We start from the raw sequence: 115,343 nt of genomic DNA, 5'->3' as shown, positions 1-115,343 counted from the left end.
CATCAATAAACCAAGAGCTATTCTTTTGTGTTAATACGCTTGCATCAACGTATTGGTTCAATGCTGGAGAATAGAAGTGATCTGTGTATTGCCATAAAACATGTTCTCTTTGTGGTTCATTTGTTTGGTAAGCTGCTAACCAGTAACCATCATATGAACTAACGGCATCGGCGGCATGAGAAGCCATGAAGCTTTGGTAGGAATAGAAAAGAATCTTTCTATTACCAACTAGTGGTCTCAAGGCATCAACCCATGCTTTGGTAGCGGCATTAGTTCCACCTGACTTAACAGTTTGTTGTTCATAATCGTTAACATAGAATCTAGCTTCTGGAGCACGACTGTATAATGTCTTTGCTTCGCTAGCTGCATCTGAAGGACTGGTGTATTGACTAAATGAATATACACCGTATGGAACACCATACTTCTTCATTAAAGCAACGTTGTGGGCAAATGTCTTATCATGGTAGGCACTACCAAATTGAACACGAAGAATTACGAAAGGCACTTCGTTCTTCAATGTCTTCACTTGATTATCGGTGAAGTTACCTTGCCATTCAGATAAATCGTAAACGTTGTTAGATACGGCATTACTCTTCACAGATGTGAATGAAATACATAGTACCCCAATCAACGCGACCCCAAAACTCATCAATAAATACTTTAGTTTATACATACTCTCATCCTTTAACAATTATGATTACCTCTATTGTACAATCTAAATATTGCAAGAATACTATACACAAGTTACAATTTTTCCCAATTTCTTTACAAATTATTAAATATTTGGTTACAAATTGTAAAATTTTTAATCTTGACATTTTTAAAAACAACAAAAGACGCCTATTTAGGCGTCTTACTATTTAACATTTAAGATGATTTTACCAGTGTTTTGTTTCTCACGCATACAAGATAAAGCTTGTTCTGATTCGGATAAATCAAACTCGTTGCTGACATGTAATTTGATCTTATCATCGGCTAACAGGTCATAGACATCATTACTGAAGTCACTGATTAGTTTGGCCTTGTATTCGTTACTTCTAGGTGACAATAATGTTCCAGTAATTGAGATTCTTTTACCAATAATATCCATGATATTAACGTCTTTAATCTCACTTCCACCAAGGTTACCAATTAGAATGATTTGGCCGTCCATTGCAACTGATTTGATGTTTTGTTGATAATAACTGGCACCGATGAAGTCTAAGATTAAGTCGGCACCATGCCCGTCGGTAATTCTTTGCACCTCTTCTGCAAAGTCACTATTGCGATAATCAATTGCGTAATCGGCACCATAGTCTAAACAAATATCGGCCTTCTTGGTACTAGATGTTGTAATGACGGTAGCCTTGGTAAGTAGTTTAACCAATTGAATTGCGGCAGTTCCTACCCCACTGGCTCCCGCATGAATTAAGACAGTTTGATTATCTTGTAGGTTCCCAATCGTAAATAGTGTTTGATAGGCGGTTAGAAAGCTTTCAGGAATGGTGGCCGCTTTTTTGTAATCAATGTTGTCTGGAATTGGCATTAATCGTTCTGACGGAACAGCGATGTATTCAGCATATCCGCCGTCATCAATCAATCCCATTACGCGGGTTCCTTCATTATACTTTGTATCATTTCCGTTAACGACTTCCCCAGCCATTTCCAATCCTAATACAGTTTCTTCTGGTTTAACCTTTTGATCCGCCCATAACAAATCAACATGGTTAACGCCGACTGCATGGATTTTGACCAAAACATCCCCATCTTTTAGTTCTGGCATCGGTGCATCAACCAAGGAATTCGATTTTTTTGCGCTGGCAATATTAACCACTTTCATATATATAAACCTCACTCTTTTATTTTCATTTAAGATAGACAACGTGTCTAATCGGTGTATTTACTAGTTTCTAAAAAAATATATTAGCTACTTTTAACCCAGTGATTAAATTCATTTTATTTCGTTTAATACTTCTACTGGTATATATTAATTTTGTTACTAAACTTTTAGTTAACGATGCCGCCACATCGTGCTATTATCGACTTGAAGCTGATAACTTGATACACCTTTTCAACTCAGCTTGTTATCTTAACTTACAAACTAACTCTACATAAAAAGTGCGGCTCAATAACCGCACTTTTTTATTTTAGTGGACCATCAATAAATTGAGCGACTCCGTTTCCAAAACTCCAATCTTCATCGGTATTGGTAGTCAAGTTAATCATTAAGTCGGTCTTCTTGATGCCTAGCTTGTCTTCTAATTGTTCAGCCAAGTCGTGGTAGAACTTCAACTTCTGTTCCTTAGTTCTTGGTCTGGTAGTAAGACTAAATACAACAACGTCGTTAGTACGATCAAAACCTAGTCCGGTATCTAGAATGTTCATTTCAAAATCTTCATGTTGAGTTAGAATTTGGTATCTATCCCCATCTGGAGCACCAAAGCAGTCTAGCATGACATGGTAAGAAATATCCATTAGTTGCTTTAAGTAATCGCGGTCATGGCCCTTGATTACGTCAATATTCATTTTTGGCATTTTACGTTCCCCTTACATAAAATAAGTTATTTAATGAAACCATTATCCAATATGTACATATCTAATGCAATCAATACGCTTTTTTGTCTTTGCCCTACTTTTATATTGTAATTAATGTCAAAATAGTGGTAATATTTAAATGTGAAAAATAGTTAATATGATAGAACTATAAATACGGATGAGTAGTTGATGAATCTTATCAGCGAGTTAAGGATAGTGAGAGCTTAATAATACTTTCATCAATGAATAACACCTATTTGTTTTCGTTTTGAATCTTTAGTAGAGACGAACGCACATCAAAGCGTTATTTGATTGAGTGGCCTATTTATAGGCACTTTAGGTGGTACCGCGGAACTTTCGTCCTAATTTTTGGGGCGGAAGTTTTTTATTTACCGCTATTTATAGTTTACGGAAAGGCGTGAATCACATGACACAACTTAGTGTTAAGGATCTATACACTAAAGATCTAGAAGATAACACAACAGTTTCTCTTGAAGGTTCAATTAAGACCATTCGTGGTTCAAAAAACATCAGTTTTATCGAATTAAACGATGGTTCTTGCTTCAAGAGTGCTCAAATTATCGTTAAAAAGAGTAACGAAAACTTTGAACAAATCAGCAAGCTTCCAATCGCTTCAACAATCACTGTTGAAGGTGCCTTTGTGAAGACTCCAGATGCCCCTCAACCTTTTGAAGTGCACGGAGAAAAGGTAGAACTAGTTGGTCGTTCAGACTCTGACTACCCTCTACAAAAGAAGAAGACTTCTTACGAATTCCTACGTACTATCGCTCACTTGCGTCCACGTACTAATACTTTCTACTCAGTATTTAGAATTCGTTCACTAGCTGCATTTGCAGTTCACGAATACCTACAACACAATGACTTCGTTTACGTTAACACCCCAATCATCACAAGTAGTGATACTGAAGGTGCAGGTGAAATGTTCAGAGTTACAACTATGGACATGGACAACCTTCCAAAAGATGACCAAGGTCACGTAGACAACTCAAAGGACTTCTTCAAGACTGAAACTAACCTAACTGTTAGTGGTCAACTTCCAGAAGAAGCATTCACTATGGCATTCAAGAATGTGTATACTTTCGGTCCTACTTTCAGAGCTGAAAATTCACACACTCCTCGTCATGCTTCTGAATTCTGGATGATTGAACCAGATATGGCATACACTCGCCTACCAGGTATGATGGATGTTGCTGAAGGTTTACTAAAATACGTTATCAACTACGTTTTAGATTATGCTAAGGATGAACTAGAATTCTTAGATGAAAACGTTAAACCAGGCCTAATTGAAAAACTACAAAAGACTGCTAGCGAAGACTTCGCCCGTGTTACTTACACTGACGCTGTTAAGTTACTTCAAGATGCAGATGTAGAATTCAAGGTTCCAGTTGAATGGGGAATTGATTTACAATCAGAACACGAAAGATACTTGTGTGAAGATGTCTACAAACGCCCTACTTTCTTAACTGATTACCCAAGAGATATCAAGGCATTCTACATGCGTGATAACGACGATGGTAAGACTGTTGCCGCTGCTGACTGTTTAGTACCAGGAATTGGTGAAATCGTCGGTGGTAGTGAACGTGAAGAACGTTACGATGTCTTAAACGACAAGATCAAAGAATTTGACTTAAACCCAGAAGAATACGACTGGTACGAAGACCTACGTAAGTACGGTGAAATCAAGCATTCCGGTTTCGGTATTGGTTTCGAACGTTTAGTTATGTACGTTACTGGTATGGAAAACATCAGAGATGTTATCCCATTCCCACGTGAACCAGGTAGCGCTAAATTCTAATAAGTTTTAAAAAGAGCATTCGTTTAGAATGCTCTTTTATTAAAGGAGATTTTACAATGAAAAAAGTTGGTATCATCATTGGTAGTAGTCGTCCAAGTAGAATCAGTCCGGAAATCGCAGATTGGTTAAACCAACAACTATCTTCAGATCAGTTTGAAACAGAAATCATTGATTTAGCCAAAGTTAACCTTCCCTTCTTAGATGAAGAAGAAGTTCCAGCCAAGCAAGAATACAAACAAGAACACAGTATTGATTGGAGTAGCAAGATCAAATCATTGGATTCGGTCGTATTATTATTCCCTCGATACAACTGGAGTTTTCCAGCCGTCTTAAAGAATGCGGTTGATTACTTGGCAGTTGAATGGAAAAACAAGATTGTGGCACTAGTGTCATACGGAAGCCACGGTGGTCTTCAAGCACAAATGTCATTTAACATGATTGCAGTTGGATTAAAGATGCAACCTACCAGCGTCAATCCACTATTAACCATTAACGGTGAAATGTTTGATGAAGACAACCACTTCAAAGACATTAACAATGCCTTCTCCTCTCAAGCATACAAGGTTGAACTACTAAAGGAAGAACTTAACCATCTTCTATAGACAAAAAAGACAAGCAGATTATTCTGCCTGTCTTTTTATTTTGCCATCAGGATTAATTTCGAAGATGCCTAAATCACCCTCGTGACCCAATTGAATCTCCTCTTTTGAAATTGCTTGGACAATAAATAACAAATCATCAACATCAAAACCACGTGGAACCATGATTAGTTGATTATCTTCTTTGGCTAAGTAATCTGATAATGCCTTTTCAGCGTCAATAAACGTTTCAACCTTGGTTGATTGATTAACTAAATTCGTGTCTGGAAAGAAGTAACCAAACTCACCTCGAAACTTAACCTTGATGAGGTTTTTATGACGTTCTAAAACTGTAATTACTCTACCCATGGTTTTCCCCTCAATCGTTTTTAATAATCATAATTATACCGATAATTCATGATTGTTTGAAATATTTTAGCTTTTCGCCACAAACGTTAAAAATTCTTTAAATTACGCGTCATAATGATTTCGACTCATTAGTTTGAATTATAATTAAGATAAGCCAACTAAAAGAGGTGAAATTCATGAATAGAATCAATGAATTTGATCCATTCTCATTTATTGTCGGTATCTTAGGTGTCATTGCTGGAATTATTTCAGTATCTAGACCTGATGTAGCATTTAGTACTGTCGTACTTATCGTTGCGGTATTCTCAATCATTAGAGGTATTTTCAAACTTACCCACATGACTGATATCTTCGACTCAAAGGGTTGGATCATTTTTAACAGTATTTTGGATATCTTAATCGGTATCTTAATGCTATTCAACGGTGCATTCGGAATGTTATACATTGCAATCTTCTTTGCAATCATGTTCATCCTGGACTCACTAACTGCATTATCACTTGCTAAATACGTTAAAAACGTCAGCCACGGTTACTACATTATGGATGTTATCTTTGCTATCCTAGGTGTAATAGTTGGTATTTTATTACTAATTTCTCCAGTAGCATCTGCTCTATCAGTTGCTTTCTTGGTTGGAATTTTCTTCTTAGTGAGCGGAATCTTAATGATCGTTCATTCAATTTAAATCCAATAAAAAAAGACCTGCCAAAAACTGGCAGGTCTTTTTTTATGCTTAATTATTCTAAGTGACCGATTAAGACTGCTGAAACCACAATCATTAGTAAACCGATAACTGTAAAGATGATTTCTTTTCTGTTTTTGTTTTCCTTTAGAATAATTAGACCACCTAAAGTTGAAACAACAACGTTCATTTGAGTTAATGGGAATGCGTTAGCAACACCGTTTAACTTCAATGAAGTTAGGTATGCTAGAGTACCTAGTCCACCTAGTAAACCAATGATTCCACTCTTGAGTGTAACCTTTGATTTTAGGTAACCAAATGCTTCTTTACCGTTCAATACGAATGTAACGATAACAGCACCTAAGAACATACCGAATGTTTGTGGTAGTAATCCAACTAATCCAGAAGCATTAGTAATTCTTGGGAATACTGAACATGCAGTGTAACCAAATGATCCGATGATTAGTAGAGGCATACCAGCCTTGTAATCAAGCTTCTTTCTAACAACTCCCTTGTCCACGTAACTGGTACAAGTAGTTCCTAGAATTAATAGTGCGATACTTAAGAAACCAATTAACTTGGCTAATGGAGAACCCCATTCACCGAAGAAGATAACCCCACAAAGTGGAATTTCAATTAATTGAAGACCAGTTGAGATAGGCATTGCAGTAGAAACGTTCATCTTAGTGAATGAGCTGAATTGCATGTATTGAGCAACGGCCCATGCAACCCCACCTAAGAATGGCCATAGGAATTCTTGGAATGAAATCGCAGGTCTAGTAAATAGGTAGATAATAATACCAATTGCTAATTGACCATATCCAGTTCCTAACACTTGTTCAACAGGTTTACCACCAAACTTAGTAGCGATTAGTGGTCCTACCCCCCATAGAAGAGCGGGTAATATTCCGATTAAGATATCCATCTTAACACTTCCTTTTATACTCTGATTATAATTATAATATCTATTTTCATTTTAATGAAGTAAGTCGAAAGTGACTACTCCACCATTTAACATTTTTCATTATACATTTATCCTAATGCATAGTAAAGCGCTTACATAAAAAATTACCATTTTTACTTTCTCTTAATATTTCAAGCCGTTTTATAACTTCGACCAAATAAAAAGCCAACTATGAAATGCATAATTAGCTCGTTACTTTTATAAATCGTGATGTTTCTTTAGGTAGTAAATCATCCAGTAGATAATAACTACGGTGATAACTAGTGTGAAGAACCATGACCAACTACTGTTAGCGAATGGTAAGACGTTAACGTTCATCCCATAGAATCCACTAATAATTGGTGGAATTGCTAGGATTAATGACCAAACAGTCAACACCTTCATAACATCGTTTAGGTTGTTATTAATGATGTTACTGTATGTATCTTCAATTTGACTAACAATTTCGTCTAGCACGTCGAACATGTACTTACTTTCCTCGTATTCAACGGCGACGTCATCGATGTGTTGATCTTGACGTTGGTTAAATGAAATTGGAATTTCAAAGTTATCACTAGACTTTTGTAGTTGATTGATTGACATGATATTGGCAGCGGTAGCTGTCTTTAGGTATACCAAGTCATTCTTTAGAATCGCAATTTCGTTTAGATGACGATTGTTAACACTATTCTTACTACGCTTGTTTTGTAGATTTTCAACAGATTCATTGATTTGATCTAGCTTGTTCATGTATGGCTTGTTGATTCTTTGTAGCATGTTAAACACCATATCAAACTTGTTACATCTAGTTTCTTGTTTGATACGGTATCTTGAATCACTCTTGGTGATAATTAAGTCATTTGTAAATGCAATGACAACCGGTGAAGTTTGTACGTTTTCATCTTGTCCACTGATTAGCGCGCGCATAATCATGACGGAGTACTTCTTAACCGGGTCATATTCAAAACGTGAATGTTCATGGGCATCTAACATATACCCTTTTAAGATATTTGGTAGTTTGTAGTCATCGATGGTTTCAACAACTTCCTTGGTGTTGGCATCGACCATTTCAACCCATGTTGAATCAGTTAGTTGATGAATTTTAATCAATTAAATTGCCCCCTTTTATTTCGCACGTCAATATATTTTTATTATTCCAGTATCACTTTCATCAGTCAAACCATAACATTAATCTTAAAAAAAATTTATGATATACTTTTTTAAGTATAAATATAGGAAAGGAACTGATTTATTATCAGCAATTATATTAAAGTCGCACTATTGATGGCTTCAAGTCTATTCATGCAATTTCTAGATGCGACAATCGTAACAACTGCTTTACCGTACATCGGAAGAAGTCTTAATGTTCCTACTTCTTCTCTTTCACTAACGGTAAGTATCTACTTTATTACTATGGCTATCTTCATCCCATTAAGTGGATGGATTGCTAAACGAATTGGTAAGAAAAACGCCTGGTTATTGGCAACCTTACTATTCGTCTTAAGTTCATTAGGTGATGCCGTTGCACCTACATTCTCATTCCTATTAGCGAGTCGTTTTATCCAAGGTTTTGCCGGATCACTAATGACTCCTACCGCTCGTTTAATCATGTTGGAAAAGACACCTTCAAACCAACTACTTAGAATGGCTAACTACCTAGTATGGCCTGCACTAATTGCTCCGGCAATTGCCCCTATCATTGGTGGGTTCTTTGTTAAGTATCTTACTTGGCAATGGATTTTCTTAATTAACGTACCAATCGGACTATTAGCAATTATTATCGGTATTAAATTAGTTGAAAAAGATACTCAAAAGAGCCGTACCAAGTTTGACTTCTTAGGATTCATCGAAATCGCTATCTCATCTGGTTTCATCCTAATCGGTGCTGAAATCGCCACTTACGGTAGAGAATACTGGCCTACAGCTGGGATTTTAGTATTAATCGGTCTATTAATGATTCTAGTAGTCGGCCATCATTTATCACATGTGGATAACCCACTATTTGATATCAAGGCATTGAAGGTCAGCTCATTTAGAATCTATCAAACCGGTGGAACCTTCCTATGGTTATCCGTTGGTGCCCTTCCTTACCTATTAACAGTGTACTTACAAACTGTTTTCCACTGGTCAGCATTGGTTGCCGGATATTATGTCATCTTCGTATTCATTGGAAACATTGGTATCAAGCCATTTACAAACGTAATTATTAGACATATTAAGTACAAAGCTTCATTATTAATAGCATTATTTACTGTTGGAATCAGTACCGCTGCACTGGCATGGATTCAACCCACTACGATTGGTTTCATCATTGCTGGTCTAGCCTTTATTTCAGGTTGTGGTCGTTCATTAGCACTTACCTGCTATAACGCCGTTACATTCTCTGAAATTCCAATGAATGAAAGAAACTCAGCCAATACATTAAGTTCAGTATTGCAAACTATGGCACAAGGTTTGGGAGTTTCTTTGATCACCGTTGTTGTATCAGCACTATCAAGTTTTGTCAGTGTTAATACCGCATACGAATATGGATTTATCTTCTTAGGAATCCTAATGCTATACCCAATCATCGAAGTATTTATTCAACCTCGTGATTTCGGTAGCAAGGCATTATAAAAATAAAAAAGATGGTATCGAATTGATACCATCTTTTTTGGTGGAATTTTATCCACGACCATCTTTAAATTCTGGGTATAGTTTCATACCACCATCAACATAAATGGTTTCACCAGTTACGTATGATGACTCTGTAGAAGCTAACCATGCAGCGGCAGCAGCCACTTCTTCTGGTTTACCAATACGATTCATTGGAACTAATTCAGCTGTTTGTGCGTATAATTCTGGATCTGCGAACTTCTTAGCATTGATTGGTGTGTTAATTGCACCAGGCGCAATTCCGTTCACACGAATGCCTTGTTCAGCGTATTCCTTCGCAACTGTTTCAGTGAATAGTTTGCTTCCACCCTTTGATGCAGCATAATCTGCAAAGTGTGGCCATGAAATCAATTGGTGAACTGAAGACATGTTGATAATGTTTCCTTCACGTTTGTGATCCAAGAAGTAATTCAATGCTGCCTTGGTACCTAAGAATGTACCTGTTAAGTTAACATCAATTACTCGTTTCCAATCTTCAAGCGCTAGCTTGTGAGTTGGAGTTTCCTTTTCCATTCCAGCGTTGTTGATAAATAGGTCCATATCACCAAATTGTTCAACAGCTGTCTTAACTAACTTGTTTACGTCTTCTTCTTTTGAAACGTCAGCTTGGACGGCAACTGCGTCTCCCCCGTTTTCACGAATTTGGTCAACGGCTTCTTGTGCCCCATTTTGATCTGAATGATAGTTGAACACTAACTTCATGTGTTCTTGTGCCAAACGAAGCGCAATGGCTTTTCCAATTCCCTTTGAGGCACCAGTAACTACCGCTACCTTTCCATTTAAATCTGTGTACATTAAAATCATTCCTTTCCAAAAGAATTCATTATTTTAATTATGACACAAATTCCACAAAATGAAATTTTCTGACATTAAATTAAGATAATCTTTAACAATGACAACACTAACAATAATATTAAGTTGATGAAAGTAAATTCCTTCAAAAATTTGCCACTCGCATGTGATGCATTCAGTGATACTTGTTTGTATGCCAATAAATTGGCCAATGAGGCAACCAAAGTCCCAAGTCCACCAATCGACACTCCATAATAGATGGATTTAAAATCAGCAGAAAATTTGGACAACAACACGGCCGAAGGAACATTACTGATGAACTGACTGGTGATAATCGATGTTATATAGGTATGAATGCCATCTTGTGTGAACTGATGAATCAATGAAACGACAAGATCAATGCGGCTTAGCATCCCCACAATCAAGAAAAAGAAGACAAACAACAATAATAGTGAGTAATCCACATCGGCGATGCTTCTAGGAGAAAATATTTCAACTACTACTAGAGTAATCAATGTATCAATCCAAATTGATAACAATGAAAACTGGGCTAGTAAGACTAATACAAACAATCCGGCAATCATTAATAAATGAATCTTATTGATTTTAATGTCTTCAGTTGGTGTTTCTTGTAGTGGTTTGTTTTCACTAAACAAGACTAATACCAGTATCGAAATCATCCCCATTACCAACAGTATCAATGAATTGGCAAAGAAAGACTGAATTGAAATATGGTAAAACTCAACTAAGAACACATTCTGTGGATTCCCAATCGGTGTAAACGCACTTCCTAAGTTGGCCGCAATCGTAATTAACACCGTCGGATACACTATCGATAGCTTTAACTGTTTAGCAATCAAAATATATAATGGTACTAGTGTAATGATTGCAACGTCATTGGTCACAAACATGGATAATACAAAGGATGTGATTGTAATATAAGCAGTTATTTGGCGTGTTGTTTGGACATGGTTTATAATCGAGTTACTTATGTAAGCTAAAATCTTTGCTCGTTTAACTAACGAGATGATTAACATTAGGTTAAACAAAATCATGATGGTGTCTAAATCAATGTCTTTGATGTTCATTGGTTTGAATATTAATAGGATTAAAAAGATTGCAGCTACAATCTTTAAGACCGTATCTGAAATAATATTTTTGAAAATTGTTCGTATCAATTTTTTGCACACCGTCCTAGTAATAATATTGATGTTACTAACCTATAATTTAACATTTAAAGAAATGTTTTTCAGATTTTTCTTTAAACTAGCTTAAATAAGTGGTAAATTGTACTTTATCAATGTGTGAATTTTACATAATTACTTTTGGAGGATTTAGTCATGAAAGCTAAATTTGATAAGATTTCCATTATGGGAATGCTAATCACCTTAGGAATTGTCTATGGTGATATCGGTACTTCACCTCTATATGTAATGAATTCAATTATTGGTAATGCTGGTAAGATGTCCAACATCAAACCATTCTACATAATTGGATCAATTTCATTAATCATATGGACATTAATGGTGATTACAACAATTAAATACGTATTGATTACGATGCGTGCTGATAACAACGGTGAAGGTGGTATTTTCGCCCTCTTCGCTTTAGTTAGAAGAAAAGCAAAATGGCTAGTTTGGCCTGCTTTAATCGGTGGTGCCGCATTGTTAGCCGACGGTACTTTGACCCCTGCGGTTTCCGTAACGTCCGCTCTTGAAGGTTTGAAAGGCCAACACTTTGGTCCGATTTCATTTAGTAATTCACAACAAAACGTCTTAATCATTACTTCATGTGTACTTTTGGTTTTGTTCTTAATCCAAAGATTTGGAACTGGAATCATTGGTAACTCATTTGGACCTGTAATGTTTATCTGGTTTACCTTCCTAGCAGTAATGGGAATTGTGAACCTACTAAAATACCCTGCTATCCTAGGTGCCTTTAACCCAGTATATGCGATTGAAATTCTATTCAGTCCCGTTAACAAAGCTGGTATTTTTATTCTAGGTAGTATCTTCTTGGCAACTACCGGTGCTGAAGCATTGTATTCAGACATGGGTCACGTTGGTAAGAAGAACATCTACGGTACTTGGCCATTCGTTTACTTTGCCCTAATCATGAACTACTTAGGACAAGGTGCTTGGGTTATCAACAATGCTCATAACCCTCAATTTGCTAACTTAAGTAACTTAAACCCATTCTATGAAATGCTTCCTGATTCACTTCGTGGATTTGCGATTGTAATTGCAGCTTTAGCCGCAATCATCGCTTCTCAAGCATTGATTACTGGATCATTTACTTTAGTTGATGAAGCAATTGGTCTTAAGTTCTTACCTCGAATGATTGTTAGACATCCAAGTAACGTTCGTAGCCAAATTTACATTTCAACTGTTAACTGGTTCCTATGTATCGTTACCTTCATCGTTGTTTGGTCATTCGGTAGTTCAGAAAGAATGGAATCTGCATATGGTTTAGCAATTACAATTACTATGCTTATGACTACTGTTCTTCTATTCGAATACCTATCAGGTAAGATGAGAAGACTATGGGCTTTCTTCATCGCTGCATTCTTCGCAGTTATCGAATTTACATTCTTCATTGCAAGTATTATTAAGTTCGTTCATGGTGGTTTCGTTACTCTAATCATCATGGGTGCTATCCTAATCGTCATGATTCTATGGTACTTCGGTAACAAGCGTCGTGACCATTACGAAAAGGAAAGCGAATACGTTTCACTTACTCACTACAAAGATCAACTATCTGCTTTGAGTGAAGACGAATCAATTCCGCTATACACTTCTAACTTGGTATACATGACTAAGATTAAGAACGACTACCAAATCAAGCGTAGTACAATGTATTCAATCTTAGACAAGGAACCAAAGCGAGCTAAGGTATACTGGTTCGTTACTGTTAATGAAACAAGTAATCCTTATGAAAGTAACTACACTGTTGACTTGTTGGATACTAAGAACGTTGTTGACGTTCAACTATACCTTGGATTTAGAAAGCAACAAAGTGTAAGTATCTACCTACACCAAATTGTTAACTACCTAATCAAGCAAGGTGTTATCGATCCACAAAAGCAAAAGTATACTTCAAATGGTAAACCTGGTAACGTTGGAGACTTCAAGTTCGTTATCATCAACGAACGTCCTTCTGACTTAGCGTTGAACTCAGAAATCAATGCCTTTGACAGACAATTAATCTCTGGACGTATCTTCCTACAAAACATCACTGCTTCCCCTATCTCATGGTATGGTTTGGAATTCAGTAATGTTATCGAAGAATCTTCTCCACTATTTATTACCATGCAACATGATCAATATTTAGTACAAAGAAAGATTTACCACTCAATTCATACAAGACATAACATATAAAATAAAAAGGACTTACCAAATTGGTAAGTCCTTTTTTTGTGTGCTTAATTCATCATTTCATCAATGGCTGCGGCCATACGGCGAACACCTTCATGAATTTGATCTGCTTTCATGTTGGAGAAGTTCATTCTAAATGTTCCTGGGATTACTTCATCAGGATAGAATGGTTCCCCTGGTACAAAGGCAACATTATGCTTAACACAGTTGTTAAATAAGTCCATGGTATTAACGTTTCCGGGTACTTCTACCCAGATAAACATTCCACCTTCTGGATTACTATGCTTAACGCCTGCTGGGAATTGTTCATCAATTTCCTTTAACATAAGAGATGCACGTTCGTAGTAAACATCTGAAATAGCCTTAATATGTTTGTCTAAGTCGTTGTCTTCCATGTATTGAGCAACGATAAATTGTGATAAGTTATCTGAATGTAAGTCAGCAGATTGCTTCATAACAACGAACATATCGATAAATTTCTTATCAGCCACAATCCATCCTAATCTCATCCCTGGGGCTAAGATCTTTGAGAATGTGTTCATGTACACCACTGTTCCATTCTTATCAAAGTGTTTAACTGGTGGTACAGCAACACCTGAGTATCTGATTTCACCATATGGGTCATCTTCTAGAATGGTTACACCATGTGCTTCTGCTAATTCAACCATTTTAGCACGACGTTCAGCAGTCATGGTACGACCGGTTGGGTTTTGGAAGTTAGGAATTGTGTAGATGAACTTAGTATCTGGATATTCACTTAATTTTTCATCTAAGGCATCCATCTTCATACCTTCTTCATCCATATCAACACCCACAACCTTGGCTCCATAACTTCTAAATACGTCTAACGCACAAAGATATGTTGGTTTTTCAACTAAGATAACGTCACCTTTATCAACCATCATCTTAGCAACTAAGTCGATTGATTGTTCTGAACCAGTGGTAATACAAACATTATCCACAGTGGTTGTTACTTCTTTGTTGGTTTGCATTCGCTCAACGATTAATTCTCGTAAATGCGGGTTACCGATTGCAGCGGTATATTGTAATGCTTCAGCACCGTGTTTTTCAAAAACCTTATCGGCTGCTTCGTGCATTTCCTTTACCGGGAATAATTCGGGTGCAGGTAGCCCACCAGCAAATGAAATGATTTCTGGATCACCAGCTACCTTTAAAATTTCTCCCACCACATCATTATCTACATTCGGTACACGACTTGAAAACTTGAAATCCATACAAAATCACTCCATTCTTAATAAAAAAGTTAACGCCTTTTTTTGCGTTAACAATAATATAGTACTGTGAGATTAAAATTTCAATAGTTTTCTAATCATTTTCTAATAATAATATAAATTATCTAGTAAAAACGACGTAAATACAGAATAGAAGGATAATTATTTCGATTATCAGTAAAATAATGCGATATAAGGCCCTTTCTCCTTTTTTATGGGTAAATATGTATGTTGTGTACATAAGCACCATTAGAACGCTAATAATTCCAGCTAGGATAAATCCAACAACATACATTACATTTGATCCACTGATTCCACTAATAATAAAAATGAGTGGAAAGATGTATAATGCGATATTTAATAATATTTCCTTAATAATTGTTTTCATGAATAATACTCTCCCGTTGTTAATATACCTAATCCTATCGTCGATAAGTGATATCGAATTGGTTTAATAATAACACGACAAATGTCGTACTTTTTTAATTTTTTTCAAATTTTTTATTGTCATACTAAATATCATCATTTATAATAAATAGTACATATTCAAGTCATCCCACTAAATGTTGCTCGTTATTTAGCTATTATTTTTTCGCAGCATTAGAAGTGGACACATATTATAAAAGGAAGTCATCAACCTACCGATGACTTCCTTTTTTTGTTATCCAACGTGATTTTCTTTTAGAATCATGGCCACTTCTTTTTCCATTTCTGGTGTCTTGGTCCATTCTTCAAAATGATCCATGCTTTCATCAGGCATTTCAAAATTTTCATTAATGTAGTTTTCGTAATTAATAACGTGTTCTGAATGCGGAATGTTTAGTTGCAGGATTCGAACTTCCTTAATAAAGCCTCGTTCTGCAGCTAGTTCAGCTCTCCCGTTTTGAACCATGTTACTAATTTCCATGTACTTGGTACCATCTAATCTAGTAATTTGTTCAATTAAATCCAATGTTTCATGACTCTTCATTTCTTTAGCCATCTTAATTTAATCTCCCCTCGCAAAAAAAATCCGTTCAAAGAAAACGGATTTTTTGATTATTTAATAGTTGCCTTTACTGATGATGTCTTCTTTTCAGTAGCGGTCTTTTTATGATGTTTCTTTGTAGTCTTCTTGTTATCTTTAGCAACACCCTTAGGTAATACTAACTTCTTAGTTGGTTTTACGATTGATGCTGGGTGTTCAATGATGTGGCTTAGTGGATGTCCTGAAACGTTAACTAAGCAGAAGAATAAAGTAGCGATAGTTACTAACCAAGTAAATAGAACTGATGTCTTAGGCATCTTTTCACTAATTACTGAGCCGTAGAAACGCTTCTTAACCTTAGCGGCAACATGCTTATCGTCTGGATGTTGTGCTTGTTCTTCTTCAGTAACTTGTCTTTGGTATTCATCGATATCAAAGTCTTTTTGAATTTGTTTTTGTTCTGCTTCAAATTTAGCCTTATCTTTCTTAGATAGCTTCTTGAACCATTCAATAAACTCACGGTACTTAGTAGTTACTTCTTGAGTTTCACCAATCATTCTTAGCTTACCGTAGTTAATCCAAGCAACACGGTCACATAAGAATTCAATTTGTTTTAGTGAGTGAGAAACGAAGATAATAGTCTTACCTTGTTCTTTAAAGTCAGCAATCTTGTCCACACACTTTTGGTAGAAAGTATCATCCCCCACAGATAATGCTTCATCAATGATCAAGATGTCAGGGTTAATGTGTACGGCGATTGAGAATCCTAGACGTGATTTCATACCTGATGAGTAACTCTTAACCGGTTGGTCCACAAAGTCACCAATATCAGCAAATGAAACGATGTCGTCCATTAATGCATCGATTTCTTCGTTAGTTAAACCTTGCATCAATGACTTCAATCTAATATTTTCTCTACCAGTTAGGTTCTTTCTTAGACCTGCACTAATAGCAACGATTGAAGTGTCACCCTTTACATCAACATAACCAGTTGTTTGAGGAATAATTCCAGAAATAATGTTAGAAATAGTTGATTTACCTGAACCGTTAACACCAATTAAACCAAGTGCTTCACCTGGTTTAACTTCAAAAGATACTCCCATTAGTGACCAGAAATGAGGAACATCAGTCTTAATGGAGAAAAATGATTTTAATTTATCAGCTTGTGTTTTGAACAAATCGTACTCTTTAGTTACGTTTTGAACCTTAATCTTATAATCTTCAGTCATTCTTAATACTTCCTATATTTTATTTCGATTTAATCATTATAAAACTAACTACCAATTATATCAAATTAATAAAAAAGTAGTGATTTGGCAGAAATCCAATAATTCTTATGATTTAAAACGATACGATACCAAGTAGTGTTGTACTCAGTTCTAATTCCCTTTAAATTAACGCCAACCTTGTAATCCTTTGGTACCTTTACTTGTGACCAAGCGGTCTTTTGAATGTGCTTATAGGTACCAGGAATATGGTTGTATAGAGCAAACTTACCGTAGTTATTCAAATATGCATGTCCTGATGCTTTTGCATAAACTGATGACTTAGTGGTTGTCTTCTTTTTTGCAACCTTCTTAGCCTTCTTTTTAGTAACTTTCTTCTTTTCGGCCTTGGTGTAAGTAACACCTGTCTTGTTTATCCAAACATCTCCTAGGTTGGAAACATTGATACGGTACCAAGTGTTTTCCTTACCGTGATAAGTGTAGGTAGCAATTTGGTTTACGTTAAATGTTTGATCCTTATAACTATTGGATGAACCTAGTGATTTAGCTAATGTTTGAGAATTGAAAGCATTGCTGTATAGTCCACGGTTTGCGTGACTTAGTTTTGCCTTACCATTGTAATCTTTAACGTGAATGGTTGGAAAATCAATGGCCTTAGCACTTACCCAATAACTCTTGGCGTGCTTGCTAGTCTTGATTCGATACCAAGTAGTACTTGCACCCTTGTAGGTACGCACAGCTAAACAATCGACGTATACGTTACTTCCTGCTTTTAGATGACTAGGCCAATTGCCGGTCTCATTATTATCAGTAGTATCTTTAACGTGAGTGTATAAGTTGTAATTTGCAAACTTAGATGATAATTGGAAAGTTTCTAGCGGATTACCATATGTATAAGTAGCAGTCGCTAGTGTCTTCTCAGGCTTTGTAGTTGTGGGTTGAGTGTTAGTAGTATTATTTGTGTTTGTCGTATTACTACTACTATTTGTGTTTATGTTTGTCGTGTTGCTACTACTATTTGTATTTGGCGTGCTTGGAGTACTTGGCGTACTTGTATTGTTATTGGTATTAGTAGTAGTTGATGTTGTATTACCGTCTAAGGCAGTTAGGTTATAAGTATTAATGATATTAGTTAACTTAGTAGCATAACTTGGATCGGTTGCATAACCATCTTTTTGGATGTTGGTTGCTGCTTCGAATCCGTCCTTAGATTGTGACTTAAATACGTTGGCATAACGTGAATTAACAGTTAGAAAAGTGGCGTAGCCTTGAAGACTGTCTATCACACTGTTATAGCTCTTAAAGTATGCGTCAGTGCTATATGCTTGTCCCTTGGAATTGTATTCCGAAGTCTTTAGCTTAACACCGGTACCATCAAATGATTTAATACCAAACAAGTTGTTAGCAATTTGCGTTAAGTAACTAGTTCCATAACCACTTTCTAGTGCTGCTTGAGCAACCATTGTTGAAGCATATAGATTATTGCTTTTTGCAATAGATTGAGCAATTGGTGAAATTGTTGAAATAAAGTTGTCAGCAGTTAACTGTGATCCCAAAATATTATTGGTTGAAGCATTAGTAACGTTTGTGGTAACAGTAGCTGCAGTGGCAGTATTATTTGCACCATTGTCTAAATCATCCGCATGTGAAACATAAACATGTCCTGCTGAAATAACGGCACTGGCACTCAGGACATACAGCAATGATTTGACGATCGGTTTTCTTCTCATAATTATTCTCTCTCCATTAAAAATCTTTTTATTCTCTCTTATCTCTTTACGCCTCTACGGCTGGCACTAAGACGGTTTTGTTGTTCCTTAAACTTATTAAAAGTCTTGTCCGCCTTAGCTTGTTTATTCGAATTGTTTTTTGTTTTCTTAGTAAATTTCATCAAAAACACTCCCAGTTAATGATTATAACATGTCACAGTAAATTTTTATAAAATCTTATAAGAAAAATTAGTCTCTTTTTAATTTTCATCAAATAAAAAAGAGTGCCAAAGGCACCCTTTTGGTTATTAAATTATTGAACAGTAACACTCTTAGCAAGGTTTCTTGGATGGTCAACATCTAATCCCTTGTTCAAACTAGTGTAGTAAGCCAATAGTTGAGCAGGAATAACACTCAATAGTGGTGTTAGTAGTTGATCAACGTCTGGAATAACGATGTCATCGTTATCCTTAGCAAGTGATTCAGTAGCAATGGTAATTGCCTTAGCACCACGAGCCATGGTTTCTTCTAGGTTACTTCTAGTTAAACCAGCAGTGTTTGATTGAGTAATGATACCAACAACTGGTGTGTTTTCTTCAATCAACGCAATGGTTCCGTGTTTCAATTCTCCTGAAGCGAAACCTTCAGCTAGAATGTATGAAATTTCCTTTAGTTTCAATGATGATTCTAGTGAAACGAAGTAGTCAATTCCTCTACCAATGTAGAATGCACGGTTAGCATTAACGAAGTACTTCTTAGAAATTTCGTTAATCATTTCTTTTTCGTCAACAATTGATTGCATACCTGTGGCAACGAAACCTAATTGTTGTTTCAAGTTAAAGTCCTTAGCAGCCTTAATTTCTGATGATTCACCTAAAGCCTTAGCTAGGATTGCTTCAACAGTAATTTGTGCTGTGTAAGCCTTAGTTGATGCAACTGAGATTTCTGGACCAGCATGTAGTAGCAATGTGTAGTTTGATTCACGTGAAAGTGTTGAGTTAGCAACGTTTGTAATTGTTAAACTCTTGTAGCCTAATTGGTTTAGGTTAACTAATACTTCACGACTATCAGCTGTTTCACCACTTTGACTTAGGAAGATAAAGAATGGTTTCTTTGAAAGTAGTGGCATGTTGTAAGCAAATTCTGAAGAAACATGAACCTCAGTTGGTACTTGTGCCAACTTTTCAAATAGTTCTTTACCAACTAAGCCGGCATGGTAACTAGTACCAGCAGCAATGATGTATAGACGGTCTGATTCTTTAATTGAATCTAATAGGTCGTCTTCGATTACTGGATCACCGTTTTCATTTAGGTATTCAGCTGAAAGTTTTCTCATAACGTTTGGTTGTTCGTCAATTTCTTTTAGCATGTAGTATGGGTAAGTACCCTTGTCAGTGTCACTAGCATCGATATCAACATGGAATGGTTGTCTATCGGTGACGACTTCACCATCTTTGTTTTCGATAGTTACTGAATCTGGTTTAACAGTCACAAAGTCACCGTCATCCAATTCTAGAAAGTCATGAGTAACATTTAGCATTGCTAGAGAATCTGAACATACAACGTTGCAGTCTTCCCCTAGACCGATTAATAGCGGACTCTTGTTCTTAGCAACGTAGATAGTGTTTGGTTCTTCTCTATCCATTAATTGGAATGCGTATGAAGCACCCTTTAATAGTGATAGAGTCTTCTTAAATGCTTCTTTAGCATTTAGGTTTTCAGTTACAGCGAAGTGATCAACTAGTTGAACAACAACTTCTGTATCTGTTTGTGAAGTGAATTCAACATCACTTAAGTATTTTTCCTTTAAATCACGGTAGTTTTCGATAACACCATTGTGAACTAGGTAGAATCTCTTGTCTTGTGAGAAGTGAGGATGTGCGTTTTCGACAGTTACTCCCCCGTGAGTAGCCCATCTGGTATGCGCAATTCCTGCACTTCCGTTAATCTTCATATCATTTACGGCGTCTCTTAGATTACTAATCGCACCGGTTCTCTTTACAAGGTAATCCTTCTTACCTTCATCGTTTACGTATAATCCAGCAGAATCATAGCCACGGTATTCTAGTTTTTGTAAACCATTAACTAAAATATCAACGGCATTTTTGTTCCCTGTTACACCAACAATTCCACACATATTATATTTTCCTTTCACTCTATATTTATTAATTGTTTTAAATAAATTTATATCTTTTTTATCATTTTCGACATATTCTAGATTACAAGTTTTAATTATCAATGTCAATCGATAAATATCAAATTGGTATAGTTTATGAAAAAAATTCAAAAAATTGCGTCATGTTGGTATCAATAAGCGTAATAGAAACAAAAATTAAGATTAAATTCGACTCATTTTATACCATTTAAAAAATTGGTATGGACAAATTTACGGTGAAAAATGGCAATAAAAAAAGCAATCTAATTAGATTGCTTTTAATTTTTTATTCAATTCCAAAACGTTCTTGAACAACGTCTGCAATACGTTTAGTGTAGCCATCTACTAATTCTTGTGTTGGGGCTTCTGCCATCACACGTAGAAGTGGTTCAGTACCACTAGGACGAACTAGGACACGACCGTCACCGTTCATTTCTTTTTCAACTTCAGCGATAACTGCCTTCACTTGATCATCAGCTTGGGCACCATCTTTATCGCTAACCTTAACGTTGATTAGTTGTTGTGGGTACTTAGTTACTTCACCAGCAAGTTCTGATAATTTCTTACCAGTGTCCTTCATTACGTGTAGTAATTGTAAACTGGTTAGTAGGCCATCACCGGTAGTGTTGAAATCTAGGAAAACGATATGTCCTGATTGTTCTCCACCTAGGTTGTAACCAGATTTGTTCATTTCTTCAACAACATATCTGTCACCAACCTTGGTTTGAACGTTATGCATACCATTTGCTTCCATTGCCTTGTACATACCTAGGTTACTCATAACAGTAGTTACCACAGTATCTTGTTTTAGACGACCGTGATCTGACATGTACTTACCACAAATGTACATAATCTTGTCACCATCAACTAGTTCACCGTTTTCATCAACAGCTAAACAACGGTCACCGTCACCATCAAATGCTAATCCAATTTCAGCACCTTGTTCTACAACCATCTTTTGTAGTTGTTCTGGGTGAGTTGAACCAACTTGGTCGTTAATGTTGATTCCATTTGGCATAGTTGCCATGGTTTCAAATTCGATACCTAAGTCAGCGTATAAACGTGAAACTAGGTTACTTGTTGCACCGTTTGCTGAATCAACGCAAATCTTCATACCTGATAAGTCATCAGGAACAGTTTGTTCTAGGAAACGAATGTATTTTTGACTACCTTCTGAGTAATCATCAACACTACCTAGACCCTTAGCTGATGGACGTGGTAAATCATCTTGGTCAGCTTCTAGAATTGCTTCGATTTCTTCTTCTAATTCATCTGATAGCTTGTAACCATCTGAACCAAAGAACTTGATACCATTGTATTCAGCTGGATTATGTGAAGCGGTAATCATAACACCGGCAGCTGCTCCTTGAGTTCTAACAAGGTAAGCAACACCTGGAGTTGTAACGACACCTAGTTGAAGAACTTCAATTCCGACTGATAGCAATCCGGCAATTAAAGCACTTTCTAACATTTGACCAGAAATTCTTGTATCTCTAGCAACTAATACTTGGGGTTGTCCTTCAGCTTGGCTGTGCTTGGTTAAAATGTAACCACCGGCACGTCCACATTTGAAAGCTAGTTCAGGGCTTAAATCTTTGTTAGCTACCCCTCTAACTCCGTCTGTTCCAAAATACTTCATAATTTTATCTCCATTCATCATTCGATTCTTTAAAATCTATTGTGGAATAACTGTTACTTTGATGTTTTCAGGATCGAAACCAGTAACGTTATTTAGATTCTTATCTAGTTCCACATTAATCACTTTCTTTGATGTAATTCCAGAAACATCAACATAAGCGACTACTTTATCAATTGATTCTAGCTCTTTTTTCGTTCCAAAAACCTTCACCTTATCAGTGTCTGATGTTAGTTCGTATTTTTGATTACTTGAGCCATTTTCAACCTTTAATTTTAGTGGAACGTTTTTATTATTTCCACTACTAATTGGCAAGTTAACAGATGTTGTTGATGGCGTCAAGATGACGTTAACAATTCTACCCTTTGAGTCTAATGCTTCTAAAACAGCTGAAGAGCTCATTGATTTCTTGGTGTTTTGTGGAATGCTTAGCTTAGCAACAACTTGCTTAATCTTAGCAATTTCGTTGGCTGCTCCAGTCACCTTCACCTTGTTGGTACCAAGAACTGGTTTTCCAGCTGAATAACCATCAGCAATGTTAGCTGATTCGTATTCGGCTTTGACTGGGAATTCCACTGTCTTTCTAGGTTGAATATTAACGTAGATATAACTTGGGTTGATGTAGTATCTTAATTCGTTGTTTAAACCATCTTGATACAAACGAACCTTATGAGTTCCAACGCCTAGTCTGGAAAGATCAGCATACACCTTAAAGTTTTGTGTGTTGACTGTGGTAGTAACTAACGCTGTAGGTCCTACAATCTTAACTGATACCTTTTCAGGATATCCGGTAACAAAATACTTGCTGTTATCGACATTTAATTGTAGTGGCACTGAGATATTGGCTGACTTGTTAGAAGTCAATTGAGTAATGTCTTCAGAACTACCATAGTTACTGCCTGAACCAAAAAGTTTTGACTGGTTAACATAAGCAAATAATAAGATGGCAAAAATCAATGCCAATAATCTTAGGTACCATGGGCTATTAAACTTCTTCATTACTTTTGCCCCCCTGTTGATTGCTTGATCTTGTCGAACCAATTAAAGATGGTTGTAAATAAGTTTTTATTCATTGAATCTTGCTTAGTAATCAATTGATCACGTAAGAACTTCATATAGTCGTCCTTATTCATTCCACGTAATAACTCGTTGTTCTTGGTAATTGATACTTCCCCTGTTTCTTCAGAGATAACAATTGTTAAGGCATCAGTTACTTCAGATATACCAACGGCTGCACGGTGTCTAGTTCCCAATTCCTTTGGAATTAGGTTACTTTGTGACAATGGTAGGTATGCAGCTGCCACGGCAACACGATTATTACTGATGATAACTGCACCATCATGTAATGGTGTGTTTGGAATAAATGTATTAATCAAAAGTTCACCGGTAATATCAGCATCTAGCTTAATTCCAGTTTCGATGTAGTCTTCCAATCCGGTATCCATTTGAATAGTCATTAAAGCACCAATTCTACGCTTGGACATATATTGGATGGCTTTATCAAGTTCCAAAATCATCTTTTCATTTTCAACGTTTTGGTTTTGTGCGTGTTTAATAATTGAGCCACGACCTAAATGTTCTAGGCCACGTCTGATTTCAGGTTGGAAAATAACAATAATCGCGATAACTCCCCAGTTAATAACTTGGTCAGTTAAGTATGATACAGTTGTGAATCCGAAGATTACACTGATAATTTTCACGATGGCAATTACTAAAACACCACGGAATAATTGGACAGCTTTTGTGCCCTTAAGTAAGATAATTACCTCATAGATAATGAACCAAACAACTAAGATATCTAAAAGGTTACTTAGTGTTAAGATGTTACTCCAATTTATCCCCATACCTATTCCTCCATAATTTCATTCATATTTTATATTATATCACTCATTTTCGTTTATTTTTAGCATTATCATTTTTGATAGAATTTTTAAGTAATAATCATTCAATATTTGCCATTTAAGGGTTAAAATAGGGTTAATAATATTTTGAGGGGTCCAAATCATGTTTAAAAACGCACGTTGGCAAGTACGCCTATTTTTCATTTTGTGGATAATATTTTTATTCGTGGTCGCAAAGCCACCGTTTGAATTTTTAGTATTAAACACCTTCTTGGGTTACATCCCCATTGAACTGAGTTTGGAACTAACAAATAAGTACGTTGAAAAGTCATGGATTTTTTGGCCAATCTTTGCACTTTGGTTAATCTTTTATCCAAATGCACCCTACCTATTGACCGATCTATTCCACTTATCACTACTTCAACCCTATGGAACAAACGGACTACTAAGATTATCTGCTCACATGTGGATGAACTACTCATTCTTAATGATTAGTGCTTTAGGATGCTCAATGCTTGGTTTCTACGGATTATTCCAAATCGTAAACCGTTGCTTCGCATTCTTCTCAATTCATTCCAAAGTGGCAAAAGTATTGCTAATCTTTGCTTTAAACGTTGTTTCATCAATCGGAATTTACGTTGGTAGATTCCTTAGATTCCACACCATCTACTTGTTATTCTCACCTCGTTTGGTGATCAAACAATTAACTGAGATGTGGACATTAAAAATGTTAGTATTTGTCTTCATCATGACAGTTGTTCAATGCTTTATCTACTGGATTTTATACCTAATCCTAAAAGATGTGAAAGATTCAAAAGAATAATAAAAAGACAGCCTTTATTGGCTGTCTTTTTTTAGTCTGTGCTTAATTCGTTATTTTCAACGTAGTTAACTTCTTGTCTTAATTTAGAAGCAAGTTTTAAGCTAATCTTATCGTTGATCAATAATTCTTGAATTCCTTTACGGTAAGCTTCTAGTTCACGTTCCTTAGCGATACGGTAGTACTTTTCGTAATCCAATGAACGAGTTCTTAAAGCTAAACTAAGGTTGGTGTATTCATCCACAATGGAATTAATTACTTTTGAATCACCATGTTCTTTTAGCTTTTGAACGGTATAGTCATTGACCATAATCAAAGCTTTTTGAATCTTTAGTTTTTGTTCCTTGTCAGAACGTTGTTTGAATAGCCATAACTTGGTTGTTTGAACGGCTGACATGAATTCTAGTTTTAAGTTGAAATCATTAAATGCAACTAGGTTCTTCAATTCACGATGGTTAATTTGATAGTTAATCGCATTGGCTTCCTTGCTAGTAACAATCTTGTCTGCGACTAATTTCTTAACCGCTTGGTGTTCATATTCAACAGCCAATGAACGAATACTCTTTTCTAACTCATCTGGTTTGATTGAAGATAGTTGTCTAATCATCAATTCACATTGATCGATTAAAATATTGCAAATGTGTTTATCAGGACGGTCCATTTGTTTGATGTCATCAATCACGTAGTTTAGAACGTAGATACGCGCCTTTTCTTCACTCCAATGGTTATCATTGTTGTAAGAAACGACCGGATCGTTTTTAGAAATTAATGGCAACACAGTTACCGCAGCTAGTAGACTTAAAACGATGACGATTGATGCGATGAATAGTACCAATTCACGATCAGGGAATGCCTCGTTTTGTACGGTAATCAATGGAATCGAAAGAATCCCGGCCATAGTAATGGCACCACGAACACCTGAGAACCCAACAATGTTTGCAGTTCTGATATCGATTGGTCCAACCTTCTTAGTGGTAATTAGGTTGTGACAGATTTCGTATAGAATAATCCACACAATTCGAATGATTAGAATAATCAACCAGGTTACAACGGCGTAACCAATGGATTGGAATGTGTTGAACTTCATGTCGTTAATAACGGCTTCCATCGCAAATGGTAGTTCAATTCCTAGAATCAAGAACACGATTCCGTTTAGTAGGTAAACGATAATGTTCCAAGCTTGTTCACTAATTAGTTGTAACTCAGCTGATGATGATTGTGTGGATGTGTTATTCACATGGTACACAATTCCGGCTGTTACAACCGCAATTACCCCTGAAGCATGGAAAACATCTTCAGATAACATGTAGATCACGAATGGTGAAACAATTTGTAGAACTACGTTAAATACTAAGTTCGTTAAACCGTTCTTGTATAACCATTTACGTACCAATGAGATAACTAGCATTGTAACTACCCCAATGATGGCACCAACAATACTGATGTAGAAGAAGTCCCCTACGGCATTTTTTAATGAAAAGGCACCATAAACAGTTGCGGCAATGGCATACTTAAAACCAATCAAACCACTGGCATCATTGATTAAACTTTCTCCGTTTACCAAGTGCAAAATGTTCTTTGGTAAGCGCACCTTTTTGGCGATTGATTCAACGGCAATTGGATCAGTTGGTGATAAAATTGCAGCTAATGAGAATGCTACTGGAAGTGGCATTGATGGAATTAATTTATAAATTAACAAACCACCAAAGAACATGGTGATAAATACTAAGATGATTGCGTTTGCGAAGATGGGCCATCTCAATTCCCAAAGTTCATCCTTGGGAAAACGACGCCCGTCGTTAAATAGCAACGGTGCAATGAATAATAGTAAAAACCAGTCTGTACTTAGGTTAATGCTGAAGTTACCAATCAATGCTAATCCACATCCGAATACGACCTGGATTAAACTAACTGGAATGGCCTTAACATAGTGATTAATGATTGTTGATAGAAGCAGTAGTAATGTTAAAAATAAAATAATTTCAATAAGCTGCATGGATTATCCCCCTATTTGTCTTGTCCGATAATTCTTACTTCCGTTTCTAGATGTACTTTGTTTTTAGCGTAAACAGTTTCTTGCACATGCTTGATTACGTCTAAGTAATCGGTAGCAGTGGCGTTATCAATGTTCACAATGAACCCAGCATGTTTCTTAGATACTTGGGCACCCCCTGATTGGTATCCTTGAAGACCGGCATCGTGAATTAACTTACCAGCAAAGTAACCCTCTGGTCTCTTGAACACACTTCCACAAGACGGTAGATCAAGTGGTTGTTTTGATTCACGTAATGCATTTAAACGATCCATTTCTGCTTGGATTTCATCTTTATCCCCAGCGGATAACTTAAATGTTGCTTCCAAAACGATGTCGTCTTGGTCTTGCACAGCGCTATGTCTGTAACCAAAATCTAATTCACTATTTGATAGTGTCTTGATTTCATTTTCTGGTGTTAAAACAGTGACTGATTCAATCACTTCGGCGGTTTCGCCACCGTATGCACCAGCATTCATGAAGACTGCTCCTCCGATACTACCCGGAATTCCGGCAGCAAATTCCATTCCGGTTAAACCGTGTTGTTGGGCAACAATGGTAGTATCGATGTATCTAGCACCCGCTTGAGCAATTACTAAATCATCGTGAGATGTAATTTCATTCATCTCAGTTAAGATGATGACTAATCCCCTAATTCCACCATCCTTGATGATTAAATTACTGGCATTTCCTAAAATGGTGATTGGTAGATCATCACGTTTTGCCATTGATAGTAATTCTCTGACTTCGTCTGTATTTTTAGGAAAGGCAACCAGGTCAGCAGGTCCACCAGTTTCTGTGAATGTATATTTTGATAATGGTTCATTTTTTAAAAGCTTAATTTTTTCCATTTTAATCATTTTCCTTAATTATCATAATTTATACGAGTTTATTCGTAGAAAACACATACTTTTAATATTTACAACGAGATAACTCGTATTAATACATTTTTAATTTTACCACGATATCACATAGTAAGACCATGTTATAATGTTGAAAGAATAAAACGAAAGGACGTTATTAATGAACTTCGTTGCAATTGATTTTGAAACTGCCAATAATCAACGAGCTAGTGCCTGTTCATTAGCATTAACCGTTGTCCGCGATAACAAGGTTGTTGATGAATTCTATACTCTAATTAATCCTGAAACCGATTTTAATTATCGAAACGTCGATATTCACGGTATTCACGAAAGCGATGTTGCTGACGCGCCTACCTTCCCTGAAATCTGGCCGGTAATCAAGCAATTTTTTACCAAGGATCAATTAGTAATTGCCCACAACAACTCATTTGATAATAGTGTATTGGCACGTACCTTAATGCGTTATGGACTAACCGTTCCAATTTATAAAACATTAGATACGGTTAAGACTTGTAAATATCTTTTCCCAGAGTTTAAGAATCACAAACTAAATACGGTTTGTGCCAACTTAGGAATCAGACTTCACCATCATCATAATGCGTTAGATGATAGCTTAGCTTGCGCTAATATTTTAATTTATCAACAAGAACACTTTGATGATGACGTGATCAAGTCATTCATCAAGGTAAAAAAATAAGCATCCAAATGGGTGCTTATTTTTTTAGGTTATATTGCATTTCTTGTGTGGATAATACACTTCCAAGTGCATTAATTACCCTTTTCTTTACGACGGTAAAGCCACTTTTTGCGTATAAGTGAATTGCGTGTTCGTTGGTCTTTTTCACAACCAGTGCCAATGTGGATAAGTTACTGTCATAGGTTGCCCAATCAATTACAAAATCCATTAACTGGCCACCAATTCCTTGGTGACTATATTGATTTAAGACGGCAATGCCAAGCTCACCGATTCCGGAATCTTGTAGTTCTTGGACCTGAATCATCCCTACCGGTTGATCATCCAAAAATGCTAAACCAATGATAAAACTACGGGTTTGATTAACCAGCATTATTTGTTGAGCTTGATCATCAACGGATAAATTCCCAATATTTGGATCAATCGTGTATTGGTCTGATTCTTGTTTTAATTGTGCAATCAATTCGATTAACTTATCTGCATCGTCTGGTTGTGCACAACGCACCTCTAAATTACACATCGCTATTTTTCCACCTGTGGAAAAATTTGCTTAACGATGTCTTCAAAGCGTTTGCCGCTTGGTTCAAATGAAATGGTTCTAAAGTCTTCACCCTTTTCATCATCACGACGGAAAACAATCTTCAAGTAATCGTCAGGTAGTTCATCGGCAATGAATTCGGACCATTCGATAACGTTAACACCGTCACCGTTGAAGTATTCTTCTAGTCCTAGTTCATCCCCGCTACCATCGTCTAAACGATAGATATCCATGTGGTAAAGTGGCAATCTGCCACCTTGATACTCACGGATAATGGTAAATGTCGGACTCTTGATATTACGTTTAATACCCAAGCCCTTAGCTAATCCCTTGGTGAAAGTTGTCTTACCCGCACCTAGGTCACCATCCAACAAGATGACGTCTTTAGCCTTTAATAATGGTGCCAATTGTTCACCATATTGTTTTGTTTCATCAGGTGATTCTACGTTAACTTTAACCAAGAATCATCCCTCCTTTTGCTTATAGAGATTGGATTGCGTTAATGATTGCAACGTTGTAAACATCTTCTGCGACACATCCACGTGAAAGATCTGAAACTGGTTTTGCCAAACCTTGTAGTAGTGGACCAAATGCTTCAAAGCCACCTAGACGTTGAGCAATCTTGTAACCAATGTTTCCTGATTGTAGTTCAGGGAATACGAAAACGTTAGCTTGTCCAGCAACTTCTGAACCAGGTGCTTTCTTGTTAGCAACTTCTGGTACTAGTGCGGCATCAAATTGTAGTTCACCATCTGAAGGAACATCTAGTTCGTCTTTGGCCATTGCAGCTGCTTCTTGCACCTTGGTTACCATGTCGCCCTTAGCTGATCCCTTAGTTGAGAAACTTAGAAAGGCAACCTTTGGATCGATGTTGAATTGTTTAGCAGTGATAACACTTTGCTTAGCAACTTCAACCATGCCTTTAGCATCTAGTTCGATGTTAATAGCACAGTCGGCAAAGACGTATCTAGTGTCACCCTTTTGCATCAAGAATGAACCTGAGATACGACGCATGCCTTCTTGGGTCTTGATGATTTGAAGAGCAGGTCTAACAGTATCACCGGTAGCATGAGCTGCACCTGATACCATTCCGTCAGCCTTATCCATGTAAACTAACATAGTACCGAAGTAGTTAGCATCCTTTAGCCATTCAGCTAATTGTTCACGGGTGTTCTTACCGTTACGACGTTCTTCTAATGCATCTAGCATTTCTTCGAAGTCTTTTTCTGGGTAGTTGTTAATGTCGACAATTTCAACGTTTGATAGGTTGAAGTCACCGGCGTTTTGTTTGATTTCTGCTGGGTCACCTAATAGTACTGGGTGGATTAGGTTTTCGTCAGCTAAACGACTAGCTGCTTCGATAATTCTAATGTCGTCTCCTTCTGGGAAAACGATTTTCTTGTTTAAACCACTAATCTTTTCTTTTAATTCATCTAGTAAACTCATATTTCTTCCTCCTAATGGATTGTAACGTGTTCTGGTAATTGCCAATCAATTGGCTTTTCGCCCAATGATTCTAGGGCAATATTAGTCTTTGAAAATGGTTTGGATCCGAAGAAACCACGGTGTGCTGACAATGGACTTGGATGAGCTGATTCAATCACAATATTGGTCTTGGTATTAATCAACTTCACCTTGTCTCTAGCCGCTCTCCCCCAAAGGATAAATACGACTGGTTCAGGACGTTGTGATAACTTTTCAATTGCAGTATCGGTTAATTTCTCCCATCCCTTTGATTTGTGGGAAAATGCAATTCCATCTCTTACGGTCAATACTGAGTTCAATAATAGAACACCTTGTTTGGCCCACTTTTCAAGGTAGCCATGATTAACCGGTTTGATGCCTAAATCACTTTCTAATTCCTTGTAAATATTTCGAAGCGAAGGTGGCACCTTCACTCCTGGTAGGACTGAGAAACTCAAACCATGTGCTTGATTGGGTTCATGGTATGGGTCTTGGCCTAAAATAACTACTTTTACTTTTGAGAATGGTGTCCATTCAAATGCTTCATAGATTTGATTAGCGTTTGGATGGATTTCATGATTTTCATATTCTTCAACTAAAAATTTGCGTAAATCTTGGTAATACTCTTTTTCAAATTCTGGCTTCAATACATCCCACCAGTCATTGTGAATAAAAGGTTTCATTTATAACACCTCTATATATAATTTTATCATATATAAAATAAATTCACATCGCAAAAAAGCGCCCCATTCCGGGACGCTTTTTTTAGTAGTGTTTTAATACACGTGAGATTTCACGTTCTTGATCACGTTTCTTCATTGTTTCACGTTTATCGTATTCATGCTTACCTTCGGCAACACCAATCAAGACCTTAGCAAAACCTTTCTTAAGGTACATCTTCAAGGGAACGATTGTAACTCCCTTTTTGTCTGTTTCCTTTGCTAGTCGCTTGATTTCTTGCTTGTGTAAAAGCAATTTACGATTTCTAAGTGGATCATGATTGAACTGATTACCTTGTTCATATTCACTAATGTGAACATTCATCAATGTAGCTTGGCCATCTCTAATTTGGGCGAACCCATCCTTTAGATTGACACGACTTGCACGAACAGACTTGATTTCAGTACCAGTCAATGCAATCCCTGCTTCATAAGTTTGTAAAACGCGGTAATCATGACGAGCTTTGCGATTTTGCGCAACCAAGTTATCGTCTTTATTAGTTGGTTTCTTCTTAACCATTATCAATCACCTCTCAACCAATTAATGTTTTGAATTGGAATGATTACGACCATTACGGTTGTTGTTTCTTGAATGGCGGTTATTGTTGTTTCTACCAAACTTACCATTCTTGTTGTCGTTTCTTCTGTTATTGTTACGACGACCACCGTTGTTTCTTCCACCACGACCGTGAGCACCATTACTGTGACTTTCAGGTTTTAGTTTAGACATTGGTGTGTCTTCTGGATTAACAATATCAAAGTCCACAGCACTTTGGTCAACGTCGACGTTAACCACCTTAACACGAACTGGTTGACCAATTCTGTAGGTACGGTGAGTATTTCTACCAACAAGTGCTAGGTACTTTTCAATGTATTCATAGTAGTCATCTTTCATGCGACTAATGTGAACTAATCCTTCAACAGTATTTTCAAGTTCGATAAACATACCAAACTTAAGCACTGAACTAACAGTTGCATCGAATTCTTCTCCGATGTGGTCTGCCATGTATTCAGCCTTCTTCATTGCATCAGTATCACGTTCTGCATCGATTGAGCGACGTTCTGCCTTTGATGAATGATCTGAAATTTCTTCAAGTAATCCGGCGTATTTGGCCTTTGATTCCTTATTGATACCGTTATCTTCGTAGTGGTGAATTAAACGGTGAACAGTTGTATCTGGGTATCTTCTGATTGGAGAAGTGAAATGAGTGTAGAATTCAGCACCTAGACCAAAGTGACCAAGTGGTTGGTCAGTATATCTAGCTTGCTTCAAACTTCTAAGCATCATAACTGATACGGCAGGTTCTTCTGGCTTACCAGCAACCTTCTTCAATACGTTTTGTAATACCTTTGGCTTCAAGTGATCTGGATCACCCTTAACTTCTACACCGAATGCAGTTAAGAATTCGAAGAAGTTCTTCACACGTTCTCCATCTGGTGTTTCGTGAACACGGTAGATGAATGGTGCGTGTGCTTTACAGTAATGTTCAGCAACAGTTTCGTTGGCAGCTAACATGAATGATTCGATCATTCTTTCAGCAGTACCACGCACTCTTAGCTTAATGTCGATTGGGTGACCAGTTTCATCAACGATGATTTCTGATTCGTTATCATCGAAGTCAATGGCACCACGACGGCGACGTTGTTTGTATAGAATATTGTGTAGTTCGCCCATTTCTTCAAACATAGGAACTAAGTCTTTGTAACGTTCCATAGTGTTTTCATCATGTGCTTCTAGGATGTCATTTACAGCCTTGTAAGTCATTCGAGCCTTAGATCTCATCACACTTGGGTGAATACGATGGTCAACAACGTTTCCGGCTGGGTTGATTTCCATATCACAACTCATACATAGACGAAGTTCACCTTCGTTCAATGAACAAATTCCATTTGATAATCTTCTTGGAAGCATTGGGATAACTCTGTCAGTTAAGTAAACAGAAGTACCACGCTTGTATGCTTCTTCGTCTAGAAGACTACCTGGTTTTACGTAATGAGAAACATCGGCGATGTGAACACCTAAGTGGTAGTTACCATTTGGTAATTTCCATACAGTAACGGCGTCATCCAAGTCCTTTGATGATTCCCCATCAATAGTAACTAGTGTTTGATCAGTAATGTCTTCTCGACCTTGCTTTTCTTCTTCACTAATTTCTTCTGGAATCGCATCTGCTTCTTGCAATACGTCTTCTGGGAATTGAGCTGGAATATCGTGAGCGTAGACGATTTGTAGGATGTCGATTCCTGGGTCATCAACGCTTCCGATTACTTCCTTAGCGATACCAACCATGTAGTCTGGGTGGTCAGCATTTGGGTATTCAGTAATTTCGGCAGTAATTACTTCACCTGGTGTAGGTTTTAGACCAACACCTGTAACGTAAAACTTGTAGTTAATAAGCTTCTTTTCTTTTAGCTTAACTTGACCAACGTAGCCATGATCATCGTCAGTACGGGTGAATTCACCAACTACTTGTTCGTAGTTTCTTTCAACGATGTTTACAACCTTACCTTCTGGACCTTTACCAGAGTTTTGGTCGGCACGTCTTACAATTTCAATTTGAACAGTATCACCGTTCATTGCTTGTAGTGTGTTGTCAGGTGCGATGAATGCATCTTCTAGGTTTTCGTCATAGTTAACAAATCCGAACCCCTTTGGATTTGCATGAAAAGTGCCTTCGATTGTTTCACCTTGCACGTTTAACTTAAAATTGCCTGTTTCAGTAACCATAACTGTCTTTTCACGTTCTAGAACAGCTAATGATTGGACAATTAGTTTAAATGCATTTGCACCATGGTATCCTAATTCATCAGCTAGTTCTTCTACTGAAAATTCGCGATTTGGGAACTTTTGAAGAACAGCATGAATTTCTTGTTTTAAACTATTATCTTCCACGATTTACTCCTTAAGTTTTAAATTTTCGATCTTAAATCAAATTCGATAACTCATATCTAGTATTCTAACATTTTTATACCGTCTATCCTAAACGGTTTTTTCGGTTTCACATAAAAAAAGCTCCTGTAAAAATTACAGGAGTCTTATCAACTAGTGTGATGATAACCAAACTAATCCTAATGCTGATGCAAAGAAAATAATCAATAATACAACTGTTACTTTTTGCATAAAGGCTTCAAAACCACGTGGCTTAGAGTTGGCAAACAAATCATCAGCACCACCGGTTAAAGAAGACATTGCATCGTTGTTAGTCTTTGCTGGTTGCATCAAGACAGCGATGATAATTAATACACTGTCAATCCAAATTATATTCATTAAGAAATTATACAATTCGTTGCCTCCTACCTAAAATACATAGGTTTCATCTTTAACTTTATCTTTACTGTTTAGTTTATCATAATACTTTCTAACATGCCAATTAATCAAAATTTTAATTATCTAATGTTAGTTTTTCCACATGTGTATATACATAACCACGGTTATCGTAGTTTGTGGATATTTCAATGTTATCCCCAGCCTTTAGGATTGTATCTCCATCGGGGATAATGTATTGTTCATTTCGTTTGATGGAACTAATCAAACAACCATCTGGCCAATTGATTGATTTAACAGCCTTACCATCCATATCTGATCCCAATTGAACTGAGAAATATAGGTTGGTTAGTTGTCCACTTGTTGACAACTTTTGCGGGCTCAACATCTTTTGCAACATTTCATTGTAGATTGGACTACCACCTAATAAGTCGGTAACTTCGTATGCCACCAATGTGACAAAGGCTAATGACATTAGGTTTTGCAATGATCCAACCATTTCGGTAATTAGGAGAATGGCGGTAAATGGTGCCTTCCCGACACAGGCGAAGAATCCACTCATTGAAATGATGATGAAGTTAACAAAATAACTTTGTGGTAATACGCCTAATTGAATCAAAACCTCTGAATAAATCGCCCCTATCAATGCTCCTAATGAAAGCATTGGTAGGAAGATGCCACCAGGTAAGCCGGTTGAATATGATAGTATCGACATTACGAAACGAATCAACAAGAACCAAAGCAATACCGTAATCGTTGGTGCGGCCTTGGCAATCATTAATACCATTGTGCTTCCCCCACCTACGATTGTGGGTAAGTACATTTCAAACGGAATGACTAAGATAAATGGGATTAATACCCAGACAATGTTGGGCACCCAATCTAACTTAGCGTACCAGTCGTTTACGTGAAGTGTCGCATACTCATAAATTAATCCACCGATTCCAATTACGATTCCCAATCCGATTAAGTATGGGTAGATATGTAGCGGAATCACGTGTGAATAACTCATGTGTAATACCGGCACTTTCCCAAAGACCGCAGTTGAAACAAAGTTCGCACTAATTGCGGCTGAAAGTGAAGTTAACCAGACCGATGTTGAAAAGTTATGATAGATTTCTTCTAGCACAAACAACGTACTGGCGATTGGAGCGTTAAAAGCAGCGGATAACCCCGCGGCTGCCCCACCAGAGATAATCGTTTTACGTGCTTGTTTTGTTTGTTTAAAGGTATCTGCTAGTCCTTGAGCAGTAGCAGCACCCAATTGGATGGAAGGCCCTTCACGGCCTAAAAATAGCCCACTGGAAATGGCAAGCACCCCACCAATGAACTTCTTGCTTAATACAGAGAACCATGAATAATCTAGTTCACCGTTTAACTGACCTTCGACCTGTGGAATCCCAGATCCCTTGATGTTTTTATCTCGTTTTACTAAGTAATATACGAAAAATGCGATTAGCAAATTCAAGATGATTAGCGTAATCAGTACGAATATATTAGTTCGCGCTAGCTTCGCTAGTTTTAAAAATTGATCCGATAGTCCTTCAATCGATATTCGAAATAGACTAACCACCATTCCGACTGCCAGTCCAATTAATAAACCGTACAGCACTGATTTAAATCGTCTTAAATTATCACTTTGCAATATGTTCGCCTTCTTTTTATTGGTATATCAATCATACCATATAATTTTATGTACAAAAAAAGCATTGAAATAATTCAATGCTTTTTTTAGTAACAGTTAGTTATTATTTGTTAATAACGTTGTTACGAGCTTCTTCAGTTAGGTTGTAGAATGAGTTAATACCCTTGTATTCTGCAACTGAAGCTAATTGATCTTCAATTCTCATTAGTTGGTTGTACTTAGCGATACGTTCGCCACGACTCATTGAACCAGTCTTAATTTGACCAGCGTTTAGAGCAACAACTAAGTCAGAAATTGTAGTATCTTCAGTTTCACCTGAACGGTGTGAGATGATAGCTGTGTAGTTAGCTTCTTTAGCCATTTCAACAGCGTTTACAGTTTCTGTTAAAGTACCAATTTGGTTTAGCTTGATAAGGATTGCGTTAGCAACACCCATCTTAATACCCTTTTGTAGGTAATCAGTGTTAGTTACGAATAAATCGTCACCAACGATTTGAACTTTCTTACCTAGACGTTCAGTAGCCATTTGCCAATCTGCCCATTCGTTTTCATCCAATGGATCTTCGATTGAGATAATTGGGTACTTGTCAACTAATTGTTCTAGTAATGTAACAAATTCATCAGCAGAGTATGACTTACCATCACCTACTAAGTTGTACTTCTTAGTTTCTGCATCGTAGAATTCTGAAGCAGCACAGTCAAAGGCGATTGAAACGTCTTTACCTGGCTTGTAACCAGCACGTTGGATAGCTTCTACTAAGATTTCGAATGGTTCTTCGTTGTTCTTCAAGTCAGGAGCAAAACCACCTTCGTCACCTACGGCGGTTGAGTAACCCTTTTCGTTCAAGATAGCTTTTAGGTTGTGGAAAGTTTCTGAACCCATACGAACGGCTTCTTTAACAGTTTCCGCACCAACAGGCATAATCATGAATTCTTGGAAGTCAACTTTGTTGTTGGCATGCTTACCACCATTGATAACGTTCATCATTGGTGTTGGTAATACGTGTCCATTGAAACCACCTAAGTAGTTGTATAAAGGAACACCTAGTTCGTCAGCAGCAGCACGTGCAGCAGCTAATGAAACACCTAAAATAGCGTTGGCACCTAACTTACCTTTGTTAGGAGTACCATCTAATTTAATCATAGCTTCATCAATAGCAACTTGATCAGTTACATCGTAACCTACGATTTCCTTAGCGATAATGTTATTAACGTTGTTAACAGCCTTAGTAACACCTTTACCCATGAAACGGTTTTTATCACCGTCACGTAATTCAACGGCTTCGTGTTCACCAGTAGATGCACCTGAAGGAACGATACCGCGTCCCATTGCACCTGCTTCAGTATATAGTTCTACTTCAACTGTAGGATTTCCACGAGAATCTAGTACTTCTCGAGCATAAATATCTGAAATAATTGACATTTTATTCTCTCCTTAATGAAAGTTGTTACCTCGGAATCAAGGCTATCTTCATTTTATTATTTTACAGACCAAGTTTCAATAAAAAACTGTTCAATCTGTTAATTATTTTGGTAATTGACAATTTTGATGAATTCTTTGGCCTTTAAACTACTCTTTCCAGGTAAGACTCCATCAACATCATCTTGACTCATAATTTCTGAAACATTTTTGGCGTTAACGCTTCCCCCGTAAACGATTCGGATTTGGTTTGCGATGTCATCACCATATAAATCTTTTAATGTTTCACGAATTAGAAAACATGCTTCTTGAATTTCAGCACCACTGGCTGACTTTCCAGTACCGATTGCCCAACTTGGTTCATAACCAATGACAACGTTTTTAGCATCGTCTTCTGAAATTCCCTTTAATGCTTCAATGACTGGATTTACCACCCAGTTCATTTCATCGTATGTCTTTCTCTTAGCCATTGTTTCGTCACAACAAATAATTGGCACCATGTTGTTAGCTAAAACGGCCTTAACCTTTTTGTTAATCATCTTATTGGTTTCGTCAAAGTATTTGCGACGTTCTGAATGACCTAACATGACGTAATTAACGCCCATATCGGCAAGTGCCATCGGACTTACTTCACCGGTATATGCACCTGAATCTTTATAGAAACAGTTTTGAGCAGCAGCTTTTAGATTTGTTTCTTCTTTACAAAATCTAGTTAATACATCCATGTAAATTGATGATGCAGCAATTGCGCATTCAACGTTTTTAGGATCTGGTAGGTTTCCTTTGACTGCATCTAAGAATTCTTCAACTTCATGTAATGTTAAATTCATTTTCCAATTTCCAACGATAAAAGGAGTTCTCATTTTTTACCTCCTATTCTTTTAAACAGATTATTAAAAATCGCTATATATCAATGATATCACTAAACAATTGATATTAACAAATTGCGCATCTGTTTTAATAAAAATTTCACTCCTTTTATTATACAAAAAAAAGACCCGATGTTATACATCGAATCTTAAAAAGATATTATTCTTATTTATCAGTAATAGCGGCGATACCTGGAAGAGTCTTACCTTCCATGTATTCTAGTGAAGCACCACCACCGGTTGAAACGTGTGATAGCTTGTCAGCTACACCTAGTTCGTTACATGCAGCAGTTGAGTCACCACCACCAACAACAGTAGTAGCGTCAGTTAAGTCACCTAAGAACTTACCAATAGCTAGAGTACCCTTAGCAAAGTTACTCATTTCAAATACACCCATAGGTCCATTCCAAACTACAGTCTTAGCGTCTCTTAGAACGTTTTCGAATAGTTCGATACTCTTAGGACCAATGTCTAGTGCCATTTGGCCATCAGGAATGTTTTCACCAACTACTTGAGTAGGTGCATCATTGTTGAATTCTGGAGCAACAACTGAGTCAACAGGTAGAACGATCTTGTCGCCACCCTTTGCTAGGATTTCCTTAGCAGTGTCAATCTTGTCCTTTTCAACTAATGAGTTACCAATAGTGAAGCCTTTAGCAGCGTAGAATGTGTAAGTCATACCACCACCAATGATGATGTGGTCTGCTTTGTCTAATAGGTTATCGATAACACCAATCTTATCTGAAACCTTTGCACCACCTAAGATGGCAACAAATGGACGTTTAGGATTGTTTACGGCACCACCGATAAACTTAATTTCTTTTTCCATTAGGAAACCAGCGGCAACTGGCTTGTTTTCTGCTTCCATTGCACGTGCAATACCAACGTTTGAAGCATGTTCACGGTGAGCAGTACCGAATGCATCGTTTACGAAGCAATCACCTAGTGAAGCCCAGTATTGACCTAACTTAGGATCGTTACCAGATTCACGTTTTACGTTTTCACCATTTACAACATCTTCAAAACGAGTGTTTTCAACAACAACGATGTCACCATCATTCATGTTGTTGATAGCTTCTTCAAGCTTTGGACCTTCAGTTTCGGGAACGAAAGTAACAGGTTTGTCAATTAGTTCAGAAAGCTTTGCAGCAACTGGACGTAATGATAGTTCTTTCTTGTCATCTTCAGTCTTGATACGACCAAGGTGAGAGAATAGAACTGCCTTTCCACCATGTTCGATTACGTATTTGATTGTTGGAATAGCACCAACGATACGACTTGTGTCACCAACAACACCGTCTTTAATAGGAACGTTGAAGTCGACACGCATTAAAACTTTTTTGCCTTTTAAATCTAAATCAGAAACAACTGTCTTAGCCAATCTAGATTACCTCCCAAAAATTATTTAAAATTGATGTAACAATTTCAATATACTTCATTTATTTCTTTATTTCAAAGAATTTTTAAGCAGAAAGTAATTGTTATAAAAAATGGAGGAGGCAATTGCCTCCTCCACCTTATGCCTTGCTAAATTATAATTTAGATTATAGTTGAGCGAAGTGTAGTAAAGTACGAACCATGTTGCAAGTGAAGCCCCATTCGTTATCGTACCATGACCATACCTTAACAAGTTGGTCATCACCAAAAGTAGTAACATCAGTTTGAGTAGCATCAAATACTGATCCGTGAGTATCACCAATGATATCACTTGAAACGATTGGTTCGTCATTGTAACCAAATGCTTCGTTACCTTCAGTGTGTTCTTTCATCTTAGCGTTAACTTCGTCAGCAGTAACGTTCTTCTTGTCAACGATAGCAGTTAATTCAGTTAATGAACCGTCAACGATACCAACACGTTGAGCCACACCGTTTAACTTACCGTCAAGTTCTGGAACAACAAGACCTAAGGCCTTAGCAGCACCAGTTGAGTGAGGAATAGTGTTAGTTGAAGCAGTACGGTTGTTTCTGAACTTCTTACCACGAGGACCATCTAGGATAGCTTGAGTTGAAGTGAATGCGTGGATAGTAGTCATAGTACCAACTTTGATACCAAAGTCTTTGTTTAAGAAGTATGCTGTAGGAGCGATACTACTTGTAGTACATGAACCAGCTGAAACGATCTTGTCGTCAGCAGTTAGAGTATCCAAGTTAACACCAGGAACAACAGTCTTGATTTGACCTGCAGGTGCAGAGATTAGAACACGCTTTGCACCAGCGTCTAAGTGAGCTTGTGATTTTTCTTCTGAAGTGTAGAAACCAGTACATTCTAGTACAAAGTCAACACCATCATTTTTAACCCATGGTAGGTCAGCGGCATTTCGTTCAGCGTAAACTGGAACTTCCTTACCGTCAACAACGATTCCGTTATCAGTTGAAGTAACTTCACCTGGGAATTTACCATGTGTTGAATCATATTTTAATAAGTATGCAAGCATTGAAGGAGTTGTTAAATCATTAATAGCAGCAACTTCAATTTCGTCTGAGTTTAGTTCGTGGATACGTTTGAAAGCCAAACGACCAATACGACCAAAACCGTTAATACCAATTTTTACAGTCATAACTGTTTTCCTCCTAGAGAAATAAATTTGAGTACTACGTACGGATTAAATACTACTACTTTTTTACCGATCAGTCTATAATACATGCTCAGTAATTTTAAAAAAATAACCAGTACTAATTTGTAACAGTTATTTTCTGTATCAAATCCTTACACTCTAAGTATATCAGTGCTAATTTTAGTTTGCAAATCAATTAACTCAGTGTGTTTCTTGAATTTAACCCCCTTTTCATTTATAGTTTAACGTGTTGAAATGCATCTGTAGTGTAATGGATAGCACTAAAGATTCCGGTTCTTTCGATGGGGGTTCGATTCCCTCCAGATGCATTGGTGATTAAGTCAGATAAAATCATTTGACCTTAATTGACCATTGATATAAAATTAATATAATTCAAATTGAATTGAAAGCAAGGGAGGATAAAATTATGAATTTAGTCCCAACTGTCATTGAACAATCATCAAACGGTGAACGCGCATATGACATTTACTCAAGATTATTAAAAGACAGAATTATTATGTTATCTGGTCCAATTGAAGACAACATGGCAAACACCATCATTGCTCAATTATTATTCCTAGATGCACAAGATTCTGAAAAAGACATCTACTTATACATCAACTCACCTGGTGGTGTTGTAACAGCCGGTATGGCCATCTACGACACTATGCAATTCATCAAGGCTGATGTTCAAACTATCGTTATGGGTATGGCTGCATCAATGGCCAGTGTCTTGGCTTCTTCAGGTACTAAGGGTAAGCGTTTTGCTCTACCTCACTCTGAAGTATTGATTCACCAACCTTCTGGTGGTGCTCAAGGTCAACAAACTGAAATTGCTATTGCTGCCGAATCAATCTTAAAGACTAGAAAGATGATCAACGAAATCTTAGCTCAAAACTCAGGTCAATCAATTGAAAAGGTTAACCTAGATACTGAACGTGATAAGTACTTAAGCGCTCAAGAAGCTGTCAACTACGGATTGATTGATAGCATCATGACTAACAGTTCTGAAAGAAAATAATTAGATAATAAAAAAGACGTTAACTTTGGTTAACGTCTTTTTTTGTGTCCTTTTATGAAACGGCTTCTTCTCTGATTTTATCAGCGAATTCATTAATCTTTCTCAAACGGTGATTGATTCCTGACTTAGAAATCGCCCCACTTGGCAATGATTCACTTAATTCCTTTAAACTAACTTCTGGCATCTTCATTCTGGTGATGGCAACTTCGTATAGTTTTTCAGGTAACTTATCCAATCCAACGGTGTCATCAATGAATTGAATATTAGAAATTTGCTTGGTTGAAGCATTAGCAACCTTATTCATATTAGCATTTTCACAGTTTACTAATCTATTCACAGAATTTCTCATATCACGCATGATTCTGACATCTTCGAATTTCAACATCGCATTGGTTGCACCAATTAATTGCAAGAAGTTAGCAATCTTTTCTGCTTCTTTCAAGTATGTGATGTATCCACTTCTTCGATCGGTAGTTCTGGAATTCAATTCGTATTTGTTCATCATTTCTGAAATCATGTCGTTGTGTTCTTCGTACAATGAGTAGATTTCTAGATGGTATCTGGAAGTTTCTGGGTTGTTCACAGAACCCCCAGCTAAAAAGGCCCCTCTTAGATATGATCTCACTTGGGAATCATCCTTTAGTAATTCAATTGGCACTCTTTCCACGATTTGGTAGTTATCAAAAATCCCTAAGTCATCTAGGATTGCTTGCGCTTGGTTAGCGATTCTTACGACGTAGACATTGTTCTTGTTTAACTTCATTTTCTTTCTAACAACAAGCTTACTTTCCACTTCGTAGAATTCTAAAATCAACTTATAGATACGACGAGCGATGGCTGGATTTTCGGTTTGAATATTTAAAATAATTTTACGATTGGCTAACGAAATTGATCCGTTCATTCGAATTAATGCCATTAGTTCTGCCTTGGCATTTTCCTTATGAACTTCTAGAGTCGTTAGTTCCTTTTTTACGTCACTTGCGTATGACATTTTTAATCATCCTATCTTTTTGAAACCAGTTTGAATAATGTATCGGCAACCTTTTTTCCATCATGGAATGCCCCTTGGTGACTTAACATTAAGAAGTCATCGTAGATGCATTCACATCCCATTGCCTGAATTGCTTTTTCATCGTGTTTAACCGGATTTTCAATCTCGTTAAACACTTCTCGATTAATTAGATCAGTATTAACTGGTTGTTTGTTTACGATTACGACGTCAATGAAGTTGGACTTCATATGACGGTTTAAAACTTCAACGTGTTGAGCGTCTGAAAAATGGTCTGTTTCACCCTTTTGTGTCATGATATTACAAATGTATACCACCTGTGCTTTAGACGCTAAAACAGCCTTTCCTAGGTTCTTAATCATTAGGTTTGGCAAGATGCTGGTAAACAGACTGCCAGGACCTAAAACAATTTGGTCGGCGGCCAAAATGGCATCAATGACCTTTTGATTGGCATGCGGAATTTCGTCTTGATTGTCACTGGATTCTACCCAAACACGGTTAATTTTTTTATCCGCATAGGTGATTTCGTATTCACCGGTCATGGTTGAACCATCATCGAACTCGGCGCATAGCTGTAGTTTTTCGTTGGTGGCTGGATAAATCTTACCAGTGATTTCCATCATCTGACTTAGTGCTTCAACGGCGACGTTCACATCACCCTTCATTTCTGTCATTGCGGCAATGATTAAGTTACCTAACGAATGTTCAGACAAGAAATGATTGCCCTTTTTAAAACGGTATTGAAACAAGTCTAGCTTGTCCTTTGACAAATTAGATAATGATACCAAGACATTTCTGATATCTCCAGGAGGAACAATATTAATTTCATTGCGCAAACGACCTGATGATCCACCATCATCTGAGATGTTCACAATCGCAGTGATGTCAATATTTTCGTTCTTTAGATTATTTAAGATAACTGGTAAACCAGTTCCGCCACCAATGACGACAACGCTTTTTCTCGCCTGATTGTCCTTCATCAAATCGTTTCCTCCTTTCAATTTTTTCAACTAAGAAAGTATAACACACATACCCGGGCGTGTCATTTCAAACACAAATAAAAAAGCGTGTCATCACGCTTTTTTATTTTCTTGCTTCTTTAGTTCGTTTGGTATCACGTTCTAAGACTGGTTTTAAATATTGACCAGTATAGCTTTCCTTCACCTTGACGATTTCTTCAGGAGTTCCAGTAGCGATGATTTCACCACCACCATCTCCTCCTTCAGGTCCTAGGTCGATAATGTGATCGGCTGTCTTAATCACGTCTAGGTTATGTTCGATAATTAAAACAGTGTTGCCTTGTTCGACTAGTTCATGTAGGACAACTAACAAGCGGTTAATGTCATCGGTGTGTAAACCAATGGTTGGTTCATCTAAGATGTATAAGTTGTTTCCAGCTGACTTTTTGTATAGTTCAGAAGCTAACTTCATTCTTTGCGCTTCCCCACCAGACAAGGTAGTTGCTGATTGGCCAAGTTGAACATAGCCAAGTCCTACTTCATCAATGGTTTCTAGTTTTCTAGTAATTTTTGGAATTGATGAGAAGAAATCAAGTGCTTGATCCACAGTCATGTCCAAGACATCAGAAATGTTCTTGCCCTTGTATTCAACTTCCAGTGTTTCGGCGTTGTAACGTTTACCATGGCAAACTTCACAAGGTACGTAAACATCTGGTAGGAAGTTCATTTCAATCTTTAGAATTCCATCCCCATGACAGGTTTCACAACGACCACCCTTAACATTAAAACTGAAACGACCCTTTTGGTAACCACGAAGTTTAGCTTCGTTTGTTTCAGCAAACAATGTTCTAATGTCGTCAAACACTCCAGTATAGGTAGCAGGATTACTACGAGGCGTTCTTCCGATTGGACTTTGGTCGATGTTAATTAGCTTATCTATATTCTTATATCCAGAGATTGACTTGTACTTACCTGGCTTTTCGGAGTTGTGGTTTAGCTTTTGGGCAATCGCACGTTTAACAATGCGGTTAATCAATGTTGATTTACCTGAACCAGAAACACCAGTTACGACGTTAAACTCACCTAATGGAATTTCGGCAGTAACGTTCTTCAAGTTGTTTTCAGAAGCGCCGGTAACCTTAATCTTCTTACCGTTACCCTTACGACGTTTCAATGGGACTGGAATGAACTTCTTACCTGATAGGTATTGACCAGTCAATGAGTTGTCGTTTTGAGCCACTTCGTCGGGAGTTCCAACGGCCATTACCTTACCACCGTTGGTTCCAGCACCTGGTCCGATATCAACAATGTAGTCGGCAGAACGTTGAGTGTCTTCACCGTGTTCTACGACAACTAGGGTATTACCCAAGTCACGCATTGATTTTAGTGAAGAAATCAAACGGTCGTTATCGCGTTGATGTAACCCAATTGATGGTTCATCCAATACGTATAGCACTCCTGATAGGTTTGAACCGATTTGAGTAGCTAAACGAATACGTTGTGATTCACCACCAGATAGTGTTCCGGCAGTTCTGGAAAGTGTTAGGTAATCCAATCCCACGTTCTTTAGGAAAGTTAGTCGATCAATGATTTCCTTTAGGATTGGTTTAGCGACAACACTATCCTTTTCACCGAACTTCAATTGAGAGAAGAAGTTTAATTCTTTAACAACGTCTAGGTCGGTTGCTTCACTGATGTTTAATCCGTCAACCTTCAAACTTAGTGCTTCTCTGTTTAAACGGAAACCGTGACAAGTTTGACATGTTAATTCAGTCATATATAGACGCATTTGGTCTCTGGTGAAGTCACTGTTAGTTTCCTTGTAACGACGGTCAATGTTGTTAATAACCCCTTCAAAAGGTGCATCGGTGTCTCTAATTCCACCGAAGTTACTGTTGAAGTGGAAGTGGAATTCTTTTCCGTTGGAACCGTATAAAATTAGGTCACGTTGCTTCTTAGGAAGCTTTTTAAACGGAGTATCCATATCGATACCAAATGCTTCACAGGCTTGTTCTAGCAAGCTTGGATAGAACTTGGAGCTAATTGGATTCCAGGGTTCAATTGCCCCTTCGTTTAACGTCTTATCCTTGTCAGGTACAACTAGGCTTTCGTCTACTTCAAGTTTCATCCCTAAACCATCACAGCTTGGACAAGCGCCAATTGGTGAGTTAAATGAGAATAGACGTGGTTCCAATTCACTAACTGTAAATCCACAAAGTGGACATGCGTAGTGTTCGGAAAAAATTAAGTTGTCACCCCTACCCATCAAGTCGGCAACGGCATAACCGTCACTTAGTCTCAATGCGGTTTCAAGTGAGTCTGATAAACGAGATTTGATACCATCTTTAACGATGATTCTATCAACCACGATTTCAATGTCGTGATACTTGTTCTTGTCTAGTGGAACGTCATCTTCAATTTCGTGAACTTCTCCGTCAGCACGGTATCTAACGAAACCTTCACGCTTAATCTTATCGATAACTTTCTTGTGTTGACCTCTTTGTTGTCTAACCACTGGTGATAAGATTTGAAGCTTAGTTCTTTCAGGCAAAGCAAGAACTTCATCAATCATTTGATCAATTGATTGTCTAGTAATCTTGGTTCCATCGTTTGGACAGATTGGTGTTCCAACACGTGCCCATAGCAATCTAAAGTAGTCGTTAATTTCAGTAACAGTTCCAACTGTTGAACGTGGATTCTTGGAAGTGGTCTTTTGGTCAATCGCAATCGCTGGACTTAATCCTTCGATTGAATCAACGTCTGGTTTGTCCATTTGACCCAAGAATTGACGTGCGTATGAAGACAAACTTTCAACGTATCGACGTTGTCCTTCAGCATATAGCGTATCGAATGCTAATGAACTCTTTCCTGAACCTGATAAACCGGTCATAACAGTCAATTTGTTCTTAGGAATTTCAACACTAATATCTTTTAAGTTATGTGCTCTAGCACCTTTAATGACAATTTTATCGTTTTGCAAGTTTTTGCCCCCTTACATTTGACCCTTTAATTCCATGACAGTATCACGCAAAGCTGCTGCTTTTTCGAAATCAAGTTTAGCAGCTGCATGCTTCATTTCCTTGGTCAATGTTTCAATCATTTGCTTTTGATCCTTCTTAGATAGCTTTTGGAAGTCTGATTCAACAAATGAGTGATCTTCTGAAGAATCATCGTTCTTATTATTGTCGTAGCTAATAAGGTCTCTAATTGGCTTCTTAATGGTATGTGGTGTAATACCATGGTCTTCGTTGTATTTCTTTTGAATACTTCTTCTTCTAGCGGTTTCATCAATCGCCTTTTGCATTGAATCGGTCATGTTATCGGCGTACATAATAACCGCACCATTTTCATTTCTGGCGGCACGACCAATGGTTTGAATTAATGAACGTTCATTTCTTAGGAAACCTTCCTTATCAGCATCCAAGATGGCAACCAAGGATACTTCAGGAACATCAATTCCTTCTCTTAGAAGGTTAATTCCAACCAATACATCGTATTTACCTAGACGAAGATCACGAATAATCTTGGTACGTTCTAGTGTCTTAACGTCAGAGTGTAGGTATGCAACCTTGATTCCTAAGTCCTTTAAATAGTCGGTTAAATCTTCGGACATCTTCTTGGTCAAGGTGGTTACAAACGTTCTTTCATTCTTAGCAATTCTTTCATTGATTTCACCAACCAAATCATCCATTTGACCCATGATTGGACGCACTTCAACAGTTGGATCCAATAGTCCGGTTGGACGAATGATTTGTTGAACGATATTCTTTTCAGCGGTTTCTTCTAGTTCACGTGGACCAGGAGTTGCTGACATGTAGATTGCTTGGTTAACACGTTCTTTGAATTCAGGCATCTTCAATGGACGGTTATCCAAAGCACTTGGAAGTCTGAATCCATATTCGATTAGACGTTCTTTTCTGGCCTTATCACCATTGTACATTCCACCTACTTGTGGCAATGTTTGATGGGATTCATCGACAACTAATAAGTAATCATCGGGGAAGAAATCTAGTAATGTGTAAGGAGCTTCACCCGGTTTTCTGTTGTCCATGTATCTGGAATAATTTTCAATTCCGTTGGTGTAACCCATTTCGGCCATCATTTCGATATCATAAGTGGTACGTTGCTTCAAACGTTGGGCTTCTAGTAGCTTACCCTCTTTTTCAAATTCGGCAACTTGTTCCTTCATTTCTTCCTTGATACCCTTCAAAGCGTGATCCATGTTTTGATCATCGGTCAAGAAGTGGGTCGCTGGGAAGATGATGATATCGTCTTTCTTACCAATGAATTCACCGGTCAATGTATCGATTTCTTTGATTGAATCAATTTCATCACCGAAGAATTCAACTCGGTATGCATGTTGATCCCCAGAAGCTGGGAAAATGTCGACAACATCCCCGTGCACTCTGAAACGACCACGTTGGAAGTCGATATCATTTCTATCAAATTGAATTTCGACTAACTTTCTAAGTAGCTCGTCTCTTTCAATTTGTTGGCCAACACTCAATGGAATGGTGTGTTTGTAGTATTCCTTAGGACTACCTAATCCAAAGATTGATGAAACGGATGCGACGATAATGACATCATTTCTGGTAAGCAATGAGTTAGTGGCCGCATGACGAAGTTTATCAATTTCATCATTGATTGAAGAATCCTTTTCAATGTAGGTATCACTTGATGGAACATAAGCTTCCGGTTGGTAGTAATCATAATAACTAACGAAGTATTCAACCGCATTGTTAGGGAAGAATTCCTTAAATTCACTGTATAGTTGTCCAGCAAGTGTCTTATTATGTGACAAAATCAATGTAGGCTTATTAACGTTTTTAATCACATTAGAAATTGTAAAGGTCTTACCAGTCCCAGTGGCACCTAATAAGATTTGGTTCTTTTGACCATCCAAAACACCCTTAGTTAACTTACTAATCGCTTCGGGTTGGTCACCAGTAGGTTTGTATTTTGAAACTAAGTCAAATTTATTGTTCTCTTCACGTTTTATTTCCAAACAAAGTCCTCCTTTGTTTTTAACTCGGAGCTCTAGGCTCATTCACTGTAGTTTAATAATATTCTAACATACGAACAAACTTTCTAAAACTAATGTTCTCCTTGTAGGCACAAAAAAGACTGGCCAATAGACCAGTCTTTTTAATCACACCTTTTAGTGTAATGAAGATACGTATTCGAATGCGTTTTGACCAGCAATACCACCGTCACCAACAGCTGTAGTTACTTGTCTTAATTCTTTTTCACGTACGTCACCAATAGCAAAGATACCCTTTACTGAAGTTTCCATACGTTCGTTTGTCTTAATCCAACCTTTTTCGTCAGTAATGTTTAAGTTACTGAAAGGTTCAGTCATTGGGTTGTTACCAACATAGATGAAGACACCTGAAGCAGCAATTTCGCCTTCTTCGTTTGTCTTGTTGTTGATAGTCTTAACACCAGTAACCTTCATGTTGTCACCGACAACTTCGGTTACGTTAGTGTCCCAAACAAATTCAATCTTGTCGTTAGCAAATGCACGGTCTTGGATAACCTTTTGTGCACGTAATTGATCACGACGGTGAATAACAGTAACCTTTGAAGCTAAACCTGCAAGGTATAGTGCTTCAGAGATAGCTGAATCTCCACCACCGACAACGACAACTTCACGGTTCTTGAAGAATGCCCCATCACATACGGCACAGTATGAGACACCTCTTCCACCATATTCGTCTTCGCCAGGAACGCCTAGCTTTCTGTATTGTGAACCAGTACCAATGATAACAGCACCTGCTTCGTAGCTACCTTGGTCAGTCTTAACAATCTTAGAATCACCTTTGTCTTCGATTGATTCAACTGTTCCATATTCGTACTTAGCACCGAAGTTTGTGGAACTTTCATACATTTCTTTTGCTAAATCTGGACCTAGGATTGACTTGAATCCTGGGTAGTTTTCGATTTCAGCAGTGTTGTTCATTTGACCACCGTAGATACCACGGTCAATCATCATTACTGATAAATTTGCACGAGAAGCATATAGTGCAGATGTCATTCCACCAGGCCCTGCACCAATAATAATTACGTCATACTTTTCCATAATTAAGCTCCCCCTTTCATTGAATTAATATATGATACTTTACTATCATATAAAACATTTGTCCATTAATTTGCACACAAACTAATTTTAATCTAACTTCTTAGCTAAGTCCTTGATGTATTGTTTTAATTCATCAGAAACTTCTGGGTGTTTTAGACCAAATTCGATGTTAGTTTGTAACCAACCAAACTTGTTACCGGTGTCGTATCTGTCACCCTTGAATTCGTGGGCGTATACCTTACCCTTTTTGTTTAGAGTATCGATGGCATCAGTTAATTGAATTTCGTTACCCTTACCAGGTTTAGTGTTTTCTAAGATGTCAAAGATGTCAGCAGTTAATAGGTAACGACCAATAATTGCTAGATCACTTGGAGCATCTTCTGGGTTTGGCTTTTCAACGAAATTAGTAACATCGTATAAACCGTCGCTAACTTTCTTAGCTGGGTTGATAACACCATATTTTGATGTATCTTCATGAGGAACCTTCATAACAGCAAGTGTTGATGAACCTGTTTCTTCATAACTGTCAATTAATTGCTTAGTCAATGGAGTTTCATCTGTCATCAAATCATCACCTAGCATGATAACAAATGGATCTTCACCAACGAAACTCTTAGCAGTATGAACAGCATCACCTAGACCATTTGGATGTTCTTGACGCTTAAAGTAAATGTTCAAACCGTTAGTTTCTTTAACAGCTTTTAGCATTTCATCCTTACCCTTTGATTCAAGGTTCAATTCAAGTTCAGTGTTTGAATCGAAATGATCTTCAATAGCACGTTTACCCTTACCAATAATAATTAAAATGTCAGTAATCCCTGATGCGATAGCTTCTTCAACGATTAATTGAATAGCTGGCTTATCAACTACTGGTAGCATTTCCTTTGGCATTGCCTTAGTTTCTGGTAGGAATCTAGTTCCTAAACCTGCTGCTGGGATAATTGCTTTTCTGATTTTCTTCATGAATATAAACTCCTATTTTCTCGTATTTTCCTATTTCTTAAATATTAATCTAATTCAGCTCTACCCTTACGGTGCATTAGTTGAGAAATTGCATCATCAATTGTAATTTCCTTGTGTAATACCTTGTAGATTGCTGAAGTAATTGGCATATCAATGCCACGTTGGTTGGCTAGTTCGTATGCAGCTTCTGCAGTTGCGATACCTTCAATAACCATTCCCATGTTCTTAACGATATCATCTAAGGTCTCTCCTTTACCTAGTTGATATCCTGCACGCCAGTTACGTGAGTCACTACTTGTTGCAGTAACGATTACATCACCGAAACCTGATAGTCCAGTGAATGTTAATGGGTTAGCACCGAATGAAGTTCCCAAACGAGAAATTTCGGCAAGTCCACGTGTCATCAATGCTGCTTTAGCATTGTCAGCGTAGCCTAGACCATAAAGTGCACCGGCACCAATAGCAATGATGTTCTTTAGAGCTGCACCAATTTCAACACCGATGATGTCGTCATTAGTATAAACTCTGAAGTAATCATTAATGAATAATGATTGGATATGTTCAGCATCTTTGATGTTTTCTGAAGCAGTAGTTACTAAAGTAATATCGTGTTTAGCAACTGATTCTGCTTGACTAGGACCTGAAATAACTGAGATTGACTTACGATGACTTTCATCGATTTCATCAGCCAGAACTTCTGACATACGTTTGTATGTCTTTTGTTCAATCCCTTTACTACCATGAATAATGTTTACCTTCATGTCTAGTTCTTCTAGGATTTCGTTTACTTGTTTTGCAGTACTTCTTGTAACTTGTGCTGGAACAACAAATAAAATATCATCAACACCTCTAATTGCTTCCTTCATATCAGCGTAAGCAACTAGTTCTTTTGGATATGTAAAATCTTTGATGTATTTTTCGTTTGTGTGCTTGTTGTTTAGTTCATCAACTTGTGATTGTTTGTATGACCATAAACGCACTTCGTTACCATTTTCAACTAAAATATTAGCAAGCATGCTGCCCCATGAGCCTGCTCCTAACACTGCAATTTTTTCTACCATAATAAATATAGCTCCTTAAAATTATTGTAACTTGCTACCATCTAGGTAGTAAGGCAAATCAGAATCATTTTTGCGACGATAGATCATTAATCCGATTGCTCCCAAGAATAGGATAATCGATAATAATTGTGAAACTCGAATTCCACCAAATAGCATTAAGCTATCTGTTCTCATCCCTTCGACAAAGAATCGCCCGAATGAGTACCAAATAACGTAAGATAATACCACTTCACCACGCTTGAAGAATCCTTGGATTTGGCGAAGATTCATCAATAGAACAAATCCTAACAAGTCCCATAGTGATTCATACAAGAAAGTTGGTTGGCGGTAAAATCCTTGAATAAACATTTGGTTAATGATGAAATTTGGTAAGTGTAGAGACTTCAAGAACGCTAAGCTGGTAATCTTACCAAAAGCTTCTTGGTTCATGAAGTTTCCCCATCTACCAATTCCTTGGCCCATAATCACAGTTGGTGCAATCACATCAAGCATTGCCCAAACTGAGATTAATTTACTTCTACAGTATAAGAATACCACGACAAACGCACCAATCAAGGCACCATAGATGGCAATCCCCCCATCCCAGATTTTAACAATCTCGTTTAGATGTTGGCTGTAGTACGACCATTGAAATACAACATAATAAATACGAGCACAAATGATTGCCACTGGCAAAGCCCATAGAATCATATCGTAAATATTATCTGGTTGAATCCCGCGTTTTCTTCCTTCCTTAACTGAAAGGTAAACGGCAATTAATACTGCTGTGGCAATAAAAATCCCGTACCAGTGAACTAAGATAGGTCCCAGACTAAACGCAATTGGATTTAACGCAATTGACATTTTATTCACTTCCTAAAAAGAGGATTATTTTTTGTTACCTGAATTTTCTTTAATTAAATTGTTTAGGTTATCATCAAATACCTTTGTAGCATCATAACCCATCTTCTTAGCACGGTAGTTCATGGCTGCCGCTTCAATAATGATAGCTAAGTTACGACCAGTCTTAACAGGAATGCTTACTCTTTGCACGTCAACGTCAAAGATACGACGGGTTTCGTCGCCATTACCCAATCTATCATATGGAGTGTCATCAGACCAGTTTTCAAGGTGAACAATTAAGTCAACCTTAGTCTGTGAACGAACGGCACCGGCACCGAATAGGTTCATCACATCAATAATCCCAATTCCTCTAATTTCTAGTAGGTGTCTTAGAATCATTGGTGCTTGACCAATTAGTGTTTGTTCATCTTGTTGGTATACTTCGACACGATCATCGGCAATTAATCTGTGACCACGTTTAACAAGTTCCAAGGCAGTTTCACTCTTACCAATTCCAGAGTCCCCTGTCATTAGTACCCCTAAACCATATACGTCAATTAGCACACCGTGAATTGATTTTCTTTCGGCTAATTTACCTTCCAAGTAGTTAGTCATGTTACTTAGTACTCGAGAAGTTGTTAGCTTTGAACCCAATACTGGAATGTGTTGGTTCTTAGCAGCACGAATTAATTCATCAGGTGGATCTAATTGAGTTGAAATAACAAATGCTGGTGTTTCTGGTAAACACATTTTCTTCATTACATCAAAAAGTTCATTACTATCCATTCCCTTAGCATATGATGTTTCAGTAATACCAAGTAATTGAATTCTCTTTGATGGGTAGTAGTTAAAGTATCCTGTTAATTCCAAACCAGGGCGTGAAATATCGCTCGTGGTAATTGGTCGATCTAAGTATTCTTCACCGTAGAAAATATCTAAGTGAGTGTTTTCAACAAGATCTGCGACCGTTACACTGTATGCCATAGCCTTTCCTCCACTTCGTTATAAGATAATTTTATCATGTTATTAGATGTTTTTAAAAATTTTTTAGTAGTCTGACAAAATGACGTTACAAATTGACATAATCAATGCAACAATCACTGCCATTCCAAATGAAGCAAAATGGAAAGTATTGCCCACCACAAAAGATGTTAATTCCAACATAATTCCATTCAGGATAATACTGAATAATCCTAACGTTACCAAGTTAATTGGTAAGGATAAGATAAACAATACTGGTTTTACCAATGCATTTAGAATCGCTAAAACAATTGCGGCCACAATCGCAGTTCCAAATGAAGCAACGTAAAAGCTGCCTTGGAAGAAACCAGCAATCGCAACGAATAGCAATGTGTTAATCAATATTCTGCCTAACACTCTCATGGTGTCACCTCTTATTTATCATTAAATTCATCAACGTCAGTTAAATTGCGTCGAGTTTGTTTGTTAGTAGTGTGTCCACCACCATAAACGTTGGGGTTAGCCGGAACAATTACTAAACAAATTACATAAAGTAATAGTCCGCCAATTAGATGGCCCGGAATAATTGATAGAACTACAAAAATAATTCTTAAAAGTTGTGAGTTGATATGGAAGTATTCGGCAATTCCACCTAATAATCCTGTTAATAATCGATCTGATTGAGAACGGTAAATTTTAGTCATCATAAAGCCTCCTCGTTAAATGACATTTTAAATAATGTTTATTAAATCAATCTTAAGTTACTTTTCCTTAATTACAACTACACCTAGTTCATTTGGTGAATCACTATAAATGGCACTTTCCATAATCTTGATACGATCTTCACGGTTCAATACCTTCAATCGACAAAATGTTGGAGAAGTCAAAGTAGCCTTGTAGAAATCGTCTTCGGTACTTACTTTGATGTTGTTAACCTCAACGATTAAATCCCCCATTTCAACACCCATCTTTTCAGCCGGAGTGTCTTTTCTAACGGCGATTACTCTTAGACCGTTAACTGCGTCTGCGAACCACTTAGCCTTCTTGTTATCCTTACGCTTAGTCCTTATTAAAACAAGTAGGTATAATACTGCCATCACAGCCATTGAAATTAATTCAATGTTATCGACACCATTTAGTAGGTAAGTTGCAACAACTAGAATAATACCCAAACATGTTAACCATAACAATCGATTAGATAACTTTTTGAAAAATTCTTTTGGCATTGATTTGAAAATGGTAAATCTAATCCCAATCAATACCGGTAAGATAAAGATTGTGAATTCATGTTGACCCATTGAAAATACTGGCCACCAGCTAATCAATGCATGAATTTGATCACCTGGAATTAATACGGCAATTGGTAGGACCGCAAATTCCTTATTTAAATAACCGGCAACCTTGTTACCACGTTGGTTTTTAAAAATCTTTGGTGATTGATAGTTTCCTAAGAACATCTTCATGTACAATGCTGAAACAAAGAATACTGTCACTAATAGCAATAATGCATTTGATAGTGAGGTAGCTGAAGTGTTGATACCTTCTGTATTAATATACGTAAACAAGTCGAATTTATACGTTACAAATGTCAAAGCAGTCGCGATTACTAGATTTAACACTGTAAAGAATTGACCCGGGATAATAATCAAGTTAATTAGTAGCAAAGCTTCATAAATAATGATCCAAGGAAGTGATAGATAAATTCCTAGTGTCATTGAAATGATGCTTCCAATAATTCCTAAAACGATGAAACTTAGCCAAAAATGTTTCATTTCAAAATCGTTTGGTGAAATTGAAGTGTTAAAGTCGTTTCTTTCACGTTTGATACGCTTACGGTAGATAATGTAATTTCTTAATATTCCCAACCATAGGACTGGCTGAATAAATATTAACAATGTCATCCATAAATTATTCATTTAAATTCCCCTATTCTGGATTTCTTTTACTTAGTTTCCATTGCAAGTATGCATTAATGAATGGATTTAGGTCACCATCCATAACGTCTTGCGCCTTTGCTGTTTCATAATTAGTTCGATGGTCTTTAACCATTGAATATGGGTGGAAAACATAAGATCTGATTTGTGAACCCCAACCAATCTCTTTTTGTTCACCTTCGAGTTGTGCCTTTTGTTGTTCCTTCTTTTCTTCTTCTAGTTCGTAAAGTTTGGACTTCAACATATTCATGGCAGTTTCTCTATTTTGTAGTTGTGAACGTTGAGCTTGACTGGCCACAACAATCCCGGTAGGTTCATGAGTAATACGAACTGCTGAAGATGTCTTATTAACATGTTGTCCACCGGCACCACTGGCACGATAAACATCAACTCGTAAGTCGGCAGGATTAATCTCGATGTCGACAGTATCATCTAGTTCTGGCATTACATCGACAGAAGCAAATGATGTATGACGACGTCCCGCTGAATCAAATGGTGAAATTCTAACTAAACGGTGAACACCCTTTTCTGATTTTAAGTATCCATATGCATTTTCACCACTAACCATGATGGTGGCAGTATCAATTCCGGCCACTTCTCCTGCTTGGTAGTTCAATGTTTCTAGTTTGAAACCATTTTGATCAGCCCATCTGGTATACATTCTAAATAGCATCATGCCCCAATCATGTGATTCGGTTCCACCCGCTCCTGGATGAATTTCCAGAATGGCATTATTGGCATCATACTTACCATTTAGTAACATCCCTAATCTGTACTTTTCAAGATGTGACTTAGTTTGTGCTAAAGACTCTTCGAATTCTTCCATCATTGAATCATCGTTTTCTTCTTCAATTAATTCTAGGTTCACTTCTAGATCTTCAGCCTCTTCATTTAGTTCATTAAAATTATCGTATTTTTTCTTTAAACGATTATTTTCATTAATGAAGCTTTGGGCTGTTTCTGGATTATCCCAGAATCCAGGTTCGGCCATCTTGGCTTCATTAATTTCGATACTTTCTTGAAGGGAATCTAAGTCAAAGAGACCCCCTAAAGCCTTGGATGGCTTTTTTGATTTGACTTATTTCATTTTTAGCATCAGCTAGTTCCATTCTTACTCTCCTTACCAAAAAAGCGAAGTGAACTTATGTTCATCTTCGCTTTATTATTATCTTTCGATGTTTTGTCTGATTTCAGCTTTCATGAACAATCTTGTGGCATCGTAATCAATATCTGAGACCATTTCTTCAAACATTTGATAACCTTCACGTTGGTATTCAACTAATGGGTTCAATTGACCATAACCTCTTAAACCAATTGATTGTCTCAATTGATCCATTTCATCAATATGATCAGTCCAGTGAGAATCAACAACTCTTAATACAACAACCTTTTCAAATTCTAGCATTTGTTCTGGGTCGTATAGTTGTTCTTTCTTTTCTTTGTAAACTTTTTCAGATAATTCAACCAAGAAGTCCTTGATTTCATCAGCTGACTTATCTTCTAAGTCAGATAGGCTAATCATATCAGGGCTAACAAGTGCACTAATGGCAAAGTCTAGGATTGTACTTAGGTCCCAGTCCTTCTTGTCACCTTGAGTGTGTAAGTTAACAATGCGGTTGATTGTTCTCTTAACCATTGGTTTCATAACCCAATCTAATGACTTATCTTCAGTGATTACTTGGTATCTTTCGTTGTAAATAACGCTACGTTGTTGTCTCATAACGTCATCGTATTGTAGAACTTGTTTTCTTGAATCGTAGTTGTTACCTTCAACACGTTTTTGTGCTGATTCAACTTGCTTGGTGATTAAACGACTCTTGATAACAGCTGAGTCACCATCAACCTTCATTCTTTCCAAGAAGTTCTTAATCTTATCAGAACCGAAACGACGCATTAAGTCATCTTCTAGTGATAGGTAGAATTGTGATAGACCTGGATCACCTTGACGTCCTGAACGTCCACGTAATTGGTTATCAATACGTCTTGATTCGTGTCTTTCAGTACCAATAACGGCAAGTCCACCTAATTCAACAACACCGGGTCCTAATTTAATATCAGTACCACGACCAGCCATGTTGGTAGCGATAGTTACCGCACCCTTTTGACCAGCGTTTGCAACAATTTCAGCTTCTTTAGCATGGTTCTTGGCATTTAGCACTTCGTGTTTGATACCAGCATCATCTAAACGTTTTGAAATGTATTCTGAAGTTTCAACGGCAACAGTACCAATTAGAATTGGTTGACCCTTGGCGTGTAATTCTTTGATTTCATCAACTACAGCATCGAATTTTGATTGTAGAGTTGGGTATAACAAGTCAGGTTCGTCCACTCTGGCAACCGGTCTGTTGGTTGGAATGGAGATAACGTCCATGTTATAGATTTCTCTAAATTCGTCTGCTTCAGTCTTAGCAGTACCAGTCATACCGGCAAGCTTGCTGTACATTCTGAATAAGTTTTGGTAAGTAATGTTGGCCATTGTCTTACTTTCTTCTTGAATGGTTACTCCTTCTTTTGCTTCGATAGCTTGGTGTAATCCATCAGAGAAACGACGACCATCCATGATACGACCAGTAAATGAATCAACGATAAGTACTTCGTCGTCAGAAACAACGTAATCCTTATCCTTAATCATAATGAAGTTAGCACGCAATGCTTCATCAATGTGGTGAGTCAATGCAGTGTTATCAGTGTCGTATAGGTTCTTTAAGTTGAAGTACTTTTCAGCCTTTTCAATACCTTGATCATTTAAAGAAACAGTCTTTGATTCCAAGTCAATCTTGAAGTCATCTTTTTCCTTTAATGTCTTAGCAAATTGGTCAGCTTGCATGTATAGTTCTGAAGAACCTTTGGCTTGTCCTGAAATAATCAATGGAGTTCTGGCTTCATCAATTAAGATGGAGTCAACTTCATCGACAATGGCAAAGTTCAATGGTCTTTGAACCATGTCTTCTTTGTAGACAACCATGTTATCACGTAAGTAATCAAAACCGATTTCACTGTTAGTTGAGTATGTGATATCAGCATTGTAAGCTTCACGTTTTTCTTCTGGGCTCTTTTCAGTTAAGTTAACACCTACTGATAGGCCTAACCAGTTGTATAGTTCACCCATTTGTTCAGCATCACGTTGTGATAGGTATTCGTTAACAGTAATAACGTGAACACCCTTACCAGCTAATGCGTTTAAGTAAACTGGCATTGTAGCAGTCAAGGTCTTACCTTCACCAGTCTTCATTTCTGAAATGTTACCTTCATGTAGCACAATTCCACCCATGATTTGAACATGGAAAGGAGTTAAACCTAATACACGAGTAGCACCTTCTCTGGCAACTGCAAATGCTTCTGGTAGTAAGTCATCAAGAGTTTCCCCATCTTGATAACGTTGTTGAAATTCTGGGGTTTTAGCTTTTAGTTCGTCATCACTTAGTTGGCTGATTTCATCGGCATATGCTTCAACCTTATCAGCTAGCTTGCTAAGTCTTTTAACTTCACGCTTATCGCTTTCGACCCATTTTCTTAAAATGTTAGCCATTTGTTTATTTTCCTTCCGTGAATTAGTTTTTAATGTTTTATTCGCTTTATATAAATTCTATCTTTCTTATTCTAACATTTAATTATCATTTTTAAAAACAGATTATCTAATTCTTCTAAAAAAAATATCCTTTATATATATAAAACATCCCTTATCGACATAAAGTTAGTCCTAAAACTTGCTTGGCACCGTTATTTCTCAGTACCTCTGCCGCATGTCTAATCGTGGTTCCGGTAGTATAAATATCGTCGACCAATAGTATTCTCTGATCGATAATTTGAGACGCATGTTTAGGATTAATTGTGAAAACCTGTTTATTGTGAATACGCTGTTGACGGTTTAGTTCAGACTGTCTCACCTTGCGTTTTTCCTTCACCATTAGGGCATCGACATATTCAGTATTCCCAAGAAGCCCAATCACCTGATTGAAGCCGCGATTAATCTGAGTTTCAGCGCTAACTGGAATTGGCACTACCAGCAAATCTTTTCTAATCTTTTTTCTAATCTCTTTTTGAAAAATCATCCGTAACTGGTAGTCACCGACAAACTTGTAGCGGTGCATAAAATTCTTCATCGCATCGTTATACTGAAAGATGGATTCATTCACGAAAGCATCCCCTAATTTCTGCCACTTCTGACAATCGATACATGTTCCGGACTTATCCATTTGGCGACCACAAGCCTTACATATTCTCGTTTCATCGATGCGGGCAAACTGATTCATGCACTCCGCACAAACGTATCGTTTCGGTAATCTTTTAAAACTCAACAAAAAAGAAAGTGACATGTCATATACCATCACTTTATTGCACAATAGGCAGCTATCCATTTAATTTTTTCGCCTTCTTATTCATATACTTGATTTGATTAATCGCACTCTTAATGGCCAGCGTGTTTTCTTCAGCTAGAAACAATACTTCCCCAGTCGGTCGATCGAGTTTTCTACCCACTCTTCCAGCTATTTGGACCAATGATGAAGTCGAAAAGACCTCGTCTTCTGCCCCAAAGACAATCACGTCAATTCCCGGAAAGGTCACTCCTCTTTCCAAAATGGTGGTCGTAATCAAGAACAGTTTGCGTTGTTCACGCATGTCGGATACCTTCTCCATTCGTTTATCATCACTAGAAAAGACGGTCTCCCATTTACTGGTATCAAACTGTTCTGCCAAAATATCACTAATTGGTTTTAAATCGGCAATGCGTGGCACAAACAACAAGAAGCGTTGGTTAGCTTTAATCTTTTCGTCAATCTCATGTAGTAGTAACTTTGGCAACTTTTGCTTATTTAAGTTCTCGCGCCACTTCTTTGTGTACTTTAATTTAATTTCAGGCAATAAATGACGGTGAAAACGAATCGGTAAGTAACTAGCCGACAGCTTGTTGGACCTGATTTTCTTCGTCATTTCATTGGTCGGTGTCGCCGTTAAAAACAACTTGGCACTACTTTGTTTCGTCGCATTTTCGACCGCAAAGTGTAATCCGTCGTTATTTACAAACGGAAAGGAATCGACCTCATCGATAATCAAGACATCAAACGCATGATAGAACCGTAACAATTGATGGGTGGTGCAAATCGTCAGCTGCGCATAGTGATACGGTTGTGGATTACGACCGTGTAGAAGAATCATCGATGTGTTGGCAAACGCCTCCTTAATTCTCGGATATAGTTCGACACAAACATCCACACGTGGCGACGCAATACAAACGCGTTTGCCCTCAGTTAATGCTTTTTCGATTCCCTGAAACAACATTTCAGTCTTCCCCGCTCCGGTAACTGCCCATAACAAGTGGGTCTTGTTGTTTTCGAAGACTTCGATAATATCCTTAGAACACTTCTTTTGCTCGTTAGTCAATTGGCCCTGCCACGTTAAAACCGGCTGCTTAATTTCAAAATCATTTGGTTCATCGGCATACACCAATGGAATGCTTTTGGTTACCCGATCCAAATTAATGCAGACTGGACAATAGTAGTTATTATTTGGCAAATTACACCTGTTTACGGGCGTTTTTTGGCCACATCGTTTACAATAGATATTGTTACTGTTAACCTTAATTGGAACGTATTTATGAACAATTGAGTTATTGAGGAGACTCGAATCCACCATCGTGGCGTTGACTTGTCTACCGTATAATTCAGAAACATCTTTAATCATAATTATCACCATAATTAAGTACGCAAAAAAGCTAAATTTTGAGGTGAAAACATCTAAATGGAAAAAGATTATCTCACAATTAAAGAAAATGGTGTCAACGAGATTGATATCAAAAAATCACAATTCATCTGTTCAATTGCCAGAGTGTCAAACGAAGAAGAAGCAACTGCTTTCGTTAATAGCGTCAAAGAAGAACATAAAAAAGCTACTCATAACTGTCATGCCTATGTAATTGGTCAAGACGATTCCATTCAACGCGCTAGTGATAACGGTGAACCATCAGGAACTGCTGGTGTTCCTATCCTAGAAGCATTAAAAAACATTGGCGTGCACAACACTGCTGCCGTTGTAACTAGATACTTCGGTGGCATTAAGTTAGGTGCCGGTGGTTTAATTCGTGCATATAGCAACGCCACCACCAAAGCCATCGAACATGTTGGGATTGTCAAAAAGATTTTACAAACTGAAATCACCATCGACGTTGCCTATAACCTGTTTGATCAATTAAATTACCACCTAGAGGAAAACGGCATTAACATTATCGATACTCAATATACCGACAAGGTATCCGTAATTGTTGCCATCGATAATCCTAAGGTGGAAGAGTTTAAACAAAAAGTAATTGATTTACTAAATGGTCGTGTTGAAATGCACGATGGCGATGAAAAGTACTTTGAAGTTGATTATGATCCATACAAAAAAGAATGACCAAATGGCCATTCTTTTTTTAGTGGTTATCTTTACTTGTGTTTTCTTTAACGACTTTTTTAATTGCGTTTAGTAATGGTTGTCTATCCTTACCAGCTAAACCGATTGATTCAACGAATAGTTCCAACCCGATTAACGTTGCAATCGTTAGTAGAATGGAACCCCAAATTGTTGAGATTGGGTATAGCAATGAAATGAATGAGAAAATCAAAGCAATTCCATAGATTACCAATACGGTTTGACGATGAGTCAATCCGATTTGCATCAAACGGTGATGTAAGTGTCGTTTGTCAGCATGCATGATTGGTTGCTTGTTTAACATTCTACGTAAGATTGCGTAAATGGTATCGGTGATTGGCACACCCAGGATAATTACCGGAATAATAACGGTAATGAATGTGGCATTTTTCAATCCGTTCAATGAGAAAATTGAAATCATAAAACCGATGAACAATGATCCGGTGTCCCCTAGATAGATTCTAGCTGGGAAGAAGTTGTAAGGTAAAAATCCTAAACATGCTGCAACAAGTGCAAAAATCATGATTGAAACGTAGACGTTTCCAACGTTTAGGAAGAAGAACCCAGTAATTCCCATGGTGGTCAAAGCAATAACTGCGACCCCCGTTGCTAATCCATCAAGACCGTCAATTAAGTTAACGGCGTTGGTGATTGCTAAAATCCAAATTAGAGTAATTGGTAAACTTAACCATCCTAAACTAAATGTTCCAATGAATGGTAATGATATGTTACTCATTTGAATATTTCCGAAGAAAAAGACAATGATTGCTGCTAAACTAATTCCAAATACTTTCTGACGTGGTTTTAATACAATGATGTCATCAATTACCCCTGTAATAATGATGACTACTTGGCCCGCAAACATCCCATAAAGTTGATGGGTTGGCATTTGCGACCTTAATAGGAACATCGTGGCAATTGTGTATGACACAAAGATTGCCAATCCTCCTAATGTCGGCATCGGAATTTTATTCATTCTTCGCTTATTTGGACTATCGATAGCTCCCCAGCGAAATGCTAACTTTCTGATAAACGGCGTTACCACAGCAGAAATTAACATTGTCGCGAAAAGGGAAACGATAATTTCGAATTTTAGCATAATCGTTATCCTTTCGTTTTATAATACTATTAATAAATTATACAAATGTAACAGATTAAAAACAAGGTTAAACAAAAAAAGGATTCCCAAAGGAATCCTTTTTTATTACATCATTGGTCCCATTGAAGGGTTCATTGAATCTTTCTTTTCTTCTGGTAAGTTAGCAACAACAGCTTCAGTAGTTAATAGCAATGCTGAAACAGATGCGGCGTTTTGAAGAGCTGATCTTGATACCTTGGTTGGATCAACAACTCCGGCCTTAATCATATCTTCGTATTCACCAGTAGCAGCATTGAAACCAATACCCATTTCCTTGCCCTTTAGATGTTCAACAACGATTGAACCATCAATTCCGGCGTTGTGGGCAATTTGTCTAACTGGAGCTTCTAGAGCACGTAAAACAATGTTTACACCAGTCTTTTCGTCACCTTCAGCAGGGATTTCTTCTAGATCCTTTAGAATATTGATGAATGCAGTTCCACCACCAGGAACGAAACCTTCTTCAACAGCGGCTCTAGTTGAGTTCAAAGCATCTTCAATTCTGTACTTACGTTCTTTTAGTTCAGTTTCGGTAGCTGCACCAACACGGATAACAGCAATACCACCGGCTAACTTAGCTAAACGTTCACGTAGCTTTTCTTTGTCGAATTCTGATGTAGTAGTTTCTAGTTGGTTCTTGATTTCTGCAACACGTGCAGCTAATTGGCCCTTGTCACCGGCACCTTGAACGATTGTAGTGTCATCCTTAGTAACGTTAACCTTGTTAGCTTGACCTAATTGATCAATGGTTACATCCTTTAGGTTTAATCCTAAGTCGTCAGTGATTAAAGTAGCGCCTGTAAGAACTGAAATATCTTGTAGTTGAGCCTTACGACGGTCACCAAAACCAGGAGCCTTAACAGCAACAACGTTGAAAGTACCACGCATCTTGTTTAGTACCAATGTTGGTAGTGCTTCACCACCAATATCATCAGCAATGATTAGAAGTGAACGACCTTGTTCAACAACTGATTGTAAAACTGGTAGGATTTCTTGAATGTTGTTAATCTTCTTGTCAGTAACCAAGATGTATGGGTTGTCTAAGTCAGCTTGCATCTTGTCGTTGTCGGTAACCATGTATTGTGACATGTAACCACGATCGAATTGCATACCTTCTACAACGTCCATAGTTGTGTTAACACCACGTGAATCTTCAACAGTGATAACACCATCGTTTCCAACCTTTTCCATAGCATCGGCGATTAATTCACCAACTTCTGGGTTAGCAGCTGAAATTGAAGCGATTTGAGCAATATCATTCTTGCTCTTAATTTCGTTTGACATCTTGTGTAGCTTTTCAACGGCTACTTCGGTTGCCTTTTCGATACCGCGACGAACACCAACTGGGTTGGCACCGGCAGTAACGTTCTTCATTCCTTCGTTTACGATTGCTTGAGTTAATACAGTAGCAGTAGTAGTACCATCACCGGCAATGTCGTCAGTCTTTGATGCAACTTCTGATACTAACTTAGCACCCATGTTTTCAAAATGATTTGGTAGTTCGATTGACTTAGCGATTGTAACACCATCATTAGTAATGTTTGGTGTACCTGTTGATTGTTCAACAACAACGTTTCTACCCTTTGGTCCTAATGTAGTCTTAACAGTGTTTGCAAGTTTATCAACACCTCTTAGCATTGAACGTCTTGCGTCTTCTGAAAATTTAACTTCCTTAGCCATTTTTATTCACCTCATTAATAATTTCGTTTTATTTATTATTCAACGACAGCTAAAATGTCGCTTTCTTTTAGTACTAAATATTTTTGACCATCGTAGTCTACTGAAGTACCTGAGTACTTGTCGTAAACAACTTCGTCACCCTTCTTAACTTCTGGTGTAACAGTTTGGCCATTGTCTAAAACTCTACCGTTTCCTACGGCAACAACTTTTCCAGTTTGTGGTTTTTCTTTAGCATTATTTGCTAACACAATGCCTCCAACTGTTTCTTCTTTAGCTTCTTGTGCTTCAATAATTACACGATCACCCAATGGTTTTAACATTTTGCTTGACCTCACTTTGTTTTTTAATGTCTTTTATCAGTGTTAGCAGTCATTTATTATAAGTGCTAATCACTATAAATAATATATTATTTTTTAGATTCATATGCAAGAATTTTAAACCCTACACGATATAATCCTACAAAAAAAGATGGGCCAATGGCTCATCTTTCTTATTCACCTTCATAGTGTTCAATGAAGTAAATTAATGTTTGTAATTCGTTGGTTAAATCAACGTTTTGCACTCTGACATTTTTGGGAACTGATAAACGTTTTGAAGTAAAGTTCATGATACCCTTTGCTCCACCCTTTACGGCTTCATCACATAGGTCTTGAACTACGGTTGCTGGAACAGTAAAAATAACTACTTCAATTTGTTGATCTCTTAATTGTTCTTGTAAGTCTTTAACATCGTATACTGGTACACCACTTTGAACAGTGTTGATCATGTCGTCATGAATATCAAAGGCAGCTGAGATTCTTACGTTACTATCTTTGTGAAAATTAAAGTGTAGTAAGGCTTGACCCAAATTACCTAAACCGACTAATGCAACATTTGTTAAGTGATCTTGATTTAGAATCTTCTTGAAGAAGTCTAATAAATTATCAACCTCGTATCCATATCCACGTTTTCCAAGAGCTCCAAAATAGGATAAATCTCTTCTAATGGTTGCTGAATCAACTTGAACTGCTTCAGCAAAAGTACTAGAGGATATTCTCTTTATTTTCGCGTCGTGTAAACCGCTAAGATATCGATAATACATAGGCAATCTTTTAGCCGTTGCCCTAGGAATTTTAATATCCAAAATCTTCCCTCCCGAATCTTTCATAACATTTATGTATTCTATCATAAAAACAAAGTTTGTGAAAATATTATCATCTACTAAAAAGGATTGAACATTTTAATTTATCGGGGGAAATATGCTAAAATAGTCATTATTACTGATAAAACAAGAGAATTAGGAGGTGAATTTTATGATTATTTTACAAGCAAATAAAATGACAAAACGATTTGGTGGGCAAGATCTTTTCACAAGCGTTAACTTGAGTATCGAAGAAAACAGCAAGGTCGCCTTGGTTGGTCGAAACGGTGCTGGTAAGTCAACCTTAGTGAAAATGATTTTGGGCGATGAACCAATTGATGAAGGTGAAGTCACCACCAAAAAAGGTATCACCATTGGATACTTAGCCCAAAATACTGGTCTAACTTCTGATGCCACCATCATCGAAGAAATGACCAATGTCTTTGCTGATTTAATCGCTTTAGAAAATAAAATTCACGAATACGAAAACAAGATGGCTGATCCAAACATCAACTCGGATCCAGAAAAGCTGGCTGAGGTTTCACAAACTTATGACCAACTTCAAGCTGAGTTTACCGCCAAGAACGGTTTTTCTTATCAAGCCGAAATTAAGGCCGTGTTAAACGGATTTGGCTTCGGTGAAGAAATGTACGACCATAAAATTAGTGAGCTATCAGGTGGTCAACAAACCCAACTAGCAATGGCCAAGTTGCTTCTACAAAAGAAGGACCTATTGATTCTAGACGAACCTACTAACCATATTGATGTTAAGACCATTAGTTGGTTGGAAGATTATCTAAAAAGTTATCATGGTGCCCTTCTAATCATCTCCCATGACCGTTTCTTCATGGATAAGATTGTCGATCAAGTCTACGACCTATCACAAGGTCACATGACTCATTATGTCGGGAACTACTCCAGTTATGTTGAGCAAAAGAAACTTAATTACCAACATCAACTAAAGGAATACGAAAAGCAACAAAAGAAAATCAAAGAGATGCAAGACTTCGTTGATAAAAACATTGTTCGTGCATCCACTACTAAACGGGCTCAATCAAGAAGAACTCAATTGGAAAAGATGGAAAAAATTGCGGCACCAACCCGTGATGATAAATCCGCTCGTCTTTCATTCACTCCTGAAAAACAAAGTGGAAACGTCGTTTTAAACGTCCGTGATGCCGCAATCGGATACGATGATAAAATTCTATCTAAAAACATCAATATTGATGTTAAACGTAATCAAGCGGTTGCATTGATTGGGCCAAACGGAATTGGTAAGTCAACATTGCTAAAGACTATCATGAAGCAATTACCACTCCAATCTGGTGAAATCGAACGTGGTACCGGCGTTCAAATTGGTTACTACGACCAACACCAAGATAACCTACACCCCAACAAGACCGTCTTAAACGAAATCTGGGACGACTACCCTACTTACCCGGAACAACGCATTCGTTCAATTCTAGGTAGTTTCTTGTTCTCTGGTGAAGACGTTGAAAAAGTAGTTGGTAACCTTTCTGGTGGTGAAAAGGCCCGCCTAGTTTTAACTAAGCTATCCATGAATCACGATAACTTCTTAATCCTAGATGAACCTACCAACCATTTGGATATCGATAGTAGAGAAGTGTTGGAAAACGCATTGATCAATTTCGATGGAACTATTTTGTTTGTATCCCATGATAGATACTTCATCAATAAGTTAGCCACTCAAATTGTTGAACTATCCCCTGATGGTAGCGAACTATTCCTTGGTAACTACAACTATTATGTAGAAAAGAAGGAAGAACAAGCTGCCATTGAGGAACACAAAAAAGAAGAACAAGCCAAGACCGAAGATGTTGAAGATACAAAACCAAAGTCACAAAATCAAAAAGAATTCATTGCTAACAAAGAGTTACAAAAGAAGCAACGTAAGCTAAAACGTCAGGTGGAAGATCTAGAAGAACAACTAGACTCCGCTCAAAAAGATAAATCAGCAATTGAAGCTGAAATGGTTAAACCAGAAAACTTAAATGACATTGAAAAGCTTAATGATTTGCAAGCTAAACTAACCGATATTAACTCTAAGATAGAAGAGATTGAAACCAATTGGGAAAACGCAATGATGGAACTTGAATAAACAAAAAAGATGAATCCAAAACGGATTCATCTTTTTTTATTCTTCATCTTCTAAAAGGTCGAATTCCAAACTTGGGTCAGCATTCAAGTTAACGCCAGCAAAGACATTCTTCTTTGCCATGATGTATCCGGCTGCACCAATCATTGCGGCATTGTCACCACAAAGTTTGTTTGGTACCTTGATTAATTCTGTTGTATCAATCTTATCGATTGCTTCTTCTAAAGCACTGCGAAGGCCCTTATTAGCGGCAACCCCACCGGCTAAAATTAATTGAGAAACAGGATATTCTTGTAATGCTCTAGTGGTCTTATCAACTAAAACATCAACGACGGCACTTTGGAAACTAGCAGCTAAATCGTTCTTATCCAATTCTTCATGAATTTGATCAGCATGGTGAGTGGTGTTTAGAAACGCACTCTTTAAACCACTGAATGAGAAATCAAAGTTATCTTCTTTTTCCATCGCACGTGGGAAGTTAAAGGTATCCTTACCTTCTGCAGCCATTGCATCAACCTTAGGACCAGCTGGGTAATTAATTCCCAATACTCGACCAACCTTGTCGTATGCTTCTCCGGCGGCGTCATCCCTAGTTTCACCGATAATTTTGAAGTCGCCCTCTTCTTTCATTAGGACTAATTCAGTATGACCACCGGAAACCACCAATGCCAATGCTGGATAGTTAATCTTGGTAACGAATCGACTGGCCAAGATGTGTCCGGCAATATGGTTAACCGGAATCAATGGGATATTGTGTGCCCATGCAATGGTCTTTGCAGCAGTAACACCGATTAATAGCGCCCCCACTAGACCGGGACCATATGTCACAGCGATTGCGTCGATGTCATCGTATGAAACATCAGCTTGCTTCATTGCATCTTCAACACAGATAGTGATTTGTTCAATATGATGTCTACTTGCGACTTCTGGAACGACTCCACCGAATCGCTTGTGACTATTGATTTGCGTTGCAACAACGTTTGATAATATTTTTTCGCCATCTTCGATAATGGCCACACTAGTTTCATCACAACTAGATTCAAAAGACATAATTATATGTGGTTGCACAAAAAAACCTCGTTTCATTAAATTCCAAAGTTATTTGGAATAGTTTCGTATAGACTTAAATCTAAAACCATATCGACGGCATCTTCATGATCACCGTCGTAATAGCCCTTCTTAACACCAACTTCTTTGAAACCTAAGTCGGAATATAATCTTTGGGCCTTTACGTTACTAATTCTAACTTCCAAAGAAACCGTCTTGTAGTTCAATTGACGGGCCTTTTTAATAATCTTAGCGATTAAGAAGTAACCTAATCCACGTTCTTGGTATTCTGGTTTTACAGCAACGTTTGAGATATGACAGTCACCTTGTTTATCGTTTAAAGAACTACCGATAAAAGCAACTAGTTCATCTTCTTGACGCAATAGTAAATAAAAGCGATCTAGACGTGGTTTTAGCTCAGGTAAAAACGCTTCGTCGGTCCATGGTGCCTTACCATCGTAGACGTCACGTTCGATATTAACCATTTCAGGAATATCGGTAACCATTGCCTTGGCCAAGTAAAACTTATCGCCATTAATCTTTACGATGTGATTCTTGATATTTAGGTGTTCCTTTTTCATTAGGTGCTCGGTATTCACAAATTTTTTCTGATACCAATTAATTAACTTTTTCAACATATGAAGTAACTTCTTCCCCGGGATGATTTTGTTTCCAATCTGCTTCAGCTTTAGTCAAACGTAAATATCTTGGTACAAATGCATGAATGTCTTCAACAGGTGATAAGGTTTGTCCATATAAACCTAACCTAGCTGCTTGTGGCAAGTTATCAAAACTATCAGTAAAAATAACTTTATCGCCAAACTTCTTCTTTAATGCATCTTCAAAATGTGGTGCGTCGGTACCAACAGCATAGACTGCTTTGTCTTTGCTATCAATTCTGTCTAACCACTTATCAAAGTCAGTATGACAGTCTTCTAAGACACTTTCTGGAACGCCATTTTTAATTTCATAAAGTCCAGAAAAGACGTTATTGTTTCTAGCATCAAAAATTGGCATTACAAGACTGCCCTCTTGCTTAATGTTAAGCGCTAAGGTTTGCAAACTTGATACACCCACTAGTTCAATTCCTAGTGTGTATGCCAAAGTTTTAGCTGTGGCAGTCGCAATTCTAATTCCAGTGTATGATCCTGGACCGTCTGCCACAACAACTCTTTGTAAGTCCGATGGTGTTAAGTCCACCTTTGTCATTAATTCATCAATAATTGGAAGTAAATATTCCGCATGCTTTTGATGAACAGTAGTTGTTTCTGTCGCTAATATTTGATCATCATCCAAAATAGCAACAGTTAGTTGTCGATTGGATGTATCTAAAGACAATACTTTCATCCTGTTTTTCCGTCTCCCTAATAACTTTATTAATATACGTAATAATTCTAAAACAAATTATAACAAAAAAATAGGTGTCTCCATAATAAAAATGAACACACCCGAAAATATTTAATCATTTTTGCGCCAAGTAATGTTGGCAATTGCAGAATGACTGTCGCCACTCATGATTTCATGCTTAGTTAGAATTGAACCGTCTTCTTGTTCTTCCATGTCGTAGTAACTTTCTACGGTTGATCCATATTTAACTTCATTTTCGTATCTTAATAGGAAATGAGTTGGGGTATGGTTGGTTAGGAAGTCGGCAGGTAAGACGTTTACCATCCAATCCATATAATGAGCATTGTTTACGTGTTGGTTTGAATCAATGTCTGTATATCTTACACGGAAGCTTTGTTTAGTTTCTTCGTTGTATTGGACCTTTTGTGGTTTAGGCATCTTAGGAACTTGGTTCACCTTTTCAGCACCAAATGGTTCTACTGTTTCCTTTGGAATGGAAGCAATCTTTCTTTCCTTGTAGTTCATAGCTGCCCATAAACCGGTCATGTGCATTAACACTTCACCTGATTCACTTTCGATAGTGAATTCACGGTAAGCAAAGTACTTGTTGTATGACTTTGATTTAGTGTTAATGGTGATATTTTCATCAACCACTGGCATACGGTTAATATGCACATCGTATTGAATAACAACCCAGGTAACTCCGAACTGGCGGACAAATTCAGCGCCGACACCAAGCTTATCACTATGATCTTCTGATGCTAGGATAATGACATCTAGCATCATCGCAATGGTCATACGACGGGTAAAGTCAGCTTCATAGTAGGTAACTCGATGTTTTTCACTAAAAACAGTTGGTTGGTTTTCCATTATTATTCACTCCTAGATTTCGTGATAGATATTGTAAATCTCTTGTTTTTTTACTTTGTGTAGCTTAGCAACCTCTTTGATTGCTGCATTGGTCTTCATGCCCTTACCAATAAACAAGTCAACTTGTTCTTGGATAGATAATCCAGCCAACTCATCTTGTTCCTGGTTTTCTTGGGTGGCGTTCTTATTACCATCAACAATTACCACGAACTCACCACGAACTTGATTTGCTTCGGTCCATTCGATTAGTTCAGAAATACTACCGCGGTCGAATTCTTCGAACTTCTTGGTTAGTTCCCTGCACAATACCGCCTGTCGGTCGGCACCAAATACCTTTTGCATATTCTTAAGAGTTTTGTTTAAACGATGAGGAGCTTCATAGAAAATCAGTGTTTCACTATGTTGGTTAAGTTCCTCTAATTCGCTAATCTGGTCACTATTCTTTCGATTTAAAAATCCAAAGAAATAAAATGGTTGTGGAACCAGTCCGGAAGCAATTAGTGCTGTTAATCCAGCGTTTGCTCCAGGAAGTGGGACAACATTAATATTATTATCAACACATGCTTTCACTAGTTCTTGACCTGGATCACTAATTGATGGCATCCCTGCGTCACTAACTTGAGCAACATTTTGACCGTCATTTAAAGTTTGTACCAATTCATCGATTCGGTAGTCTTTGTTATCTTCTCTAAAACTGATTTTCTTGGTATCAATCTCAAAATGATTCAATAATTGTTGCGTGTGACTTGGGTTTTCAGCGGCAATTAAATCAACTTCTTTAAGTGTCTTAATTGCTCGAAAAGTCATGTCATCTAGGTTCCCGATTGGTGTTGGAACTAGATATAATATTCCTTTATCTTGGTTAGCGGTAAAGCTATGTTGTTCTTGCACTTGGACTCCTCCAGATTAACGATTTAAGATTTCATTACAGAAAATACAGCTTTCATCGTTTTCACGATGTGATCCATAAAACTCGATGCAGACATGGAACCCTTCATTAAATAAGTGTTCCAAGTTTTCACGAGATTTAGATGAACGTGGTCTGCTCTTCTTGTTATCGTTTTCCACATTTTCTTTTTGTTCATTGATGAAATCATGTAGATGTTGGTTTTCAATTCTTAGTTCGGCATTTTCTTCCATTACTTCGGTTAATGCTTTTCGCACTTCAGCAAATTGACTCAACATTAATTCAGTTTGTGATTCTAAATCCTTGATTCCATCATATAATTCACGTTTCTCCAAACAATTTCACCCCATTTAACTATTTAGTATTTTCATAATTTTTAATGTAGTAGCCTCTAATATATTTTGGAAACTAACATTGACTGCCATTTGGTTGTTGCAGTTTAAGATTACTTCCATAATTTGAATTAGTTTGGCCTCATTGATACTTTCGCTTAGTTGTTCAATGTTTTGGGCTTGTTTTGGAAAGTTATAATCCTTACTCCCAGTATACTTAGCATCTAAAACATCTTCAAATATTGATAGCAGCATATCAATCACTACTTGGCGTTTACTATTATCACTAACTAACGGCATGATATTACTTTGTACCAAAACAAATGAAGTTTTATCTCTTTGGACCAGCATACTAAACCATTGACTAATCGCAGAAATAATCTTGGTTAGCCATTCGTCTTCCTGCCATGCTTGGACGGTCGACATTTGGTTGGTTAGTCGTTTAATGATTTTAAATTGACTGGGAATTACACCCATGTTGGCCAATTCTTCGTTAAACGCTTTTGTGTTTAACGGATTTAAATCAACCACTTGGGTTCTAGAGATAATGGTTGGTAGTATTAAATTCTTATTGGTCGTTAGTAGAAACGAAACTATATTAGCACCAGGTTCTTCGATAAACTTTAATAAGCTGTTTGCGGCTCCGGTAGTCATCTTTTCCGCATCACAAACGATAAAGAACTTCTGGTTTCCTTCCAAACCACTTTTGGAAAATTCAGATTTTAGGTATCTGATTTGATCAACCTTGATACTTAATCCATCTGGTTTGATGATGACAACATCTGGATGTTGTTGTTCTGCGATTCTACGACATTCATCACAATGTCCACAGGGCATTGAATCATCGGAAACGTTTTTACAAAACATTCTCATTGTTATAAACAACGCTAATGATAACTTTCCGACCCCTTCTTCACCGTTAAATAGGTAAGAATGGGATAATTCGTGATTGTTCACCACTTGTAAAAATTTGTCCATCAGTGGCTTTTGCTTTTTCTCAGTCTCTGCAATCACTTGATTTTCGGTCATGTTCTTCCCCCATTAGAATCGATAAAAATTATCCATTGGCATTTCCATTACAGTAGCGCCACCTACTTCAATCTTAACTGGATATGATGAGTCTGAAACTCCACCATCCAAATTAACTGGAGGTGTCATGTATTGTTCACGCTTACTTGAAACCTTTTTAATGATGTCTAAAACATCATTAACACGTTCATCTTCTATCCCAATCATAAAGGTAGTGTTTCCTGACTTTAGAAAACCACCGGTAGTTGATAACTTGGTTTGATGAACATTATTCTTAGCAAATGCGTTTTGTAGTTTGTTAGCATCTTTATTTTGCACAATTACAATTAAAAGTTTCATTCAAAATCACGTCCCTATTTTTTAAATTCATTTAAATATGGTTGCAAAATTTCTAAAACATTTTGGTATACCGCATCAATTGATTGAGTAGCATCAACTGACTTGATACGTTGAGGATTAGCCTTTGCTAAACGTTGGTAGGCTGCATGAACTCGGTTATGGAAATCGATTGTTTCAACATCCAATCTGTCGACTTCATCTTCCGCCCTATTCTTAGCAATACGCTTTAATCCTTCTTCTACTGGAAGATTAAAGTAGATAGTAAGGTCTGGTAAAAAGCCTTCGGTAGCAAATTGGTTCATTTCATTGATTGCATCTTCACCAATTTCTCTACCTCCACCTTGATATGCAATTGAGCTATCAAGGTAACGATCACAGATAACTAACTTGTTGTCAGCAATCGCTGGTTTCACTGTTTGTTCAATGTTTTGGCGACGAGCCGCTGCATATAATAACGCTTCGGTTCGCTTGTCCATATCAACATTTTTGCGGTCTAGAATTACTTCACGAATACTTTCAGCGATTGGGTTACCACCAGGTTCTCTACTGGTAACTAACTTGTCGCCCATTTCTTCTTTTAAATAATCTAATACCATGTTCAGGATGGTTGTTTTACCAGCACCATCCGTGCCTTCAAATGTGATAAATTTTCCAGCCATATACTATACCCCTACTTTCATCTTTCTATCTCATTGTACTTTAATTTATGCGTTTCAACAAATGAACAACAAACAAAAAGTGTCTTATTCCAAAGAATAAAGACACCTTTAGTAATCAATAACAGAAGATTGAATACGATTGTTGGAAACTTTTCTTTCTCTTGCTTCTCGATATAAAAATAAATATTTTTCACGAGCTAAACGAGTTTGGGCAACGATTTCCCCGTCAACTTCATAAATGGCTTCTTGGGTTTCAGTAGCTTGGTCCCATTGGTACTTAGCACGATCGATAGAATCCAATAGAAATTCATCATATTGTTTTCCTACGTTGTGTGAAAATCTTGAAAATCCTAACATCAGTATTCACTCCTACATTTCAGTTCGACCAGAAACGGCTCTAGAAAGCGTCATTTCATCAGCATATTCGATATCACTACCAACTGATAACCCATGCGCTAATCTAGTTACTTTAATTCCGGCTGGCTTAACTAAACGTGATAGATACATTGCAGTTGCTTCCCCTTCAGGAGTAGCGTTTGTGGCAATGATAACTTCTTTGATTGCTTCGTCGCTTTGCAAACGTTTAATTAGGCTTTTAATATTTAAATCTTCTGGTCCTTTTCCCTCGATTGGAGATAAGACACCATTTAATACATGATATAAACCATGATAATCTTTCATTTTTTCCATTACCATGATGTCTCTTGGTTGTTCGACAACCAAAACAGTCGATTGATCTCTCGTCTTGTCTCGACAGATAACACATGGATCTTCATCAGTTAAATTTCCGCAGATTGAACAATACATCAACTTGTCCTTGGTTTCCTTCAAAGCTGAAGAGAACTTGGCAACGTCGTCTTTGTTCATATCAACTACGAAATATGCCAGTCTAATCGCTGTCTTATGCCCAATCCCTGGTAGACGCATAAAACTGTCGATCAACTTAGCAATTGGTTCAGGATATTGCATAATTAACCTTCTTTATTTAAATTACATTCCTGGAATTCCCATTCCCTTAGTGTACTTACCCATTGAGTCTTGAGTAGTCTTTTCGATTTGTGCAAGTGCATCGTTTACGGCACTGATTACTAAATCTGAAGTCATATCTGGGTCTTCTGGATCCAATGCTTCTGGTTTAATCTTCATGTCCTTCATCTTGCGGTCACCTGAGAAAGTAACAACTACCATGTCTTCAGGGGCTTTTCCAACAAATTCAGTGTTGTTGATTTGTTCTTGTTCAGCACCCATTTGTTTTTGTAGTTGCTTAACTTGTTTCATCATCTTTCCCATGTTCATTCCGTTCATCATAACTATAACAGCTCCTTAATCATCTTTTACATCTATTATATCTTCACCAAAAAGTTGTGTTGCTTGTTTAACTATTTTGGGTTCATTGTCTTGTTTTTCATTATTATTATCATCGTTTTGGTCTGAATTTTCAACACTTGAATTTTCAGATTCTTCTCGAACATCTTTACCACTATTCTTTTGGGCAACGATGTAACCCTTTCTGATTTCTGGCCATTGTTCAGCCGGGATAAAGACAAAGTCTGGAACGTAACTTAAAATACGATCCAATCCATTACCTAAGGCATCTTGTAGTTCTTCGTCAGTACTTGCCTTTTGGAATAGGAATGGATATTCGAATGAAACAACCACACCGTCATGACTGGCAGCAACTGGCTTAGAAACATTCATCAATGCTCGCTTGGTTACGTCTAGTCCACTTAATAATTCATCCCAAATGTTTTGAATGTTGGTTAAATCTTGACGAGTGGCGTTGTCCAAAACTGGATAAATCTTGGTTAGGTTAACCCTAGCATTACTTGAACTACCTGATGGTTTCTTAGCAGCAGGCCTTCTGGCAGGTTCGCTAGCAGCATTCCCACCTTTATTGGCAGCAACACCATTCCTGGTTAGTTCTTCGACTTGTTTTTGTAAACTAGCTACTTGATCCTTCAATTGTTGAACCAATTGGTTATCAACATTTGAAGCACTGGCAGTTTGCACAGCTGGCTGTGGTTGTGCTGGTGCTTGGCTAGCAGCTTGTTGGTTGTCGGTTGATAGCTTAACGGTCAATACATCTAGATAAACGTCTGGATGCATTGTGTATCTCATTTGGTTTTGAATGTCGTTTAAGTCAACAATCATACGGTAAACTCTCTTCGCATCCACAATTGATGTGAGTTGTTTGAACTCTTCATCAATCACACCTAGTTCTGATTCTTCGACCATTTCAGGTGATTGTTGGTATAACAAGATGTCTTGGCAGTACTTAATTAAGTCTTCGACAAATCTTGCTGCATCTTTACCAGATTCTAGCATTTGTCTAACATCTGATAGCGCATCCTTAACATCGTGGTTCACAACATTGGTTAGGTATTTTGATAGTAGTGACTTAGTCACACTACCAGTTACTTGCAATGCATTTTCGTAAGTAACCTTATCAAAGCCAAATGACAATACTTGATCTAGGATACTTAGGGCATCACGCATCCCACCTTCTGCGGCTTTGGCGATTACCTTTAGCGCCTTGTCATCATAATCAATCTTTTTATCGTTTAAAATGAATTCCATTCTGCCTAAGATGTCATTTGCGGTGATACGTTTAAAATCGAAACGTTGAACACGTGAAATGATTGTAGCCGGAATCTTTTGTGGTTCGGTTGTGGCTAGAATGAAGATAACGTGTGCAGGTGGTTCTTCCAATGTCTTTAACAATGCATTGAAAGCCCCTGTTGATAACATATGAACTTCATCAATAATGTATACCTTGTAGGTTGCTTGAGTTGGCGCATACTTGGCCTTATCTCTAACATCCCTAATTTCTTCAACCCCATTGTTTGAGGCCGCATCAATTTCGATAACATCATTTAGTGTTCCATTTGTAATGCTTTCACAAATTTCACATTCGTTGCAGGGTTCCCCATCTTTTTGGTTTGGACAGTTAATTGCCTTTGCCAAAATTTTCGCAGCGGAAGTTTTTCCAGTTCCCCTAGGACCTGCAAATAAATAAGCATGACTCAATTGATTGGTGACAATCGCATTTTTCAATGTGGTGGTAATAACATCTTGACCAATCACATCGTCAAAACGTTGCGGTCTCCATACACGGTATAAAGCTTGGTAACTCATGGAAAACTTCCTTTCAAAAAACTAGTTACTTACATTATATATTCTATTCAATAATTATTCCATTATCGTTTTTACATCGTAGATAAAAAAATCTCCTAGCCAGCATTTGACTAGGAGTTTATTTGTATAAAAAACAAGAAGCACAAGCGTAGAATACTTAGTGCTGCTTCCTCTCGGATCTGACACGGTTCGTAAACACAACTTTGCTTCAAGGCCTTGCGGCAATAATTATATTAACTTATTCAGGATTATTTTTCAAGTTTATTTCTTTTTTTCTTAGCTTCTTTGCTTCTTTTGCGTGCTGCTTTGAAAAAAGACTTCATTAAATGCTTAGCATCATCAGCCAGTAATCCACCAGATACATTAACCTGATGATTCAATCGACTATCCTCTAACACATGATATAGACTTTCGGCGGCACCCGCCTTAATATCGTTAGCTCCATAGTAGACATTCTTGATTCTGGAATTGATGATTGCTCCTGCACACATTAAACATGGTTCAATCGTTACATATAAATCACAATCTTCCAATCGCCAACTATGCAAAAGACGACATGCTTCATCAATGGCCACTACTTCGGCATGATCCAAAGCATTGTTGCTTAACTCACGGAGGTTATGACCCCTACCGATAATCTCACCATCTTTAACAACGATTGCCCCAATCGGTACCTCGTTTATCATGTATGCTTTTTTCGCTTCGAATAAAGCTTCTTTCATATAGTATTCGTTTGTCTTATCCATTAAATACACTTTCCAATATATAGTAACCTTTGTTCTTCCTGATAATTTCACAATTACCAAATAATGATTGCATTAACTTCTTAGCAGATGGTGCCCCTTGTTTCTTTTGTAATACCACAGTTAGTGTTCCCTTTGATAATAAATGATCAACTGCACCAGAAATCATTCCATCAACAACATCCTTCCCTGCTCTTACAGGTGGGTTGGTAATAATTGCGGCAAACTTATCGGTAACATTTTCATAAACGTCAGAATTATGAATTTTAACATTTGAAACGTGATTTTGTTCAGCATTCTTCACGGCTAGTTCTAATGCTAGGTTATTAACGTCTACCATTTCAAACGTTCTGTCAGGATGATGCTTGGCTAAAGCGATTGCCATTGGGCCATATCCACATCCTAAATCTAGGACATTTCCGTCTGGAATTTTATCAAAATTAACACTTTCAACTAAAGTTTTTGAACCAAAATCAACAGTTCTTTTTGAGAAAACCCCGTTATCAGTGGTAAAGGTCAATGTGTTGTTTAATAAATCAAAATTCCATGTATGAAGTTCGTGTACAACATGTGGATTAGGTGTATAATAAAATTCGTTCATTTCAAATCAGATCCTCGTAAAAAATTTTTAAATTCGCTAAGACACTGTATCTAGTAGATTAGGAACATTTCGACCACTAAATATGGTGTTTTTTATTTGATTTTTTTCTGTTCTGGTGTAAACTTTTATATATAAATTAAAGGGAAATATCTTACATATTTCGATTGAAATGTAATACATATTTCGTCAAAAGAAAGGGAGCAATACCATGGCACAAGTAACTGTATACTCAAAGAATAATTGCATGCAATGCAAAATGACTAAGCGCTTTTTAAGCGAACACGATATTGATTTTATTGAAAGAAACATTAACGAAGAACCCGAATATGTTTCATACTTAAAATCAAAAGGATTCATGTCACTACCAGTTGTGGAAGCAGATGGTATTGACTCAATTTCCGGATTTAGACCAGATCAATTAAGCCAACTAGCTTAATTTCAAATTACGTATTATTCATTATAATATAAAATGTTGTTTTTGGCGAAACCGCTATTGGTCTCGCCTTGTTTTTTCTCAAGTTTAATTTTACTAACGAAAGAGTGGTTTAAGCATGTCGTTGAAAGATTTGAAGGACGTAACCTATTACGACCTAAATAATGAAATTAACATCCCTAAGGATGATAAGATTCAATTAAATAAAGATAAAGAAGCGCTTGAAGCTTTCATCAAAGAAAATGTTGAACCTAACCTTAAAAAGTTTGGTTCTCTAAAAGAAAAATTCGATTTTCTAATCGATAACGATTACCTTGAAGAAGAATTCATCAACAAATATGACTTTTCATTTATTGAAAAAATCTACGACTACTTGGAAAGTCAAAACTTTAAGTTCAAATCTTTTATGGCCGCATACAAATTCTATGCTCAATACGCCCTAAAGACTGATGATGGTAACTACTACCTAGAACAATTCATTGATCGTGTTGCTATCAACGCACTATACTTCGCTGATGGTGATGAAGAACTTGCTATGAACTTAGCAGATGAAATTGTTCACCAAAGATACCAACCAGCCACCCCTTCTTTCCTAAATGCCGGAAGAAAACGTCGTGGTGAATTTGTATCATGTTTCTTAATTCAACCTACTGACGATATGAACACTATTGGTAGAACTATCAACTCAGCACTACAACTATCACGTATTGGTGGTGGTGTTGGAATTAACCTTTCTAACCTACGTGCTGCAGGTGATCCAATCAAGCATATCGAAGGTGCTGCTTCTGGTGTTGTTCCAGTTATGAAACTTCTAGAAGACAGTTTTTCATACTCAAACCAACTAGGACAAAGACAAGGTGCCGGGGCCGTTTACCTAAACGTATTCCATCCAGACATCATCTCATTCCTATCAGCTAAGAAAGAAAACGCCGATGAAAAGATTCGTGTTAAAACTCTTTCACTTGCTGTTACTGTTCCTGACAAGTTCTATGAACTTGCTCAAAACGATGATGAAATGTACCTATTCAGTCCATACGATGTTGAAAGAATTTACGGCGTTCCATTCTCATACGTTGATATCACCAAAGAATACGACAACATGGTCGCAAACGATGAAATCAAGAAGACTAAGATTAACGCTCGTGAACTAGAAACTGAAATTAGTAAATTACAACAAGAATCAGGTTACCCTTACATCATTAACATTGATACTGTTAACAAGGAAAACCCTATTGACGGTAAGATTGTTATGAGTAACCTATGTTCAGAAATCATGCAAGTACAAGAACCTTCTACTGTTGATAACGAACAACACTATGAAAAACTTGGTACTGATGTATCATGTAACTTAGGTTCAACTAATATCGTTAACTTAATGGCTAGCCCTGACTTTGGTAAGTCAGTTGACGCAATGGTTCGTGCCTTAACCTTCGTTACTGATCATTCAGACATCAACGTTGTTCCATCAATCCAACGTGGTAACGCCCTATCACACAGTATTGGTCTTGGTGGAATGGGTCTTCACAGTTTCTTAGCTAAAAACCAAATCGAATACGGTTCTGACGAAGCAATCGAATTCACTGGTGTTTACTTTATGCTATTAAACTACTGGACTTTAGTTGCATCAAACAAGATTGCTGCTGAAAGAAACGAAACTTTCCACAACTTTGATAAGAGTAGATATGCTGATGGTTCATACTTCGATAGATATACTACCGAAGACTGGGGTCCAAAATCTGATCGCGTAAAAGAACTATTCGACGGCATCTTTGTTCCAAACCAAAGCGATTGGGAAGAACTAAAACAATCTGTTATGAAGGATGGTTTATACCACCAAAACAGAATGGCTGTTGCACCAAACGGTTCAATCTCATACATTAATGATTCCACTGCTAGTTTGCACCCTATCATTAGTCGTATCGAAGAAAGATATGAATCAAAGACTGGTAAGATTTACTACCCAGCTCCATACCTATCAAACGAAACTCTTAAGTACTACAAGTCAGCTTATGACATTGACATGAGAAAAGTTATTGATACTTACGCTGCTGCTCAAAAGCATGTTGATCAAAGTATGAGTCTTACTCTATTCATGCGTTCAACAATTCCTGAAGGTCTATATGAATGGAAGAACGGTAGAACTGATAAAATGACTACTCGTGATTTAACTATCCTACGTAACTACGCTCACGCTAAAGGCATTAAGTCACTATACTATGTCAGAACTTACACTGATGATAACCAAGAAGTCGGTGTTAACGAATGTGAAAGTTGTTCAATCTAATTAGTTAGGAGAATTTATACAATGGATAATTACAAAGCTATCAACTGGAATGCTGTAAGCGACCAAATTGATAAAGCGACATGGGAAAAACTAACCGAACAATTCTGGTTAGATACTAGAATCCCTTTATCTAACGATTTAGCTGATTGGAGAACGTTAGATGACGATCACAAATGGCTAGTTGGTCATGTCTTTGGTGGTCTAACTTTACTTGATACACTACAATCACAAGACGGTATGGCCGCACTTAGAAAAGATGTTGCCACTCAACACGAAACTGCTGTTTTAAACAACATTCAATTCATGGAATCTGTCCATGCTAAGAGTTACTCATCAATCTTTTCTACTCTAAACACTCCTGACGAAATCTCAGAAATTTTTGACTGGAGTGATTCAGAAGAATTCCTTCAAAACAAGGCTAAGAAGATTTATGACTTATATCATGATGATTCAAACCCATTGAAGAAAAAGATTTCAAGTGTATTCCTAGAAACCTTCTTATTCTACTCTGGTTTCTACACCCCACTATGGTACTTAGGTCACAACAAGTTACCTAACGTTGCTGAAATCATTAAGTTAATTCTTCGTGATGAATCTGTTCACGGAACTTACATTGGGTACAAGTTCCAACTTGGTTTCAACCAATTAAGTGGAAACGAACAACAAGACCTAAAAGATTGGATGTACAACTTCTTGTATGACTTATACGAAAACGAAGAAAAGTACACTCACATTCTATATGATCAAGTTGGTTGGACTGACGATGTATTGAAGTTCATCAGATACAATGCCAACAAGGCACTAATGAACTTAGGTCAAGATCCACTATTCCCTGATAACGCTGAAGACGTTGATCCAATCGTTATGAATGGTATCTCAACATCAACAGCTAACCATGACTTCTTCTCACAAGTCGGTAACGGTTACCGTCTAGGTGAAGTTGAAGCTATGAAGGATGACGATTACAAGATTTGGTATCCAAAAGATAACAAATAATCATAAATAAAAAGAGGACGAAGTTTAATTACTTCACCCTCTTTTTTTATTCCGTTAGACGCAAAAAAATACCCGATACAGAATTATTAATATCTATATCGGGTATTTTTATTTACTCAATTTAAGTTGGCTAAAAAGACCTATTTTTTGAATAATCTCTTCCAAATTGATTTCTTTTCACATGGTGTATCATCAACATGTTCATTTACCAATACAAGTAATTGAAGCATGGTGAATACTAGTGAATTTCCACGACGGTATGAGATGTACTTAGGTGTCCATTCACTAACGTATTTTTCCTTGTAAGATCTTAATCCTTGGAAACTGTAGAATGCAGTTCCGTACTTGTAGATTAAGTTAGAAATCTTTTCGTCAATGAAACTATATCTAGATTCACCAACGTTTGATAATGGAGCCATTCCAAGGTTGAAATACTTGTAACCTTCATCCTTTACATAGTTGAACAAGTTAATGAAGATTCCATCCATTATTCCTGATGGTGCATCTTCGCTTGATCTCATCAAATCAATTGATGTCATTTCATGGTCACCAGTTGGCATGATGTTAGCAAAGGCAACAACCTTGTTGTCCTTATCCTTCATTACAGCAATTGGTGCTTGGTTTAGGTAGTAACTGTCAAAGTATCCTAATGAGAATCCCTTTTCTGGTTTACCCTTCAACCAGTTATCAGATACCTCTCTTAATTCATCAATGAATGATGTTGAAAACGGTGGTTGAATAATTTCAAATTTGTATTCATCACGATCAAATTTATTCATCAAAGCTCTTTCACCACGATGCTTCTTACCAGCAATAGAGAAAGTATCCAATGCCACGTGACCCTCTTCTCCTGCCTTAGTGAAACTAAATCCTTTTTCGTGAAGTAACATTGTTAGTTCTTCACCAATTTCGTAGAAAACAAGTGAATAACCAATATTGTCACTATCTTCAATGAACTTATCAATCGCATTTTCAAGTTTATCAAGGTTACCGATTGGTTCTCCCATGATCATAATCTTATTAGCACGACATTTGTACATGAAAAATAGTTGGTCTTTACCATCTTCTTGGTAGAAGTAGATGCTCTTGTCACGAACATAAGCTAAGTGACTTACTTCATTTCCACCAAATTCATTAATAACGTTAGATACTCTATCTCCATCAAATGGTTGGTTTAACCATTCAACCTTTGAGTATGATAAGAAGCGGAAAGTTAGAACTAAGATTAGGAAAGCTAAAATCAATCCTAATAGACCCGCAAACCATACTTGTGGCGATGGTAATAGATATGAGTTAGTCCAGTGGAACACTGCAAACTTAAAGTTTGTAAGTAGGCCAATGATTAGGTATACGATAAACGCACTAACGAATATTAGTAAATCAATTAGCGCATGTCCCCATGAATATGTGAATTTTTGTCTGTACAATACCTTGTAACTTAACCATAAGCAACAAAGTAAAATTACAGACATAACTACCATATTGGTTGGAAAGTCTTCCTTCCAAAGTGTGTTCCATAAGGCAATTACCAATATAACGGCGGTTGGCCAAAACGCTTTCTTCACCTTGGAACCAAATCCACGAGCAAAACCAATTAGTAGGAATGCAACGATAACAGTACTTAGTTGATCTAAGAAATAGAACGAATATGGTTCTAGTGAAATATAGAATCTATTAACTAATACTAAGTTAGGAATAACTGCTAGTAATAGCATCATGATTCCTGAAAAGTACATGAAAATAGTAATAAACATATGGGCTAATCTTTGTAAAATTAACTTTGGAATACCGTCTAAAAAGTTGTTGAAACGTTGGAATACATCAATTACTAAGAAGATAATTCCCAATAATACTGGGAAAATGTAGTAAAAAGCACGGTATAAAATTAACCAAACCGCTGCATCACTTGGTTTAACACCAATGAACATTAATCCAACAAGCATTGTTCCTTCAAAACTTCCAAGTCCCCCGGGAACTAATGAAGCAACCCCTACCACGTTTGCAACAACGAACACTGGGAATACAGCAAGTAGGTTAATTGGCTGGTGCATGAATGCACCAATCGCCATAAATAACCCAGCACAACCTAACCATTCTAAGCATGATCCAACAATCAATTGGATTTCTAGTTTAGCAGTTAAATCTTTAAAATAATCAGAATCATTTAATCTTGTGATGATAAACAAAATTGGGAAGTATAGTCCACCAAGAACTAGTACAATCCACCACCACCAGTCATGGCTGTTTGTTCCGAATCCGAAACTAAACATCATAATAATAGCTACCCAACAATAAGTGGATAGTCCAGCTAATAAGAAAATAACGATTTTAGATATTGCATATAATATTTGTTTTTTTGTTGCGTTTTCGCTGTAAAAACTAGAACGCATACTTGCACCTAATACACCACCAAAACCTGCGATGTTAGTCAATGTATTGGTAATCCACCCCGTCTTTACAATATATGACTTTTTAAACTTACCTGGTAAAAAATCAACGATAGTAAAATCATATATCAGCATCGGTGAAACTGCGATAAATCCCAAAATTATCATGATAATAATCGACATTGGTGATAATCTTGAAAAGCTTTCAGCCATTTGTCTTCCACTGATTTCTTTTGAAACAGAAAAAATAACGTGTACAACAACAGCTAAAACGAATACCACGAATAGGACTTTCACTAAAGTCATATGTCGGTTAATCCAATCTCCACATTTCTTAAATAAAGCTTTCAATTATGTTTCCTCCATAAATCTTATTACTACTATTATCTCAATTAATAATTGCCGGCACAAGGCTTTATATCAAAATATGTACAAAAAAAGAACGTGTGATAAATCACACGTTCTTTTAAAGAGAAATTACTTAAGAGTAACTTCTGCACCAACTTCTTCAAGTTTTGCCTTGATGTCGTTAGCTTCGTCTTCTTTAGCGTCTTCTTTAATTACTGAAGGAGCACCATCAACTAAGTCCTTTGAGTCCTTTAGACCAAGACCAGTGATTTCACGTACAACCTTGATTGCTTTAACCTTTTGGCTACCAGCAGAAGTTAGTTCTACAGTGAATGAGTCCTTAGCAGCACCATCAGCGCCACCAGCAGCAGGAGCAACAGCAGCTGCTGCAGTTACGTCGAATTCTTCTTCAATTGCCTTAACTAAGTCGTTTAGGTCAGAGATTGAAGCTTCTTTAATTTGTTCAATAATGTTATCTTTATCAAAAGCCATTTTAATTTCCTCCAATTTGGATAGTTATAATTTTATATTATGAGCTTAGGCTGCGTCGCCATCGCCCTTTTCTGCAACTGCTTTAACAGCAATAGCAAACTTGCGAACAGGTGATTGTAACATGCTTGCAAGGATTGAGATTGATTCGTCGCGACTTGGTAATGAAGCGAATTCGTCAATTTCTTGTAGAGTAGCAATCTTGTTTTCAAGAATACCACCCTTGATTTCAACAGCTTCAGTGTTATCAGCAAAATGCTTTAATACCTTAGCTGGAGCGATAGGATCTTCATCAGAGAATGCTACAGCAGTAGGACCCTTGAATAAGTCACCTAATTCTTCGTAACCTGCTTCCTTAGATGCACGTACAGCAATGTTATTCTTGATAACACTGAATGAAACACCTGCATCACGTAATTGCTTACGTAGGTCAGTTACTTCAGCAACGTTTAAACCACGGTAGTTAACAACAATAGCAGTAGTAGCATTGTTGAATTGTTCTGTAACAGCTTCTACACGTTTAGCTTTAGCGTCAATTACTTCTTTCTTTGGCATTGTTTCACCTCCCAATATTTTTTGGGATTTAATAAAAAATCCCTATGCCACCTAGACATAGAGAAACCGTTTTAAGTGTCCTCGTTGGGATATTAAGGTACAAGTACCACCCAAGTCTTAGGTAGATATCAATTTTATAACAAATAGTAGTTTACTATATATATAAACTTTGGTCAATAGGGATTTTCAAATTCCAAATTAATTACTTAACTTTAGAATGATTCTAGATCAACCTTTACACCAGGTCCAAAGGTTGTTGAAACTGATAGGTTACTGATGTAAGTACCACGAACTGAAGCTGGACGGTTCTTAACAATCAAGTCTTCAATAGCCTTGAAGTTACCAACTAGCTTGTCAGCATCAAATGATGACTTACCGATGATAACGGCAACGTTTCCGTCACGGTCAGTACGGTAAGTAACCTTACCTGATTTAGAATCAGATACGGCCTTCTTAACATCCATAGTAACTGTACCAGTCTTAGGGTTTGGCATTAAGTTCTTTGGTCCCAGAACACGACCTAGACGACCAACTTGAGCCATCATGTCTGGTGTTGCGATAGCAACATCAAAGTCTAACCAACCATTTTGGATTTTTTCAGCTAGGTCTGCTTCACCAACAAAGTCAGCGCCGGCTTCTTCAGCTTCCTTAGCCTTGTCACCCTTAGCAAATACAACAACTTTTTGGTCTTTACCTGTACCATTTGGTAAGACAACAGCACCACGTAATTGTTGATCAGCTTGTTTAGTGTCAACATTTAAGTTAAATACAACTTCAACAGTTGAATCGAACTTAGCAAAATCAATTTTCTTTACAAGATCAACAGCTTCTTCAACTGAGTAAGCCTTGTTACGGTCTACTTGTTTTAAAGCATCTTGATACTTTTTACCTCTTTTTTGAGCCATCTGTGTTTTCCTCCTTGCAATTGTGGTTGTAACGGATAAACCTCCCACATAACACCTAAATAATAGGTGTTATGGTACTACAGTATAGAAATAATTGTTGAATTAACCTTCAACAGTGAATCCCATACTACGTGCAGTACCTTCGATCATACGCATTGCGGCTTCAACATCAGCTGCGTTTAGATCTTTCATCTTAGTTTCGGCGATTTCCTTAACTTGGTCCTTAGTTACACTAGCAACCTTGTTAGTGTTTGGTTCACCGGAACCATGTTCAACACCAGCAGCCTTCTTCAATAGAATTGAAGCAGGTGGTGTCTTAGTAATGAAATCGAATGAACGATCTTCATATACAGAAATCACAACTGGAATCAAGTATCCTGCTTGATCAGCAGTACGAGCGTTGAATTCCTTAGTGAATCCCATAATGTTAATACCAGCTTGACCCAATGCAGGTCCAACTGGAGGAGCAGGTGTTGCTTTACCCGCAGGAATTTGCAATTTAACTACGTTAGCTACTTTTTTAGCCACGAGACATACCTCCTTAAGTCCGTGTGTGGTAAAAATTGGAGATGAGATTTCTCCTCCCACTTAAGTATGCGTAAACATACAACAAATAATATATCACGTTTAAATATTTTTAACAACCCAAATTTTCTATCTAATTGGTTGTACTTGGTTAAAGTTTAATTCAGCAGTAGTTGCACGACCGAACATATCAATATTAACCTTCAACTTACCTTTTTCGTCATCTTTTTCGATAACCTTACCTGAAAGATCAGCAAAGGCACCGTCAATAATAGTAATTGTGTCTCCCACTTCAGCATCCAATTCTTGCTTTTCTTGAGAAACGCCAAGACGACTTAGAACTAGTTCTACTTCATCTGGTAGCAATGGAGTTGGCTTACTTCCTTGACCATGTGATCCGATAAATCCAGTAACACCTGGTGTATTTCTAACGATGTACCATGCTTCGTCAGTCATAACCATTTCTACTAGAACATAACCAGGGAAAGTCTTTTCCATCTTAGCCTTGTCTACACCATCTTTAACTTCGTGTTCTTCTGTTTCTGGAACAACTACTCTAAAGATAAAGTTTGACATACCCATTGATTCTTTACGTGAATCAAGGTTAGCCTTAACTTTGTTTTCGTATCCTGAGTAAGTATGAATAACATACCATTGCTTTTCTGCTGATTCCATTAAAATTAGCTCCCTCTATGATTTTTTTGCAAAATAAAAAAACTCCGCACTCACGAAGTTTCAAACTACCTATTATAATATCACTATTTACTATAATTTAAAACAGTAAATTATAGGTATAGTAATCCTGATTGAATTGCCCAGTCAACAATTGCAAAGAAGATTGCAAAGATAATTGACATTGATACTACGATGGTAGTGTCAATTCTAGTTTGGTGACCATTAGGCCAAACAACTAGTTTCATTTCAGTACCAACACTTTTAAAGAACTTAAATAATTTCATAGTTTTCCTCCACTAACGTGTTTCTTTATGCATCGTAGCCTTGCCACAATGTTTACAGTATTTTTTTACTTCTAATCGATCTTCATGGTTATTACCAACCGAGGTTGTGTAATTACGGGATCCGCAGACTTCACATTGTAAAGCAACTTTATTCTGTGACATCGTATACATCCCCCTTTTGAATAAATTCATAATAGCATTTATATTTTTGATAGTCAATTTATGCTGATGGCTAGTCATAGACCTTTTTTACAATCTTCTTTAACTTGTTTTTGACCCTAGCAATACAATTATCAACAATATTAGTAGCGTTCTCTGGATGCCTTGCTAAAGCCAGCTTTAATTTATCGATTGAAAAATTATTTTCATTAATCAAATCTTCTAAATAGCAAAAGGCGATTTCCGATTCCAGAGGTGATAGTCTAGCAATCAACTCTTCGTAACAAATCTGGATATTCATTGACTGATCTGGTGTTAAAAAGATTCTATCCTTCAAGCTGTTTTGAAAGTATAACTCGTTAGCATTATATGAAACCATTTTATCAACCGGCATCCGCTTCTTAGCTTTTCTTTTTCTTAAGATGTCATATAAATGATTCTTTAAACTAATTTGGTATAACGTCCCAAACGTCGCTTTATGGTTTATATCATAATTACGAATATTTTTTACCATTACCAGCATTGATTCTTGATACCAGTCATCGATGTCCATATCGTGCAAGTAATAATTACGCCACACTTTATTAACCAACGGCTTGTATTTATCAAACAGCTTTTGCAATGACTCTTCATTGCCGGTTTCTTTAAAATCAAGAATTAATTCTATATCAATATTATTTTGGTCAAAGCTCATTACCTATTCACCTCTGATTATAATTACATAAAATAATTTATATAGTTACATAATCATAAACAAGCGAATATTTGTTCATTTATATTTCAACAAATCGGTATAAATATATATAGATTTTAATCATTTGTTAAATTATCTCTTAGCTTTTCAAGTCTCAACAACTGATCATTAGACCAAGGAGTTCGACGACCAGTTAACTGATTGGTATAACTACGAACTTGCGTCTTAATCTCACGTTTTGAACGTTCAACATCACGAAGCAATTCTCGTGCTGATATTCTCAAAGCCCCTGCTGAAAAAACAGTCCATTGTTCAGCTTGATCAGATGTTACTACGACGACCTGAACAAATCTAGATTGCTTTTGTCTAGCATATGCTTCGATATAACTATCAGCTGTTTCATCTTTGTTAGTCCAAACAATGTCTAAGTTATGCTTCTTATCTTTCTTTGATAAACCAGGAACATACATCGCATCGAAGATAATCTTCATATCTAAGTCACGGTATTTTTTATATTCGGAAATGATATTAATCAATTCATCCCTGGCATCTGCCAAACGATTATCCAGCTTTAACTTATTCAATTCAGGCCAATTTCCGATGACGTTATATCCATCGATTAATAATAGTTGTTTTTTCATTGGCTTAATCCTTCTTATAGTGGATTTCTTGAATTATAAGCTTGATACATTAATAAACTAGCAGCCACACTGGCATTTAAACTTTGTAATTGACCGACCATTGGAATGGTTAACATTTCGTCTACGTTCTTCTTTAGAAGTGGTGAAATTCCCTTACCTTCATTTCCAATGATTACGGCAACTGGTCCTTTGGCATCCCAACGACGGTAATCTGCACCTTTAACGTCAGTACCAAATACCCAGACACCTTGTTGTTTTAAATCGTTAACAGTGTTAACTAGGTTAGTCACTCTAGCAACTGGAATTCTTTCAATGGCACCAGCAGATGTCTTAGCAACCGTTGATGTTAAACCAACGGCACGGTGCTTTGGAATAATCACACCAGTAACACCGGCAGCATCGGCTGTTCTGATAATTGAACCCAAGTTGTGAGGATCTTCAATGTTATCAAGAATTAAAAAGAATGGTGGTACATCTTGTTTTGCTGAGTTTTCAAACAATTCATCAATGGTTGCATACTTGTATGGTGAGATTGATAAAACCACCCCTTGATGATTTTGATTATCTGAAAGTAAGTCTAACTTTTGCTTTGGCACAGTTGAGATTACTAGGTGCTTTTGCTTAGCTAGCTTGATGATTTCTTCAACACTTTTTTCGTCTTTCTTGATTCCGTTTTGTAGGAAAACCTTGTTGATTTCTTGCTTTCCTCTTAATGCGGAAACAACCGGATGGCGTCCGATTATAAATTCGCTTTGGTCGTTAGTCTTCATATTTTGGCCTCCCAGCATCGACTTGTTCAATACACCAGTTAGATAGTTCTTCTAAACGGTCATCTTGTTTGCTTAATGAAAGATACCCCATCATGGCTTCAAAACCAGTTGAATGGCGGTAAGTCAAAACGCTAGTGTTCTTAGCATGTGTGTAACTCTTAGCATTACGACCTCTCTTGAACACTGCATCCTCTTCGTCTGTTAGGATGTCGTCTTCAATCATCAAATCGATTAATGCTGCTTGAGCCTTTGCTGACACGTACTTTCTAGCTGTCTTTTGTAGGCGGTTGGGTTTAGTAATACCTAAGTTTAAAAGGTGTTTTCTTACGAACACTTCGTAAACTGAATCGCCAAGATATGCTAATGCAATTCCATTTAACTGTTTATAATCCACGTTCTGGTTTTCCATCATTTATTCCCTTCTGAAACGAGTACCTTGAGCAGTATCTTCTAGGATAATTCCTTGGTCTCGTAGTTGATCTCTAATTTCGTCACTTCTTGCGAAGTCCTTGTTCTTTCTAGCTTCGTTACGTTCATCAATCAACGCTTGAACTGAATCGTCATCTAGTGTTTCTTCCTTGAAGACAACACCAAAAATAGAAGCCATCTTTTCTAGCTTTGCAATGATTAGGTTAACAGTATCCTTACCTACTTCAGGTCTTTGGGCATACATATTACCAAGTTTAGCTAGTTCGTATACACAATCAATTCCGTTTTGTGCATTGAAATCATCATCCATCGCATCTTGGAAATCTGCTTGAATTTGTCTGATTTCTTGTTCTAGTTTCATATCAATAATATCTGTCGCATCGCTTAAACGATATTTCAAGTTATTGTATGCATTTCTTAACTTGTTTAGGTTGTTTTCAGCGGCCTGTAAATTAGTTTCGTTGTATTGAATTGGACGACGGTATTGTGTAGTTGACATCAAGAATCTTACTACTTGAGGATCAACCTTTTTAACAATATCGTGAACAGTCACAAAGTTGCCTAGTGACTTACTCATCTTTTCGTTTTCATCACCGACGGTAACAAAGCCATTGTGCATCCAATAGTTAACAAACTTTTCACCAGTCTTGGCTTCACTTTGTGCACGTTCGTTTTCATGGTGAGGGAACTTCAAGTCTTCCCCACCACCATGGATATCAATTGTGTTACCCAAGTACTTGGTAGACATTACTGAACATTCAATGTGCCAGCCCGGTCGACCTTTACCCCATGGTGAATCCCATGAGATTTCACCTGGCTTAGCAGCTTTCCATAAAACAAAATCGATTGGATCTTCTTTCTTGGAAAGTTCTTCTTCTGACACATGTTGGCTAGCTCCTGATTCCAAGTCATCTACACTTTGGTGTGATAAATGACCGTAATCATTGAACTTTCTTGCTCGATAGTAAACATCGCCGTCAACAGCATATGCATAACCATCATCAACCAATTCTTTTACGAATTGAATAATTCCATCAATATTATCAGTAGCTCTTGGATTAACAGTTGCTGGTTCAACGTTCAATGCAGCCACATCTTCTTTGTAAGCTTCAATGTACTTGTTAGCAATATCCATTACTGTACTGTTTTCTTCTTTAGCTTCATTAATTAATTTATCATCAACATCCGTAAAATTAGAAATGTAATTCACTTGGTAACCACAATATTCAAAGTAACGACGAATAGTATCAAATGCAACGATACTACGCGCGTTTCCAATATGAATATAGTTATATACTGTTGGACCACAGACATACATACCAACTGTTCTTGACTTAATTGGCTTAAATACGTCTTTTTCTTGAGTTAATGTATTATAGATCCTTAGCATTAATGGCACCCCTATTCCTATTTTTTATACTTACTTCATTCTATCATAATAATAGTCACTATATTAGGATAAATTCAAATAAAAAAGCCCGCCAAAGCATGCTTTAGCGAGCCTTATTTATTATTGATTGATTTGCTTTAAAGTTTCATCAATGTGTTTTAGAGCCTTTTCTCTACCAATCAATTCGATTGATTCAGGTAGTTCAGGACCGTGACTTTCATGAGTAACGGCAATTCTGATTGGCATCCATAGTTGACGTCCCTTGATCTTAGTTTCCTTTTGAATTTCCTTAATTGTCTTTAGGATTTCAATCTTATCGAAAACTGGAACATCCTTAATCTTTTCAGCAAAGGCCTTTAGAACAACTGGTGCAGTTTCATTTTGAATTTCTTCAAGAGCTTCACCAGAAACCTTAGCTGGTTCGTTAAAGAATACGTCAGCCATTGAGTTGATTTGAGCCATGTAGCTCATTTGTTGCTTGTAAGTATTGATTAACTTACGAGCCCATTCAATAGTTAAAGCATCTGGGTTTTCAGTAATGTTACCCTTGGCGATTAATTGACGTAATGCTAAGTCCATAACAACGTCTTCATCAGCAGCCTTAACGTATTGGTTGTTGATCCATTCTAGTTTCTTGTTATCGAAGTTAGCTGGTGACTTGCTTAGACGGTTTTCGTCGTACATCTTGATGAAATCACGTTGTGAGAAGATTTCATCTTCACCCTTTGGAGACCAACCTAATAGAGTAATGAAGTTAAACATTGCTTCTGGTAGGTATCCTAGGTCTCTGTATTGTTCGATAAATTGAATGATTGATTCATCACGTTTACTTAGTTTCTTACCAGTGTCGGCACTAGTAATTAAACTCATGTGACCGAATACAGGAGCTTCCCAACCAAATGCTTCGTACATCATTAATTGTTTTGGTGTATTAGCAACGTGGTCGTCACCTCTGAATACGTGTGAAATTTGCATTTCATGGTCATCAATAATAACCGCGAAGTTGTAAGTAGGCATTCCGTCACGTTTTACGATAACGAAGTCCCCACCAATAGTATCAGAGTTAAATTCAACATGACCCTTAACAACATCGTCCCATGCGTAAGTCTTGTTCTTTGGTACTCTGAAACGAATAACTGGTTTCAAACCTTTAGCTTCTGATTCAGCCATTGATTTTTGAATTTCTTCTTCTGACATACCAGCGTATTCATATTCGTAATGAGGCATGATGCCCTTTGCACGTTGTTCTTCACGATCAGCTTCTAGTTCTTCTTCTGTTCTGTATGAGTAGTAAGCCTTGTCTTCATCCAATAGTTGTTGGATCAATGGATCGTAAATTGAACGTCTTTCTGATTGTCTGTATGGACCAAACTTACCAGGTTTATCTGGACCTTCATCCCAATCTAAGCCAAGCCATTTTAAGTTGTCTAACTGACTTTTCTCACCATCAGCTACGTTTCGCTTAGTATCAGTATCTTCGATACGGATAATAAACTTACCTTTATTATGTCTAGCAAATAGGTAATTAAAAATTGCTGTTCTAGCATTACCAATGTGTAAATGTCCGGTTGGACTTGGTGCATATCTAACACGAATTTTCTTATTAGCCAATGATATTTTCTCCTCTTTTTTATAAATTCTTAGAATAACATTCTAATTTTACAATTATTAGCGATAAAAATAAAGTGCTCAGTAAAAATCTAAAGGTATCTATAACCTTTTATTTATCATCAATTCTAGCGAAAATCATTTTACCTGCATCTGTTTGAATTGAACTGGTAACCTCAACAGATAGTCGTTCGTTTAGATGATTCTTACCATCTTCAACAACCACCATCGTTCCGTCGTCCAAGAATGCGACTCCTTGGCTTCTTTCGGTTCCCTTTTTCAAAATCATAACTTCAAGATGTTCACCAGGAACAAATCTTGGTTTTAGTGAGTTAGCCAATTCGTTAATGTTTAAAACATTAACCTTTTGGAATTGGATAACCTTGTTTAAATTATAATCGTTAGTAATGATTGAACCATTGAAATCCTTAGCTAATCGAATTAGCTTACTATCGACTTCTTTGATATTGTCATAGTCCTGATCAGTGATTTCGATTGGCATAATCTTTTCGGTTTGTAGTTTATTTAAAATGTCCAAACCACGACGACCACGAATACGCTTTTGGCTGTCAGCTGAATCTGCGATGTATTGTAATTCATACAAGACAAATTTAGGAACAAGCAATGTTCCTTCAATAAATCCAGTCTTTGCCACCTCGTAGATACGACCATCAATCAAAATGTTAGTGTCCAAAATCTTAATTGATTTATTGCTATTGCGGCTTGAAGTATTAGTCAAAGCGTTGCCGCCCCTTTTCAAACTAACCCTAAAAATCTTGCGCCAATCATTTAACTTAGTGGTGCCCAATAGAAAACCTAGGTATCCAAAAGTAATCATCAATAGAGCTGGCAAGATTAAGTTAGTTATTAAATAAGGCGTTCTAAATAAAACGATTGAAATTAAAGTCGCTAAAATCAATCCAATAATCATCCCTAAAGTCCCCATCAAAATATAGAATGGGTTCTTTTGTGATAACTGCATTTCAACCAGACTCATTGCATTCATGATTCGTTTAACAACAAACAATGAAAGAATATAGAAAACAATTGCGCCAATTACTGAATCAACTAGTGCATTATTTAATAAAATTGAAGGGTTTTCCCACAATGCATGCCAAATAACGGGTAGATAAATTACCCCTAGCGTTGCTCCTAAAATGACAAATATAAATTGGATAACCGTAAATCGATCAATTTTTTTCATTAGTATCTTCCTCTGTATGTGTTAGTTAAGTGCGATTTTAATCGCTTGAGCCAGTGTGGATACACCAACGACTTCAATTCCGTCTGGCGCAGTCCATCCTGACATATTATGTTTTGGTATTAATACGCGCTTAAAGCCCAGTTTTTGTGCTTCTAAAACACGTTGTTCAATGCGGTTAACTCGTCTAATTTCACCAGTTAAACCAATTTCACCGATATAGCATTCACTAGGGTCGGTTCCCCTGTTCTTGTAACTCGATGCCACACTAATGGCTACTGCCAAATCAATTGCTGGTTCGTTTAACTTAACTCCACCAGCCGCCTTCAAGAAGGCGTCTTGGTTTTGTAGCATTAGTCCTGCACGTTTTTCAAGTACCGCCATTAAAACGGCTACACGGTTACGGTCAATCCCGGTAGCGGTTCTTTGAGCATTTCCAAATACGGATGGCGTTACCAATGCCTGAATTTCGACTAGGATTGGTCTAGTTCCTTCAATTGAGACAACGATTGCAGAACCATTGGCGTCCTTCAAACGTTCTTCCAAGAAGACTTCTGATGGATTAGCAACTTCTCGTAATCCGGATTCTTGCATGTCAAAAATCCCTAATTCGTCGGTTGAACCAAAACGGTTCTTCACAGCTCTTAAAATACGGTAGGAATGATGCATGTCACCTTCAAAGTATAAAACAGTATCAACCATGTGTTCCAAAGTCTTAGGTCCAGCAATTGATCCACCCTTAGTAACGTGGCCGACCACAAATATTGTAATTCCATTGGTCTTTGCAATGGACATTAAATCTGCGGTAATTGCTCTTACCTGTGATACGGAACCGATTGCGGAATCAACTTCTGGTTCAGAAATAGTTTGAACGGAGTCAATTACGACTGCATCCGGTTTAATCTCATCAATGGCAGACTTGATAGCACCCATATCGGTTTCTGGATATAGATACATGTTGGAGCCATTCACGGATAAGCGTTCCGCTCTTAGCTTAATTTGACTGGCACTTTCTTCCCCAGATACATACAAGACACGTTGTTTCTTAGCACCTAATTGTCCAGAAATTTGAAGTAACAGTGTGGATTTCCCGATACCAGGATCCCCACCAATTAAAATTAATGAGCCCGGAACAATTCCCCCACCTAATACACGATTAAATTCTTGGGACTCAGTTTCAAAACGTGATTCCTTTTCAAACTTAACATCTTTGATTAGTTGTGGTTTTGCTTGCTGACCATTGAAATCCATTCGGTGAGTTGATTTCAAACTCGATGTTTCTTTTTGAACGGTTTGTTCTTCAAATGTATTCCATTTTCCACAGTTAGGACAATGTCCCAAGTACTTGGGTGAAATGTATCCACATTCTTCGCAAACAAATTGGGTCTTTACTTTAGCCACATTAATTTCCTTTCTTTAATTCGTTTTTTATTTGCCTGATGAACCAAAACCACCAATTCGTTTAGTCCCCTTGTTGGAGTCATCATCAGTTGTTAAGAATGGTACAAAAATACCTTGAGCGATACGATCACCCTTCTTAATCTTTTTGTCTAGTAGTCCGAAGTTAGTCATTTGAACAAATAACTCACCTTCGTTGCTTTCGTTGCCATAGTAATCAGCATCAACGATACCAATTCCGTTCGGTAAAACCATGCCTCTCTTTAGTGGACCGCTTGAACGGTTAGCAATAACTAACATTTCATCTGGTTGCATGTAAGCCTTAATTCCAGTTGGAACTAATAATGGACGCAAGATATCCTTAGCACGTTGCATCTCATCTTCAGATACGTCTTTTTCATGCTTAATTGCCCAAAGAACTTTTAAAAATCCTAATTTCCAAATTGAAGGTAATACAAAATCTACACCTGCTTCGATATCATAACCAGCTGCTTGTTTAGTAGAACGATAAGGTAAATTAATGCCTTTATCCTTGTACTTTGTAACTACTTCAAATCCTCTCTTCATATCTACACATCCTGTTAATTTATTAGTATTATTATACTATGTATTTTATATGAAAACTGTTAACAATTAAATACAAATATTTTATTTGACAAACTCACGATAACCATAGAAAATTAATATAGTATTATTGAGGTATATTTAATACCTTTGTTCGAAACCTTTCGTCTGAATGTATAAGCATTCAAAGTCGATTTAACGTCGTTTTACCGAATATTTTAGAGGGGAAAAGGATTATGGATAAAGAATTAATGAAAAAAGTTGCCGGCCAAGAAGCTGTCAAATATATTAAAGACGGCATGACTGTCGGTCTTGGTACAGGTTCAACCGTGAAATACTTGTTGGATGCATTGGGAGAACGAGTAGCCAAAGAAGGATTACGTATTATTGGTGTTCCAACTTCCAACCGCTCAGCAAAGCGTGCTCGTGACTTGGGAATTGATGTTAAAAGTATCGATGACGTTGACCATATTGACTTAACAATTGACGGTGCTGACCAAATCGATGAAAATTTCCAAGGTATCAAGGGGGGCGGTGTTGCCCACCTTCGTGAAAAAATTGTCGCAATCAACTCAGATCGAAACATCTGGATTGTTGATTCAACAAAGATGGCCAAAAACCTTGGCTCTTTTCCCCTTCCTTTGGAAGTTACCCCATATGGAAGTACTCACCTATTCAAACGTTTAGACGATATGGGTTACCATCCTACTTTTAGAACCAATGCTAAGGGTGGTCACGTGTTAACTCACGCTGATAACTACATTATCGATTTAAATTTAGGTTACATTGAACATCCCCACGAACTTGAAACCATCCTAAACAACATGACTGGAATCGTTGAACATGGTCTGTTCCTAGACGTTGTTGACATGGTAATTGTCGGATATGAAGATCATTCAGAAACATTCGATGCTAAAAGAAAATAATTAATTTAAACCGTGATAGTAAGTACGTCTTATTATCACGGTTTTTGTTTTTAAAGGCATTTGACCTGAGTGATATAATGTTATAAAAGCAAGGAGGAATCATGATGTCAAAAAGTATTAGTAATGAAAATATCCAAAAGTATCATAACGATTTGTTAAATCGTAAAGAAGCTAAGGTAATGCAAAGAGCCGTAAGCCATAATGGTATCAACTCTTCAGCTGCCAACTTCGAAGCGGAAGGTAACATGAAACCAAACTTTTCAATTGAAATCGATACTGGTGAAGTTGCCAACCAAAAACATAGTGGCCGTTGCTGGATTTTCGCAGCGCTAAATACTATGCGTCATAACCTAGCTAAAAACTTCAACTTATCTGGTGATTTTGAATTATCACAAATCTACACTACTTTCTGGGATAAGTTTGAAAAATGTAACTGGTTCTTAGAAAACATTATCAAGACTGCTGATGAACCATTAACCTCACGCCGTGTTTCATGGCTATTAGATTCACCACAGCAAGATGGTGGTCAATGGGACATGCTATGTGCAGTAATCGAAAAGTACGGTGTTGTTCCTCAATCAGCAATGGTTGAAACTGCCGTAAGTAACGACACTTCAGAATTAAACGTTGTATTAAACCAAAAACTAAGAATGGATGCCATTCAACTACGTGAACTAGCTTCACAAAATAGTTCAGATATCGAAAAGGTCAAGGACGAAATGTTAAGCGAAATTTACCGTGTCTTAGTCTACTCATTCGGTGAACCCGTTTCAGAATTCAACTTCGAATACCGTGATGAAAAGAACGAATACCATATCGATACTGATTTAACACCAAAGAAATTCTTTGATAAATACGTAAACTTAAACCTAGAAGATTACGTATCAATCATTAACTCCCCTACATTGGATAAACCTTATGAAAAGACTTACACCGTTGATATGTTAGGTAACGTTATTGATGGTCGCCAAGTTAAACATTTAAACCTTGAAATGGACCGCCTAGAAGAACTAACTATCACCCAATTAAAGAACGGTGAAAGTGTTTGGTTCGGAAGCGACGTTTCAAAAGAATCAGATCGTAAAAAAGGAATCATGGACGATAAACTATACTCAAAGGATGAATTATTCGACATCGATTTATTAATGAGTAAAGATGAACAATTAGATTACCATCAAAGTGTTATGAACCACGCCATGGTTATCACCGGTGTTGATATCGTTGATGGTCAACCTACTAAGTGGAAGGTTGAAAACTCTTGGGGTAACCAAGTTGGTTCAAAGGGTTACTTCGTGATGAGTGAATCATGGTTCAGACGTTTCACTTACCAAGTTGTTATCAACAAGAAGTACCTATCTGAAGAAGATAAGAAGAGCCAAGAACAAGACCCAGTTGTTTTAGATCCATGGGATCCAATGGGAACTCTTGCATTTAACGAAAAATAACATACAAAAAAGAGCTGATAATTTATCAGCTCTTTTTATATTGTCTTTTTACTAATTACATTCAACTTATCATCGAAATGATAAACGATTGGCTTTCCGTTTGGAACTTCCACTCGATCAATGTCATCATCACTAATATTATCTAAATACTTAATTAAAGCCCTTAGAGTTGAACCATGGGCGACAACTAACTCGTTTTTCCCATCCAATAACTTAGGTGCAATCGAGTCTTGCCAGTATGGCATCAATCTTTCATAGGACATCTTTAGACTTTCACCACGCGGTTCAATCACACCGATTTTTTCATATTTATGTTCTTCATCGGGTTGATCTAACAATGGTGGGACCGTCGTGTAGCTGCGTCTAAATTCAGCAAACTTTTCAGGTCCATATTGTAACTTAACGTCATCTTTTTTACGACCGCGCAACGCCCCATAATGACGTTCATTTAGTCGCCATGACTTTGTCTCTTGAATATATTGTTGGTTAATTTCACTTAACACAATATGCAACGTTTCAATTGCGCGTTTTAAAAACGAAGTATGAGCATGATCAAAATCGATTTCCAATTGATTAATCTTTTTACCAGCATCGTGAGCTTGTTGAATCCCCTTTTCTGTTAGGGCTACATCGCTCCAGCCAGTAAAAACATTCTTTTGATTGGCAACACTTTGACCATGACGCATGATTACTAAATACGACATATTATCATCTCTTTTTATTCTTCTAATGCAGCATTCTTTTGTTCCATTTGACTACCAATAAATGTAATCACAGAACCGATTAGAATGATCACAATTCCAATCCAGGTATTAATTGTAATCTTTTCACCTAACAAAATCATTGCCAAAATTGGTGCCAATCCTGGTTTGATGAAAAAGACGATTGAGGCAATTGATACCCCTGCTCTTTCCATAGCAAGGAAGTAGAATGCAAATCCACCACCTGTGACGCAGACACAAATAAATAATAGAATCCAGAAATAATTCAGGGAAATATTATGAATTATTGGTGTGTTTGCAAATGGTTTTAACCATTCTACCTTATTCATGTAGTTTGAAACAGCAGAAATATTGGTAATTGATACTAAAATTAAAAGTTCAACAGATCCGGCTAAAAATGTGTAGCAAGTAGTTGCTAGTCCATTTTGACCAGTTACTTGTGAACCCCATCTGGATACAATGCTGTAAAGACCAAATGTTAGTGCTGAACCCAATGCTAATGAAATTCCCAATGGGTTTGTAAGGTTGGCCGGATTAACTATGACAAGTAATCCGATAATAGAAAGAATTAAGGAAATAAACCCTAGTCGACTAATCTTTTCTCTTAGAATAAAGAAAGCGAATAGTAATGCAAATACTGGATTACAACTAAATAGCACAGCTACTGTTGATGCTTCGTCGTACATGATGGCTAATTGGAATAGCGTCATGCTGACTACGACACATAAAAATCCAGTTAATAAGAAGACACCTAAACTTTTCCATTTACTCGTCAATAATGTTTGCTTTCCATTCTTCATGACAACCGGGATTAAAACCAATCCCCCGATAAAGAATCGAATTAAGTTCAATTGGATTGGACTAAAAACTCCTTGGACACTTTTTAGTGCAATTTCCATTGAACTAAACATAAACGTGGAAATTAAAACATACAGAAAAGTCTTTTTCAACTTTAAACGCGCTCCTTTAAATTTACAAATTATAAAAAACTTGATACACTACAAGCTTAAAGTTCATGTTGTGAAGTTTTTTTATATTAACATCAGAATTATATCATATCCCCCGGCCTTATTAAAAAGGTAACAGAAATATTACAATTTATTACATATTTCATAAGTATTATTATTTTCAAAAAAATAAGTTTATAATATTATTTATATTTACGTATCTTGATTATAGGTAGTATAATGGGGAAATTCAGAATAAAGGAGCTATTTTTGATTTATGCAAAACAATAATGAAAACATCGATAGAGCTTCCAGAACTAGAGGAAACCAACCTCACTTCAAGAAGAAGAAGAGCCATAAGGGTGCTTGGATCTCACTTATTGTCTTTTTAGTTCTAGTAGTTACTGGATTAATCATTGCTCATGGTGTTTATGTCAACATGAAGAATGCTGCGGATAAGGCTTATCAACCAGGTTTATCCACAAAAGAAAGAAACGTATCTAGCGTCATTGCTCAGAACAAACCTGTTTCAATCTTACTTCTAGGTACCGATACTGGTGCCCTAGGACGTCATGACACAGGTAGAACTGATACTATGATTCTAGCTACTATCAATCCTAAGAAGGAAACAATTTACCTAACAAGTATCCCTCGTGATACTAAGGTTACTGTTCCTGGCGATTCACAACCTTATGAAAAGATTAATGCTGCATATACTATTGGTGGTGCTTCAAGTGCCGTACAAACCGTACAAAACTTGTTAAACGTTCCAATTGACTTCTATGCAATCATTAACATGGGTGGTCTAGAAAAGATGGTTAACGCTGTTGGTGGTGTTACCGTTACTCCTCCTTTAACTTTCCATTATGATTCTGCGAATGTTGTTAAGGGTCAAACAGTTACATTAAATGGTGCTGAAGCTCTTGCTTACTCAAGAATGAGACACCAAGATCCTGCTGGTGACTACGGTCGTCAAGTACGACAAAGACAAGTGCTACAAAAACTTGTTCTAAAAGGTATGAACATTTCTTCATTACCAAGATACAAATCAATCCTAAGTTCAATCTCAGGTAACCTTAAGACTGACATGAAGTTTGATGATATGGTTGCTTTACGTGAAAGATACGGAAACGCAACTCACCACATCAAGTCACAAACTCTTCAAGGTGAAACTGCTGTTGTTGATGGTATTGATTATGAAGTACCAACCCAAGAAACTCTTCTAAACATTTCAAACTCAATTAGACAAAGCCTTGGATTAAGCAAACTTACTTCATTAAACCAAACACAAAGTCAAACAAGTGACTACAGTGTTGGATCCAGCGTAATGAGTAGTTCATCCACTCAAATCAATTACTCAACTGATAACTAAAAAAATAAAAGGTTCTGGTTAATACCAGAACCTTTTTTATATCCCCTACTTTTACATCAACGAAGACAAAGAAAAAGGAGACATCCAAATGGATGTCTCCTTTTTAAGTAGTTGGGCTAGCTGGGTTCGAACCAGCGCATCACGGGATCAAAACCCGTTGCCTTACCACTTGGCTATAGCCCAATAAAAGGGCGGTAGGTGGGAATCGAACCCACGCGTGTCGGAACCACAATCCGATGTGTTAACCACTTCACCACTACCGCCATATTATTATATGTGATAATGATTTCTCATTAATGCGGCCAAGAAGACTCGAACTTCCACCGGGAATAATCCCGACAAGATCCTTAATCTTGCGCGTCTGCCAATTCCGCCATGGCCGCAATAAAAAATCACAAATATTATTATATGTGATTTTTCCCTACTTTGCAATAGGTGTTTTAAATTTTTTTATTCACCGCGTACAGTGGCACCACTATGATCGACCTTAATCAATCTCATGACTCCGTCTAGTTTACCGACGTTTAATCTGTCACGTAATTGATTTAGTTCTGATTCGGTACCAAATGTAATTACACAACGGTGTGATTGGTTTAAGAATGTACCGTAAATTCCTAGTTCATGGGCTTGTTTTCTGATGGTTTCAAGTTCTGGTACTACTTCATAGATGTTATCGGTGTAAATAGCATCATTTTCCATCATTTCAGTGGCTTTAGTCCATTCATTGCTCATTAGTGAGGCCACTAGTACATTGGTAGCACTGCTGGCTTTTACGGCGTCTACAGAGCTAACTTGGTTCTTGTAGATAGCCTTATCACTACCGTCGTCCTTAGTTAGGTATACTAACGCGTTAATAACCTCTGGAATTTGGGTCTTAACTGTTGTAGCCATTTCACCATTAAAGTAAGAAACCGTAATGTCACCTAATAATGCAGATGCGACACCGTCTGCATGGCCCTCAATCTTACTACCGATGTTAATTTCATCGTCTAGTGAAAGGTCTAATTCACCTAACGCATTAGCAATCTTGATTCCCGCAACAATTGCTGTAGTACTTGAACCAAGTCCTCTTCCAATTGGAACATCTGACATAACAGTTAATTGATGAGGTTTGATTGTTGGATCAACCTTTAGGATGGTTTGCACGATAATGTTGTTTTCATCGTTTGGAACGTCATCCCCCAATGCATGGTTAACTTGCCAGTGTTGCATTTCTTCTTCAACAATGACTGTGTAGTATAAACCAAAAGCAATTCCGATTGAGTTAATCCCAGCTCCGATTCCTGTTGATGTAGCAGGTACTCGGATAATTATTTTTTTATCCAAACTAATCATCTCCAGTGTATAATTTTAGTTTTCCACGACATTTTCCGCATACATACTTGTGAGTGTCAATTCTACGCTTACGACGGTAATTTTGTCCACAATGTGTACAAACATATTTGAATGGACGCTTGTCCACAGGTGCCGGCGCAAATCTTGAACCACCCACCGTCTTCAATAATCGTTTAAAAGCTAAAGTATTATGCTTACCAGAATATCCAGCTAAATGTAGATGGTAATGGCAAAGCTCATGTTTAATCACCCCTACCAATATTTCCATTGAATGTTCGGTTAACATCTTAGGGTTAATATCAATATCATGGCTGGCCACATGGTATCTTCCACCAGTGGTTCTTAAACGACTATTAAAGTAAGCACGGTGCTTAAATGGTTTGGCGAATGATTCTTGTGAAATCTTTTCCACCAATGTTTGTAATCCTTGATCATTCATTTAAATTTTATCACTTCTCCGGGTTAATCATCGTTAGTTGAATTCGATTTCGTTTAATATCAACAGATAATACCCATACGTCAACAATGTCACCAACGGAAACAACGCTACTTGGGTCAGAAATAAATTGATCACTCATTTGTGAGATGTGGACAAGTCCATCTTGTTTTACACCCACGTCAACAAATGCACCAAAGTCGATTACGTTTCTAACGGTTCCTTGTAGTTGCATTCCTTCTCTTAAATCCTCAATCTTCAATACATCTTGCTTTAGGACTGGAGTTGGCATGTTATCACGGAAGTCTCTACCAGGACGTTTTAATCCATCAATGATGTCTAATACGGTTTGTTTTCCATAAGCATTTTCGTTAATAAACTTATCAACATCAAATGTGGATAACGCTTGGTTAATTTCGGTTGTTCCCAATGAATCCAAATTTAAATTCAATTCATCCACAATTTGGTTAGCAATCTTGTAACTTTCTGGGTGAATATCGGTATTATCGAGTGGATTACTACCGTCTAGGATTCTTAAGAAACCAATGGCTTGTTCATAAGTCTTTTGTCCTAATCTAGGTACCTTGGATAAGGATTGACGTGTTTTGTATTCACCATTTTCATTTCTAAACTTCACAACATTTTTGGCAGTGGTCTTAGTCATCCCTGAGATATGGGTTAATAACTCTGGACTAGCTGTATTTACGTTTACCCCGACTTTATTAACGGCTGTTTCCACAACGCGATTCAATTGAGCATCTAATTGTTTAGCTGGTAAATCATGTTGGTATTGGCCCACTCCTACTGATTTGGGATCAATTTTAATCAATTCAGCTAACGGGTCTTGAAGACGTCTTCCGATACTTACTGCAGAACGTTCTTCAACGTGAAAATCAGGAAATTCATCACGCGCATTTTGACTTGCAGAGTATACAGAAGCACCGGCTTCATTAACAATTACGTAATATACCGGTAATTTATTTTCTTTAATTAATTCAGAAACAAATTGTTCTGATTCACGACTAGCTGTACCGTTTCCAATCGCAATCATTTCAGCATTATTATTCTTAATAAAATCAACTAATTGTTTTTTAGCTTGTTGACGTTTAGCATCACTTGCTGGTTTATGTGGATAAATTACTAATTTATCCAAGAACTTGCCGTTATCATCAATTGCAGCTAATTTACATCCAGTACGGTATGCCGGGTCGAAACCAATCACTACCTTTCCCTTAATTGGTGCTTGCATTAATAGGTTATACAAGTTACGTCCAAAAATGTTAATGGCATGTTCATCAGCTTCATCAGTTAGTTCATTTCTAATTTCGCGATCAATAGCTCGTTTCATAAAACGAGAATATGCATCTTCATAAGCACCCTTCATAAATTCAGCAGACTTTCCGTTACGATTACGGTTAGTTTCTGCCTGTAAAAACTTGTAGATCACATTAGTATTAACATCAATGCTAACTGTCAAAACCTTTTCTTTTTCACCACGATTTAGAGCCAAGACACGATGATTCTTAAGTTGGGTGATTGGTTGTGCAAAATCATAATAATCTTCATAGACATGTTTTTCGTCTTTTTCATCAGCGTCCTTCTTAGCCTTGCTGGAAATTTGACCATGCTTCTTTGTATCTTCTCGAATCCATTCTCTCAGATGCGCGTCGTTTCCAATATCTTCAGCTAAAATTTCATGAACACCGTTTAATACATCTTCAACGCTATTTAAATCTTTTTCTTCATCTACATATTCTTTTGCCTTGTTTACAAAGGAATCATCATTAGCAATAACTAACTTGGCTAATGTTTCTAACCCTTGTTCTCTGGCAACCATTGCCTTGGTCTTCTTCTTTTTCTTGTATGGCAAGTACAAGTCTTCGACTCTTTGCATTGATTCAGCTTTTTCGATATCATTTTTTAACTTATCAGTTAGTTTACCTTGTTCTTCAATTAAACGAAGTACTTCTTCTTTACGATTTTCTAGATTCGTAATTTTAGTATTAGCATCAGCAATTTCTCTGATTTGTACTTCATCCAAGCTACCTGTGCGTTCCTTACGATATCTAGCGATAAAAGGAACCGTATTGCCATCTTCTAACATAGAAATAACGGCAGAAATTTGTTTTTCAGAATAATTTCCTAAATCTTTTCTGATTTTTTTAATGATTGATTGATCCAAATCGTTCATCTCATTTCTTATTTGAGTTTGTCTTTAATTATATCATTGCATTTTTAGATAAAAAAATAGTTGGTAATATTTACCAACTATCTTTTGTTTTTATTACATTGACATCATAATTTTTTGAGCTGTCTTAAATACTCGTTCAATGCTATCTTGTTGTAGCTTACCAGCTTCATTAAAAGCATCTGCTTCAATGGTATCAGCTTTGATACTGTCTACCATGTCTTGGCATCCCTTAACGTAGTCAGCATAAGCTTCCTTTAGGATTGAGTGACGACCTAGTTCCTTGGCAGGTACTTGTACGTTATCAAGTTGTGATAAGAATTCTTTGTACTTATCAGTACCCTTTTGGAAAGTATCCTTTGTGCTTGCTAAATCGATTGATGAGTAATCGTTGTTAGCAACGGCTTCTTCCAACGGATCGTAATCATGACTCATTTCTTCACCAACCTTGTTAGTGTTAGTGATTAAATCAGATAAAAATGGGGCATAGATTGCCATCTTGTTTTTCTTCATAATTAAAAAATTCCCTTCTTACTTCCAAAAGTCATCGTAAATAGTAATTGGTAGATGACGTTTATGTTCTGTTTTAATATACCAGTTTTCAATCTTTTCTGCAGCATCTTTTGAAACTTCTCTGCCTTCTAGGTAGTTATCGATATCGTCGTAAGTTACACCTAAAGCAACTTCATCAGGTAAAGCCGGACGGTTATCTTCTAGGTCAGCAGTTGGAGTCTTTTCGTATAAATGCTTTGGTGCATCTAATTCGGCTAGCATTGCCTTACCTTGGCGTTTGTCTAAACGCCATAATGGAGTAATGTCGGCAGCACCATCACCAAACTTAGTGTAAAAACCAGTTACGGCTTCAGCGGCATGGTCGGTTCCTAAAACGGCACCGTGAGTTTGACCAGCAATCGCGTATTGAGCAATCATTCTTTGTCTTGCCTTGATGTTTCCCTTGTTGAAGTCAGAAATTTCCATTCCATCAGCTTCAACAGAAGCAACGGCAGCATCTGCAGCTGGTTTGATATCTACTCTGATAGTCTTGTCAGCTTCGATGAAAGCAATTGAATCCATTGCATCTGATTCATCAGCTTGAGTTCCGTAAGGTAATCTAACGGCGATAAACTTGTATTCATCGTCATTAGTTTCTTCGCGCATTTCTTTAATGGCGATTTGTGCTAACTTACCGGTCAAAGTAGAATCTTGTCCACCTGAAATTCCTAGAACTAGAGTCTTTAGGAAAGTGTTTTTCTTTAGGTAGCTCTTTAAAAAGTCAACACTGTTTCTTATTTCTTCTTTTGGATCAATTGATGGTTTTACCTTTAATGCATCAATGATTTCTGCTTGCTTTTCTCTCATTACAATTCACCCTTGTCTTGCTTATTTTTGATTTTATCGTGAACATCTTTGATAATGCTCATCTTGTTGTTCCAACATTTGGTTGATAAATCAACTGGGTATTCTTGTGGGTTTAACTCACGTTTGTACTCAGGCCATAGTGATGATAATACATCTTCTGAATATTGTTTGATGTCGGCCAATTTTGGTTGTTCATAAACTAATTCACCATCTTTGTAGATGTCCTTTAGTAAAGGTCTGGCATCAAAATCAGTCAATGTCTTGTTAATGTAAGTATATTGGGGATGGAACATGTATAGACTATCTTCATCATTTGGATTTTCATCGTCTAATGTGATGTAATCTCCTTCTGACTTACCGTCCTTGCGTTCAGTAATTCTCCATACTTGCTTCTTACCTGGTGTAGATACCTTTTCAGCGTTGTTTGATAACTTAATGGTATCGACCATTTCACCATTATCATTTTCAACGGATACCATCTTGTAGACGGCACCTAGCGCTGGTTGATCGAATGCGGTAATTAGTTTGGTACCAATTCCCCAAACATCAATCTTAGCATCCTGCATCTTCAAACTAGTGATGGTCTTTTCATCCAAGTCGTTTGAGGCAAAAATCTTAGCATCTGGATAGCCAGCATCATCTAGCATTTCACGGACACGTTTTGATAGGTATGCCATATCACCAGAATCGATACGGACACCAGCAAAATGAATCTTGTCACCCATTTCATTGGCAACCTTGATGGCATTAGGAACACCACTCTTTAAGGTATCAAAAGTATCAACTAGGAATACACATTCTCGATGACTTTGTGCGTAAGCCTTGAATGCTTTGTAGTCATCTTGGAATAGTTCCACTAATGAGTGGGCATGAGTTCCACTAATTGGAATGTTAAAGTTTTTACCTGCTAAAACATTTGATGTGGCGTTGAATCCACCAATGTAGGCAGCTCTGGTTCCCCAGATGGCCGCAGCAGTTTCTTGAGCACGACGACTACCAAATTCAAGTAGTGGGTCATCCCCTGCCGCCATTCTAATTCTAGCAGCCTTAGTTGCAATCAATGTTTGATAGTTAACGATGTTTAAGATTGCTGTTTCAACTAGTTGGCATTCGCAAACGTTTCCTTCAACTTGAAGCATTGGTTCGTTATTGAATACCAATTCACCTTCGACCAAAGAACGAATTGATCCAGTAAACTTAAAATTACGAAGATATTCTAAAAATTCTTCGGTATATTCGTTTTGAGAACGTAAGAACTCAATATCATCATCAGTAAAGTTGATATCTTTAATATAGTTAATTACTTTTTCCAATCCAGTAAAAATGGCAAAACCATTTTCGAATGGCATCTTTCTAAAGTAAACTTCGAATACAGCTCGACGATTTTGCAAACCAGCTTGAAAGTAAGTTTGCATCATATTGATTTCATATGCATCAGTATGTAATGTTAAATTATCAAATTCATTTGACATTTTTTATGAAATCCTCCTAATACTTGTCGCATTTTATTGTCTTTTATTTTATCATTAATTAAAGAAATAATCATAATAATTTATTTGAAGGTATTGCAATGGAAAATAAAACTGTTAATATTTTAGGTTTTGATTTTTTAAACAGTTCATTCAATGATTTCATGGAAAATATCAAGAAAAGAATCGATAATCGTGAAAATACTTTTGTCGTAACCGCTAATCCTGAAATCGTTGTTCATGCTTTAAACGATCAAAAATACACCGATACAATTAAAAAATCTGACTATCTTGTTGCCGACGGGATTGGTATCGTCATGGGTGCCAATATTTTAGGTTCAGATATGAGTGAAAGAATTACTGGATACGATATTTTATTGGACTTATTAAATTGGGGTAATCAAAATCATAAATCTGCATACTTTCTTGGTGCCAAACCAGAAGTAATTGAAGATTTAAAAAAGATTATTCCGCAAAAATATCCGGATTTAACCGTTTCCGGATATCATGACGGGTATTTTACCGATGATAGTGAAATTACCGCTGAAATCAAGCAAAAACAGCCTGATATGGTTTTTGTCGCCTTAGGTTTTCCTAAACAAGAATACTTCATCGAAAAACATCGTCATGTCAACGATGGACTATGGATTGGATTGGGTGGCAGCTTTGATGTCTTATCTGGTCACGTACAACGTGCACCACAATTTTGGATCAATCATCACATTGAATGGCTATATCGTTTAATCAAGGAACCAACCCGTTTTAAGCGCATGTTGGCATTACCAAAGTTCATCCGTTTAGTAAAAAAACAAAAGAAGAATGAATCAAAATAAAAAGTACATCGACATTAGTCGAATGTACTTTTTTTACTATCTAAATAAAATTCAAATCTTTCGCCCACGTATTGAGTACGAACGTATTCAAATGGTTGTCCATTTTGTAGAGATGTTACCTGTCTTAATAAAAGGATGGCATCCCCTTTTTTTATATCTAAATATTCAGCAATTCTTTCAGAAGCAAGTGTTGCTGAAACGTTTTGCCTTGACACTTTCGGTACAAGCTTTTTCTTTTCTTTCAATGATGCGTAAAAGGAATCAGTTACGTCATCTTTACTTAACCCTTCGATAATCTTTTCAGGAACCGTAGCGATTTCAAAACAAATGGGCACACCATCACCGTAACGAATTCTTTCCATTCTCAATACTTTGTCATTTTGAGAGATGTTTAGTTTTTCAATTTCACTTAGTGAAGGTTCTAGTGTGTGATATGAAATGGTCTTGCTAGCAGGTAACTTACCTTGAGCTAACATAATATCGGTAAAACTAGTAACACCCGACATCTTTTCTTGAACCTTTTCATTGGAAACATATGTACCTGAACCAACGCGTTGATCTAAGATACCTTCATCAACAAGGGTTTGAATTGCTTGTCTTAGAGTCATTCGACTAACGTTAAATTCAGTTGATAGTTGTCTCTCTGACGGGATTCTACTACCTAGTTTCCATTTTCCCTCTTCGATATTCTTTTTTATTTCATTATGAATTTGGATATAAATTGGCAAAGCCATTATTTCACTATCCCTTCATTACTATTCTTGCGTCGCATCGAAACAATCAATTACAGCCTTTTCAAAACCACTCTTTTTCAATGCTAATAATCCTTTAATAGTTCCGCCAGCTGGAGAACAAACATCGTCTATTAAATCACTTGGTGACTTATCTGACTTTTCAATCATCTTCATTGAGCCTAAAATGGCTTGCGCTACTAATTGAGTTGCTGTTTGTTTGTCTAAACCGTGATTGACAGCACTACGGCTAAAGATGTCTGCAAATAAATAAGCGTAAGCTGGTGTACATCCCATTAATGATCCTGACACATCAAATTTATCTTCAGAAACTTCAATCAACTTACCTAGTAGTTCTAAATTATTAATAGTATCTTTTAGTCTATCATCAACTAAATTTTCGTTAGCCTTGTAAATTAACATTCCTTCGTTAACTTCTACGTTGACATTTGGAATTAAACGAATGATTGGCAAATCATAACTAGTTAACTCTTCTAGACGTTCTAAAGAAATTTGCCATGCAATTGAAGCAAGAATCTTACCATTTAAGTTTTCTCGAACGTCCTTTAAAGCATCAAATACTTGTTTTGGGCCAGTTGCCAAAATGACTAAGTCACTGTTTAGTGCTACATCTTGATTACTATTGCTACAATTAATTCCTGTAGACTTTGCGAATTCTTGATATTTTTCCTCATGTGGAGCGTGAACATATATATCACTAGCATTAACCTTACCAGAATTGATATATCCCTTAATCATTGCCTTTGCCATTGCTCCGACACCAATAAAACCTATTTTCATAGCAACCTCCAAAACTAAAAATGATGTTTTTATTATAACATAAAAAAAAAGACTAACTATAAAAGTTAGTCATTTCAAGTAGTTGGGCTAGCTGGGTTCGAACCAGCGCATCACGGGATCAAAACCCGTTGCCTTACCACTTGGCTATAGCCCAATAAAAATGGAGGGGAGTGGATTCGAACCACCGAACCCGAAGGAGCGGATTTACAGTCCGCCGCGTTTAGCCAGACTTCGCTACCCCTCCGAAAAAGATATAAAATGTAATCAACAAGAAATATGATATCAAAATCATAGTTAATTGTCAACGACTTTTTTACCTAATCGCAAGTGTTAAAACTGCGACGTTATTGGTATGTCTCAACCAATCAACAAATAGTATAATATCTAAAATCGCGGTTTAAGTCAACACTTTTTAAACACTTTTTTTAATTTTTTCTACTGATATGCAAATCACGTAGAACTTGATGTAATAAGATTACCATCACAATGGATAAAACAATTCCAATGCTCCCTAATACCAAGAAGTAGTTAACATTATCTATAGAGAAATATTTCACTACTTGAGAGTTAATTGCCTGACCAGTAGCTGCTGACAAATACCATACACCCATCATTTGAGAAAGGAAATTCTTGGGCGCTAACCGGTAAGTTACTGATAGCCCAACTGGAGAAATTAGCATTTCTCCTAAACAAACCATTCCAACAGTTGCTAAGATCCATAGTGGATTAACTTCATTTCCCGCCAAGAATTTGATTGGTATAAATAAAATCAAACACCCTATGCTTGATAAGAGAACTCCTAGTGGAAATGACTTTAAAGCATTACTTTCTCTATGATGCCAGTATTTAGCGAACAATGGCGTAAAGATTAATATAAATAATGGATTAATTGCTTGATACCAAGTTCTTGAAATATGAACATGGAAATCGCCATCATGGAAAATACCTAATAGAATAAAGAATACAAGAATTGCCGCTGTAAATGCCTTTAACAAAACACTAGTGCTCTTATTATGGACAAAGTAACCGATAATCAGTGAAACAAAGATAAAAAACGCTAAAACCGCATACTTCCATACATAGAAATCATTATCAGTACTACCACTCGCCATCATTGCTAAAACAATTGGTCCTTGTTCCTCTACTCCCCAGAAGAAAGCAGCACAAATGAATAGAAGTACGTAAACAACCATTCCCTTTCTTTCCTTTTGAGTAGTATGGTTACTACTAATAATCACAAAGAAGTAAATGAATGGAATAACGATTGTTATCACGCTAAGTAAAGTAATAACATTATCAAGATTCAATGCATCAAACACATACATTAATAGGAATACTAATGCGATTGAAACAACGAATAACATAACTCGATCAAGTAGCTTTTTAATTTCGTAAGGTTCAATTGGATTTAAAGTGTAAATACTATTATTTTGATTATAGTCCTTGGTGTGTTTTTCAAAGATAGCAAGTCCAATTGCCATCGCAATGGCACCGATTAAGAATCCAAGATGGAAATTAACATGCACACCAATATAACCGATAATGATTGGCGCTAAGAAAGCACCAATATTAATCCCTGAAAGAAAAATGGTAAAACGATATGCCCTAGTGTTATATCGTTCATCATATAAGTTACCAACCATCGTTGTGATTGTTGGCTTTAACAATCCAGTCCCCACAGTTAAAAATACAAGAGATATAAATAATAACCAAATTGTATTATGGAGTGGAATCGTTAAAATTAACTGACCTAAAATAATTAAGATGGCACCGAGGGAAACTGTTCTCTTTCCTCCAAGAATTCTATCACTAATGTAACCTCCACAAGCAGCAGATAAGTAACTTAGTGATCCATAGATTGCAAACAATGATGCAGCTGTGGAAGGCTTAAAGCCAAGGCCACCCCTGCTTAATGAATAGTACATGTAGTACAAAAGGATTGCTTGCATACCATAATAGCTAAATCGTTCTAGTGATTCAGTCAATGTTAGTGAAATTAGGCCCTTTGATTGATTATTATTATCAACTTTATCCAATTAATACTCCTCCAAACAATTAAAAAATCATCGCAACGATAACTAATTATACTCTCTGATTAAAATTTTATCAATTTGCCAAAAATTAATCATATGAAAATAAAAAAACTAGGATTTAGACATCCTAGTTTTTTTATGCCGGCTGCAGGACTTGAACCTGTGACCGCCGGTTTACGATACCGATGCTCTACCAACTGAGCTAAGCCGGCAAATACTATGTATATTTTAATATACAAGAAAGGTGCTAACAAGTGTTAGCACCTCTTTATATACTCCGAATGTCAGACTCGAACTGACGACAACCTGATTAACAGTCAGGTGCTCTACCAACTGAGCTAATTCGGAATAACGCGCGGCA

General features: G+C 37.0%; 110 protein-coding genes, 8 tRNA genes, 1 other RNA gene, 1 pseudogene and 2 other annotated features (1 of these 122 running past the window's edge). Of the genes and pseudogenes, 18 read left to right on the top strand and 102 right to left on the bottom strand.

Features of this window, described 5'->3' with window-relative positions:
* The 3 genes from RZ78_RS02310 to RZ78_RS02300 form a co-directional block, all read right to left on the bottom strand.
* On the bottom strand, window positions 1–673 hold the 5' portion of the coding sequence (locus RZ78_RS02310) for a GH25 family lysozyme (protein WP_054608002.1). The gene continues 536 nt to the left of window position 1, outside the view; 673 of the gene's 1,209 nt are visible here — the first part of the coding sequence; it begins with the start codon at window positions 671–673; its stop codon lies beyond the left edge, outside the window.
* Window positions 674–856: 183 nt separating this feature from the next.
* Complete coding sequence (locus tag RZ78_RS02305) at window positions 857–1,819, bottom strand: NAD(P)H-quinone oxidoreductase (RefSeq protein ID WP_054608001.1); 963 nt, start codon at window positions 1,817–1,819, stop codon at window positions 857–859.
* A 302-nt stretch (window positions 1,820–2,121) separates the two neighbouring features.
* Complete coding sequence (locus RZ78_RS02300; protein ID WP_054604646.1) at window positions 2,122–2,514, bottom strand: tautomerase family protein; 393 nt, start codon at window positions 2,512–2,514, stop codon at window positions 2,122–2,124.
* Window positions 2,515–2,673: 159 nt separating this feature from the next.
* Window positions 2,674–2,882: a binding site (T-box leader), on the top strand.
* Between the two features lie 59 nt (window positions 2,883–2,941).
* Between RZ78_RS02300 and asnS the strand changes: the two genes are divergently transcribed.
* The gene (gene asnS / locus RZ78_RS02295) at window positions 2,942–4,330 is read left to right on the top strand and encodes an asparagine--tRNA ligase (protein WP_054608000.1); all 1,389 of its coding nucleotides are present in this window, start codon (window positions 2,942–2,944) and stop codon (window positions 4,328–4,330) included.
* A 56-nt stretch (window positions 4,331–4,386) separates the two neighbouring features.
* A complete protein-coding gene (locus RZ78_RS02290; RefSeq protein ID WP_054607999.1) occupies window positions 4,387–4,932 on the top strand; it encodes an NADPH-dependent FMN reductase in 546 nt (181 codons plus the stop codon).
* A gap of 18 nt (window positions 4,933–4,950) precedes the next feature.
* Here RZ78_RS02290 and RZ78_RS02285 read toward each other — a convergent pair whose 3' ends face one another.
* Window positions 4,951–5,277 carry a hypothetical protein gene (locus RZ78_RS02285; RefSeq protein ID WP_054607998.1) on the bottom strand — a complete coding sequence of 109 codons (327 nt, stop codon included), beginning with the start codon at window positions 5,275–5,277 and terminating at the stop codon, window positions 4,951–4,953.
* Between the two features lie 176 nt (window positions 5,278–5,453).
* On the opposite strand from RZ78_RS02285, the gene RZ78_RS02280 reads away from it, so the two are divergent.
* Window positions 5,454–5,960, top strand: a complete 507-nt coding sequence (locus RZ78_RS02280) for an HdeD family acid-resistance protein (RefSeq protein WP_054607997.1) — start codon at window positions 5,454–5,456, stop codon at window positions 5,958–5,960.
* A 52-nt stretch (window positions 5,961–6,012) separates the two neighbouring features.
* On the opposite strand, the gene RZ78_RS02275 is transcribed toward RZ78_RS02280, so the two are convergent.
* Together RZ78_RS02275 and RZ78_RS02270 are read right to left on the bottom strand one after the other, a co-directional pair.
* Entirely contained in the window at window positions 6,013–6,882 is an 870-nt protein-coding gene (locus RZ78_RS02275) for a GRP family sugar transporter (RefSeq protein ID WP_054607996.1), read from the bottom strand.
* Window positions 6,883–7,119: 237 nt separating this feature from the next.
* Complete coding sequence (locus RZ78_RS02270; RefSeq protein ID WP_053791587.1) at window positions 7,120–8,010, bottom strand: magnesium transporter CorA family protein; 891 nt, start codon at window positions 8,008–8,010, stop codon at window positions 7,120–7,122.
* Between the two features lie 174 nt (window positions 8,011–8,184).
* Between RZ78_RS02270 and RZ78_RS02265 the strand changes: the two genes are divergently transcribed.
* Window positions 8,185–9,516: an MFS transporter gene (locus tag RZ78_RS02265; protein WP_237756976.1), complete on the top strand. Its 1,332-nt coding sequence runs from the start codon at window positions 8,185–8,187 to the stop codon at window positions 9,514–9,516.
* Between the two features lie 48 nt (window positions 9,517–9,564).
* Here RZ78_RS02265 and RZ78_RS02260 read toward each other — a convergent pair whose 3' ends face one another.
* Both RZ78_RS02260 and RZ78_RS02255 read right to left on the bottom strand, forming a co-directional pair.
* On the bottom strand, window positions 9,565–10,350 hold the full coding sequence (locus tag RZ78_RS02260) for a glucose-1-dehydrogenase (RefSeq protein ID WP_054607994.1): 786 nt from the start codon (window positions 10,348–10,350) through the stop codon (window positions 9,565–9,567).
* 74 nt (window positions 10,351–10,424) lie between these two features.
* On the bottom strand, window positions 10,425–11,525 hold the full coding sequence (locus tag RZ78_RS02255; RefSeq protein WP_054607993.1) for an SLC13 family permease: 1,101 nt from the start codon (window positions 11,523–11,525) through the stop codon (window positions 10,425–10,427).
* A 162-nt stretch (window positions 11,526–11,687) separates the two neighbouring features.
* Between RZ78_RS02255 and RZ78_RS02250 the strand changes: the two genes are divergently transcribed.
* Window positions 11,688–13,724, top strand: a complete 2,037-nt coding sequence (locus RZ78_RS02250) for a KUP/HAK/KT family potassium transporter (protein WP_054607992.1) — start codon at window positions 11,688–11,690, stop codon at window positions 13,722–13,724.
* Between the two features lie 44 nt (window positions 13,725–13,768).
* On the opposite strand, the gene RZ78_RS02245 is transcribed toward RZ78_RS02250, so the two are convergent.
* The 9 genes and pseudogenes from RZ78_RS02245 to cdaA form a co-directional block, all read right to left on the bottom strand.
* Window positions 13,769–14,956, bottom strand: a complete 1,188-nt coding sequence (locus tag RZ78_RS02245; RefSeq protein ID WP_054607991.1) for a PLP-dependent aminotransferase family protein — start codon at window positions 14,954–14,956, stop codon at window positions 13,769–13,771.
* Between the two features lie 658 nt (window positions 14,957–15,614).
* Window positions 15,615–15,923 (bottom strand): hypothetical protein, encoded by a 309-nt coding sequence (locus tag RZ78_RS02235; RefSeq protein ID WP_034532024.1) that lies wholly within the window; start codon window positions 15,921–15,923, stop codon window positions 15,615–15,617.
* A gap of 188 nt (window positions 15,924–16,111) precedes the next feature.
* Window positions 16,112–17,149 (bottom strand): annotated as a pseudogene (locus RZ78_RS02230) (ABC transporter ATP-binding protein); the annotation flags it as partial.
* A 65-nt stretch (window positions 17,150–17,214) separates the two neighbouring features.
* Window positions 17,215–18,876, bottom strand: coding sequence for a glucosaminidase domain-containing protein (locus RZ78_RS02225; protein WP_054607989.1), 1,662 nt, complete (start codon window positions 18,874–18,876; stop codon window positions 17,215–17,217).
* Window positions 18,877–18,914: 38 nt separating this feature from the next.
* Window positions 18,915–19,037, bottom strand: coding sequence for a hypothetical protein (locus RZ78_RS07575; RefSeq protein ID WP_094751125.1), 123 nt, complete (start codon window positions 19,035–19,037; stop codon window positions 18,915–18,917).
* A gap of 131 nt (window positions 19,038–19,168) precedes the next feature.
* Window positions 19,169–20,992, bottom strand: a complete 1,824-nt coding sequence (gene glmS / locus RZ78_RS02220) for a glutamine--fructose-6-phosphate transaminase (isomerizing) (RefSeq protein WP_054607988.1) — start codon at window positions 20,990–20,992, stop codon at window positions 19,169–19,171.
* A gap of 304 nt (window positions 20,993–21,296) precedes the next feature.
* Entirely contained in the window at window positions 21,297–22,649 is a 1,353-nt protein-coding gene (gene glmM, locus RZ78_RS02215; RefSeq protein WP_054607987.1) for a phosphoglucosamine mutase, read from the bottom strand.
* Between the two features lie 36 nt (window positions 22,650–22,685).
* On the bottom strand, window positions 22,686–23,645 hold the full coding sequence (locus tag RZ78_RS02210) for a CdaR family protein (protein WP_054607986.1): 960 nt from the start codon (window positions 23,643–23,645) through the stop codon (window positions 22,686–22,688).
* Window positions 23,645–24,490 carry a diadenylate cyclase CdaA gene (gene cdaA, locus RZ78_RS02205; protein WP_053791576.1) on the bottom strand — a complete coding sequence of 282 codons (846 nt, stop codon included), beginning with the start codon at window positions 24,488–24,490 and terminating at the stop codon, window positions 23,645–23,647. The genes RZ78_RS02210 and cdaA overlap by 1 nt, the downstream gene beginning before the upstream one ends.
* 160 nt (window positions 24,491–24,650) lie before the next feature.
* Between cdaA and RZ78_RS02200 the strand changes: the two genes are divergently transcribed.
* Window positions 24,651–25,310, top strand: coding sequence for a DUF1361 domain-containing protein (locus tag RZ78_RS02200; protein WP_054607985.1), 660 nt, complete (start codon window positions 24,651–24,653; stop codon window positions 25,308–25,310).
* Between the two features lie 31 nt (window positions 25,311–25,341).
* On the opposite strand, the gene RZ78_RS02195 is transcribed toward RZ78_RS02200, so the two are convergent.
* A complete protein-coding gene (locus tag RZ78_RS02195) occupies window positions 25,342–27,303 on the bottom strand; it encodes a cation:proton antiporter (protein ID WP_054607984.1) in 1,962 nt (653 codons plus the stop codon).
* Between the two features lie 11 nt (window positions 27,304–27,314).
* Complete coding sequence (gene murB / locus RZ78_RS02190; protein WP_054607983.1) at window positions 27,315–28,199, bottom strand: UDP-N-acetylmuramate dehydrogenase; 885 nt, start codon at window positions 28,197–28,199, stop codon at window positions 27,315–27,317.
* 163 nt (window positions 28,200–28,362) lie between these two features.
* On the opposite strand from murB, the gene RZ78_RS02185 reads away from it, so the two are divergent.
* Entirely contained in the window at window positions 28,363–28,899 is a 537-nt protein-coding gene (locus RZ78_RS02185) for a 3'-5' exonuclease (RefSeq protein WP_054607982.1), read from the top strand.
* 16 nt (window positions 28,900–28,915) lie between these two features.
* Here the strand turns inward: RZ78_RS02185 and RZ78_RS02180 are convergent, their stop codons facing one another.
* The 12 genes from RZ78_RS02180 to gap form a co-directional block, all read right to left on the bottom strand.
* On the bottom strand, window positions 28,916–29,416 hold the full coding sequence (locus tag RZ78_RS02180; RefSeq protein ID WP_054607981.1) for a GNAT family N-acetyltransferase: 501 nt from the start codon (window positions 29,414–29,416) through the stop codon (window positions 28,916–28,918).
* 2 nt (window positions 29,417–29,418) lie between these two features.
* Window positions 29,419–29,895: a tRNA (adenosine(37)-N6)-threonylcarbamoyltransferase complex ATPase subunit type 1 TsaE gene (gene tsaE / locus RZ78_RS02175; protein WP_053791570.1), complete on the bottom strand. Its 477-nt coding sequence runs from the start codon at window positions 29,893–29,895 to the stop codon at window positions 29,419–29,421.
* A gap of 19 nt (window positions 29,896–29,914) precedes the next feature.
* Entirely contained in the window at window positions 29,915–30,880 is a 966-nt protein-coding gene (gene pta / locus RZ78_RS02170) for a phosphate acetyltransferase (RefSeq protein ID WP_054607980.1), read from the bottom strand.
* An 11-nt stretch (window positions 30,881–30,891) separates the two neighbouring features.
* A complete protein-coding gene (locus RZ78_RS02165; RefSeq protein WP_041152548.1) occupies window positions 30,892–31,581 on the bottom strand; it encodes a uracil-DNA glycosylase in 690 nt (229 codons plus the stop codon).
* 82 nt (window positions 31,582–31,663) lie between these two features.
* Window positions 31,664–32,137 carry an SsrA-binding protein SmpB gene (gene smpB, locus RZ78_RS02160; RefSeq protein ID WP_041152547.1) on the bottom strand — a complete coding sequence of 158 codons (474 nt, stop codon included), beginning with the start codon at window positions 32,135–32,137 and terminating at the stop codon, window positions 31,664–31,666.
* 21 nt (window positions 32,138–32,158) lie between these two features.
* On the bottom strand, window positions 32,159–34,510 hold the full coding sequence (gene rnr / locus RZ78_RS02155; RefSeq protein ID WP_054607979.1) for a ribonuclease R: 2,352 nt from the start codon (window positions 34,508–34,510) through the stop codon (window positions 32,159–32,161).
* Between the two features lie 150 nt (window positions 34,511–34,660).
* Window positions 34,661–34,900: a preprotein translocase subunit SecG gene (gene secG / locus RZ78_RS02150; RefSeq protein WP_034531960.1), complete on the bottom strand. Its 240-nt coding sequence runs from the start codon at window positions 34,898–34,900 to the stop codon at window positions 34,661–34,663.
* Between the two features lie 100 nt (window positions 34,901–35,000).
* On the bottom strand, window positions 35,001–36,527 hold the full coding sequence (locus tag RZ78_RS02145; protein WP_237756974.1) for a ClC family H(+)/Cl(-) exchange transporter: 1,527 nt from the start codon (window positions 36,525–36,527) through the stop codon (window positions 35,001–35,003).
* A 103-nt stretch (window positions 36,528–36,630) separates the two neighbouring features.
* Window positions 36,631–37,950: a phosphopyruvate hydratase gene (gene eno, locus RZ78_RS02140; RefSeq protein ID WP_034531957.1), complete on the bottom strand. Its 1,320-nt coding sequence runs from the start codon at window positions 37,948–37,950 to the stop codon at window positions 36,631–36,633.
* A gap of 98 nt (window positions 37,951–38,048) precedes the next feature.
* Window positions 38,049–38,810: a triose-phosphate isomerase gene (gene tpiA, locus RZ78_RS02135; RefSeq protein ID WP_054607977.1), complete on the bottom strand. Its 762-nt coding sequence runs from the start codon at window positions 38,808–38,810 to the stop codon at window positions 38,049–38,051.
* A gap of 172 nt (window positions 38,811–38,982) precedes the next feature.
* Window positions 38,983–40,197 carry a phosphoglycerate kinase gene (locus tag RZ78_RS02130; protein ID WP_041152543.1) on the bottom strand — a complete coding sequence of 405 codons (1,215 nt, stop codon included), beginning with the start codon at window positions 40,195–40,197 and terminating at the stop codon, window positions 38,983–38,985.
* Between the two features lie 163 nt (window positions 40,198–40,360).
* The gene (gene gap / locus RZ78_RS02125; protein WP_054604631.1) at window positions 40,361–41,374 is read right to left on the bottom strand and encodes a type I glyceraldehyde-3-phosphate dehydrogenase; all 1,014 of its coding nucleotides are present in this window, start codon (window positions 41,372–41,374) and stop codon (window positions 40,361–40,363) included.
* 254 nt (window positions 41,375–41,628) lie between these two features.
* Here gap and RZ78_RS02120 point away from each other — a divergent pair.
* Both RZ78_RS02120 and clpP read left to right on the top strand, forming a co-directional pair.
* A tRNA-Arg gene (locus RZ78_RS02120) sits at window positions 41,629–41,700 on the top strand.
* A gap of 98 nt (window positions 41,701–41,798) precedes the next feature.
* Window positions 41,799–42,392, top strand: coding sequence for an ATP-dependent Clp endopeptidase proteolytic subunit ClpP (gene clpP / locus RZ78_RS02115; RefSeq protein WP_054607976.1), 594 nt, complete (start codon window positions 41,799–41,801; stop codon window positions 42,390–42,392).
* A 52-nt stretch (window positions 42,393–42,444) separates the two neighbouring features.
* Here the strand turns inward: clpP and whiA are convergent, their stop codons facing one another.
* The 16 genes from whiA to RZ78_RS02035 all read right to left on the bottom strand — a co-directional run bounded on the left by whiA (window position 42,445) and on the right by RZ78_RS02035 (window position 61,861).
* The gene (gene whiA / locus RZ78_RS02110) at window positions 42,445–43,383 is read right to left on the bottom strand and encodes a DNA-binding protein WhiA (RefSeq protein WP_034534634.1); all 939 of its coding nucleotides are present in this window, start codon (window positions 43,381–43,383) and stop codon (window positions 42,445–42,447) included.
* Window positions 43,384–43,394: 11 nt separating this feature from the next.
* Window positions 43,395–44,381, bottom strand: coding sequence for a gluconeogenesis factor YvcK family protein (locus tag RZ78_RS02105; RefSeq protein ID WP_054607975.1), 987 nt, complete (start codon window positions 44,379–44,381; stop codon window positions 43,395–43,397).
* A gap of 103 nt (window positions 44,382–44,484) precedes the next feature.
* Window positions 44,485–47,340 carry an excinuclease ABC subunit UvrA gene (uvrA, locus tag RZ78_RS02100; RefSeq protein ID WP_054607974.1) on the bottom strand — a complete coding sequence of 952 codons (2,856 nt, stop codon included), beginning with the start codon at window positions 47,338–47,340 and terminating at the stop codon, window positions 44,485–44,487.
* A gap of 12 nt (window positions 47,341–47,352) precedes the next feature.
* Window positions 47,353–49,365, bottom strand: a complete 2,013-nt coding sequence (gene uvrB / locus RZ78_RS02095; protein WP_282571203.1) for an excinuclease ABC subunit UvrB — start codon at window positions 49,363–49,365, stop codon at window positions 47,353–47,355.
* Window positions 49,366–49,518: 153 nt separating this feature from the next.
* Window positions 49,519–50,442, bottom strand: coding sequence for a thioredoxin-disulfide reductase (gene trxB, locus RZ78_RS02090; RefSeq protein ID WP_034531944.1), 924 nt, complete (start codon window positions 50,440–50,442; stop codon window positions 49,519–49,521).
* An 84-nt stretch (window positions 50,443–50,526) separates the two neighbouring features.
* A complete protein-coding gene (gene galU, locus RZ78_RS02085; RefSeq protein ID WP_054607973.1) occupies window positions 50,527–51,402 on the bottom strand; it encodes a UTP--glucose-1-phosphate uridylyltransferase GalU in 876 nt (291 codons plus the stop codon).
* 44 nt (window positions 51,403–51,446) lie between these two features.
* Window positions 51,447–52,463: an NAD(P)H-dependent glycerol-3-phosphate dehydrogenase gene (locus tag RZ78_RS02080; RefSeq protein WP_034531940.1), complete on the bottom strand. Its 1,017-nt coding sequence runs from the start codon at window positions 52,461–52,463 to the stop codon at window positions 51,447–51,449.
* 21 nt (window positions 52,464–52,484) lie between these two features.
* Window positions 52,485–53,315, bottom strand: coding sequence for a prolipoprotein diacylglyceryl transferase (gene lgt / locus RZ78_RS02075; RefSeq protein ID WP_414827356.1), 831 nt, complete (start codon window positions 53,313–53,315; stop codon window positions 52,485–52,487).
* A 15-nt stretch (window positions 53,316–53,330) separates the two neighbouring features.
* Window positions 53,331–54,269: an HPr(Ser) kinase/phosphatase gene (hprK, locus tag RZ78_RS02070; protein ID WP_034534642.1), complete on the bottom strand. Its 939-nt coding sequence runs from the start codon at window positions 54,267–54,269 to the stop codon at window positions 53,331–53,333.
* A 63-nt stretch (window positions 54,270–54,332) separates the two neighbouring features.
* On the bottom strand, window positions 54,333–54,668 hold the full coding sequence (locus tag RZ78_RS02065) for a phage holin family protein (RefSeq protein ID WP_053791557.1): 336 nt from the start codon (window positions 54,666–54,668) through the stop codon (window positions 54,333–54,335).
* Between the two features lie 11 nt (window positions 54,669–54,679).
* A complete protein-coding gene (locus tag RZ78_RS02060; protein WP_080997681.1) occupies window positions 54,680–54,952 on the bottom strand; it encodes a PspC domain-containing protein in 273 nt (90 codons plus the stop codon).
* 54 nt (window positions 54,953–55,006) lie between these two features.
* Window positions 55,007–56,161, bottom strand: coding sequence for a PDZ domain-containing protein (locus RZ78_RS02055; RefSeq protein WP_054607971.1), 1,155 nt, complete (start codon window positions 56,159–56,161; stop codon window positions 55,007–55,009).
* Window positions 56,162–56,171: 10 nt separating this feature from the next.
* Window positions 56,172–57,288 (bottom strand): peptide chain release factor 2 gene (gene prfB / locus RZ78_RS02050; protein WP_140968020.1). Its coding sequence is split into 2 segments (ribosomal slippage): window positions 56,172–57,215 and window positions 57,217–57,288, totalling 1,116 coding nucleotides; the frame shifts between segments, so codons are not numbered across the junction.
* A 56-nt stretch (window positions 57,289–57,344) separates the two neighbouring features.
* Window positions 57,345–59,708, bottom strand: a complete 2,364-nt coding sequence (secA, locus tag RZ78_RS02045; RefSeq protein ID WP_054607970.1) for a preprotein translocase subunit SecA — start codon at window positions 59,706–59,708, stop codon at window positions 57,345–57,347.
* A gap of 151 nt (window positions 59,709–59,859) precedes the next feature.
* Window positions 59,860–60,432 (bottom strand): ComF family protein, encoded by a 573-nt coding sequence (locus tag RZ78_RS02040; protein ID WP_191978827.1) that lies wholly within the window; start codon window positions 60,430–60,432, stop codon window positions 59,860–59,862.
* 97 nt (window positions 60,433–60,529) lie between these two features.
* Window positions 60,530–61,861, bottom strand: coding sequence for a DEAD/DEAH box helicase (locus RZ78_RS02035; protein ID WP_054607968.1), 1,332 nt, complete (start codon window positions 61,859–61,861; stop codon window positions 60,530–60,532).
* 57 nt (window positions 61,862–61,918) lie between these two features.
* Here RZ78_RS02035 and RZ78_RS02030 point away from each other — a divergent pair, with 57 nt between their 5' ends.
* Window positions 61,919–62,569: a YigZ family protein gene (locus RZ78_RS02030; protein WP_054607967.1), complete on the top strand. Its 651-nt coding sequence runs from the start codon at window positions 61,919–61,921 to the stop codon at window positions 62,567–62,569.
* Between the two features lie 19 nt (window positions 62,570–62,588).
* Here the strand turns inward: RZ78_RS02030 and RZ78_RS02025 are convergent, their stop codons facing one another.
* The 4 genes from RZ78_RS02025 to RZ78_RS02010 all read right to left on the bottom strand — a co-directional run bounded on the left by RZ78_RS02025 (window position 62,589) and on the right by RZ78_RS02010 (window position 66,531).
* Window positions 62,589–63,686, bottom strand: coding sequence for a glycosyltransferase family 4 protein (locus RZ78_RS02025; protein WP_054607966.1), 1,098 nt, complete (start codon window positions 63,684–63,686; stop codon window positions 62,589–62,591).
* 105 nt (window positions 63,687–63,791) lie between these two features.
* A complete protein-coding gene (gene groL, locus RZ78_RS02020) occupies window positions 63,792–65,405 on the bottom strand; it encodes a chaperonin GroEL (RefSeq protein ID WP_054607965.1) in 1,614 nt (537 codons plus the stop codon).
* 35 nt (window positions 65,406–65,440) lie between these two features.
* Window positions 65,441–65,725: a co-chaperone GroES gene (gene groES / locus RZ78_RS02015; protein WP_034531925.1), complete on the bottom strand. Its 285-nt coding sequence runs from the start codon at window positions 65,723–65,725 to the stop codon at window positions 65,441–65,443.
* 170 nt (window positions 65,726–65,895) lie between these two features.
* Window positions 65,896–66,531, bottom strand: a complete 636-nt coding sequence (locus RZ78_RS02010; RefSeq protein WP_034532012.1) for a redox-sensing transcriptional repressor Rex — start codon at window positions 66,529–66,531, stop codon at window positions 65,896–65,898.
* Between the two features lie 166 nt (window positions 66,532–66,697).
* Between RZ78_RS02010 and RZ78_RS02005 the strand changes: the two genes are divergently transcribed.
* Window positions 66,698–68,644, top strand: coding sequence for an ABC-F family ATP-binding cassette domain-containing protein (locus RZ78_RS02005; protein WP_054607963.1), 1,947 nt, complete (start codon window positions 66,698–66,700; stop codon window positions 68,642–68,644).
* Window positions 68,645–68,680: 36 nt separating this feature from the next.
* Here the strand turns inward: RZ78_RS02005 and tsaD are convergent, their stop codons facing one another.
* The 16 genes from tsaD to RZ78_RS01930 form a co-directional block, all read right to left on the bottom strand.
* A complete protein-coding gene (gene tsaD / locus RZ78_RS02000) occupies window positions 68,681–69,691 on the bottom strand; it encodes a tRNA (adenosine(37)-N6)-threonylcarbamoyltransferase complex transferase subunit TsaD (protein ID WP_237756973.1) in 1,011 nt (336 codons plus the stop codon).
* Window positions 69,692–69,726: 35 nt separating this feature from the next.
* Window positions 69,727–70,326: a ribosomal protein S18-alanine N-acetyltransferase gene (rimI, locus tag RZ78_RS01995; RefSeq protein ID WP_054607961.1), complete on the bottom strand. Its 600-nt coding sequence runs from the start codon at window positions 70,324–70,326 to the stop codon at window positions 69,727–69,729.
* On the bottom strand, window positions 70,307–71,035 hold the full coding sequence (gene tsaB / locus RZ78_RS01990) for a tRNA (adenosine(37)-N6)-threonylcarbamoyltransferase complex dimerization subunit type 1 TsaB (protein ID WP_054607960.1): 729 nt from the start codon (window positions 71,033–71,035) through the stop codon (window positions 70,307–70,309). The genes rimI and tsaB overlap by 20 nt, the downstream gene beginning before the upstream one ends.
* A gap of 111 nt (window positions 71,036–71,146) precedes the next feature.
* Window positions 71,147–71,905 (bottom strand): acyl-[acyl-carrier-protein] thioesterase, encoded by a 759-nt coding sequence (locus tag RZ78_RS01985; RefSeq protein ID WP_053791546.1) that lies wholly within the window; start codon window positions 71,903–71,905, stop codon window positions 71,147–71,149.
* Between the two features lie 12 nt (window positions 71,906–71,917).
* A complete protein-coding gene (gene rsmI / locus RZ78_RS01980; RefSeq protein ID WP_054607959.1) occupies window positions 71,918–72,796 on the bottom strand; it encodes a 16S rRNA (cytidine(1402)-2'-O)-methyltransferase in 879 nt (292 codons plus the stop codon).
* Between the two features lie 15 nt (window positions 72,797–72,811).
* Window positions 72,812–73,147, bottom strand: coding sequence for a DNA replication initiation control protein YabA (locus RZ78_RS01975; RefSeq protein WP_053791544.1), 336 nt, complete (start codon window positions 73,145–73,147; stop codon window positions 72,812–72,814).
* A gap of 15 nt (window positions 73,148–73,162) precedes the next feature.
* A complete protein-coding gene (gene holB / locus RZ78_RS01970; protein WP_054607958.1) occupies window positions 73,163–74,173 on the bottom strand; it encodes a DNA polymerase III subunit delta' in 1,011 nt (336 codons plus the stop codon).
* A gap of 12 nt (window positions 74,174–74,185) precedes the next feature.
* Window positions 74,186–74,512: a cyclic-di-AMP receptor gene (locus RZ78_RS01965; RefSeq protein WP_034531916.1), complete on the bottom strand. Its 327-nt coding sequence runs from the start codon at window positions 74,510–74,512 to the stop codon at window positions 74,186–74,188.
* A 14-nt stretch (window positions 74,513–74,526) separates the two neighbouring features.
* Window positions 74,527–75,171, bottom strand: a complete 645-nt coding sequence (gene tmk / locus RZ78_RS01960; RefSeq protein WP_054607957.1) for a dTMP kinase — start codon at window positions 75,169–75,171, stop codon at window positions 74,527–74,529.
* Between the two features lie 108 nt (window positions 75,172–75,279).
* Complete coding sequence (locus RZ78_RS01955) at window positions 75,280–75,528, bottom strand: YaaL family protein (protein WP_034531914.1); 249 nt, start codon at window positions 75,526–75,528, stop codon at window positions 75,280–75,282.
* A 12-nt stretch (window positions 75,529–75,540) separates the two neighbouring features.
* Window positions 75,541–76,140: a recombination mediator RecR gene (recR, locus tag RZ78_RS01950; RefSeq protein WP_054607956.1), complete on the bottom strand. Its 600-nt coding sequence runs from the start codon at window positions 76,138–76,140 to the stop codon at window positions 75,541–75,543.
* Window positions 76,141–76,161: 21 nt separating this feature from the next.
* Window positions 76,162–76,479, bottom strand: a complete 318-nt coding sequence (locus RZ78_RS01945) for a YbaB/EbfC family nucleoid-associated protein (protein WP_034531912.1) — start codon at window positions 76,477–76,479, stop codon at window positions 76,162–76,164.
* A 15-nt stretch (window positions 76,480–76,494) separates the two neighbouring features.
* Complete coding sequence (dnaX, locus tag RZ78_RS01940; RefSeq protein WP_054607955.1) at window positions 76,495–78,306, bottom strand: DNA polymerase III subunit gamma/tau; 1,812 nt, start codon at window positions 78,304–78,306, stop codon at window positions 76,495–76,497.
* A 124-nt stretch (window positions 78,307–78,430) separates the two neighbouring features.
* An RNA gene (gene ffs, locus RZ78_RS07415) (signal recognition particle sRNA small type) lies at window positions 78,431–78,527 on the bottom strand.
* 27 nt (window positions 78,528–78,554) lie between these two features.
* Complete coding sequence (gene tadA / locus RZ78_RS01935) at window positions 78,555–79,052, bottom strand: tRNA adenosine(34) deaminase TadA (RefSeq protein ID WP_054607954.1); 498 nt, start codon at window positions 79,050–79,052, stop codon at window positions 78,555–78,557.
* Window positions 79,045–79,650 carry a class I SAM-dependent methyltransferase gene (locus tag RZ78_RS01930; protein ID WP_054607953.1) on the bottom strand — a complete coding sequence of 202 codons (606 nt, stop codon included), beginning with the start codon at window positions 79,648–79,650 and terminating at the stop codon, window positions 79,045–79,047. The genes tadA and RZ78_RS01930 overlap by 8 nt, the downstream gene beginning before the upstream one ends.
* A 208-nt stretch (window positions 79,651–79,858) precedes the next feature.
* On the opposite strand from RZ78_RS01930, the gene RZ78_RS01925 reads away from it, so the two are divergent.
* The 3 genes from RZ78_RS01925 (at window position 79,859) to nrdF (ending at window position 83,363) form a co-directional block, all read left to right on the top strand.
* A complete protein-coding gene (locus RZ78_RS01925; RefSeq protein WP_034531908.1) occupies window positions 79,859–80,086 on the top strand; it encodes a redoxin NrdH in 228 nt (75 codons plus the stop codon).
* Between the two features lie 115 nt (window positions 80,087–80,201).
* Window positions 80,202–82,367 carry a class 1b ribonucleoside-diphosphate reductase subunit alpha gene (gene nrdE, locus RZ78_RS01920; protein ID WP_054607952.1) on the top strand — a complete coding sequence of 722 codons (2,166 nt, stop codon included), beginning with the start codon at window positions 80,202–80,204 and terminating at the stop codon, window positions 82,365–82,367.
* A 21-nt stretch (window positions 82,368–82,388) separates the two neighbouring features.
* A complete protein-coding gene (gene nrdF / locus RZ78_RS01915; RefSeq protein ID WP_054607951.1) occupies window positions 82,389–83,363 on the top strand; it encodes a class 1b ribonucleoside-diphosphate reductase subunit beta in 975 nt (324 codons plus the stop codon).
* 140 nt (window positions 83,364–83,503) lie between these two features.
* Here nrdF and mprF read toward each other — a convergent pair whose 3' ends face one another.
* The 17 genes from mprF to RZ78_RS01830 form a co-directional block, all read right to left on the bottom strand.
* Window positions 83,504–86,101 carry a bifunctional lysylphosphatidylglycerol flippase/synthetase MprF gene (mprF, locus tag RZ78_RS01910; protein ID WP_191978826.1) on the bottom strand — a complete coding sequence of 866 codons (2,598 nt, stop codon included), beginning with the start codon at window positions 86,099–86,101 and terminating at the stop codon, window positions 83,504–83,506.
* A gap of 126 nt (window positions 86,102–86,227) precedes the next feature.
* The gene (gene rplL / locus RZ78_RS01905) at window positions 86,228–86,590 is read right to left on the bottom strand and encodes a 50S ribosomal protein L7/L12 (protein WP_034534701.1); all 363 of its coding nucleotides are present in this window, start codon (window positions 86,588–86,590) and stop codon (window positions 86,228–86,230) included.
* Between the two features lie 45 nt (window positions 86,591–86,635).
* Complete coding sequence (gene rplJ, locus RZ78_RS01900; protein ID WP_053795195.1) at window positions 86,636–87,142, bottom strand: 50S ribosomal protein L10; 507 nt, start codon at window positions 87,140–87,142, stop codon at window positions 86,636–86,638.
* A gap of 24 nt (window positions 87,143–87,166) precedes the next feature.
* Window positions 87,167–87,282, bottom strand: a sequence feature (ribosomal protein L10 leader region).
* A 72-nt stretch (window positions 87,283–87,354) separates the two neighbouring features.
* The gene (gene rplA / locus RZ78_RS01895; protein WP_034531903.1) at window positions 87,355–88,047 is read right to left on the bottom strand and encodes a 50S ribosomal protein L1; all 693 of its coding nucleotides are present in this window, start codon (window positions 88,045–88,047) and stop codon (window positions 87,355–87,357) included.
* 102 nt (window positions 88,048–88,149) lie between these two features.
* On the bottom strand, window positions 88,150–88,575 hold the full coding sequence (rplK, locus tag RZ78_RS01890) for a 50S ribosomal protein L11 (protein WP_034531902.1): 426 nt from the start codon (window positions 88,573–88,575) through the stop codon (window positions 88,150–88,152).
* A 126-nt stretch (window positions 88,576–88,701) separates the two neighbouring features.
* Complete coding sequence (gene nusG / locus RZ78_RS01885) at window positions 88,702–89,247, bottom strand: transcription termination/antitermination protein NusG (RefSeq protein ID WP_034531901.1); 546 nt, start codon at window positions 89,245–89,247, stop codon at window positions 88,702–88,704.
* A 110-nt stretch (window positions 89,248–89,357) separates the two neighbouring features.
* On the bottom strand, window positions 89,358–89,531 hold the full coding sequence (gene secE / locus RZ78_RS01880) for a preprotein translocase subunit SecE (protein ID WP_034531900.1): 174 nt from the start codon (window positions 89,529–89,531) through the stop codon (window positions 89,358–89,360).
* A 12-nt stretch (window positions 89,532–89,543) separates the two neighbouring features.
* The gene (gene rpmG, locus RZ78_RS01875) at window positions 89,544–89,693 is read right to left on the bottom strand and encodes a 50S ribosomal protein L33 (protein ID WP_034531899.1); all 150 of its coding nucleotides are present in this window, start codon (window positions 89,691–89,693) and stop codon (window positions 89,544–89,546) included.
* A 70-nt stretch (window positions 89,694–89,763) separates the two neighbouring features.
* Window positions 89,764–90,384, bottom strand: coding sequence for an RNA polymerase sigma factor (locus tag RZ78_RS01870; protein ID WP_054607950.1), 621 nt, complete (start codon window positions 90,382–90,384; stop codon window positions 89,764–89,766).
* Window positions 90,385–90,500: 116 nt separating this feature from the next.
* Window positions 90,501–91,025: an NYN domain-containing protein gene (locus RZ78_RS01865; RefSeq protein WP_053791535.1), complete on the bottom strand. Its 525-nt coding sequence runs from the start codon at window positions 91,023–91,025 to the stop codon at window positions 90,501–90,503.
* Window positions 91,026–91,039: 14 nt separating this feature from the next.
* Window positions 91,040–91,795, bottom strand: a complete 756-nt coding sequence (gene rlmB, locus RZ78_RS01860) for a 23S rRNA (guanosine(2251)-2'-O)-methyltransferase RlmB (RefSeq protein ID WP_034531897.1) — start codon at window positions 91,793–91,795, stop codon at window positions 91,040–91,042.
* Complete coding sequence (locus RZ78_RS01855) at window positions 91,785–92,207, bottom strand: Mini-ribonuclease 3 (RefSeq protein ID WP_034534704.1); 423 nt, start codon at window positions 92,205–92,207, stop codon at window positions 91,785–91,787. The genes rlmB and RZ78_RS01855 overlap by 11 nt, the downstream gene beginning before the upstream one ends.
* Entirely contained in the window at window positions 92,208–93,614 is a 1,407-nt protein-coding gene (gene cysS / locus RZ78_RS01850; protein WP_054607949.1) for a cysteine--tRNA ligase, read from the bottom strand. It abuts the gene before it with no gap.
* 120 nt (window positions 93,615–93,734) lie between these two features.
* On the bottom strand, window positions 93,735–95,225 hold the full coding sequence (gltX, locus tag RZ78_RS01845; protein WP_054607948.1) for a glutamate--tRNA ligase: 1,491 nt from the start codon (window positions 95,223–95,225) through the stop codon (window positions 93,735–93,737).
* 109 nt (window positions 95,226–95,334) lie between these two features.
* Window positions 95,335–96,426 (bottom strand): PIN/TRAM domain-containing protein, encoded by a 1,092-nt coding sequence (locus RZ78_RS01840; protein ID WP_054449736.1) that lies wholly within the window; start codon window positions 96,424–96,426, stop codon window positions 95,335–95,337.
* Window positions 96,427–96,447: 21 nt separating this feature from the next.
* Entirely contained in the window at window positions 96,448–97,824 is a 1,377-nt protein-coding gene (gene radA / locus RZ78_RS01835) for a DNA repair protein RadA (RefSeq protein ID WP_053795188.1), read from the bottom strand.
* Window positions 97,825–97,851: 27 nt separating this feature from the next.
* The gene (locus RZ78_RS01830; protein WP_054607947.1) at window positions 97,852–98,388 is read right to left on the bottom strand and encodes a dUTP diphosphatase; all 537 of its coding nucleotides are present in this window, start codon (window positions 98,386–98,388) and stop codon (window positions 97,852–97,854) included.
* 233 nt (window positions 98,389–98,621) lie between these two features.
* On the opposite strand from RZ78_RS01830, the gene rpiA reads away from it, so the two are divergent.
* Together rpiA and RZ78_RS01820 are read left to right on the top strand one after the other, a co-directional pair.
* Complete coding sequence (gene rpiA / locus RZ78_RS01825) at window positions 98,622–99,311, top strand: ribose-5-phosphate isomerase RpiA (RefSeq protein ID WP_053795186.1); 690 nt, start codon at window positions 98,622–98,624, stop codon at window positions 99,309–99,311.
* 104 nt (window positions 99,312–99,415) lie between these two features.
* Complete coding sequence (locus tag RZ78_RS01820) at window positions 99,416–100,756, top strand: aminopeptidase C (RefSeq protein WP_054607946.1); 1,341 nt, start codon at window positions 99,416–99,418, stop codon at window positions 100,754–100,756.
* Between the two features lie 35 nt (window positions 100,757–100,791).
* Here RZ78_RS01820 and RZ78_RS01815 read toward each other — a convergent pair whose 3' ends face one another.
* Window positions 100,792–101,460: a 2,3-bisphosphoglycerate-dependent phosphoglycerate mutase gene (locus RZ78_RS01815; protein ID WP_054607945.1), complete on the bottom strand. Its 669-nt coding sequence runs from the start codon at window positions 101,458–101,460 to the stop codon at window positions 100,792–100,794.
* A 14-nt stretch (window positions 101,461–101,474) separates the two neighbouring features.
* Window positions 101,475–102,428, bottom strand: coding sequence for a DMT family transporter (locus tag RZ78_RS01810; RefSeq protein WP_054607944.1), 954 nt, complete (start codon window positions 102,426–102,428; stop codon window positions 101,475–101,477).
* Between the two features lie 274 nt (window positions 102,429–102,702).
* Here RZ78_RS01810 and RZ78_RS01805 point away from each other — a divergent pair, with 274 nt between their 5' ends.
* Complete coding sequence (locus RZ78_RS01805; RefSeq protein WP_054607943.1) at window positions 102,703–103,797, top strand: LCP family protein; 1,095 nt, start codon at window positions 102,703–102,705, stop codon at window positions 103,795–103,797.
* Between the two features lie 111 nt (window positions 103,798–103,908).
* Here the strand turns inward: RZ78_RS01805 and RZ78_RS01800 are convergent.
* The 9 genes from RZ78_RS01800 to RZ78_RS01760 form a co-directional block, all read right to left on the bottom strand.
* Window positions 103,909–103,980, bottom strand: a tRNA-Gln gene (locus RZ78_RS01800).
* Window positions 103,981–103,987: 7 nt separating this feature from the next.
* Window positions 103,988–104,060: transfer RNA gene (locus RZ78_RS01795), tRNA-His, on the bottom strand.
* A gap of 34 nt (window positions 104,061–104,094) precedes the next feature.
* Window positions 104,095–104,180, bottom strand: a tRNA-Leu gene (locus tag RZ78_RS01790).
* Between the two features lie 67 nt (window positions 104,181–104,247).
* Complete coding sequence (locus tag RZ78_RS01785; protein WP_225349247.1) at window positions 104,248–105,123, bottom strand: homoserine kinase; 876 nt, start codon at window positions 105,121–105,123, stop codon at window positions 104,248–104,250.
* A 1-nt stretch (window position 105,124) separates the two neighbouring features.
* Window positions 105,125–105,571: a SprT family protein gene (locus tag RZ78_RS01780; RefSeq protein ID WP_054607942.1), complete on the bottom strand. Its 447-nt coding sequence runs from the start codon at window positions 105,569–105,571 to the stop codon at window positions 105,125–105,127.
* Between the two features lie 10 nt (window positions 105,572–105,581).
* Window positions 105,582–107,750 (bottom strand): Tex family protein, encoded by a 2,169-nt coding sequence (locus RZ78_RS01775; RefSeq protein WP_054607941.1) that lies wholly within the window; start codon window positions 107,748–107,750, stop codon window positions 105,582–105,584.
* Between the two features lie 102 nt (window positions 107,751–107,852).
* Window positions 107,853–108,269, bottom strand: coding sequence for a hypothetical protein (locus RZ78_RS01770; protein ID WP_041152501.1), 417 nt, complete (start codon window positions 108,267–108,269; stop codon window positions 107,853–107,855).
* Window positions 108,270–108,287: 18 nt separating this feature from the next.
* Complete coding sequence (gene nadE, locus RZ78_RS01765; protein ID WP_054607940.1) at window positions 108,288–109,115, bottom strand: ammonia-dependent NAD(+) synthetase; 828 nt, start codon at window positions 109,113–109,115, stop codon at window positions 108,288–108,290.
* Window positions 109,115–110,587 (bottom strand): nicotinate phosphoribosyltransferase, encoded by a 1,473-nt coding sequence (locus tag RZ78_RS01760; protein ID WP_054607939.1) that lies wholly within the window; start codon window positions 110,585–110,587, stop codon window positions 109,115–109,117. Before RZ78_RS01760 ends, nadE begins: the two co-directional genes overlap by 1 nt.
* A gap of 92 nt (window positions 110,588–110,679) precedes the next feature.
* On the opposite strand from RZ78_RS01760, the gene RZ78_RS01755 reads away from it, so the two are divergent.
* Entirely contained in the window at window positions 110,680–111,417 is a 738-nt protein-coding gene (locus tag RZ78_RS01755; RefSeq protein ID WP_424580127.1) for a WecB/TagA/CpsF family glycosyltransferase, read from the top strand.
* Between the two features lie 14 nt (window positions 111,418–111,431).
* On the opposite strand, the gene RZ78_RS01750 is transcribed toward RZ78_RS01755, so the two are convergent.
* The 7 genes from RZ78_RS01750 to RZ78_RS01720 all read right to left on the bottom strand — a co-directional run bounded on the left by RZ78_RS01750 (window position 111,432) and on the right by RZ78_RS01720 (window position 115,330).
* Window positions 111,432–112,151: a GntR family transcriptional regulator gene (locus RZ78_RS01750; protein ID WP_054607937.1), complete on the bottom strand. Its 720-nt coding sequence runs from the start codon at window positions 112,149–112,151 to the stop codon at window positions 111,432–111,434.
* Window positions 112,152–112,172: 21 nt separating this feature from the next.
* Window positions 112,173–112,949: a pyrroline-5-carboxylate reductase gene (gene proC, locus RZ78_RS01745; RefSeq protein WP_054607936.1), complete on the bottom strand. Its 777-nt coding sequence runs from the start codon at window positions 112,947–112,949 to the stop codon at window positions 112,173–112,175.
* 82 nt (window positions 112,950–113,031) lie between these two features.
* Window positions 113,032–113,103, bottom strand: a tRNA-Gln gene (locus RZ78_RS01740).
* Between the two features lie 7 nt (window positions 113,104–113,110).
* Window positions 113,111–113,193, bottom strand: a tRNA-Tyr gene (locus RZ78_RS01735).
* A gap of 181 nt (window positions 113,194–113,374) precedes the next feature.
* Window positions 113,375–114,985 carry a peptide MFS transporter gene (locus RZ78_RS01730; protein ID WP_054607935.1) on the bottom strand — a complete coding sequence of 537 codons (1,611 nt, stop codon included), beginning with the start codon at window positions 114,983–114,985 and terminating at the stop codon, window positions 113,375–113,377.
* Between the two features lie 136 nt (window positions 114,986–115,121).
* Window positions 115,122–115,194, bottom strand: a tRNA-Thr gene (locus RZ78_RS01725).
* Between the two features lie 63 nt (window positions 115,195–115,257).
* Window positions 115,258–115,330 (bottom strand) — tRNA-Asn (locus tag RZ78_RS01720).
* Between the last annotated feature and the right edge of the window lie 13 nt (window positions 115,331–115,343).

The organism is Apilactobacillus kunkeei, from assembly GCF_001308195.1.
GTDB lineage: Bacteria > Bacillota > Bacilli > Lactobacillales > Lactobacillaceae > Apilactobacillus > Apilactobacillus kunkeei_C.
Note: the sequence above shows the minus strand (reverse complement) of the source record. Positions and strands in the feature narration are given on the sequence as shown.

Excerpts from the sequence above, each read along its gene's own strand:
- RZ78_RS02285 (WP_054607998.1), bottom strand. The coding sequence starts at position 5,277 with ATGGGTAGAGTAATTACAGTTTTAGAACGTCATAAAAACCTCATCAAG.
- rpiA (WP_053795186.1), top strand. The coding sequence starts at position 98,622 with ATGGATAAAGAATTAATGAAAAAAGTTGCCGGCCAAGAAGCTGTCAAA.
- glmS (WP_054607988.1), bottom strand. The coding sequence starts at position 20,992 with ATGTGTGGAATTGTTGGTGTAACAGGGAACAAAAATGCCGTTGATATT.
- cdaA (WP_053791576.1), bottom strand. The coding sequence starts at position 24,490 with ATGGGGATAAATTGGAGTAACATCTTAACACTAAGTAACCTTTTAGAT.
- secE (WP_034531900.1), bottom strand. The coding sequence starts at position 89,531 with ATGAAATTATTTAAGTTCTTTAAAAGTGTTGGTACTGAAATGAAACTA.
- RZ78_RS01945 (WP_034531912.1), bottom strand. The coding sequence starts at position 76,479 with ATGATGAACGGAATGAACATGGGAAAGATGATGAAACAAGTTAAGCAA.
- secA (WP_054607970.1), bottom strand. The coding sequence starts at position 59,708 with ATGGCTAACATTTTAAGAAAATGGGTCGAAAGCGATAAGCGTGAAGTT.
- RZ78_RS01840 (WP_054449736.1), bottom strand. The coding sequence starts at position 96,426 with ATGAAAAAAATTGATCGATTTACGGTTATCCAATTTATATTTGTCATT.
- RZ78_RS02180 (WP_054607981.1), bottom strand. The coding sequence starts at position 29,416 with ATGTGTAATTTAGAGGTGCGTTGTGCACAACCAGACGATGCAGATAAG.
- rplJ (WP_053795195.1), bottom strand. The coding sequence starts at position 87,142 with ATGCCAAAGAAAGAAGTAATTGACGCTAAAGCTAAACGTGTAGAAGCT.
- proC (WP_054607936.1), bottom strand. The coding sequence starts at position 112,949 with ATGAAAATAGGTTTTATTGGTGTCGGAGCAATGGCAAAGGCAATGATT.
- tsaD (WP_237756973.1), bottom strand. The coding sequence starts at position 69,691 with ATGTCTTTTGAATCTAGTTGTGATGAAACTAGTGTGGCCATTATCGAA.
- RZ78_RS02265 (WP_237756976.1), top strand. The coding sequence starts at position 8,185 with ATGGCTTCAAGTCTATTCATGCAATTTCTAGATGCGACAATCGTAACA.
- RZ78_RS02225 (WP_054607989.1), bottom strand. The coding sequence starts at position 18,876 with ATGAGAAGAAAACCGATCGTCAAATCATTGCTGTATGTCCTGAGTGCC.
- RZ78_RS02290 (WP_054607999.1), top strand. The coding sequence starts at position 4,387 with ATGAAAAAAGTTGGTATCATCATTGGTAGTAGTCGTCCAAGTAGAATC.
- RZ78_RS02245 (WP_054607991.1), bottom strand. The coding sequence starts at position 14,956 with ATGGATTTCAAGTTTTCAAGTCGTGTACCGAATGTAGATAATGATGTG.
- RZ78_RS01865 (WP_053791535.1), bottom strand. The coding sequence starts at position 91,025 with ATGAAAAAACAACTATTATTAATCGATGGATATAACGTCATCGGAAAT.
- RZ78_RS02200 (WP_054607985.1), top strand. The coding sequence starts at position 24,651 with ATGTTTAAAAACGCACGTTGGCAAGTACGCCTATTTTTCATTTTGTGG.
- tsaB (WP_054607960.1), bottom strand. The coding sequence starts at position 71,035 with ATGAAAGTATTGTCTTTAGATACATCCAATCGACAACTAACTGTTGCT.
- pta (WP_054607980.1), bottom strand. The coding sequence starts at position 30,880 with ATGAGTTTACTAGATGAATTAAAAGAAAAGATTAGTGGTTTAAACAAG.
- rplL (WP_034534701.1), bottom strand. The coding sequence starts at position 86,590 with ATGGCTTTTGATAAAGATAACATTATTGAACAAATTAAAGAAGCTTCA.
- hprK (WP_034534642.1), bottom strand. The coding sequence starts at position 54,269 with ATGGCATACAGTGTAACGGTCGCAGATCTTGTTGAAAACACTCACTTA.
- RZ78_RS02080 (WP_034531940.1), bottom strand. The coding sequence starts at position 52,463 with ATGGTAGAAAAAATTGCAGTGTTAGGAGCAGGCTCATGGGGCAGCATG.
- groES (WP_034531925.1), bottom strand. The coding sequence starts at position 65,725 with ATGTTAAAACCATTGGGTGATCGTGTAATTATTGAAGCACAAGAAGCT.
- smpB (WP_041152547.1), bottom strand. The coding sequence starts at position 32,137 with ATGGTTAAGAAGAAACCAACTAATAAAGACGATAACTTGGTTGCGCAA.
- dnaX (WP_054607955.1), bottom strand. The coding sequence starts at position 78,306 with ATGAGTTACCAAGCTTTATACCGTGTATGGAGACCGCAACGTTTTGAC.
- RZ78_RS02185 (WP_054607982.1), top strand. The coding sequence starts at position 28,363 with ATGAACTTCGTTGCAATTGATTTTGAAACTGCCAATAATCAACGAGCT.
- RZ78_RS02165 (WP_041152548.1), bottom strand. The coding sequence starts at position 31,581 with ATGAAACCTTTTATTCACAATGACTGGTGGGATGTATTGAAGCCAGAA.
- nadE (WP_054607940.1), bottom strand. The coding sequence starts at position 109,115 with ATGAGAGAAAAGCAAGCAGAAATCATTGATGCATTAAAGGTAAAACCA.
- rpmG (WP_034531899.1), bottom strand. The coding sequence starts at position 89,693 with ATGTCACAGAATAAAGTTGCTTTACAATGTGAAGTCTGCGGATCCCGT.
- RZ78_RS02275 (WP_054607996.1), bottom strand. The coding sequence starts at position 6,882 with ATGGATATCTTAATCGGAATATTACCCGCTCTTCTATGGGGGGTAGGA.
- RZ78_RS01820 (WP_054607946.1), top strand. The coding sequence starts at position 99,416 with ATGTCAAAAAGTATTAGTAATGAAAATATCCAAAAGTATCATAACGAT.
- RZ78_RS02025 (WP_054607966.1), bottom strand. The coding sequence starts at position 63,686 with ATGCTAAAATTCGAAATTATCGTTTCCCTTTTCGCGACAATGTTAATT.
- recR (WP_054607956.1), bottom strand. The coding sequence starts at position 76,140 with ATGCAATATCCTGAACCAATTGCTAAGTTGATCGACAGTTTTATGCGT.
- RZ78_RS02280 (WP_054607997.1), top strand. The coding sequence starts at position 5,454 with ATGAATAGAATCAATGAATTTGATCCATTCTCATTTATTGTCGGTATC.
- rimI (WP_054607961.1), bottom strand. The coding sequence starts at position 70,326 with ATGTTGAAAAAGTTAATTAATTGGTATCAGAAAAAATTTGTGAATACC.
- murB (WP_054607983.1), bottom strand. The coding sequence starts at position 28,199 with ATGATTAAAATGGAAAAAATTAAGCTTTTAAAAAATGAACCATTATCA.
- asnS (WP_054608000.1), top strand. The coding sequence starts at position 2,942 with ATGACACAACTTAGTGTTAAGGATCTATACACTAAAGATCTAGAAGAT.
- RZ78_RS01985 (WP_053791546.1), bottom strand. The coding sequence starts at position 71,905 with ATGGAAAACCAACCAACTGTTTTTAGTGAAAAACATCGAGTTACCTAC.
- tmk (WP_054607957.1), bottom strand. The coding sequence starts at position 75,171 with ATGGCTGGAAAATTTATCACATTTGAAGGCACGGATGGTGCTGGTAAA.
- RZ78_RS02035 (WP_054607968.1), bottom strand. The coding sequence starts at position 61,861 with ATGATTAAAGATGTTTCTGAATTATACGGTAGACAAGTCAACGCCACG.
- cysS (WP_054607949.1), bottom strand. The coding sequence starts at position 93,614 with ATGCTAAGGATCTATAATACATTAACTCAAGAAAAAGACGTATTTAAG.
- RZ78_RS02060 (WP_080997681.1), bottom strand. The coding sequence starts at position 54,952 with ATGATGACTAAAATTTACCGTTCTCAATCAGATCGATTATTAACAGGA.
- RZ78_RS02105 (WP_054607975.1), bottom strand. The coding sequence starts at position 44,381 with ATGAAGGACAATCAGGCGAGAAAAAGCGTTGTCGTCATTGGTGGCGGA.
- RZ78_RS02065 (WP_053791557.1), bottom strand. The coding sequence starts at position 54,668 with ATGAGAGTGTTAGGCAGAATATTGATTAACACATTGCTATTCGTTGCG.
- holB (WP_054607958.1), bottom strand. The coding sequence starts at position 74,173 with ATGACCGAAAATCAAGTGATTGCAGAGACTGAGAAAAAGCAAAAGCCA.
- RZ78_RS01830 (WP_054607947.1), bottom strand. The coding sequence starts at position 98,388 with ATGAAGAGAGGATTTGAAGTAGTTACAAAGTACAAGGATAAAGGCATT.
- whiA (WP_034534634.1), bottom strand. The coding sequence starts at position 43,383 with ATGTCATACGCAAGTGACGTAAAAAAGGAACTAACGACTCTAGAAGTT.
- galU (WP_054607973.1), bottom strand. The coding sequence starts at position 51,402 with ATGAAGAAAATCAGAAAAGCAATTATCCCAGCAGCAGGTTTAGGAACT.
- glmM (WP_054607987.1), bottom strand. The coding sequence starts at position 22,649 with ATGAAGTATTTTGGAACAGACGGAGTTAGAGGGGTAGCTAACAAAGAT.
- RZ78_RS01780 (WP_054607942.1), bottom strand. The coding sequence starts at position 105,571 with ATGAATGATCAAGGATTACAAACATTGGTGGAAAAGATTTCACAAGAA.
- tpiA (WP_054607977.1), bottom strand. The coding sequence starts at position 38,810 with ATGAGAACTCCTTTTATCGTTGGAAATTGGAAAATGAATTTAACATTA.
- RZ78_RS02210 (WP_054607986.1), bottom strand. The coding sequence starts at position 23,645 with ATGAAGAAGTTTAATAGCCCATGGTACCTAAGATTATTGGCATTGATT.
- RZ78_RS01870 (WP_054607950.1), bottom strand. The coding sequence starts at position 90,384 with ATGAGCTTTGACCAAAATAATATTGATATAGAATTAATTCTTGATTTT.
- RZ78_RS02250 (WP_054607992.1), top strand. The coding sequence starts at position 11,688 with ATGAAAGCTAAATTTGATAAGATTTCCATTATGGGAATGCTAATCACC.
- eno (WP_034531957.1), bottom strand. The coding sequence starts at position 37,950 with ATGTCAATTATTTCAGATATTTATGCTCGAGAAGTACTAGATTCTCGT.
- RZ78_RS01965 (WP_034531916.1), bottom strand. The coding sequence starts at position 74,512 with ATGAAACTTTTAATTGTAATTGTGCAAAATAAAGATGCTAACAAACTA.
- clpP (WP_054607976.1), top strand. The coding sequence starts at position 41,799 with ATGAATTTAGTCCCAACTGTCATTGAACAATCATCAAACGGTGAACGC.
- RZ78_RS02300 (WP_054604646.1), bottom strand. The coding sequence starts at position 2,514 with ATGCCAAAAATGAATATTGACGTAATCAAGGGCCATGACCGCGATTAC.
- tadA (WP_054607954.1), bottom strand. The coding sequence starts at position 79,052 with ATGGATAAGACAAACGAATACTATATGAAAGAAGCTTTATTCGAAGCG.
- gap (WP_054604631.1), bottom strand. The coding sequence starts at position 41,374 with ATGACTGTAAAAATTGGTATTAACGGTTTTGGTCGTATTGGTCGTTTG.
- RZ78_RS02005 (WP_054607963.1), top strand. The coding sequence starts at position 66,698 with ATGATTATTTTACAAGCAAATAAAATGACAAAACGATTTGGTGGGCAA.
- RZ78_RS02305 (WP_054608001.1), bottom strand. The coding sequence starts at position 1,819 with ATGAAAGTGGTTAATATTGCCAGCGCAAAAAAATCGAATTCCTTGGTT.
- RZ78_RS01930 (WP_054607953.1), bottom strand. The coding sequence starts at position 79,650 with ATGAACGAATTTTATTATACACCTAATCCACATGTTGTACACGAACTT.
- RZ78_RS02235 (WP_034532024.1), bottom strand. The coding sequence starts at position 15,923 with ATGAAGAGTCATGAAACATTGGATTTAATTGAACAAATTACTAGATTA.
- rlmB (WP_034531897.1), bottom strand. The coding sequence starts at position 91,795 with ATGAAGACTAACGACCAAAGCGAATTTATAATCGGACGCCATCCGGTT.
- RZ78_RS01815 (WP_054607945.1), bottom strand. The coding sequence starts at position 101,460 with ATGTCGTATTTAGTAATCATGCGTCATGGTCAAAGTGTTGCCAATCAA.
- nrdE (WP_054607952.1), top strand. The coding sequence starts at position 80,202 with ATGTCGTTGAAAGATTTGAAGGACGTAACCTATTACGACCTAAATAAT.
- RZ78_RS01925 (WP_034531908.1), top strand. The coding sequence starts at position 79,859 with ATGGCACAAGTAACTGTATACTCAAAGAATAATTGCATGCAATGCAAA.
- RZ78_RS02055 (WP_054607971.1), bottom strand. The coding sequence starts at position 56,161 with ATGAATAATTTATGGATGACATTGTTAATATTTATTCAGCCAGTCCTA.
- nusG (WP_034531901.1), bottom strand. The coding sequence starts at position 89,247 with ATGGAATCAGCAGAAAAGCAATGGTATGTTATTCATACTTACTCAGGA.
- groL (WP_054607965.1), bottom strand. The coding sequence starts at position 65,405 with ATGGCTAAGGAAGTTAAATTTTCAGAAGACGCAAGACGTTCAATGCTA.
- RZ78_RS02195 (WP_054607984.1), bottom strand. The coding sequence starts at position 27,303 with ATGCAGCTTATTGAAATTATTTTATTTTTAACATTACTACTGCTTCTA.
- RZ78_RS01750 (WP_054607937.1), bottom strand. The coding sequence starts at position 112,151 with ATGGCTTTGCCAATTTATATCCAAATTCATAATGAAATAAAAAAGAAT.
- RZ78_RS02040 (WP_191978827.1), bottom strand. The coding sequence starts at position 60,432 with ATGAATCAGTTTGCCCGCATCGATGAAACGAGAATATGTAAGGCTTGT.
- RZ78_RS02260 (WP_054607994.1), bottom strand. The coding sequence starts at position 10,350 with ATGTACACAGATTTAAATGGAAAGGTAGCGGTAGTTACTGGTGCCTCA.
- RZ78_RS07575 (WP_094751125.1), bottom strand. The coding sequence starts at position 19,037 with ATGAAATTTACTAAGAAAACAAAAAACAATTCGAATAAACAAGCTAAG.
- nrdF (WP_054607951.1), top strand. The coding sequence starts at position 82,389 with ATGGATAATTACAAAGCTATCAACTGGAATGCTGTAAGCGACCAAATT.
- RZ78_RS01855 (WP_034534704.1), bottom strand. The coding sequence starts at position 92,207 with ATGATGGAAAACCAGAACGTGGATTATAAACAGTTAAATGGAATTGCA.
- RZ78_RS01805 (WP_054607943.1), top strand. The coding sequence starts at position 102,703 with ATGCAAAACAATAATGAAAACATCGATAGAGCTTCCAGAACTAGAGGA.
- RZ78_RS02030 (WP_054607967.1), top strand. The coding sequence starts at position 61,919 with ATGGAAAAAGATTATCTCACAATTAAAGAAAATGGTGTCAACGAGATT.
- RZ78_RS01760 (WP_054607939.1), bottom strand. The coding sequence starts at position 110,587 with ATGTCAAATGAATTTGATAATTTAACATTACATACTGATGCATATGAA.
- RZ78_RS01955 (WP_034531914.1), bottom strand. The coding sequence starts at position 75,528 with ATGTTAGGATTTTCAAGATTTTCACACAACGTAGGAAAACAATATGAT.
- RZ78_RS01770 (WP_041152501.1), bottom strand. The coding sequence starts at position 108,269 with ATGAAGAAAAACAAGATGGCAATCTATGCCCCATTTTTATCTGATTTA.
- rplA (WP_034531903.1), bottom strand. The coding sequence starts at position 88,047 with ATGGCTCAAAAAAGAGGTAAAAAGTATCAAGATGCTTTAAAACAAGTA.